This window comes from Streptomyces sp. NPDC091280 (assembly GCF_044768565.1).
In the GTDB taxonomy this organism is placed as follows: Bacteria; Actinomycetota; Actinomycetes; order Streptomycetales; family Streptomycetaceae; genus Streptomyces.
This window is the reverse complement of record NZ_JBIVUZ010000005.1, coordinates 511,259-596,937: the sequence shown is the minus strand read 5'-3', so window position 1 is coordinate 596,937 and position 85,679 is coordinate 511,259. Positions and strand designations below refer to the sequence as shown.

At 70.8% G+C, this 85,679-nt stretch carries 64 protein-coding genes and 1 other RNA gene (1 of these 65 cut by a window edge); 36 read left to right on the top strand and 29 right to left on the bottom strand.

The features are described from left to right. Positions 1–166: 166 nt before the first annotated feature. Genes ACIQPR_RS18795 through ACIQPR_RS18775 form a run of 5 tightly spaced genes read right to left on the bottom strand, consistent with a single transcriptional unit; the run spans position 167 to position 5,792 of the window. Positions 167–1,477 (bottom strand): DUF58 domain-containing protein, encoded by a 1,311-nt coding sequence (locus ACIQPR_RS18795; RefSeq protein ID WP_403649298.1) that lies wholly within the window; start codon positions 1,475–1,477, stop codon positions 167–169. Next, positions 1,477–2,469 carry an AAA family ATPase gene (locus tag ACIQPR_RS18790; RefSeq protein WP_403649295.1) on the bottom strand — a complete coding sequence of 331 codons (993 nt, stop codon included), beginning with the start codon at positions 2,467–2,469 and terminating at the stop codon, positions 1,477–1,479. The genes ACIQPR_RS18795 and ACIQPR_RS18790 overlap by 1 nt, the downstream gene beginning before the upstream one ends. After that, entirely contained in the window at positions 2,466–3,659 is a 1,194-nt protein-coding gene (locus tag ACIQPR_RS18785) for a DUF4350 domain-containing protein (RefSeq protein WP_403649292.1), read from the bottom strand. Before ACIQPR_RS18785 ends, ACIQPR_RS18790 begins: the two co-directional genes overlap by 4 nt. Further along, positions 3,656–4,441, bottom strand: coding sequence for a DUF4129 domain-containing protein (locus ACIQPR_RS18780; RefSeq protein WP_403649289.1), 786 nt, complete (start codon positions 4,439–4,441; stop codon positions 3,656–3,658). Before ACIQPR_RS18780 ends, ACIQPR_RS18785 begins: the two co-directional genes overlap by 4 nt. A gap of 4 nt (positions 4,442–4,445) precedes the next feature. Beyond that, complete coding sequence (locus ACIQPR_RS18775) at positions 4,446–5,792, bottom strand: hypothetical protein (protein ID WP_403649287.1); 1,347 nt, start codon at positions 5,790–5,792, stop codon at positions 4,446–4,448. 140 nt (positions 5,793–5,932) lie between these two features. On the opposite strand from ACIQPR_RS18775, the gene mtnA reads away from it, so the two are divergent. The 7 genes from mtnA (at position 5,933) to ACIQPR_RS18740 (ending at position 14,975) form a co-directional block, all read left to right on the top strand. Then, entirely contained in the window at positions 5,933–7,072 is a 1,140-nt protein-coding gene (mtnA, locus tag ACIQPR_RS18770; RefSeq protein ID WP_403649284.1) for an S-methyl-5-thioribose-1-phosphate isomerase, read from the top strand. An 8-nt stretch (positions 7,073–7,080) separates the two neighbouring features. Beyond that, complete coding sequence (gene mtrA / locus ACIQPR_RS18765) at positions 7,081–7,770, top strand: two-component system response regulator MtrA (protein WP_187284748.1); 690 nt, start codon at positions 7,081–7,083, stop codon at positions 7,768–7,770. Position 7,771: 1 nt separating this feature from the next. Further along, positions 7,772–9,859 (top strand): MtrAB system histidine kinase MtrB, encoded by a 2,088-nt coding sequence (gene mtrB, locus ACIQPR_RS18760; protein ID WP_403649281.1) that lies wholly within the window; start codon positions 7,772–7,774, stop codon positions 9,857–9,859. Beyond that, a complete protein-coding gene (locus tag ACIQPR_RS18755) occupies positions 9,849–11,687 on the top strand; it encodes an LpqB family beta-propeller domain-containing protein (RefSeq protein ID WP_403649278.1) in 1,839 nt (612 codons plus the stop codon). The genes mtrB and ACIQPR_RS18755 overlap by 11 nt, the downstream gene beginning before the upstream one ends. 242 nt (positions 11,688–11,929) lie before the next feature. Beyond that, positions 11,930–13,021 (top strand): ComF family protein, encoded by a 1,092-nt coding sequence (locus tag ACIQPR_RS18750; RefSeq protein WP_403649275.1) that lies wholly within the window; start codon positions 11,930–11,932, stop codon positions 13,019–13,021. A gap of 312 nt (positions 13,022–13,333) precedes the next feature. Then, on the top strand, positions 13,334–14,026 hold the full coding sequence (gene hpf, locus ACIQPR_RS18745) for a ribosome hibernation-promoting factor, HPF/YfiA family (protein WP_019066020.1): 693 nt from the start codon (positions 13,334–13,336) through the stop codon (positions 14,024–14,026). Between the two features lie 205 nt (positions 14,027–14,231). After that, entirely contained in the window at positions 14,232–14,975 is a 744-nt protein-coding gene (locus tag ACIQPR_RS18740) for a response regulator transcription factor (protein WP_026178126.1), read from the top strand. A 12-nt stretch (positions 14,976–14,987) separates the two neighbouring features. On the opposite strand, the gene ACIQPR_RS18735 is transcribed toward ACIQPR_RS18740, so the two are convergent. Next, positions 14,988–16,175, bottom strand: a complete 1,188-nt coding sequence (locus ACIQPR_RS18735; protein WP_403649272.1) for a winged helix-turn-helix domain-containing protein — start codon at positions 16,173–16,175, stop codon at positions 14,988–14,990. Between the two features lie 58 nt (positions 16,176–16,233). Next, on the bottom strand, positions 16,234–16,803 hold the full coding sequence (locus tag ACIQPR_RS18730; protein WP_403649269.1) for a GNAT family N-acetyltransferase: 570 nt from the start codon (positions 16,801–16,803) through the stop codon (positions 16,234–16,236). A 268-nt stretch (positions 16,804–17,071) separates the two neighbouring features. On the opposite strand from ACIQPR_RS18730, the gene secA reads away from it, so the two are divergent. Beyond that, the gene (secA, locus tag ACIQPR_RS18725) at positions 17,072–19,888 is read left to right on the top strand and encodes a preprotein translocase subunit SecA (RefSeq protein ID WP_403649266.1); all 2,817 of its coding nucleotides are present in this window, start codon (positions 17,072–17,074) and stop codon (positions 19,886–19,888) included. A gap of 163 nt (positions 19,889–20,051) precedes the next feature. Here the strand turns inward: secA and ACIQPR_RS18720 are convergent, their stop codons facing one another. Next, on the bottom strand, positions 20,052–20,435 hold the full coding sequence (locus tag ACIQPR_RS18720) for an Rv3235 family protein (protein WP_403649264.1): 384 nt from the start codon (positions 20,433–20,435) through the stop codon (positions 20,052–20,054). A gap of 764 nt (positions 20,436–21,199) precedes the next feature. Here ACIQPR_RS18720 and ACIQPR_RS18715 point away from each other — a divergent pair. Together ACIQPR_RS18715 and ACIQPR_RS18710 are read left to right on the top strand one after the other, a co-directional pair. Continuing rightward, positions 21,200–21,715 (top strand): DUF6912 family protein, encoded by a 516-nt coding sequence (locus ACIQPR_RS18715; protein WP_403649261.1) that lies wholly within the window; start codon positions 21,200–21,202, stop codon positions 21,713–21,715. Positions 21,716–21,801: 86 nt separating this feature from the next. Beyond that, the gene (locus ACIQPR_RS18710; RefSeq protein ID WP_403649258.1) at positions 21,802–22,467 is read left to right on the top strand and encodes an HAD family hydrolase; all 666 of its coding nucleotides are present in this window, start codon (positions 21,802–21,804) and stop codon (positions 22,465–22,467) included. Positions 22,468–22,582: 115 nt separating this feature from the next. Here the strand turns inward: ACIQPR_RS18710 and ACIQPR_RS18705 are convergent, their stop codons facing one another. Continuing rightward, positions 22,583–23,149, bottom strand: a complete 567-nt coding sequence (locus tag ACIQPR_RS18705; RefSeq protein ID WP_403649255.1) for a DJ-1/PfpI family protein — start codon at positions 23,147–23,149, stop codon at positions 22,583–22,585. 601 nt (positions 23,150–23,750) lie between these two features. On the opposite strand from ACIQPR_RS18705, the gene ACIQPR_RS18700 reads away from it, so the two are divergent. Both ACIQPR_RS18700 and ACIQPR_RS18695 read left to right on the top strand, forming a co-directional pair. Beyond that, on the top strand, positions 23,751–28,682 hold the full coding sequence (locus ACIQPR_RS18700) for an NAD-glutamate dehydrogenase (protein WP_403649252.1): 4,932 nt from the start codon (positions 23,751–23,753) through the stop codon (positions 28,680–28,682). Between the two features lie 135 nt (positions 28,683–28,817). Then, entirely contained in the window at positions 28,818–29,294 is a 477-nt protein-coding gene (locus ACIQPR_RS18695) for a GtrA family protein (RefSeq protein WP_403649249.1), read from the top strand. A 6-nt stretch (positions 29,295–29,300) separates the two neighbouring features. Here the strand turns inward: ACIQPR_RS18695 and ACIQPR_RS18690 are convergent, their stop codons facing one another. Together ACIQPR_RS18690 and ACIQPR_RS18685 are read right to left on the bottom strand one after the other, a co-directional pair. Next, positions 29,301–30,149, bottom strand: a complete 849-nt coding sequence (locus ACIQPR_RS18690) for an ABC transporter ATP-binding protein (protein WP_403649247.1) — start codon at positions 30,147–30,149, stop codon at positions 29,301–29,303. Further along, positions 30,142–31,059, bottom strand: a complete 918-nt coding sequence (locus tag ACIQPR_RS18685; RefSeq protein ID WP_403649244.1) for an ABC transporter permease — start codon at positions 31,057–31,059, stop codon at positions 30,142–30,144. The genes ACIQPR_RS18690 and ACIQPR_RS18685 overlap by 8 nt, the downstream gene beginning before the upstream one ends. Before the next feature lie 323 nt (positions 31,060–31,382). On the opposite strand from ACIQPR_RS18685, the gene ACIQPR_RS18680 reads away from it, so the two are divergent. Continuing rightward, positions 31,383–32,009 carry a TetR/AcrR family transcriptional regulator gene (locus ACIQPR_RS18680; RefSeq protein ID WP_403649241.1) on the top strand — a complete coding sequence of 209 codons (627 nt, stop codon included), beginning with the start codon at positions 31,383–31,385 and terminating at the stop codon, positions 32,007–32,009. 59 nt (positions 32,010–32,068) lie between these two features. On the opposite strand, the gene ACIQPR_RS18675 is transcribed toward ACIQPR_RS18680, so the two are convergent. The 3 genes from ACIQPR_RS18675 to ACIQPR_RS18665 all read right to left on the bottom strand — a co-directional run bounded on the left by ACIQPR_RS18675 (position 32,069) and on the right by ACIQPR_RS18665 (position 35,336). Next, positions 32,069–33,016: an ADP-ribosylglycohydrolase family protein gene (locus tag ACIQPR_RS18675; protein WP_403649367.1), complete on the bottom strand. Its 948-nt coding sequence runs from the start codon at positions 33,014–33,016 to the stop codon at positions 32,069–32,071. Beyond that, positions 33,016–33,996 (bottom strand): UDP-glucose 4-epimerase GalE, encoded by a 981-nt coding sequence (gene galE / locus ACIQPR_RS18670; protein ID WP_403649238.1) that lies wholly within the window; start codon positions 33,994–33,996, stop codon positions 33,016–33,018. The genes ACIQPR_RS18675 and galE overlap by 1 nt, the downstream gene beginning before the upstream one ends. A gap of 68 nt (positions 33,997–34,064) precedes the next feature. Beyond that, complete coding sequence (locus ACIQPR_RS18665) at positions 34,065–35,336, bottom strand: glycosyltransferase 87 family protein (protein ID WP_403649235.1); 1,272 nt, start codon at positions 35,334–35,336, stop codon at positions 34,065–34,067. A gap of 92 nt (positions 35,337–35,428) precedes the next feature. On the opposite strand from ACIQPR_RS18665, the gene ACIQPR_RS18660 reads away from it, so the two are divergent. Then, complete coding sequence (locus ACIQPR_RS18660; RefSeq protein WP_403649232.1) at positions 35,429–37,423, top strand: hypothetical protein; 1,995 nt, start codon at positions 35,429–35,431, stop codon at positions 37,421–37,423. Here the strand turns inward: ACIQPR_RS18660 and ACIQPR_RS18655 are convergent. Then, positions 37,383–37,856, bottom strand: coding sequence for a MarR family winged helix-turn-helix transcriptional regulator (locus tag ACIQPR_RS18655; protein ID WP_403649229.1), 474 nt, complete (start codon positions 37,854–37,856; stop codon positions 37,383–37,385). The two genes, ACIQPR_RS18660 and ACIQPR_RS18655, sit on opposite strands and share 41 nt — an antisense overlap. Positions 37,857–37,986: 130 nt before the next feature. Between ACIQPR_RS18655 and ACIQPR_RS18650 the strand changes: the two genes are divergently transcribed. Next, the gene (locus tag ACIQPR_RS18650) at positions 37,987–38,400 is read left to right on the top strand and encodes an organic hydroperoxide resistance protein (protein ID WP_019056748.1); all 414 of its coding nucleotides are present in this window, start codon (positions 37,987–37,989) and stop codon (positions 38,398–38,400) included. Positions 38,401–38,470: 70 nt separating this feature from the next. On the opposite strand, the gene ACIQPR_RS18645 is transcribed toward ACIQPR_RS18650, so the two are convergent. The 8 genes from ACIQPR_RS18645 to ACIQPR_RS18610 form a co-directional block, all read right to left on the bottom strand. Further along, positions 38,471–39,748: a hypothetical protein gene (locus ACIQPR_RS18645; RefSeq protein ID WP_403649226.1), complete on the bottom strand. Its 1,278-nt coding sequence runs from the start codon at positions 39,746–39,748 to the stop codon at positions 38,471–38,473. After that, a complete protein-coding gene (locus tag ACIQPR_RS18640; protein ID WP_403649223.1) occupies positions 39,745–41,967 on the bottom strand; it encodes a CDP-glycerol glycerophosphotransferase family protein in 2,223 nt (740 codons plus the stop codon). The genes ACIQPR_RS18645 and ACIQPR_RS18640 overlap by 4 nt, the downstream gene beginning before the upstream one ends. Before the next feature lie 7 nt (positions 41,968–41,974). Continuing rightward, positions 41,975–44,161: a CDP-glycerol glycerophosphotransferase family protein gene (locus ACIQPR_RS18635; protein ID WP_403649220.1), complete on the bottom strand. Its 2,187-nt coding sequence runs from the start codon at positions 44,159–44,161 to the stop codon at positions 41,975–41,977. 151 nt (positions 44,162–44,312) lie between these two features. Next, positions 44,313–46,574: a CDP-glycerol glycerophosphotransferase family protein gene (locus tag ACIQPR_RS18630; RefSeq protein ID WP_403649217.1), complete on the bottom strand. Its 2,262-nt coding sequence runs from the start codon at positions 46,572–46,574 to the stop codon at positions 44,313–44,315. A 154-nt stretch (positions 46,575–46,728) separates the two neighbouring features. Next, positions 46,729–47,637, bottom strand: a complete 909-nt coding sequence (locus tag ACIQPR_RS18625) for a carbohydrate ABC transporter permease (RefSeq protein ID WP_403649214.1) — start codon at positions 47,635–47,637, stop codon at positions 46,729–46,731. Continuing rightward, entirely contained in the window at positions 47,634–48,974 is a 1,341-nt protein-coding gene (locus ACIQPR_RS18620) for a carbohydrate ABC transporter permease (RefSeq protein WP_403649211.1), read from the bottom strand. The genes ACIQPR_RS18625 and ACIQPR_RS18620 overlap by 4 nt, the downstream gene beginning before the upstream one ends. A gap of 7 nt (positions 48,975–48,981) precedes the next feature. Then, positions 48,982–50,367, bottom strand: a complete 1,386-nt coding sequence (locus ACIQPR_RS18615; protein WP_403649208.1) for an ABC transporter substrate-binding protein — start codon at positions 50,365–50,367, stop codon at positions 48,982–48,984. Between the two features lie 155 nt (positions 50,368–50,522). Then, on the bottom strand, positions 50,523–54,050 hold the full coding sequence (locus ACIQPR_RS18610) for an FHA domain-containing protein (protein ID WP_403649205.1): 3,528 nt from the start codon (positions 54,048–54,050) through the stop codon (positions 50,523–50,525). A 346-nt stretch (positions 54,051–54,396) separates the two neighbouring features. Here ACIQPR_RS18610 and ACIQPR_RS18605 point away from each other — a divergent pair, with 346 nt between their 5' ends. From ACIQPR_RS18605 to ACIQPR_RS18590, 4 genes are all read left to right on the top strand, one after another. Next, positions 54,397–56,094, top strand: coding sequence for a serine/threonine-protein kinase (locus ACIQPR_RS18605; RefSeq protein WP_403649202.1), 1,698 nt, complete (start codon positions 54,397–54,399; stop codon positions 56,092–56,094). Positions 56,095–56,227: 133 nt separating this feature from the next. After that, on the top strand, positions 56,228–57,472 hold the full coding sequence (locus ACIQPR_RS18600) for a serine/threonine-protein kinase (RefSeq protein WP_403649199.1): 1,245 nt from the start codon (positions 56,228–56,230) through the stop codon (positions 57,470–57,472). A gap of 55 nt (positions 57,473–57,527) precedes the next feature. Continuing rightward, positions 57,528–58,634: a peptide chain release factor 2 gene (gene prfB / locus ACIQPR_RS18595; protein WP_403649196.1), complete on the top strand. Its 1,107-nt coding sequence runs from the start codon at positions 57,528–57,530 to the stop codon at positions 58,632–58,634. 315 nt (positions 58,635–58,949) lie between these two features. Beyond that, on the top strand, positions 58,950–59,552 hold the full coding sequence (locus tag ACIQPR_RS18590; RefSeq protein ID WP_403649193.1) for a hypothetical protein: 603 nt from the start codon (positions 58,950–58,952) through the stop codon (positions 59,550–59,552). A gap of 96 nt (positions 59,553–59,648) precedes the next feature. Here ACIQPR_RS18590 and ACIQPR_RS18585 read toward each other — a convergent pair whose 3' ends face one another. Next, entirely contained in the window at positions 59,649–59,840 is a 192-nt protein-coding gene (locus ACIQPR_RS18585; protein ID WP_403649190.1) for a hypothetical protein, read from the bottom strand. Between the two features lie 260 nt (positions 59,841–60,100). Here ACIQPR_RS18585 and ftsE point away from each other — a divergent pair, with 260 nt between their 5' ends. The 5 genes from ftsE (at position 60,101) to ssrA (ending at position 64,116) form a co-directional block, all read left to right on the top strand. Further along, a complete protein-coding gene (ftsE, locus tag ACIQPR_RS18580) occupies positions 60,101–60,790 on the top strand; it encodes a cell division ATP-binding protein FtsE (protein ID WP_019065989.1) in 690 nt (229 codons plus the stop codon). A 55-nt stretch (positions 60,791–60,845) separates the two neighbouring features. Beyond that, positions 60,846–61,763, top strand: a complete 918-nt coding sequence (gene ftsX / locus ACIQPR_RS18575; RefSeq protein WP_019065988.1) for a permease-like cell division protein FtsX — start codon at positions 60,846–60,848, stop codon at positions 61,761–61,763. A gap of 67 nt (positions 61,764–61,830) precedes the next feature. Then, the gene (locus tag ACIQPR_RS18570; RefSeq protein WP_403649185.1) at positions 61,831–63,015 is read left to right on the top strand and encodes a S41 family peptidase; all 1,185 of its coding nucleotides are present in this window, start codon (positions 61,831–61,833) and stop codon (positions 63,013–63,015) included. A 58-nt stretch (positions 63,016–63,073) separates the two neighbouring features. Then, complete coding sequence (smpB, locus tag ACIQPR_RS18565; RefSeq protein ID WP_033286711.1) at positions 63,074–63,622, top strand: SsrA-binding protein SmpB; 549 nt, start codon at positions 63,074–63,076, stop codon at positions 63,620–63,622. 106 nt (positions 63,623–63,728) lie between these two features. After that, positions 63,729–64,116: a transfer-messenger RNA gene (gene ssrA / locus ACIQPR_RS18560) on the top strand. A gap of 52 nt (positions 64,117–64,168) precedes the next feature. Here the strand turns inward: ssrA and ACIQPR_RS18555 are convergent. Genes ACIQPR_RS18555 through ACIQPR_RS18535 form a run of 5 tightly spaced genes read right to left on the bottom strand, consistent with a single transcriptional unit; the run spans position 64,169 to position 70,504 of the window. Continuing rightward, positions 64,169–65,179, bottom strand: a complete 1,011-nt coding sequence (locus ACIQPR_RS18555) for a LacI family DNA-binding transcriptional regulator (protein ID WP_403649182.1) — start codon at positions 65,177–65,179, stop codon at positions 64,169–64,171. Next, positions 65,173–67,419 (bottom strand): alpha-xylosidase, encoded by a 2,247-nt coding sequence (yicI, locus tag ACIQPR_RS18550; protein WP_403649179.1) that lies wholly within the window; start codon positions 67,417–67,419, stop codon positions 65,173–65,175. The genes ACIQPR_RS18555 and yicI overlap by 7 nt, the downstream gene beginning before the upstream one ends. Before the next feature lie 15 nt (positions 67,420–67,434). Further along, the gene (locus ACIQPR_RS18545; protein ID WP_403649176.1) at positions 67,435–68,259 is read right to left on the bottom strand and encodes a carbohydrate ABC transporter permease; all 825 of its coding nucleotides are present in this window, start codon (positions 68,257–68,259) and stop codon (positions 67,435–67,437) included. Beyond that, positions 68,256–69,215 (bottom strand): carbohydrate ABC transporter permease, encoded by a 960-nt coding sequence (locus ACIQPR_RS18540; protein ID WP_403649173.1) that lies wholly within the window; start codon positions 69,213–69,215, stop codon positions 68,256–68,258. The genes ACIQPR_RS18545 and ACIQPR_RS18540 overlap by 4 nt, the downstream gene beginning before the upstream one ends. Next, on the bottom strand, positions 69,212–70,504 hold the full coding sequence (locus ACIQPR_RS18535; protein WP_403649170.1) for an extracellular solute-binding protein: 1,293 nt from the start codon (positions 70,502–70,504) through the stop codon (positions 69,212–69,214). The genes ACIQPR_RS18540 and ACIQPR_RS18535 overlap by 4 nt, the downstream gene beginning before the upstream one ends. A gap of 940 nt (positions 70,505–71,444) precedes the next feature. Here ACIQPR_RS18535 and ACIQPR_RS18530 point away from each other — a divergent pair. From ACIQPR_RS18530 to ACIQPR_RS18475, 12 genes are all read left to right on the top strand, one after another. Then, positions 71,445–72,296, top strand: a complete 852-nt coding sequence (locus ACIQPR_RS18530; protein ID WP_403649167.1) for a hypothetical protein — start codon at positions 71,445–71,447, stop codon at positions 72,294–72,296. Continuing rightward, the gene (locus ACIQPR_RS18525; RefSeq protein WP_403649164.1) at positions 72,296–72,511 is read left to right on the top strand and encodes a hypothetical protein; all 216 of its coding nucleotides are present in this window, start codon (positions 72,296–72,298) and stop codon (positions 72,509–72,511) included. The genes ACIQPR_RS18530 and ACIQPR_RS18525 overlap by 1 nt, the downstream gene beginning before the upstream one ends. A gap of 104 nt (positions 72,512–72,615) precedes the next feature. Next, a complete protein-coding gene (locus ACIQPR_RS18520) occupies positions 72,616–74,745 on the top strand; it encodes a bifunctional polysaccharide deacetylase/glycosyltransferase family 2 protein (protein ID WP_403649162.1) in 2,130 nt (709 codons plus the stop codon). Continuing rightward, positions 74,742–76,022: an acyltransferase gene (locus tag ACIQPR_RS18515; RefSeq protein ID WP_403649159.1), complete on the top strand. Its 1,281-nt coding sequence runs from the start codon at positions 74,742–74,744 to the stop codon at positions 76,020–76,022. Before ACIQPR_RS18520 ends, ACIQPR_RS18515 begins: the two co-directional genes overlap by 4 nt. 187 nt (positions 76,023–76,209) lie before the next feature. Beyond that, a complete protein-coding gene (locus ACIQPR_RS18510; protein ID WP_403649156.1) occupies positions 76,210–76,860 on the top strand; it encodes an acetate uptake transporter in 651 nt (216 codons plus the stop codon). Beyond that, positions 76,857–78,845: an acetate--CoA ligase gene (acs, locus tag ACIQPR_RS18505; protein WP_403649153.1), complete on the top strand. Its 1,989-nt coding sequence runs from the start codon at positions 76,857–76,859 to the stop codon at positions 78,843–78,845. The genes ACIQPR_RS18510 and acs overlap by 4 nt, the downstream gene beginning before the upstream one ends. 214 nt (positions 78,846–79,059) lie before the next feature. Further along, positions 79,060–80,415 (top strand): nitrate/nitrite transporter, encoded by a 1,356-nt coding sequence (locus ACIQPR_RS18500; protein ID WP_403649150.1) that lies wholly within the window; start codon positions 79,060–79,062, stop codon positions 80,413–80,415. Between the two features lie 115 nt (positions 80,416–80,530). Next, positions 80,531–81,691, top strand: a complete 1,161-nt coding sequence (locus ACIQPR_RS18495; protein WP_403649147.1) for a uroporphyrinogen-III synthase — start codon at positions 80,531–80,533, stop codon at positions 81,689–81,691. Positions 81,692–81,855: 164 nt separating this feature from the next. Beyond that, positions 81,856–82,449: a CGNR zinc finger domain-containing protein gene (locus ACIQPR_RS18490; RefSeq protein WP_403649144.1), complete on the top strand. Its 594-nt coding sequence runs from the start codon at positions 81,856–81,858 to the stop codon at positions 82,447–82,449. A 329-nt stretch (positions 82,450–82,778) separates the two neighbouring features. Beyond that, a complete protein-coding gene (locus ACIQPR_RS18485) occupies positions 82,779–83,300 on the top strand; it encodes a sigma-70 family RNA polymerase sigma factor (RefSeq protein WP_019056398.1) in 522 nt (173 codons plus the stop codon). Between the two features lie 38 nt (positions 83,301–83,338). Continuing rightward, positions 83,339–84,100, top strand: coding sequence for an anti-sigma factor family protein (locus tag ACIQPR_RS18480; RefSeq protein WP_403649141.1), 762 nt, complete (start codon positions 83,339–83,341; stop codon positions 84,098–84,100). A gap of 152 nt (positions 84,101–84,252) precedes the next feature. Then, a protein-coding gene (locus ACIQPR_RS18475) for a HelD family protein (protein ID WP_403649138.1) crosses the window boundary here: on the top strand, positions 84,253–85,679 show its 5' portion. 886 nt of this gene lie beyond the right edge of the window; 1,427 of the gene's 2,313 nt are visible here — the first part of the coding sequence; its start codon is at positions 84,253–84,255; the stop codon falls past the right edge of the window.

Genomic DNA, 85,679 nt, shown 5'->3' with positions numbered 1-85,679 from the left:
TTACAGCGCCGATGGTACTGCAGGGGGGACCCTGTGGGAGAGTAGGACGCCGCCGAACAAATATTGCGAAAGCCCCTGTACCGTTTATTCGGTACAGGGGCTTTTCTGCGTTTAAGCGGTCTTGAGGGGTCTTGAACGGGGGTCTGCCTATCAAGCAGCCCCCGTATTACAGACGGCCAGCGGCCTTGAGAGCCAGATACGCGTCCGCCAGCGCAGGTGCGAGATCGTCCGGTGTCGCGTCGACGACGGTGACTCCCTTCCGGCGGAGCTTCTCCGCGGTGCGGTCACGTTCTGTCTGGGCACGCGCCGCGGCTGCCGCCTCGTAGACCGCTTCTGTGTTTCCACGGCCTGTAGCCATGCTTGCGATGTGCGGATCTGCCACGGATGCCACCAGAACCGTATGGCGCTGGGTGAGTTGGGAGAGCACGGGGAGCAGGCCCTCTTCGACCGGGGCCGTGTCGAGGCTGGTGAGCAGGACGATCAGGGAGCGGCGCGGTGCCGTGCGGATTGCCGTGGCGGCGAGGGTGCGGGCGTCTGTTTCGACGAGTTCCGGTTCGAGGGTCGCCATCGCGTTGACCAGTGAGGGGAGCACGTCGCGTGCCGTGCGGCCCTGGACGAGGGCGCGGACCCGGCGGTCGTAGGCCAGGAGGTCCACGCGGTCGCCGGCGCGGGAGGCCAGGGCTGCCAGGAGCAGGGCGGCGTCCATGGAGGCGTCGAGGCGTGGGGCGTCGCCGACGCGGCCGGCCGAGGTGCGGCCGGTGTCGAGGACCAGGAGGATGTGGCGGTCGCGTTCCGGGCGCCAGGTGCGTACCGCGACCGTCGTCTGGCGTGCGGTGGCGCGCCAGTCGATGGAGCGGGTGTCGTCGCCGGGGACGTATTCGCGCAAGCTGTCGAACTCCGTTCCCTCGCCGCGGGTCAGCACGCTGGTGCGGCCGTCGAGTTCGCGGAGCCGGGCGAGTTTGGACGGGAGGTGCTTGCGGCTGGTGAACGGGGGCAGCACGCGTACGGCCCAGGGGACGGTGTGGGTGCCCTGGCGGGTGAGGAGTCCGAGGGGGCCGTAGGAGCGGATGGTCACCCGGTCTGCCTGGCGGTCGCCTCGGCGGGTGGGGCGTAGGCGGGTCGTGAGGCGGCGGCGTTCGTCGGGCGGGACTGCCAGGCGGTGGCGGGACGCGGCGAATTCTGTGCCGGGGAGCCAGCTGCTGGGCGGCCAGGCGTCGCGGATGCGGGCGCGGAGCAGGCGGCGGGAGGGGTTGGTGACGGTCAACGTGACGTCGGCTGATTCGCCCAGGCGTACGGAGGTGTCGCCCGAGCGGATCAGGCTCAGGCGGCGGACGGGGGCGGCCAGGGCGAAGTCGCAGACGCAGGCCGCGGCCAGGGGGACGTTGACAGCCAGGATGCCTGTCCAGCTGGGTTCCCAGATGCCTACGGGGAGGGAGCCCAGGGCTGCGAGGAGGGCGGCGCGGCCGGTGAGGGCCATCAGCGGGGGACCGGGACGTGGGCGAGGATCGCGTTGATGACGGAGTCCGCTGTCACGCCCTCCATCTCGGCCTCGGGGCGCAGCTGTACGCGGTGGCGGAGGGTCGGGAGCGCCAGGGCCTTCACGTCGTCGGGGATGACGTAGTCGCGGCCTGTGAGCCAGGCCCACGCGCGCGAGGTGGCGAGGAGGGCGGTGGCGCCTCGCGGGGACACGCCGAGGGTGAGGGACGGTGATTCGCGGGTGGCGCGGCAGATGTCGACTACGTAGGCGGTGATTTCGGGGGAGATCGTTGTCTTGGCGACCGCCGCGCGGGCTGCTTCGAGGTCGGCCGCGTTCGCTACGGGGCGTAGGCCGGCAGCGTGCAGGTCGCGTGGGTTGAAACCTTCGGAGTGGCGGGTGAGGACGTCGATCTCGTCCTGGCGGGAGGGGAGAGGGATCGTCAGTTTGAGGAGGAAGCGGTCGAGCTGGGCCTCGGGGAGGGGGTACGTGCCCTCGTACTCGACGGGGTTCTGCGTCGCGGCGACCAGGAAGGGGTCGGGGAGTGGGCGCGGGGTGCCGTCGACCGTGACCTGGCGTTCCTCCATCGCTTCGAGGAGGGACGACTGGGTCTTCGGCGGGGTGCGGTTGATCTCGTCCGCGAGGAGGAGGTTGGTGAAGACCGGGCCCGGCTGGAAGCGGAACTCGGCGGAGCGGGTGTCGTAGACCAGGGAGCCGGTGACGTCGCTGGGCATCAGGTCCGGGGTGAACTGGATGCGCTTGGTGTCGAGTTCGAGTGCGGATGCGAGGGCTCGGACGAGCAACGTTTTGGCGACTCCGGGGACTCCTTCTAGTAGAACGTGTCCGCGGCAGAGGAGTGCGACGACGAGGCCGGTCACGGCGGGGTCCTGGCCGACCACGGCTTTGGCGATCTCGGCGCGCAGGGATTCGAGGGAGGCTCGGGCGGCGCCCGGATTCCCCGTGTGCCCGGCGTTGTCAGTGGTCGGGTCCATCATGGACGGCGTACCTCTCTTTCGAGGGCGTCGAGTTGGTCGGCGAGTGCGATGAGGGCCGTGTCGTCACTGGGCGGCGGGCCGAAGAGGAGGGAGTGCAGGGTCTGTCCGTCGCCGTGGAGGTGGGCGGAGAGCGCGGGGAGCAGGGACTCGGGCGCGTGCGACTGGGAGACGGGGACGCCTACGAGGGGGGCGAGGCGAGTGCGGGTGGTGGAGCGCAGAGCGGTGGCCGCGCGGTCGCGGGCGTTGGCTTTGCGGTAGAGGCGGGCACGGCCTTCGACGGTTTCGGAGGCGCGGATCGCCACGGGGAGTTTTTCTGGCACCAGGGGGCCCAGTCGGCGTGCCCGCCAGAGGGCGGCCAGGCCTGCGGCGATGAACAGTTGCAGGGTGCCCCAGAGCCAGCCCGAGGGAAGCAGGTCGAGGAAGCTCTGGCTGCCGGAGTCGGTGGCCGCGGTGTCGGACAGCGAGGGGAGGTACCAGACCAGATGGGGGCGCGAGCCGAGGAGTTGGAGGGCGAGCGAGGCGTTGCCCTGCTTGTCGAGACGCTTGTTGAGAAGGATGTCGGGCGAGCCGATGACGACGGTGTCGCCGCCCCCGGACGCGTCCGGGAGCCGGAGCAGGGTCGGTCGGCCGTCGCTCGGGTAGCACTCGTCGGCGTCGGCGGCTGTGGTCCGGTACCTGTAGTCGCCGGTTTCCGCGTCGCCCGCGCGCCGGGCGGCGGGCATCGAGCAGTCGGGGGAGAGCGGCGACTCGAAGCTGGGCCCGGAGTCCACGGTGACCTCGGGGGCGAGCCGGTCCAGGGACGGGCCGCTGGGCGCGACCAGGATCGTACGGCCGCCGGAGTTCGCGAACGCCGTGTACAGGCCGGACTGCTGGTGCTTGGTCAGCAGGTCCGGGGTGGCGACCAGGAGGGTGGTGTCCGGGCCGGCCGCGGCGCGGGCCTGGGCCAAGGTCGAGACCACGCGCGTGGACACGCCCCGGTCGCCGAGGAGTTCGGCGACGGCGCGGCTGCCGTAGGGGTCGGCGGAGCGCGGGTCGAGGGCGCCGTGCCGGGCGTCGGAGCGGATCGCTGCGATCGCCACAGCGGCTGCCAGGAGGACCACGAGTGCGAGGACGATGCCACGCGCGCGGGTCCACACCTGGCGGACGGTGGGCGAGGTCGAGGTGGTGGGAAGCGTCGCCTCCGTGGTCATTCGGCGGCCCCCTGGCTGGTGTGGTGGGCCGTGCTGTGGGCGGTGCTGGTCAGGACGGGCCTGGTCCGCTCCAGGTCGTGGTCGAGTTCGGCGATGCGGCGGTACGACTGCTCGCTCGCGCCGCGCCCGCCGTACGTCACGTCGTCGAAGTGTCCGGCGGCGGCACGCAGTTCGTCCGTGTGCGACGGGAGTGCGCGGCCGGCTTCCGCGACCGATTCGTCGGCGGTGCGGCCAGGGCGGACGTCGAGCAGGGCGCGTTCCTCAAGGGAGCGGACGATGGCGCGCATGCGCTCCTGCACGGCCGGATTCCAGTGTCCCTGGGCGGCGTGTGCCTCGGCGGCCGAGCGGTGTTCGGCGGCGCTGCGGGGGCGGTCGTCGAACAGGGCGGCGGTGGAGGCCGGCTCGCGTCGAGGGGTGCCGAGGCGCCACCACAGGGCGGCCAGGACTGCGAGGACGACCAGGATGACGACGATCAGGCCGAGCGTTCCGCCGGGTGTCGCCTCCGATGCCTTGCTGAAGAGTTCGTCGACCCAGCGTGAGACGGCGTCCAGGGCTCGTTGCACCAGGCTGGGGTCGTTCTCGTGGTACATCTGCTTGGACAGTTCACGCCGGGCCGCCTCCCGCGCGGGGTCGCGCGGAATCGTCACCGGCGGTTCGTCTCCCGAGAGGGCCGACGACCGTACGACGGTGCCGTGGGCGCGCAGCAGCGTCCTCGTGGTCGATTCGACGGCGTGCGGCAGCGCCGCGGGCACCGCTGTGAGCACTCCCCCCGCCAGGCTCACCGCATCAGCTCCCCGGAGTGGGGCCGGGAGCGGCGGTGCCGTAGTCCTGGACGCCGGCGGCACGGGCCAGGTCGAGGTCGAGGGCCTCGCGGCGGATGCGCTGGTCGATGTACAGGAGCACGGTGACGCCCGCGGTGATCGGGAACGAGATCATGCGGCCGATCACCGCGCCGAGGCCGCTGATGACGAGGAACGTCCAGCCGACGTCGCCGGTGCCGTTGACGAGGCCGCTGAGGCCGTCGCCGCTCAGCACTCCGGCGATGAGGGCGAACGGGATCACGAGGATGGACGACAGGATGCTCGCGATGATCTGCGCGAGCAGCTGGATGCCGAAGATCCGCCACCAGGAGCCGCGCACCAGCTTCGCGGAGCGGCTCATCGACTTCACGATGCCCTGCTTCTCCAGCATCAGTGCGGGCGAGGCGAGGGAGAAGCGGATCGCCAGCCAGAGGGTCAGGACGGAGCCGACGAGGCCGCCGAGGACGGCGAGCGCGATGCCCCCGCCCTGGGATCCCGTGGTGGCCACGATGATGCCCGGCACGGTGAGGACGCCGATCAGGGCGACGGCCATGAGGAGCAGCAGGAAGATCAGGCCGAACAGCTTGAGCACCTGGGGACGGGCGTCACGCCAGGCCTCTGCGGCGGTGACCGGCTTGCCGAGGACGGCGCGGCTGGTGACGGTCGTGAGCAGCGCGGTGGCGACTACGGTGCCGATGAGGGCGACCAGGTAGACGACGCCCGTGCTGACGAAGGCCTCGCTCATCGCGCGGGTCACTTCGGAGGTGCTGGCGTTGGGGTCGTCGAGGGCGTTGGTGCTGGTGAAGTCGTTGAAGGCGAAGCCCTGGACCAGGACGACGATGGTCTGCATGACGACCGCGACGCTGAGCGAGATACCCAGGACCGTGCGCCAGTAGGTGCGCATGGTCGAGACGGCGCCGTCGAGGATCTCGCCGACGCCGAGCGGGCGGAGCGGGATCACACCGGGCTTGGCCGCGGGCGGGGGACCGCCCCAGCCGGCTCCCCAGCCGGGAGCGCCGTAGCCGCCGGGCCCGCCGTAGCCCCCAGGGCCTCCGGGACCTGCCGGGCCGCCGGGGTGGCCTCCGCCCCAGCCCGGGCCGGGCGGTGGGGGCGGCGGTGCCTGGCCCGGGCCCGGGGCGCCGGTGGGCGCGGACCACTGGGCGGGTGGCGGCTGCTCCTTGGACCACTGCGGGCCGGTGCTCGACGGATCGGTGCCCGGCTGGTCCGCGGGCTGCGCGGGGTCGGTCCCGGGTTCGGCCAGACCGGATCCGCCGGGCTCGGGCCCGTCGGGCGGGGCGGATCCGGGCGAGGCCCAGCCCGGAGTGTCGTTCATCGTCGCTCCTTCACGGTGCCCGTCCGCGGGCGCGGCGGCAGGTTGGCAGCCATCGTGCCATGGGGTGGTCGAGCGGTGACCGGCCGCGGTATGGGCTGCACACCTTCAATTGTCCGTTGGATCCGGGGCAGACTGACCGCATGGCTGATCAGTACGCGCAATCCGGCGAGGACGGCCGGCCGACCGAGATACCCGCGATCCGCTGGGACGAGCCCCCCGAGGGTCCTGTACTGGTGCTCCTCGACCAGACGAGACTGCCGGCCGAAGAGGTCGAGCTGGTGTGCACGGACGCTTCCGCGCTGGTGGAGGCGATCCGTTCGCTGGCGGTGCGCGGGGCGCCGCTGCTCGGTATCGCGGGGGCGTACGGCGTCGCGCTCGCCGCCGCGCGGGGCTTCGACGTGGACGAGGCCGCGAACGCGCTGGCGGGTGCCCGGCCGACTGCCGTGAATCTCTCCGTCGGGGTGCGCAGGGCCCAGGCGGCGCACCGGGACGCGGTGGCGAAGGGGGGCGAGCCCGCTCAGGCGGCCGGGGCCGCGCTGGCGGCGGCGCGGCGGCTGCACCGGGAGGATGCCGAGGCCAGCGCGCGGATGGCCGCACACGGGCTCGCCCTGCTGGACGAGCTGCTGCCCGGTGGCGGGCACCGGATTCTGACGCACTGCAACACCGGAGCGCTGGTGTCGGGAGGTGAGGGCACGGCCTTCGCGGTGGCGCTCGCGGCGCACCGGGACGGGCGGCTGCGGAGGCTGTGGGTGGACGAAACGCGTCCATTGCTGCAAGGTGCTCGCCTGACGGCTTATGAGGCGGCGCGCAACGGTATGGCGTACACCTTGCTCACGGACAACGCGGCGGGCTCCTTGTTCGCGGCCGGGGAGGTGGATGCGGTGCTGATCGGGGCTGACCGGATCGCCGCCGACGGTTCGGTGGCGAACAAGGTGGGGAGCTATCCGCTCGCCGTGCTCGCCCGGTACCACCATGTGCCGTTCATCGTGGTGGCGCCCGTGACGACGGTGGATCCGGACACGCCGGACGGGGCGTCCATCGAGGTGGAACAGCGCCCGGGTTTTGAGGTGACCGAGGTCACAGCACCCCAGGTGCCGGTGACGGGAGCGGGAGGCGGGATTCCGGTGGCCCCCTTGGGGACGCAGGCCTACAACCCGGCGTTCGACGTGACGCCTCCCGAGCTGGTGACGGCGATCGTCACCGAAGAAGGCGCTGTTTCGCCTGTGACGGCGGAGGCGCTGGCAGAGCTGTGTGACAGGTCACGACAGGTAACGATTTAGTTAATGGGATGATGTCGTTTATGAAGGGACGAGTCCTTGTCGTCGATGACGACACCGCACTGGCCGAGATGCTCGGCATCGTGTTGCGTGGTGAAGGTTTTGAGCCGTCTTTCGTAGCCGACGGCGACAAGGCGCTGGCCGCTTTCCGTGAGAGCAAGCCCGACCTGGTGCTCCTGGACCTGATGCTGCCCGGACGGGACGGTATCGAGGTGTGCCGCCTGATCAGGGCGGAGTCCGGGGTGCCGATCGTGATGCTCACGGCGAAGAGCGACACCGTCGATGTCGTGGTGGGCCTGGAGTCCGGCGCCGACGACTACATCGTGAAGCCGTTCAAGCCGAAGGAACTGGTCGCCCGGATCCGGGCGCGGCTGCGGAGGTCCGAGGAGCCGGCGCCCGAACAGCTCGCCATAGGCGATCTGGTCATCGATGTGGCCGGTCACTCCGTGAAGCGGGACGGGCAGTCGATCGCGCTGACGCCGCTGGAGTTCGACCTGCTGGTCGCGCTGGCCCGTAAGCCGTGGCAGGTGTTCACGCGTGAGGTGCTCCTGGAGCAGGTCTGGGGCTACCGGCACGCCGCGGACACCCGTCTGGTCAACGTGCATGTCCAGCGGCTGCGTTCCAAGGTCGAGAAGGACCCGGAGCGGCCGGAGATCGTGGTGACCGTCCGTGGCGTCGGTTACAAGGCGGGACCGAGCTGACATGTCCAGGGACAGTGCCGCTTCGGCACCCGGGGGGACCGGGGCCCGCGCGGGGCGGCCTGTCGGCCGGACGGCGGCGGGCTCCCGCTGGGCACGCCTCTTGGAGGGCGGGCTGCTCCAGGGCGGAGTCCAGGGCAGCCCGGTCCTCCGCCTGTTCATGCGCTGGGTGCGCCGGCCGCTGCTGCCGGTCATGCGGCTGTGGCGGCGCAACATCCAGCTCAAGGTCGTCGTCACGACCCTGCTGATGTCGCTGGGCGTCGTCCTGCTGCTCGGCTTCGTCGTCATCGGCCAGGTGCGCAACGGCCTGCTGGACGCCAAGGTGAAGGCCTCGCAGAGCCAGGCCACGGGTGGATTCGCCGTGGCCAAGCAGCGGGCCGACGAGGCCGCCAGCGGGACCGCCGACGACGGCTCCGCGACCGACGGCAACTCCTCGCAGAACGTCATCTCCTGGATGAGTGACCTGGTGTCGTCGCTGTCCAGCGGCGGTCAGGGCGCCTTCGACGTGGTGACGCTGCCGGCGGGCGCGGACAGCGGTGGCGGACGCAGTCCGCGCGGCTCCGGCTACGTCGATCCGTCCGCGAGCGTGCCCGAGGACCTGCGCGCGCGGATCAACGGCAGTACGGGGGCGGCCCAGAGCTACACCCGGATCATCTACAGCAACGGCAAGGAGTCCCAGCCGGCGCTGGTCGTCGGCAAGCAGGTCAACGACCCGAACAACAACCCGTACCAGCTGTACTACCTCTTCCCGCTCACCCAGGAGGAGAAGTCGCTCAGCCTGGTCAAGGGGACGCTGGCTACGGCCGGGCTCTTCGTCGTCGTACTCCTCGGGGCCATCGCCTGGCTCGTGGTGCGGCAGGTCGTCACGCCGGTGCGGATGGCCGCCGGGATCGCCGAGCGGCTGTCCGCCGGGCGCCTCCAGGAGCGGATGAAGGTCACCGGTGAGGACGACATCGCGCGCCTCGGCGAGGCCTTCAACAAGATGGCGCAGAACCTCCAGCTGAAGATCCAGCAGTTGGAGGACCTGTCGCGGATGCAGCGGCGGTTCGTGTCCGACGTGTCGCACGAACTGCGGACGCCGCTGACGACCGTACGCATGGCGGCCGATGTCATCCACGACGCGCGCGTGGACTTCGATCCGATGACCGCGCGGTCGGCCGAACTTCTGGCCGACCAGCTGGACCGGTTCGAGACGCTGCTCGCCGACCTGCTGGAGATCAGCCGCTTCGACGCGGGAGCGGCGGCCCTGGAGGCCGAGCCGATAGACCTCAGGGAGGTCGTACGGCGGGTCATCAGCGGGGCCGAGCCGCTCGCCGAGCGAAAGGGCACGCAGATACGCGTCGTCGGCGACCAGCAGCCCGTGGTCGCCGAGGCCGATGCCCGGCGGGTGGAGCGGGTGCTGCGCAATCTCGTCGTCAACGCCGTGGAGCACGGCGACGGCAAGGACGTCATAGTCAAGCTCGCCACCGCGGGCGGGGCGGTCGCCATCGCGGTGCGCGACTACGGGGTGGGGCTCAAGCCCGGCGAGGCGACCCGGGTGTTCAGCCGCTTCTGGCGGGCGGACCCGGCACGCGCGCGTACCACCGGTGGTACGGGTCTGGGGCTGTCCATCGCCCTGGAGGACGCGCGGTTGCACGGCGGCTGGTTGCAGGCGTGGGGTGAACCGGGTGGCGGTTCGCAGTTCCGGCTGACGTTGCCGAGGACCGCGGACGAACCGCTGCGGGGCTCGCCGATACCCCTGGAGCCCAAGGACTCGCGCCGTAATCGGGGACTTAATGACGCCGGTCTGCCGAGCGGCGGCGGGGACAAGCGCGCTACGGTCCCGGTGCAGCCGATGGGTGACCCGGGTGCGCCGATACCCGCGCGGACCCCGATCGCCCCGAGGCTGACCGCCACCACCGCGACGGCGGACCCGACGGCGCTGCCCGGCAACGGCGCGCGCGTGGTGCCCCGGCCGACCGGCGGCACACGGCGCCAGGAGGACCTGTCGACCGCGGACGCGCCTCGCGGTGACACCGCGCGCGGCACGGAGGACCCGGCCGTCGTGCCGGAGGAATCGAACAAGCAGGGGGAGGCATCTCGTGGGCGCTGACCGCGAGGAGGGCGCCTGGCGGAGGCCGGCACGCGCGGCGGCGTACATCGCGTGTGGCGTCGTAGTGCTGGCGGGATGTGCCTCGATGCCGGACAGCGGGGACCTCCGGGGTGTCGAGTCGACACCGCGACAGGACACCCAGGTGCGGGTTTTCGCGGTGCCTCCCCGGGAGGACGCGACGCAGGGGGAGATCGTCCAGGGCTTCCTGGAGGCGTTGACCAGCGACGATCCGGACTACAAGACGGCACGCCTGTATCTGACCGCCAAGGCGGCACGGGACTGGCAGCCGGAGGCGTCCACCACGGTGCTCGCCGACGGGCCGAGCACGGAGGTCGTGCATCCCCCTGGCGGCCGGGAGGACAGTGACGTCTTCACGTACTCACTGACCGGTGACCGGGTCGCGACGGTGGACTCGCAGCAGGCGTACTCGCCCGCGGACGGGCAGTACAGCCAGCGGGTGCAACTGGAGAAGGACGGCAAGAGCGGGCAGTGGCGCATCGACGCGCTGCCGCAGGGCGTCGTCATGGGCAGCTCGGACTTCCAGCGCAACTACATGTCCGTCAACAAGTACTACTTCGCGTCGAACACGACGGCAGGGACGACCTCGCAGCCGATCGCGGTGGCGGACCCCGTGTTCGTACGGCGGCGGGTGGACCCCATGACGCAGATGGTGCGTTCGCTGCTCAGCGGGCCCACCAGCTGGCTCGGGCCCGTGGTCAGGTCGAGCTTCCCCACGGGGACCGCGCTGCGCAAGGGGGTCACCTCTTTGACCCCGGACGACCAGAACAAGCTGACGGTCCCGTTGAACCAGAAGGCCTCGCGGGTGGGGCTTGCCCGGTGCAACGAGATGGCGACCCAGATCCTCTACACGCTCCAGACCATGACGCCCACGGTGGACGAGGTCGAGCTCCAGGCCGCCAACGGCGCACAGCTGTGCGTGTACTCCGAGAACAACGCGGAGTCCCTGGTGACCCGTGGCCCCGTGAATCACCCCGTGTACCTGTACTTCCTCGACGACAAGCACCGCGTGGTGCGGATACCCGGCGGCAGCCGAGGCACGCACACCGAGGCCGTCCCGGGTGCGCTGGGCGAGGGCACCAAGCCACTGGAGTCGGTCGCGGTGGCACGCGACGAGGAGAGCGCGGCCGGCGTCAGCCTCGACGGGAAGTCGCTCTACGTCGGGTCGATGGTGTCGGGCGCGACGCTCGGGGACCCCGTGCTGACCAGCCAGGGCAAGACGGCGGACGACCGGCTGACGGCCCCCAGCTGGGACGTGCAGGGTGACCTCTGGGTGGCCGACCGGGACCCGAAGAACCCCCGGCTGCTCCTGTTGCAGAAGGGCGCGGGGCAGCCGATAGCGGTCGACACGCTCGGGCTGGACGGCCGGATCGAGTCGGTCCGGGTGGCGGCCGACGGGGTGCGGATCGCACTCGTCGTGGAGAAGGACGGCAAGCGGTCCTTGCAGATCGGGCGGATCCAGCGGAGCGGGGCGGCCGGGGAGCAGCCGGTGATCTCGGTCCTCGAACTGCGTTCCGCGACTCCGGACCTGGAGGAGGTCACGGCCATGGCGTGGGCCGGGGACAGCCGGCTCGTGGTGGTCGGACGCGCGCAGGGCGGTGTGCAGCAGATGCGGTACGTCCAGGTCGACGGCTCCACCCCCGAGGGCCCGGCGCCCACGGCCCTGACCGGTGTGAAGGAGATCGCCGCGTCCGAGGACGACAAGCTGCCGCTGGTGGCCTACTCGGAGGACGGGATCGTACGGCTGCCGACAGGGGCGCAGTGGCAGAAGGTGGTCAAGACGGGGTCCGCGCCGGTGTACCCGGGGTGAGGCGGTCGTCAGACCAACTGGGTTGACTTGATTGCCGGTTGACTCGGTGTGAGGCAGTGCGGAGTGGCCGTCTTCGGTCGGGCTGAGGCCCGGCGGGAGACGGCCCTTCGTGTGTTCCGGGGTGGGTCCGCACTCGTGTGGGTGACGGCTGTCGGCGGTTGCGCGGAGTTGTCCACAGGGGGGCGTCCGTCGGTTGTCCACAGGGCTGGCGGGGCGGTGCGGGCGTTGGCACAGTGGTGGCCATGCGGGGCTGGTGGCGGGACCTCACGGATCTGGTGCTGCCGGCCGAGTGCGGAGGCTGTGGGCTGCCTCGCACGGTGCTCTGCCCGGAGTGCCGTGCCGCCCTGAGCGGGGCCGTACCGGGCCGGGTGCGACCGGTGCCCGAGCCGTCCGGGCTGCCGGCGACGTACGCGGCGGCTCCTTACGCGGACGAGGTGCGCGCGATGCTCCTCGCCCACAAGGAGCGAGGCTCACTGGCCCTCGCGGGGCCGCTGGGCGCGGCTCTCGCGGGCGCTGTGCGGACGGGGCTCCGGGAGTGCCGGGGGCGGGGTCATGGGGCTGTGACGGGGCCGCGTGAGGCTTCGGTGGGGCGCGTTGGAGGTCGGACGGGGTGGGACGGAGAACGGGTGGTCGGACCCGGTGAGCTGGGGGAGGGCGGTGACACGTGCGGTGAGGGAGAGCGGGGCGACTGGGCCGAGGGGGCGGTAGCGGGGGTGCGGCGGGCGAACCCGGGGCGGCACGGGCCGGTGGTGGCCGAGGCGCGGTGCCGCAGCGGTGTCGAGGCGCCCGTGTTGCTTGTTCCGGTGCCCTCCGCGCGTGGCGTGGTGCGGGCCCGTGGGCATGATCCGGCGCGGCGGATCGCCCTCGCGGCGGCGGGGGAGCTGCGCCGGAGCGGGACGTCGGCCCGGGTGGTCGCCGTGCTGCGGCAGCGGAGGTGGGTGGCCGACCAGTCGGGGCTCGACTCCCGGCAGCGGCTGGACAATCTCGCCGGTGCTCTCGAAGTGGTCGCGGGTGGCGCGCGGTTGCTGGCCGGCGGTCGGGTTGTGCTCGTCGACGACCTGATGACGACGGGGGCGTCGCTGCGGGAGGCGGCGCGCGCCGTACGGGAGGCGATCACCCGCGATGGGCCGGGCGGAGCAGTTGGAGCGACCGCGGTTGTGTACTCGGGTGTGTCCCGGGAAGGCAGAGGGGAACAGATGCAGGCAGCAAAGCAGAAGGGGAGTCACATGGCACTCAGTGCACCGGGAATCGTGGGTGTGAACGGCCCTGGTGACCTGATCTGTGCGGCCGTGATCGCGGCGTCGTCTGATTCCTTCGAAATAAACCGGAACTGACTGCAAACTTGCGTCGTTGCAGGTTATGAGAGGGCCAATTCACCTGAACGGAGGTACGCGGCAGTAGAGGGTGACGACATCCGTCCGGGCGAGATATGTTCGGTTGTGAGAGAAAGGCGCAGGCCGCACCTCTCCTATCCGAATGCCGTGCCGTGGGTTTTCTGCAATCACCGCGGCCATGGGGTGGAGATCTTGCCCATGGGGGAGGAGGAGGTGGAAGTCACCGAGTCCGAGGTTCCGGGGTGACCGGAGCCTGGTGCAAAAGGGAGACGCTCCGCAGCGAAGCGGAGCGATCCGGGAACGGAGTTCTGCGTGGACATCGTCGTCAAGGGCCGCAAGACCGAGGTGCCCGAGCGGTTCCGCAAGCACGTGGCCGAGAAGCTGAAGCTGGAGAAGATCCAGAAGCTCGACGGCAAGGTGATCAGCCTCGACGTCGAGGTGTCCAAGGAGCCCAACCCCCGACAGGCCGACCGTTGCGACCGGGTGGAGATCACGCTCCGCTCCCGCGGTCCGGTGATCCGGGCGGAGGCATCGGCCAACGATCCGTACGCGGCGCTCGACCTCGCGGCGGAGAAGCTGGATGCCCGGCTGCGCAAGCAGCACGACAAGCGTCACACGCGCCGCGGTGCCCGTCGGCTCACGGCCGCCGAGGTCCCCGACCACGTCCCGGGCGCGGCGACGCTCAACGGCAACGGCCACGCCGCCCCCGACGAGCAGTCGGACGGCGTGCCCACCAAGAAGATCGGCTCGCTGGAAGTGAAGGGCGAAGGCCCCCTCATCGTCCGCGAGAAGACCCACGTCGCCTCTCCGATGTCCCTCGACCAGGCCCTCTACGAGATGGAACTGGTCGGACACGACTTCTACCTGTTCGTCGACTCCGAGACCAAGGAGCCGAGTGTCGTCTACCGGCGGCACGCCTACGACTACGGCGTCATCCACCTCAGCACGGACCCGATGGTCACCCAGGCGCAACCGCCCGCGGCGGGCGGCACGTTGGGCGGCTGACCCACCCGGCGACAGCTGAGCCGGTGCCCCTGGAGCGCCTGTGCGCCCCCAGGGGCACCGGTGTGCGACCACTTCGCGCCCCGCTCCGTGACCGCACTGTCGTCCAGGCATGGAATCATGGCCGCACAGGGCCCAACCGGTGGGCCGCTGCCTTGGGTTGGCGATGGCGCAGGACCACAGGCCACAGCCTTCAGGGGGAGGAACGATGGCGGACAGCTTCGGACCGATGCATGTCGAGGATGCCGATGGCGTCGTCGCCATGGGCCCGGAAGCGGGCTCGACACGCAAGGAGCCCATCAGAGTCCTTGTCGTGGACGACCACGCCCTCTTCCGCCGCGGCCTGGAGATCGTGCTGGCGGCCGAGGAGGACATCCAGGTCGTCGGCGAGGCGGGCGACGGCGCCGAAGCCGTCGACAAGGCCGCGGACCTGCTGCCGGACATCGTCCTGATGGACGTGCGCATGCCGAAGCGGGGTGGCATCGAGGCGTGCACCTCCATCAAGGAGGTGGCACCCAGCGCAAAGATCATCATGCTCACGATCAGCGACGAAGAGGCCGACCTCTACGACGCGATCAAGGCCGGCGCCACGGGATATCTCCTCAAGGAGATCTCGACCGACGAGGTGGCCACCGCCATTCGCGCCGTGGCCGACGGACAGTCGCAGATCAGCCCCTCCATGGCGTCGAAACTGCTCACCGAGTTCAAGTCGATGATCCAGCGCACCGACGAGCGCCGGCTGGTGCCCGCGCCGCGGCTCACCGACCGTGAGCTGGAGGTTCTCAAACTCGTCGCCACCGGCATGAACAACCGCGACATCGCCAAGCAGTTGTTCATCTCCGAGAACACCGTGAAGAACCATGTGCGCAACATCCTGGAGAAGCTCCAGCTGCACTCCAGGATGGAAGCCGTCGTCTACGCGATGCGGGAGAAGATCCTCGAAATCCGCTGACCGCGACTACGGTCAGCGCAGCGCGGCGATCAACGCGCGGGTCACTTCCTTCGCCAGCGGCTGGTGCAGTTCCGGGGCGTCCACGCGCTCCAGCCGCACACTCATGCAGCCCACCCAACTCGCCGCCTCGACCAGGGCTTCGGCGACCGCCGGCACCGCCTTCGCACTGTCCAGAGTGACCTGCTTGGCCACCAGGGTCTCGCCTTCGCGGGCGGGGTCCACGCGGCCCACGAGCTGGCCACCCGCCAGGACCGGCATCGCGAAGTAGCCGTGGATCCGCTTCGGCTTGGGGACGTAGGCCTCCAGGCGGTGGGTGAACCCGAAGATCCGCTCCGTGCGCGCCCGGTCCCAGATCAAGGAGTCGAACGGCGACAGGAGCGTGGTGCGATGACGGCCGCGCGGAGCGTTCTCCAGGGCCGCCGGATCGGCCCAGGCCGGCTTTCCCCATCCCTCCACCGTCACCGGGACCAGACCCGAGTCGGCGATCACCGCGTCGACCTGCTCGCCCTTGAGACGGTGGTAGTCGGCGATGTCCGCGCGCGTGCCGACGCCCAGCGACCGGCCCGCGAGGCCGACCAGTCGGCGAAGGCACTCGGTGTCATCCAGCTCGTCGTGCAGCAGCGCCTCCGGGATCGCGCGCTCGGCGAGGTCGTACACCCGCTTCCAGCCGCGCCGCTCCACGCACACCACCTCGCCGTACATCAGCGCGCGCTCCACGGCGACCTTCGCGCCGGACCAGTCCCACCACTCGCTGGTGCGCTTGGCGCCGCCCAACTCCGTGGAGGTGAGCGGGCCTTCCACGCGGAGCTGCTTGATGACCTGGTCGTAGGTGCCGTCCGGGAGGTCGTGGTTCCAGTGCGGCCGGTCGCGGTAGGCGCGGCGGCGGAAGGCGAAGTGCGGCCACTCCTCGACGGGGAGGATGCAGGCCGCGTGGGACCAGTACTCGAAGGCGTGCGTCTGGGTCCAGTACGCGTCCTCGACCGTCTTGCGGGGGACGGCGCCGAGGCGGGCGTAAGGGATGAGTTCGTGGGAGCGGGCGAGGACCGAGATGGTGTCGAGCTGGACCGCGCCGAGGTGGCGGAGCACTCCGCGCACGCCCGCGCGGCGGTCGGGGGCGCCGAGGAAACCCTGTGCGCGCAGGGCGATGCGGCGGGCGTCGGCTGCCGACAGGTCGGTCGTGGGGCGCGGGGCACTCGTCATGTCTCCGCACGATAGAGGGTGCCACTGACAACGCGCGCTGACCTGTGGATTCGCCGGGCTACGGCCGGGCGGGCAGGTACGGCGCGGTCGAGGGCAGGCCCAGGTCGGAGGGGAGCAGGGAGGCGACCCAGCAGTCCCGTCGTACGCCCTTGTTGTTGATCGCGGAACGGAGGGTGCCCTCGACGATGAAGCCGGCGTTCTCGGCGACCGCGCGGGAGCCCTTGTTGCCGACCTCCGCTCGCCACTCCACGCGGTCGATCGACAGCCGGGTGAAGGCCCAGTGGGAGACGGCGACGGTGGCCTCCGTGATGTAGCCGTTGCCGCGGTACTGCTTGGTGGCCCAGAAGCCGACCTCGCCGACGCCCAGGGAGCGCATCGTGATGGCGAGCATGCCCGCCAGCTCCCCTTCGGGGAGAAAGACGCCGAAGGTGAACATCGAGCAGTTCGCCCAGCCTTCCGGGACCAGCTGCTCGGTGAAACTGCGCGCGTGCTCCGGGAGGTAGGGAGAGGGGATCGTCGTCCAGCGCTGGATCTCGGGGTCCTGGGCCGCGGAATACACGACATCGGTGTCCTGCGGGCCGACGCTGCGCAGGAGGAGACGGTCGGTCGTGAGCGTGACGGGTTCCATCGGCCGATTCTGCTCGGGGGCGCACAAGGACGCCATGCTTTTGCGCTGCGTGAGCGGGTGATCACATTTCGCGCAATTCCTCGGAACGACGCGGCACCATCGGTGACTCCCGGCCGTTGTCCCCTTTGAAGCGTTTTTGAAGTAGTGGACGGTCGGCGTCCCCAGCAGGCTCCCGGCGTGGCGGGGTCCTCGCATACGATGGCCGTTGCTCAGCCATGTCATTGGAAACCGACCGTCCCAGGCCCGACCGGCAAGGAGACCAACCCCCGTGTCCGTCCTCTCGAAGATCATGCGTGCAGGCGAAGGCAAGATCCTGCGCAAGCTGCACCGCATCGCGGACCAGGTCAACTCCATCGAAGAGGACTTCGTCGACCTCTCCGACGCCGAGCTGAAGGCCCTCACCGAGGAGTACAAGCAGCGCTACGCCGATGGTGAGACCCTGGACGACCTGCTGCCCGAGGCGTTCGCCACCGTGCGCGAGGCCGCCAAGCGCGTCCTCGGCCAGCGTCACTACGACGTGCAGATGATGGGCGGCGCCGCGCTGCACCTCGGCTACGTCGCCGAGATGAAGACCGGCGAGGGCAAGACCCTGGTCGGCACCCTGCCCGCGTATCTGAACGCCCTCTCCGGGGACGGCGTCCACCTCATCACGGTCAACGACTACCTGGCCGAGCGCGACTCCGAGATGATGGGGCGCGTCCACAAGTTCCTGGGCCTTGAGGTCGGCTGCATCCTCGCCAACATGACCCCGGCCCAGCGCCGCGAGCAGTACGCCTGCGACATCACCTACGGCACGAACAACGAGTTCGGCTTCGACTACCTGCGCGACAACATGGCGTGGTCGAAGGACGAACTGGTGCAGCGCGGCCACAACTTCGCGATCGTCGACGAGGTCGACTCGATCCTCATCGACGAGGCCCGTACGCCGCTGATCATCTCCGGCCCGGCCGACCAGGCCACCAAGTGGTACGGCGACTTCGCCAAGCTGGTCACCCGCCTGAAGAAGGGCGAGGCCGGCAACCCGCTCAAGGGCATCGAGGAGACCGGCGACTACGACGTCGACGAGAAGAAGCGCACGGTCGCCATCCACGAGGGCGGCGTCTCCAAGGTCGAGGACTGGCTGGGCATCGACAACCTCTACGAGTCGGTGAACACCCCGCTGGTGGGCTACCTGAACAACGCCATCAAGGCCAAGGAGCTCTTCAAGAAGGACAAGGACTACGTCGTCATCGACGGCGAGGTCATGATCGTCGACGAGCACACCGGCCGTATCCTCGCCGGCCGCCGCTACAACGAGGGCATGCACCAGGCGATCGAGGCGAAGGAAGGGGTGGACATCAAGGACGAGAACCAGACGCTCGCCACGATCACCCTCCAGAACTTCTTCCGCCTCTACAACAAGCTCTCCGGCATGACCGGTACGGCGATGACCGAGGCCGCCGAGTTCCACCAGATCTACAAGCTCGGCGTCGTCCCGATCCCGACCAACCGGCCGATGGTCCGCAAGGACCAGTCCGACCTGATCTACCGCACCGAGGTCGCGAAGTTCGAGGCGGTCGTCGACGACATCGCCGAGAAGCACGAGAAGGGCCAGCCGATCCTCGTCGGTACGACGTCGGTCGAGAAGTCCGAGTACCTCTCGCAGCAGCTCGCCAAGCGCGGTATCCAGCACGAGGTGCTGAACGCCAAGCAGCACGACCGTGAGGCGCCGATCATCGCCCAGGCCGGCCGCAAGGGCGCCGTGACCGTCGCCACCAACATGGCCGGCCGCGGTACGGACATCAAGCTCGGTGGCAACCCCGACGACCTCGCCGAGGCGGAGCTGCGGCAGCGCGGCCTCGACCCCGAGGAGCACATCGAGGAGTGGGCCCAGGCCCTGCCCGCCGCCCTGGAGAACGCCGAGCAGGCGGTCAAGGACGAGTTCGAGGAGGTCAAGGACCTCGGCGGCCTCTACGTCCTCGGTACCGAGCGGCACGAGTCGCGTCGTATCGACAACCAGCTGCGCGGTCGTTCCGGCCGTCAGGGCGACCCGGGCGAGTCCCGCTTCTACCTCTCTCTCGGCGACGACCTGATGCGCCTGTTCAAGGCCCAGATGGTCGAGCGCGTGATGTCCATGGCGAACGTCCCGGACGACGTGCCGATCGAGAACAAGATGGTCACCCGCGCCATCGCGTCCGCCCAGTCGCAGGTCGAGCAGCAGAACTTCGAGACCCGCAAGAACGTCCTCAAGTACGACGAGGTCCTCAACCGCCAGCGCGAGGTCATCTACGGCGAGCGCCGCCGCGTCCTGGAGGGCGAGGACCTTCAGGACCAGGTCGTGCACTTCATGGACGACACGATCGACGCGTACATCACCGCGGAGACCACCGAGGGCTTCCCGGAGGACTGGGACCTCGACCGCCTGTGGGGCGCGTTCAAGCAGCTCTACCCGGTGAAGGTCACCGTGGAGGAGCTGGAGGAGGCGGCCGGGGACCGGGCCGGTCTGACCGCCGAGTTCATCTCCGAGTCCATCAAGGACGACATCCACGAGCAGTACACGGGCCGCGAGGAGCAGCTCGGCTCCGAGATCATGCGTGAGCTGGAGCGCCGCGTCGTGCTGTCGGTCCTGGACCGCAAGTGGCGCGAGCACCTCTACGAGATGGACTACCTCCAGGAGGGCATCGGCCTGCGTGCGATGGCCCAGAAGGACCCCCTGGTCGAGTACCAGCGCGAGGGCTTCGACATGTTCACCGCCATGATGGACGGCATCAAGGAGGAGTCCGTCGGCTACCTGTTCAACCTGGAGGTCCAGGTCGAGCAGCAGGTCGAGGAGGTCCCCGTCGAGGACGCGCAGCCGACGTCCCTCGACAAGGAGGACACGGTGCCCGCGCAGGCGACCGCCCGTCCCGAGATCCGCGCCAAGGGGCTCGACGCTCCCCAGCGGCCGGACCGGCTGCACTTCTCCGCGCCCAGCGTGGACGGCGAGGGCGGCATCGTGGAGGGCGACTTCACCAGCGACGACGAGCCGGTGCGCTCCGAGGCGGACGGCCTCACGCGCGCGGAGCGCCGCAAGCAGGGGCGCCGTGGCAGCCGTCGTAAGAAGTGACGGTCGCTTCGCGGAAGTGACAGTCGTTCCGCGCGACGGGCGGTGAGGTGTGACAGGCGCCCCTGGGTGAGGGGTTGAGCCTGTTGGGCCGCTCCGCGCGGAGGGTTCTCGAAGGGCCGGGCATCGTGAAGGTGCCCGGCCCTTCGGCGTGTCCGTGCCGTCCTCAGTCGTCGTCCGGAGTGTGCGGGGCGCGTGGACCGCCAAGCTCCACCGCCGTGCAGCGCCAGCGGAGGTCGGTGCCCCGCTCCAGCCGGAAGGCCATGGCCCGCAGCTGGTCACCGGCACTGATTCGGGCGAAGGCCTCCACGGCGCCGGGGCCGGCGACGTAGTAGCCGATGTCGCGGACCACCGGGCGGGTGCCCCGGGTGGCACGCAGGGGGCCGTGCTCGGCGAGCCGGATCAGTTCGTCGTAGGCGCGGCCGGCGGTGTGCCGCAGCATCCAGTGGACGGGCCGCTGACCGCTCAGCACGGCGAGGAGCCGGTCCGCGAAGACATCGGTGGGGCGCGGCTGCGGAACACGTCCGGGGACGGCCTGGGCGGGCACCACGCGGGGTTCGGCGCGGTCGGTGACTCGGCCTGCCGGCGCGGTCGACGACGTAGGGGCAGTCCCGCGCCCCGGCGTCGGCGCGAGAGCCGTGGGCGCCGCGCTCCGGCCCGTAGCCCTCGTAGCCGATGTGCGGGCACCTTGACCCGCAGCGGTCGACGTACGGGCGCCTTGGCCCGGAGCGGCCGGCGTGCGGACGTCTCGACCCGGAGCCGCCGGTGGGCGGCCGTCTCCCGTGGCCTTGCGAACCGTGCCTCCGACGCCGTCCGACGGTCCGGGCAGGGGCAGGGGCTCGTCGCCGGTCGTCGTCGTACGGGACGGGGCTCCGGCCTGTCCGCGCGGTGATGCCGTTCCCGGGCGGCGTGGGTCGCGGCGGGTCGGGGGGCGGGTCGGGGTGTGCTGGGCGGTCCTGGTCATGACCTTGTGCATGGGGGTCCCCGTGTGGTCGGCCCGGGATGTACCGGGAAGTAACTTGCTGGTTGGGGATCTTGTACGGGGCCGGGGGTGAGGACGGCAAGCACGTGGTGGGGCGGGTCGGAGGGCTCGGACTGTTCACTTATCCGAGTGATCGCGAGGCCTCGAAGCCCATCGGTACAGGGGTGCCCAGGGTGAATTTCCGGCGTGGGGTGGACGCTTCCAGGGGTGCGGGTGGGGACTCGATGGGGGACACGCGCACGTATCCTGGAGGCCCTTCCGGAGGCATCGCACCGCCTTCCCCGTCGCACCGCCTTCCGCGAAGCACTCTCCGACTACGAAAGCGGCCAGCCATGCGCGTCTACGTCCCTCTGACCCTCCCCGGTCTCGCCGAGGCGTACAAGACGGGTGAGCTGGGGACGGGACCCTTCGTCGCGTACGCCGTCACGCCCGCGCTGCGCGAGTGGTATCTCTCCGACGACATCGAGGAGTTGGAGTACGCGGCGCTGAACCGGGCCGCGCTGGCCTCGCTGCGGCTGCTGGCGGCCGACGCCGACGCGCCGCGACGGCGGGTCGTGGTCGCCGTCGACGTGCCCGACGGCGCGGCGCACGCCGACCCCGACCGCGGCCTCGACCCGGCGGCGCTCGGCGAGGTGCGGGTCACCGGAACCGTGGCGCTGGCCAAGGCGGCGGCCGTGCACGTGGATCTGGGCGACGCGGAGAACGACGTGAGTGCCGCCGCCGACGCGCTCGCGGCGGCGGATCGCGGGGACGACGACGCGCAGTTCACCGTGGACGGGGCCGAGGACCACGAACTGCTCTGGTACGCGACGCAGGAGATCCCGAACCTCGTCGGGCTGGCCGACTGAGCCCGTCCGGCGCTGCCCATCCGGTCGGAAATGGCCGCTGACCTGCGATTCTCTTGATTGTCAGTGGCGGCGGGTACGTTTTTGGCATGGGGATGCAAGGAAGCGCGCACATCGTCTGGGACTGGAACGGCACGCTGTTCCACGACAACGACGCGGTCGTCGGAGCGACGAACGCGGCCTTCGCCGAGCTGGGGCTCAAGGCGATCACGGTGGAGGAGTACCGGACGCTGTACTGCGTGCCGGTGCCGAAGTTCTACGAGCGGCTGCTGGGGCGGCTGCCCACCGACGCCGAGTGGGAGGTCATGGACGACGTCTTCCACCGGTACTACGCCGAGCACCGGGTCACCTGCGGGCTGACCGAGGGCGCGGCGGAGCTGCTCGCGGGGTGGCGGACGGCCGGGCGCAGTCAGTCGATCCTGAGCATGTACGGCCATGACGAACTCGTCCCGCTGGTGCGGGAGTTCGGGATAGAACCGCACTTCATACGGGTCGACGGGCGTACGGGGCCCTCCGGCGGCAGCAAGGTCGAGCACATGGTGCGTCACCTCGGGGCGCTGGCCGGCGTGGACCCCGCGCGCACCGTGGTGATCGGCGACGCGACCGACGACGCCGTGGCCGCTCTGCACGTGGGCGCGCGGGCCGTGCTGTACACCGGCGGTTCGCACAGCCGGGCCAGCCTCGAAGTCGTCGGCGTGCCCGTGGTGGACTCGCTGGCCGAGGCCGTCGCGGAGGCGGAGCGGCTGGCGGCGTAAGGCAAGGCGTCCGGAGCCTGGCTGCACATCGCCCAGTCCTGTCCCGCCTCACCCCGCGTCCCACATCGTCCCGTCCCGCCTCGCCCGGCCCCGACGTCAGGTCACGTCATTCACCTCACGTCACCGGTGCCTTAGCCCGCAGCACCGTGAGGAACTCCCGCATCCAGCCGGGGTGATCCGGCCACGCGCGGGCGGAGACCAGGGTGCCGTCGACGACCGCCTCGGCGTCCTGGAAGGTCGCCCCGGCGGACTGCATGTCGAGTTCGAGGGCGGGATAGGCGGTGACGCGCCGGCCGCGCAGGCCGTCGACCGCGGCGGTGAGCAGGGGGCCGTGGCAGATCTGGGCCACGGGCTTGTCCGTGTCGAAGAAGGACTTGAGGATCTTGCGGAGTTCGGGATCGTTGCGGAGGTACTCGGGGGCCCGGCCGCCGGGGATGACCAGGGCCGCGTACTGGCCGGGATCGACCTCGGAGAAGGCGAGATCGGCGGGCCAGGTGTAGCCGGGCTTCTCGGTGTAGGTGTCGAAGCCGGGTTCGAAGTCGTGGACGACGAACCGCAGCTGCTTGCGCTCGGGGGCCGCGATGTGGACCTCGTAGCCCTCCTCGCGCAGGCGCTGGTAGGGGTAGAGGACTTCCAGCGACTCCGCTGCGTCGCCGGTGACGATGAGGATCTTCGCTGTCATGTCGGTGCGCTCCTCTGTGGCCGTTGCGGGCATCCGCGTCGGACGTCGGGGGCAACGTCCCGCGCGCCGGAGTACTTGCCAAGGGCCCTCGCCGCGCGGACATCCGTCACCGTCCCGACTGCCCTTGAATACGACGATTTCACTCTCTACGCCCCTGTGCATAACGTCAAAGTTCCACCCTCTGTTTTGTACACAACCGGCTCATGACGAGCCCCCGGTGAGGAGCGATAGCCTTGTGGCGTGATCAGCGCGATATTTCGCGGGGGCATCGGCGCCCCTGCTCCGCGCCCGGCGACCACGGACGACATCCGTGACCGGGCGGCGGTCGCTGGTCCCAGGGCCTGTCCCACAGGTCCGCGCGGGCGGGACGGAGCTCACAGGGCTCCCAGGACGCCGTGCACGCCCCGGGTACCGACGCGGCAGAGAGCAGCGTCACACCCTTCGGGCGTGTCGAGAATGGCTGATAACCCACCGCTCATCTCACCTTGCGGCATAGCGTCTGAGCAGACCGGACACCCCGGGCCGTGGCGTCGAGCCGCAGGGGAAGAGACCGAACTTCCTTCTACGTCACGCAACGGCGCGCGACAGGAGCCAGAGGACAATGCAGACCAAGCTGGACGAAGCCAAGGCCGAGCTGCTCGAAAGGGCCGCCCGGGTAGCTGAGAACAGCCCGGTCGGGGGGCACCTACCGACCGGGAAGACGGACGAGAGCACCCCGGACCGGGACACCGTGCTCGCGTTCCTCCAGCGCTACTACCTGCACACCGCACCGGAGGACCTCGCCGACCGCGACCCGGTCGACGTCTTCGGCGCCGCCTACTCCCACTACCGGCTGGCCGAGACCCGACCCCAGGGCACGGCCAACGTACGGGTCCACACCCCGACGGTCGAGGAGAACGGCTGGACGTGCAGCCACACCGTCGTCGAGGTCGTCACCGACGACATGCCCTTCCTCGTCGACTCGGTGACCAACGAACTGACCCGCCAGGGCCGCGGCATCCACGTCGTGATCCACCCGCAGGTCGTCGTCCGCCGCGACCTCACCGGCAAGCTCATCGAGGTGCTCACCGCCCCGCCCGCCGGCGAGCTGCCGCACGACGCGCACACCGAGTCCTGGATCCACGTCCAGATCGACCGGGAGACCGACCGCGCCGACCTCAAGCAGATCACCGCCGACCTGCTGCGCGTCCTGTCCGACGTCCGCGAGGCCGTCGAGGACTGGGAGAAGATGCGCGACCTGGCGCTGCGGATGGCCGACGAGCTGCCCGCCGAGCCGACCGCCTCCGACCTGCCCACCAACGAGGTCGGCGAGGCCCGCGAGCTGCTGCGCTGGCTGGCCGCCGACCACTTCACCTTCCTCGGCTACCGCGAGTATCAGCTCCGTGAGGACGACTCGCTGGCCGCGGTCCCCGGCACCGGCCTCGGCATCCTGCGCTCCGACCCGCAGCACGCCGGCGAGGACCACCACCCGGTGAGCCCGTCCTTCGAGCGGCTCCCGGCCGACGCCCGCGCCAAGGCCCGCGAGCACAAGCTCCTCGTCCTCACGAAGGCCAACAGCCGCTCCACGGTGCACCGGCCGTCGTACCTGGACTACGTGGGCGTGAAGAAGTTCGACGAGAACGGCGAGGTCGTCGGCGAGCGCCGCTTCCTGGGCCTGTTCTCCTCCGCCGCCTACACCGAGTCCGTCCGCCGGGTCCCCGTGATCAGGCGCACGGTCGACGAGGTCCTGGAGGGCGCCGGCTTCTCGCCCAACAGCCACGACGGACGCGACCTGCTCCAGATCCTGGAGACGTACCCGCGCGACGAGCTGTTCCAGACCCCGGTCGACGAACTCCGCTCGATCGTCACCTCGGTGCTCTACCTCCAGGAACGCCGCCGGCTGCGCCTGTACCTGCGCCAGGACGAGTACGGCCGCTACTACTCGGCCCTCGTCTACCTCCCGCGCGACCGCTACACCACCGGCGTACGCCTCCGGATCATCGACATCCTCAAAGAGGAACTCGACGGCACCAGCGTCGACTTCACCGCCTGGAACACCGAGTCGATCCTCTCCCGGCTGCACTTCGTGGTCCGCGTCCCGCAGGGCACCGAACTGCCCGAGCTGTCCGACGCCGACAAGGACCGCATCGAGGCCCGTCTCGTGGAGGCCGCCCGCTCCTGGGCCGACGGCTTCGGCGAGGCGCTGAACGCCGAGTGCGGCGAGGAGCGCGCGGCCGAACTCCTGCGCAGCTACGGCAACGCCTTCCCCGAGGGCTACAAGGCCGACCACACCCCGCGCGCCGCCGTCGCCGACCTGGTCCACCTCGAACAGCTCACCGAGGAGCAGGCCTTCGCCCTGAGCCTCTACGAGCCGGTGGGCGCCGCCCCCGACGAGCGCCGCTTCAAGATCTACCGCAAGGGCGCCTCGGTCTCCCTCTCGGCCGTGCTGCCGGTCCTCAGCCGCCTGGGCGTCGAGGTCGTCGACGAGCGGCCGTACGAACTGCGCTGCTCGGACCGTACGTCGGCGTGGATCTACGACTTCGGGCTGCGGATGCCCAAGTCGCAGAACGGCAACGGGGACTACCTGGGCGACGACGGCCGCGAGCGGTTCCAGGAGGCGTTCGCCGCGACCTGGACCGGACAGGCCGAGAACGACGGCTTCAACGCCCTCGTGCTGAGCGCCGGCATCGACTGGCGGCAGGCGATGGTCCTGCGCGCGTACGCCAAGTACCTGCGGCAGGCCGGTTCGACCTTCAGCCAGGACTACATGGAGGACACCCTCCGCAACAACGTCCACACCACCCGGCTGCTCGTCTCCCTGTTCGAGGCGCGCATGTCGCCGGACCGGCAGCGCGCCGGGCGCGAGATCGTCGACGCCCTCCTCGAAGAGGTCGACGCGGCGCTCGACCAGGTGGCCAGCCTCGACGAGGACCGCATCCTGCGCTCCTTCCTGACCGTCATCAAGGCGACCCTGCGCACCAACTTCTTCCAGCAGGCACGCGACGGGCACGCGCACGCGTACGTCTCGATGAAGTTCGACCCGCAGGTCATCCCGGACCTGCCCGCGCCGCGCCCGGCGTACGAGATCTGGGTGTACTCGCCGCGCGTCGAGGGCGTGCACCTGCGCTTCGGCAAGGTCGCGCGCGGCGGGCTGCGCTGGTCGGACCGGCGCGAGGACTTCCGCACCGAGATCCTCGGCCTGGTCAAGGCGCAGATGGTGAAGAACACCGTCATCGTGCCGGTCGGCGCCAAGGGCGGGTTCGTCGCCAAGCAGCTGCCCGACCCGGGCGTGGACCGGGACGCGTGGCTGGCCGAGGGCATCGCCAGCTACAAGATGTTCATCTCGGCCCTCCTCGACATCACCGACAACCTGGTGGCCGGCGAGGTCGTCCCCCCGGCGGACGTCGTCCGGCACGACGAGGACGACACCTACCTGGTCGTCGCCGCCGACAAGGGCACCGCGACCTTCTCCGACATCGCCAACGGAGTCGCCGAGAGCTACGACTTCTGGCTCGGCGACGCCTTCGCCTCCGGCGGCAGCGCGGGCTACGACCACAAGAAGATGGGCATCACCGCGCGCGGGGCCTGGGAGTCCGTCAAGCGGCACTTCCGGGAGCTGGGCGTCGACACCCAGACCGAGGACTTCACGGTCGTCGGCGTCGGCGACATGTCCGGTGACGTGTTCGGCAACGGCATGCTGCTCAGCGAGCACATCCGTCTGGTCGCCGCCTTCGACCACCGGCACATCTTCCTCGACCCGACCCCGGACGCGGCCGTCTCCTACGCCGAGCGGCGCCGCATGTTCGAGCTGCCGCGCTCCAGTTGGGCCGACTACAACACCGACCTCCTGTCGGCCGGCGGCGGCGTCTTCCCCCGTACGGCCAAGGCGATCCCCGTCAACGCGCACGTCCGCGAGGCCCTGGGCATCGAGGACAAGGTCGCCAAGATGACCCCGGCCGACCTGATGCGGGCCATCCTCAAGTCGCAGGTCGACCTGCTGTGGAACGGCGGCATCGGGACGTACGTCAAGGCGAGCACCGAGTCCCACGCGGACGTCGGCGACAAGGCCAACGACGCGATCCGCGTGGACGGCGCCGACCTGCGGGTCAAGGTCGTGGGCGAGGGCGGCAACCTGGGGCTGACCCAGCTCGGCCGGATCGAGTTCGCCCAGCAGGGCGGCAAGATCAACACGGACGCGATCGACAACAGCGCGGGCGTGGACACCTCCGACCACGAGGTGAACATCAAGATCCTGCTCAACGGCCTTGTCACCGAAGGTGACATGACGGTCAAGCAGCGCAACAAGATCCTCGCCGAGATGACCGACGAGGTCGGCGCGCTCGTCCTGCGCAACAACTACGCGCAGAACACCGCGATCGCCAACGCGCTCGCGCAGTCCAAGGACATGCTCCACGCCCAGCAGCGCTTCATGCGCACCCTGGTCCGCGAGGGCCACCTCGACCGGGCCCTGGAGTTCCTGCCCACCGACCGCCAGATCCGCGAACGCCTCGCCCAGGGACAGGGGTTGACCGGTCCCGAGACGGCCGTCCTGCTGGCGTACACGAAGATCACGGTCTCGGACGAGCTGCTGCACACCACGCTCCCCGACGACCCCTACCTGCGCAGCCTGCTGCACGCCTACTTCCCGACGGCGCTGCGCGAGAAGTTCGCCGAGCAGATCGACACCCACGCGCTGCACCGCGAGATCGTCACCACGGTCCTGGTCAACGACACGGTCAACACCGGCGGTACGAGCTTCCTGCACCGCCTCCGCGAGGAGACCGGGGCGTCCCTGGAGGAGATCGTCCGGGCGCAGACCGCGGCCCGCGCGATCTTCCACGCGGCCGAGGTGTGGGACGGCGTCGAGGCCCTCGACAACACCGTCGAGGCCCCCGTCCAGACCCGCATCCGGCTGCACTCGCGCCGTCTGTGCGAGCGCGGCACCCGCTGGCTGCTCAACAACCGGCCGCAGCCGCTCCAGCTCGCCGAGACCGTCGAGTTCTTCGGCGAGCGCGTCGAGCAGGTCTGGTCCCAGCTGCCCAAGCTGCTGCGCGGCGCGGACCTGGAGTGGTACCAGCAGATCTACGACGAGCTGACCGGCGCCGGCGTCCCCGCCGAACTCGCCACCCGCGTGGCCGGCTTCTCCTCCGCCTTCCCGGCGCTCGACATCGTCTCGGTGGCCGACCGCACGGGCAAGGACCCGATGGACGTCGCCGAGGTCTACTACGACCTCGCCGACCGCCTGCACATCACCCAGCTCATGGACCGCATCATCGAGCTGCCCCGCGCGGACCGCTGGCAGTCCATGGCCCGCGCCTCCATCCGCGAGGACCTGTACGCGGCGCACGCGGCCCTGACCGCCGACATCCTCTCGGCGGGCAACGGCACCTCGACCCCCGAGCAGCGCTTCAAGGCCTGGGAGGCGAAGAACACCGCCCTCCTCGGCCGCGCCCGCACCACCCTGGACGAGATCCAGGGCTCCGAGATGTTCGACCTCGCCAACCTGTCCGTGGCGATGCGCACCATGCGCACCCTCCTGCGGACACACTCGTAGTCCCTACGACAGTCCGTTCGTAGTCCCTACGACGGCACAGGCGCCCCGGGCCGCAGTGGCTCGGGGCGCCTTTTCATGGGGTGCCTTAGGGGTAATCAGGAGATCCGCTTACCCGGCCCCGCTAAGCATGATGAGGTGACTCCGAACCTCACCGAGGAGCGCGTGACCGCGCCCGTCCGGCCGGTGCCCAAGGTCGTCCTGGAAGTCGTGAAATTCGGGATCGTCGGCGGCAGCGGCGTCTTCGTCAACTTCGCGGTCTTCAACGCCCTGCTGCACGGCCTGCGCTGGCCCGCCATGCTCGCGACGGTCCTGGCCAGCTGCGTCGCGATGGGCGCCAACTACCTCGGCTTCCGCTACTACACCTACCGCGACCGCGACGCCCCCGACGCCCGCCGCATCGCCCTGTTCTTCGTCTTCAGCGGCATCGGCGTCCTCATGGAGAGCGGCCTCTTCTACGTCGGCTACCACGGACTGGGCCTCCACGGTCCGCTGGAGGCGAATCTCGTGAAGGCCCTGTCGATCGTGCTCGCGTCGGCGTTCCGCTTCCTGGTCTACCGCACCTGGGTGTTCCAGGACGACGACCTTCAGATGGACGCTCGGAAGTACTCCTAGACGCTCCTAGGCGGCCGGCTCCTTGGGCTTGTCGGCGCCGCCCGTGAAGTTCTCGTAGGCCTCCAGGACGTGCTCCGTCGGCCCGTCCATCCGCAGCTCGCCGCGCTCCAGCCACAGCACGCGGTCGCAGGTGTCGCGGATCGACTTGTTGTTGTGGCTGACCAGGAACACCGTGCCCGCGTGCTGCCGCAGCTCGCGGATCCGCTCCTCGGAGCGCCGCTGGAACGACCGGTCGCCCGTCGCCAGCGCCTCGTCGATCAGCAGGACGTCGTGGTCCTTGGCGGCGGCGATGGAGAACCGCAGCCGGGCGCCCATGCCGGAGGAGTACGTCCGCATGGGGAGCGTGATGAAGTCGCCCTTCTCGTTGATCCCGGAGAAGTCGACGATGCCCTGGTAGCGCTCCTTGACCTGCTCGCGGGACATGCCCATGGCCAGGCCGCCGAGGTAGACGTTGCGCTCGCCGGTCAGGTCGCCCATCAGCGCCGCGTTGACGCCCAGGAGGGAGGGCTGGCCGTGGGTGTAGATACGGCCGTTCTCGACCGGGAGCAGGCCCGCGACCGCCTTGAGCAGCGTGGACTTGCCGGAGCCGTTGGTGCCGATGAGCCCGATCGCCTCGCCCTTGTAGGCGACGAAGGACACCTTCTTGACCGCGTGCACCGTGCGCACGCCCGCCGCCTTCTCGGCCTTCTCGCGGCGCAGCATGCGGTTGAGGGCGGCGGTCGCGGAGCCGCGTCCGGCGCCGGTCCCGTTGACCCGGTAGATGATGTCGACGCCGTCGCAGACGACGGTCGGGATCGTGCTGTCGGCGGCCACGCGGGTCCGCTCGGTGGTGTACTCGATGGTCTGCTCAGCCACGGCCGTACGTCTCCTCAGCCTTCCAGAAGTAGATGAAGCCGCCGACGCCGGCGATCAGCGCCCAGCCCGTCGCCGCCGCCCACACGTGCGGGGGGAGCTGGCTGGAGTGGAAGCTGTCGATCAGCGCGTAGCGCATGAGGTCGATGTAGACGGCCGCCGGGTTGGTCTCCAGGGCGACCACCACCAGGTGCGGCAGGTCGTCGGCCTTGGTCAGCTTGTCGATGCTCCACATGACACCGGACAGGTACATCCAGGTGCGCAGGATGAACGGCATCAGCTGGGCGATGTCCGGAGTCTTCGCGCCCATCCGCGCCATGACCATCGAGACGCCCGCGTTGAACGTGAACTGGAGGAACAGCGCGGGGACCACGAGCAGCCAGGAGACGCTGATCGGCACGCCGAAGCAGATCAGGATGACGATGAGGGCCGCCATCGAGAACAGCAGCTGCTGGAGCTGCTGCAACGCGAACGAGATCGGCAGCGCGGCCCGCGGGAAGTGCAGCGCCCGGACCAGGCCGAGGTTGCCGGAGATCGCCCGGGTGCCCGCCATGATCGAGCTCTGCGTGAACGTCCAGATGAACACGCCCGTCACCAGGAACGGGATGTAGTCCGGCACGTGCTTCTTGGTGCCCAGCAGCACACCGAAGATGAAGTAGTACACCGCCGCGTTCAACAGCGGCGTCATCACCTGCCAGACCTGGCCCAGCTTCGCCTGGCTGTACTGCGCGGTCAGCTTGGCGGTGGCGAACGCGGTGATGAAGTGGCGCCGCTCCCACAACTGCCGGACGTATTCGGGCAGGGAGGGGCGGGCGCCGCTGACCGTGAGGCCGTGGCGGGCGGCGAGTGCCGCGAGGTCGTCTTCGTCGGCCGGGGCCGGCGAATGGGGCGGTGTGTGGAGGACCTGGCTCACATCCGCTGCTTTCGCTCGGGGGGAGGGGGTGCGTGCGTCCGGCTGCCGTGTTCCGTTGCCCGGCGTTTCCTTACGCTTCTCTTTACATTCTCTTACGTCGGGACGGGACCGTATCGTCGCAACGTGAGCGTAGGCCGATTTGGCGTCGGAACGCAACCGTTTCGTCGTGACGGATGTGATCGGGCCGTTAGCGTCGCCGGGTTTGCGTCGGGACGGGTCCGGTGCGTCGGTACGTGCCGGACCGGACGGGTCCGTTTCGTCGCGACGCGCCCCACCCGCGTCGGAACGCAACCGTTTCGTCGCAACGCCCCTATGCTTGAGCTATGACGACGAACGCCGACGAGCCCCAGACACGTCAGCGCCGCCGCACCCCCGCCGGTGCGGCCGTACTCCGCGAGGATGTGACCGAAGCCATCCGGGCGGCGGTCTTCGAGGAGCTGGCGGCGGTCGGGTATGCCCGGATGTCGATCGAGGGGATCGCGCGCCGCGCGGGGGTGGGCAAGACGGCGGTGTACCGCCGCTGGCGTTCCAAGCTGCACCTGGTGCTCGACGTCGTGTCGGCGATCGCGGTGATGGGGCTGCCAACGCCGGACACCGGTTCCCTGGAGGGCGACCTCCGGATGCTGTACGAGGTCACGTCACGCGCTCTCCGGCACCCCGTCGCCTCGCAGATCATCCCGGACCTCCAGGCCGAGGCGGCCCGGAACCCGGAGATCGCCGACGCGATGCAGAAGGCGCTGCGCGAGGGCCAGGAGGGCGTGGCCAGCAAGATCCTCGCGGCGGCGGAACACCGTGGGGAGATCCGCCCCGGCATGGACGAGGACCTGGCGCTGGACCTCATCTCCGGCCCCCTGTACTGGCGTGCCGTGGTGATCCGCAGCCCGAAGCTCCCGAAGGGCTACCTGGGGGCGCTGGCCCGCGCCACCACGGAGGGGCTGAAGGCGCTGTAGGGCGCGACCGGCCCGGCGGGCCCGAGGCGGTGCGGGCCCGCCGCGACCGGTCCGGCGGATCACTCGCCCTCTCGGTCCAACCGTCTTGCCAGATGGCTCAGTTCGGGCGCTCGCAGCACCCGCCCGCCGAACCCCGGCAGGGGTACGTGCAGGACCTCGCTCCAACGCTCGGGGATCGCCCCGCTCCCGTACACCGCCCCGGCGAGTCCGCCCGTGACGGCGGCGACGGTGTCCGTGTCGCCACCGAGGTCGATCGCGGCGCGCACGGCGTCCTCATAAGAGGAGGTCGCCCGCAGGGCCCAGACGGCGGAGCCCAGGCAGGGCCAGACGGCGCCGTTGAACTCCGTCGCCAGGTCGGGATGCCAGCCGGGGGAGAGGACGGTCGCGTACCGCTCGCGGTGGCCGGGGTGGACGTACCCGAGGGTCTCCTCGACGGCGTCGAGCGGATCGTGGCCCTCCAGGGCTACGCGCACCAACTCGTGGAGGACGGCGGTGCCTTCCCAGGCCGCGCGGTCCCCGTGGGTGAGGGCGGAGATGTGGCGGGCCGCGTCCATCGTGGCGTCCCGTCCCGCGCGCGAGAAGTACACGGCGGACGGCGCGGCGCGCATCAACGCACCGTTCCCGGCGCCCCGTTGACTGGTCTGGAAGTGCAGGGCGGCGGCCAGGTCCCAGGGGTCGCCGCCGCTCAGCACGGCCTCGGTCTGGAGGCCGATGTCCTTCGGGTCGGCGGTCGCCCAGCGCCGGAACCGCCCGAACATGTCCGGGAGTCGGAGTCCGCCGCACTCCAGCAGCGACTCCGCGACGAGTACGGCCATCTGCGTGTCGTCGGTGGCCTCGCCCGGGTCCCAGCCTCCGCCCCCGCACATCTCGCCGCCGTCGCCGGGCGCCGGGAACCGGGTCGAGAAGGCTCCTTCGGGGCCGAACTCGAAGGGGGCGCCCAGCGCGTCGCCCACGGCGGAGCCGAGGACCGTGCCCACGGCGCGTTCCGTCCTGGAGCGGGTGTGCATCAGGACCGCGCGGCCCCCGGGTGCAGCCGCAGCCACCCCTCCCAGGCCGACGCGATCATGTCCTGGACGTCGTGCTTGGCCTTCCAGCCCAGTTCGGTGGTGATGCGGTCGGCGGAGGCGACGACGCGGGCCGGGTCGCCGGGGCGGCGGGGATGGACGGTCGGGGGACGGTCGTAGCCGGTGATCGCGTTGATGCGGTCGATCATCTCGCGGACCGAAACGCCTTCCCCGCTGCCGATGTTGAGGGTCAGGGCGCGGCCGGGGGAGGCCTGGAGGGCGCGGGCCGCGGCGACGTGGGCCTCGGCCAGGTCGACGACGTGGATGTAGTCGCGGACGCAGGTGCCGTCCGGGGTGGCGTAGTCGTCGCCGAAGATGCGCGGGGGCGCGTTCTCGGTCAGCCGCTCGAAGACCATGGGGACGAGGTTGAAGACGCCGATGTCGGCGAGTTCGGGGGCGGCGGCCCCGGCCACGTTGAAGTAGCGCAGGGACGCCGTGGAGAGCCCGGTTGCGCGGCCCGTGGCGCGGACCAGCCACTCACCCGCGAGCTTCGTCTCGCCGTACGGCGACATCGGCACGCACGGCGTCTCCTCGGTGACGAGTTCCACGTCCGGCATGCCGTAGACGGCCGCCGAGGACGAGAACACGAAGGAGGGGACGCCGGCCGTGGTCACCGCCTCCAGGAGGACGCGCAGGCCCTCGACGTTCTCCCGGTAGTAGTGCAGTGGCCGGTCGACCGACTCGCCGATCTGCTTCTTCGCCGCCAGGTGGACGACTCCGGTGACGTCCTGGTCGGCGAGGGTGCGGGCCACGAGCTCCGCGTCCAGGGTCGAGCCCCGCACCAGGGGGACGTCGTCGGGCACACGGGCGGGGACGCCGGTGGACAGGTCGTCGTAGACGACCACCTGTTCGCCCGCCTCGGTCATCGCCCTCACGACGTGTGCCCCGATGTAGCCCGCTCCGCCGGTGATCAGCCAGGTCATGTGCCGCCGTCCCCTCCGTCACTCGATCCGTGGAGGCGCGTCCCTCACGCTCCCCGGGCCTCAGTCAATCAGGCGCCGGAGTGTGCCGCGGTCAACCGCTGGGACTCCTCGTGCGGGCCGGCGGGCCGCACGCGCGCGTGCGGGGTCGCCGGGACCTGCCTCGACGACCGCCACAGACGGACGAAGGAGAGGACGGCCGCGGCGGCCAGCAGACCGTTGCGCGCGACCATCAGGGCGCAGCCCGTCCACGTGCTGTGGATGACATCGCCGTACAGGGCGGGGAACTCGACGGAGCTGATCGCGGTCGCCGCCACGATCAGCGCGGCCACCGGGCGCTGCACGGTGCGCCGGGAGGTCAGACAGACGGCGGCGAGGCCGAGCAGCCAGATCATGTACTGGGGGCTGATCACCCGGCTGGTCACGGTGAACAGCAGGACGGCGCTCAGCGCGGCGTCGTAGGGCGTCGCCTCGGTCCAGCGGCGGGCCCGGACCCGCCACAGCAGCAGGATGCCGAAGGCGACCGCCGTGAGCGCGAGGGAGGCGTCGGCGACGGCGGTGACGTGCGGTCCCGTGAACTCCATCGCGCCGTACTGGTAGCGCGCCCGGCCCGGCCAGCCGACGTGGGTCGCCAGACCGAGGAGCGTGCCGCCCAGTGACTCGATCTGTACGCCCCTGCCGCCCTGTTGGCGCAAGAAGGCGAAAGGATTGTTGAACAAGGCCACGAGCATCATGAGCGACAAGACCCCGGTCCCCACCGCCCACGACCACACCGACCGCGTCGCCCGCCCCCGCGGCACCCCCAGCAGCACCAGCGCCGGCCACACCTTCACCAGCGCGCCCAGCGCCGCGAACGCCCCGCACGCGCGCGGGGAGCGCGACAACGTCAACAGGGAGATGACGGCGAACGCCGTGACCTGCACGTCGTAGCGGACCAGCGGCATGTGCAGGAGGAGGGGGAGGCAGGTGATCCAGTAGGCGGCGCCGCGCAGGCTGTGGCCGGGGCGGGTGCCCGCGCGGGCCAGGACCGCGGTGATCAGCGCGTCGGTGGCGACGGTGAAGGCGACGAACGCCTGGAAGTACGTCAGGCCCGGCAGCAGCGCCGGCGCCAGCAGGACCGGTCCCGCCCCCGGCGGGTACTGCCACAGGTGGTCGTGGGCCGGGAACGCGCCCTGCGACAGGACCCCGTACCAGTGGTAGTAGAGGCGCCACACCTCCCGGGCGACCGCGCCCCGGCCGAGCAGGGGCAGGCCGTTGTACGCGAGGAGCAGCAGCATCCCGGCGCGGGTGGCGAGCCAGGCGAGCGTGAGGACGAGGAGGCGGTGTCTGCGGGCGGCGTTCATCAAGGCGGATCGTAAGCCGGGTGAATGCCGCATGAATGCTAATACACCGTCAATCGTTGGTAAGAGCCCGCTTACAGTACAAAATCGGCCACGTGGAGAGCCAAGGTGAGGGCGAGTACGGGCACGGGCGACGGACGCGTACGGAGGCCGTGGCCGTCGTCGTGCCGGTGGGCGTCATGCTCGCGATGGGGCTGTGGGGGCTCGACCGCGGCGGGATGTGGGGCGACGAGAGCGTCACGTTCCTCGTGGGCCGGCGCACGGTGCCGCAGATCTGGCGGCTGCTGCACGGCGTGGACGCGGTGCACGGCCTGTACTACCTCCTCATGCACGCCGTCCTCGCCGTCCACCCCGGCGAGGTGGTCCTCCGCCTGCCGTCGGTGTGCGGCGCGGCGGCGACGGCCGGCCTGGTCGCGGCCCTCGGGGTCCGACTGGCCCGTCCCCGGGTCGGCCTCTGGGCCGGTCTGCTCTACGCGATCACCCCGCTGACCGGCCACTACGCCCAGGAGGGCCGGTCCTACGCCCTCGTCGCGGCCGGAGTCGCCGGGGCGACGCTGCTCCTCCTGCGGGCGCTGGAAGGGCGGTCCTGGTGGCCGTACGGCGCCGTCCTCGCCGTGACCTTTCTGCTGCACGAGTTCTCCGTACTGGTCCTCTGCGCGCACGCGCTGACCCTGGCGGCGGCGCGGGTGCCCAGGGCGGTGTGGGCCGGCTGGGCGCGTGCGGCGGGCGTGGCGGGGGCGGTCCTGCTGCCGTTGGCGTGGGTGTCCCAGCGGCAGTCGGGGCAGGTGGCGTGGCTGCGGGTGCCGGACCGGGACACCACCGAGCGGCTGGCCCGCGGTTTCCTCTCCGTCACCCCGACCGGGGCCGTCTTCTGGACCTCGGTCCTGCTGATCCTGCTGGGCCTCGGCGCGGGACGGCTCGCGTCGGTCGCGCTGCCGCTGCTGGTGGTGCCGCCGGTGATCCTGCTGACGGTCTCGCAGTTCCGGCCGCTGTTCCACGAGCGGTATGTGCTGTACGCGCTGGCGGGGGCGCCGCTGCTGGTGGCGGCGGGGGCGAACTGGCTGGTGGGGATGGTGGGACGGCTGTGGCGGGCGAGTCTCCCGCGTCCGGAGCCCGCGCACGGGGCGGACCGAGCGGCGGTGATCGAACGCCGTCCCCAACTGGTCGGCGCCGCTGCCGCGAGCGGCCACCACTCCGGAACCGCGACTCGCCCACCGCTGCCTGGATTCGACCACGCGCCGGGAGCCGAGGCCCGTCCCCCGATGACCGGAACTGATCGCGCGCCCGGAACCGCCCCTTACCGACCGCTGACCGGAATCGACCGCACGCCCGAAACGGCGGCCCGTCCCCCGATGACCGGAACTGATCGCGCGCCCGGAACCACCTCTTACCGACCGCTGACCGGATTCGACCGCACGCCGGAAGCCGCAGGCCTCTCACCGAACCCCCTCCCAAGCCGCCTTCCGACCCCCCACCCCCCGAAACCTCCCGCCCGCACCCCCCACCCCCCGAAACCCCTCGCCCGCACCCCCCACCTCGTCACCCTCGCCGGCGTCCTCGCCCTGGCCGTCCCCTTCCTCCACGGTCTTCCCGCCTACCGTGGCGACCGTCTGGCGGCTCACCGTCCCGAGAATCTCGCCGAGGTCTCCGCGCTGGCCGGTCGTGAGCTGCGGCCCGGGGATCCCGTGCTCTTCCTGCCGTCGTTCTGGCGGGTGACGGAGTTGGCGTATCCGGGGCCGTTCGCCGGGGCGCGGGACCTGGCGCTGGCGGAGTCGGGGGCGCGGTCCGGGACGCTGAGCGGGCGCGAGGTGGCGCCGGCGGAGCTGGCGGCGAGGCTCGCCGGGGTGGACCGGGTGTGGATCGTCGCGCAGTCGAATCTGCTGCCGTCCCGCTGGGTGCCCGGGGACCCGGTCGACCGGGTCAAACTCACCGTCGTGGACGGGGAGTTCGCGCGTCGGCGGCAGTACGTCAGCGGGCGCGTGAAGCTCGCCCTCTACATCCGCCGCATGCCTCCGCAGGACATGGCCGCGGCTGTCCCGGGGCGCGGGGTCACGCCTCTTCCAGCGCCGCCGAGTCCAGCGCCCCGGTGAGTTCGTCGAGCTGTGACCGCAGCGCGCGGATCTCGTCGACGCCGAAGCCGGTCGCGCCGAGGATGCGGCGCGGTACGTCGAGGGCGCGCTCGCGCAGGGCGAGGCCCTCGTCCGTGAGCCGTACCTCCACCGAGCGCTCGTCGCGGGCGCTGCGCTCACGCCGTACCAGACCGGCCGTCTCCAGGCGCTTGAGCAGCGGGGACAGGGTGCCGGAGTCGAGCCGCAGGTGTTCGCCGAGCTTCTTGACGGGCAGTTCGCCGTGCTCCCACAGCACCAGCATCACCAGGTACTGCGGGTAGGTGAGCCCGAGATCCTTGAGGAGCACGCGGTAGACCCCGCCGAAGGCGCGGGACGCGGCGTTCAGGGAGAAGCAGATCTGCTGGTCGAGGCGGAGCCAGTCGGTGGTGGGGGAGCCGGCGGGAGTGGTGGTCATGCTCCCAGGATAGCGCGAGCGGGCCATTTAGTTGTGCACAATTGAATTGTGTGCTCTAATTATCGCCGTGAGGCGGTCCGGACACCCGGGCCGGTCACCCCCGCACAGACTTCCGAGAGGGATGGTTTCCATGGACGCGATCTACACCGCCGTAGCCACCGCCACCCACGGCCGTGACGGCCGCGCGGTCAGCAACGACGGCAAGATCGACCTTCAGCTCGGCATTCCGGTCGAGATGGGCGGCAACGGCCAGGGCACCAACCCTGAGCAGCTGTTCGCCGCCGGTTACGCCGCCTGTTTCGGCAGCGCCCTCGGTCTCGTCGGCCGGCAGGCGAAGGTCGACGTCACCGACGCGGCCGTGACCGCCGAGGTCGGCATCGGCAAGCAGGGCGAGGGCTTCGGCCTCAAGGTCACCCTGCGCGTCGAGCTCCCCGACACCGTGGACGAGGCGACCGGCCGCAAGCTGGTCGAGACCGCCCACCAGGTCTGCCCCTACTCGAACGCGACCCGCGGCAACATCGAGGTCGACCTCGTCATCGAGTAGTCGTTACGGTACGAAGCTTCCGCGACCCCGGCGACGAGCCCTGATCACCTCGTCGCCGGGGTCGACCGCGTCAGCGCACCGGCTGGGCCCGTTCCCCGAGCCCCTGGCCGGGCAGCGGCACCGGGGCGGCGACCGCCTTCCCCCGCACCACGCTCTCCAGCAGCAACGGCACCCCCACCACCGGGAGCAGCCACACCAGCACGACCAACCGCCCGCCCCACACACTGATGTCGGGATGCGCGGCCTGGGTGAGGACCCCGGTGAACGCGGCCCCGATGGCGAACGCCCCGAACACCGGCCGCCGCAGCGCACCCCACAGACCGGCGCCGAGCGCCGCCGCGAGCACCGGCTGCCACAGCTGCTGCCGGGTCCACTCCAGCCAGAAGTTCGCCTCCAGATGCAGGAATTCGGGCCACAGCCGGGCGCGGTCGGGGCGCGCGTAGTGATCGGTCAACAGGTCCTGGAGGCTGTCGGTCTGCGACGGGTAGTGCAGAACTCCCGCCACCAGCAGGGTTCCTACGGCCGCCGCCGCGCCGAGCCCCGAGACCACCGCCCACTCCCGCCGCCGCTCCCGCCGCCGTACGGCGACCAGCGCGCCCGCACCGGCCAGGCACAGCCCGAGGAACAGGGCCTGCGAGTGCTTGACCGTGAAGAGCAGCAGCAACGAGCCGCCGACCAGGGTGAGTCCGGCACGTGTACGGCGTTCCGTCGACACCAGCGCGCAGCCCCACAGGGCGGCCAGTGTCAGCGCCATCATCAGGCCCTCGGTCATCGGGCGCATCGCGGTCGTCCCGCACGGCAGGACGTAGTAGAGGGCCTGTCCGGTCAGCGCGATCGGCACCGACACGGACAGCGTGCGCAGGATCAGGAACACGAGGATCCCGCCCGCCACGGTCAGGACGACACTCGACGTCCACAGCCCCCACACCGGCCCGAGCAGCGTGACGAACGGCACCAGGAACACCGGGTAGCCGGGCCGCACTTCGAAGATGCTCATGAACCGCTCGGGCATGAACGGCGTGATGAACCCACCGCTGTTCCCGGCCCGCAGCTGCGCGTCCACCACCCGCCACTGGTCGGCCCGGCACTTCTTCGCGACCCGCGCGGCCGGGTCCTTGCCGTGGAAGGCCAGCACGTCGACGCTCTGGTCGCGCCGCGCCGTCTCGCCCCTGCTCGCGCAGTAGTAGTCGATGGTGACGGTCGCCGCCTCGTGCTTGCTCGCCCCGCTCAGACTCAGCGCGTACGAAAGGTAGTTCTTGGTGTCGGGGGTGTCCCGGCCGGTGACGTTGGCGAGTTGGAGCACCGCGAACACGGCGGCCAGCAGCAGCACCCACGTGCGGGGCCTCATGAGGACGCCAACTGGTCGTGAACGGCGGCGGGGGCGGGCACGCGCGGCGCGGATCCGTCCGCCGGCCGCCAGTCGTCCTCGCCCAGCAGCAGGGTCCGTACGACCCGCTCGGCGGCCCTCCCGTCGTCGAACTCGCAGTAGCGCGACCGGAATTCGCCCCGCAGCCGGGCCGAGTCCTCGTCCCGCCAGGCGCCCGACGCGAACAGCCACGCCAACTCCCGGTAGGAACCGGACACATGGCCCGGTGGCGCGGCGGTGACGTCGAAGTAGGTGCCCCGGCTCGCCGCGTACGCCTCCCGGTCGTCGGTGTGCAGGACGATCGGCCGGTCGAGGTTGGCGTAGTCGAACATCAGGGCCGAGTAGTCGGTGACCAGCGCGTCGGAGGCCAGCATGACGTCCTCCACGGACGGTTCGTCGGTCGCGTCGACCAGGACACCCCGCCGGTGCAGATCCGCGAGCCCCATGCCCCGCGCGGGCCCGGTCGACAGCGACGGATGCAGCCGTACGACGAGGGTGTGCGCCGGGCCGAGATCCTCCGCGAAGCGGGCCAGGTCGACGCGGTCGACGTGGCCGCTGCGCACGTACTCGCGGCGGGTCGGCGCGTACAGCACGACGGTGTGGTCGGCGGGGATGCCGAGCCGCTCCCGAACGGCCTTCTGTCCTTGGGCAGTTGCTCCGACGAGGACGTCGTTGCGCGGGCTGCCCGTCCGCGCCGAGGCGAAGTGGCACGGATACGCCCGCTCCCACACCAGCTCCGAATGCCGGTTGGCGACCAGGCTGTGGTCCCAGCGGTCGGCGCGGCGCAGCATCTGCGGCACGTCGACGCCGTAGCGGGCACCGGGCTTGTCCAGCAGGTCGGCCGCCATGTGCTTGAGCGGGGTGCCCTGGTGGGTGTGGATGTGGACGCTGCCGGGGCGTTTGGTCAGGGTGCCGGGCCAGTTGACGTTGTTCACGAAGTACTGGGCCCGCGCGGTGACTTGGTGATAGCGCGGGGTGTTGAGGAGCACGTGCTCGACGTCCGGCGGCAGCAGCGCGGCCTGTTCGGCGTCCTGGACGACCCACACGCCCCGCAGGTGCGGGGCGATCTCCCGCGCCTTGAAGTACACGGCCGCCGGGTCGCCGAGGACCCCGCGGTGCGAGAACGCCGAGTACACGACGAGGCCGGGGTCGAGCGGCCTGCGGGCGTGCAGCGCGCCCCAGCCGCCCTTGACCCGCCCGGCCGCCGCCCGGCGCGCCTGCGACGCCCGCCGTCCGAGCAGCCGGCCGGCGCCCGCCGCCTGCCGCCGGACCAGGTACCGGGCGTAACTCCCTTCCAGGACCCGGACTTCGGGGTCCACCGGCCCGCCCGCCGGCTTGTGCTTGGCGAACAGTTCGGCCGTGCGGCGGAAGAACTCCGCCTTGTCGGACGGGGGCAGCCGGTCCGGTTTGCCGAGGATGTCGAGACAGTGCTCGCCCATCTTGCGGTGCAGATAGGGGCGCCAACTCGCCAGCTCCGGGCGGGAGTCGACGAACGCGAAGACCCGCTCGTACTGGTCGTGGACGTCGAAGTGCTTGCGGCTGGTGGTGGACAGGATGTTGCCCTGCCGCCGCTGCCGGTAGTTGAGGCAGATCCGGTCGAGGGTGGCGATCCGCTCGGCGCTGAGCAGCACCGGGAACGTCCAGGGCGTGTCCTCGTAGTAGCCCGGCGGGAACTCGAAGGCGTGCTTGTGCACGAACTCCCGCCGGTACACCTTGTTCCACACGACCATCAACAGGTCGAGGATCTCCGGGTGTTCGGCGACCGTGAAGGTGTCGTCGACCTCGGTCAGGACGTGCGCGAGGACGTTGCGGCGGGTGCCGCCCCACCAGTAGGCGCGGGCGTAGTCGAAGACCAGGACGTCCGGGTCGCCGCTCGCGTCGAGCCGGTCGGCCATCGCGCGCAGGGCGCCCGGGGTGAGGGTGTCGTCGCTGTCGAGGAAGAACAGGAAGTCGCCGGTGGCCAGGGGCATTCCGGCGTTGCGGGCACGGCCGAGGCCGACGTTCTCCGGTAGGTGCAGCACCTGTACGCGCGGGTCGCGGGCCGCGTACTCGTCGAGGATCGCGCCGCAGCCGTCCGGCGAGCGGTCGTCCACGGCGATCACCTCGATGTCCCGGTAGGACTGCTCCAGGACCGAGTCGAGGCACTCGCGCAGAAAGCCCTGCACCTTGAAGACGGGGACGATGACGCTGAAGCGGGGCACTTCGGGTTCAGCTCCTTACGAGGGTGGCGGCGGGGGCCGGGACGCGCTCCGTGAGCGGGACCACGGGCGGGAGGGCCTCCGGCGGCTCACCGAGGAACACCCGCCGTACGACCCGCTCGGCGGCCAGCCCGTCGTCGAACTCGCAGAACCGGGACCGGAATTCGGCCCGCAGGGCACGGGACCGGGCCCCCGCGTACGAGCCGTCGCGGAACACCTGGGCCAGCTCCTCGGGCGTGCGGGTCACCGGGCCCGGCGGGGTGGCCATGAGGTCGAAGTAGACGCCCCGGGTCTCGCGGTAGACGTCCCAGTCGTCGGCGTACACGACGATCGGCCGGTCGAGGTTGGCGTAGTCGAACATGATCGACGAGTAGTCGGTGACCAGCGCGTCGGCGGCCAGGCACACGTCCTCGGAGGAGCGGTGCCCGGTCACGTCGATGATCCGGCCGGAGCTTCCCGCCCGGCCCTGGTCGTAGAAGTAGTGGGCGCGCAGCAGCACGACCACGTCCTCGCCGGCCGCCGCGCAGAAGGCCTCCAGGTCGAGCCCGGTGTCGAAACCTGTCCGGTAGTCGCGGTGGGTGGGCGCGTACAGGACGGCCGTCTTTCCCTCCGGGACCCCCAACTCCCGGCGCACGCGCGCCACTTCGTCGGCGGTCGCCGTGCAGTACACGTCGTTGCGCGGATAGCCGTACTCCAGCGCCTCGTAGGAGCCCGGGAAGGCGCGCTCCCACATCTGGGTGGAGTGCCGGTTGGAGGAGAGGTTGTAGTCCCAACGGTCCACCCGGCCAAGGAGCTTGGCGAAGCTGCCGGTCGCGGCGGCCACCACCGGGTACGTCGACTGGTCGACGCCCATCTTCTTCAGCGGGGTCCCGTGCTGGGTCTGGACGTGCACGCTGCCGGGCCGCTTGACGACGCCCTCCGCGAAGTTGGCGTTGTTCACCAGATACGTGGCCCGTGCCAGCACCTGCCAGTACTTCCGGCTGCCGATGACGGCGTGCTCGACACCCTTCGGCAGGGCGTCCACCGCGTCCGGCTCCACCAGGAACACCGAGCGGATGTGCGGGGCGAGTTCGGCGGCCTTGGCGTGGATCGCGGCCGGGCTGCACGCGTAGCCACGGCCCCAATAGGCGCAGTAGACCGCCAGGTCGGGGTCGAGGGGGCGGCGCAGGTCGCGGGCGTAGCGCAGCCGGGTACGGAGCATCCGGGGGCGCGGAATCCGTTCGGCGGTCCCGGAGGCCGAGCGGTTGGCGCCGCGCAGCGCCCGGAACGCCGAGTACGCGCCCGACGCCAGCAGCCGGTGCTGCACGCCCACACTCCCGCCCGGGGCGCGGAAACCGGCGGGCCGGTGCGCGCGGTACAGCCGCCCGGCCCGCCGGAAGAAGGCGCGGCGCCCGGCGGGAAGGCGTTCGGGGCGGGAGGCCGTCTTCAGCACCACCGCGAAGAGCTGCTCGAACAGGGCCTCGGACAAAGGGCTGTCGGCGGCCCGGGCCAGCACCATGTCGACCTGGTCGAGGAGTTGGTGGTGGTGCGCGCCCGGCAGGTTGAGCCGGCTGCCCTGTCTGCGCAGCAGATGCCGTACGACGACGGAGCGCAGGACCGCGACCCGCTCGGCGGCGACGGTGACCAGGCCGCCCCAGCCGAGGTCGGTGAACGGGCCCTCGGGGAAGGCGAGTCGGTGCTCGCCGAGGAACGCGCGGCGGTAGGCGGCGCTCCACGCCGGGAGCTGGACGCCCGTCAACCGCGGTGCCTGGGACGGGGAGAAGACACCGGGCGGGCTCTGCGCGAGCAGCGGCGCCGCCGGGTTGGTGGCCTCGCCCTCCCACCACGGGGTGCGCTCGTGCTCGAAGTACAGGACGTCGACGTCACCGGTGCTGGTGAGGCGGGCGTCCAGCGCGGCCAGCGCGCCCGGGGCCAGGGTGTCGTCGCCGTCCAGGAACAGGACGTAGGCGCCGGTCGCCGTCCGCAGGCCGGTGTTGCGTGCCCCGCTCAGGCCCGCCGAGGGTGGTGAGTGGACCGGGGCCACCCGGGAGTCCCGTCCGGCGTGGGCGTCGGCGACGTCCGCTGCCGGGGAGTCGGGGGCGTCGCAGACCGGGATCAGCTCGAAGTCGCCGTAGGACTGCGCGAGGACCGAGTCCAGGGCCTGGGAGAGCCGGCCGGCGACCCCGTGGGACGGGACGATGATGCTGAAGCGGGGCATTCTGTTCTTTCTCCAGTGGTCCGGAGGGGAGCTGTCCGGGTCAGTGCGCGCGGCGGCCGGGGCGCCCGGTGGGACGCCAGGTGGACGGCCTGGTCGGGGTGGGCCGCGAGGGGCTTGAGGGCATGTGAACTCCCCTGTGTGGGAACGGCGTTCAGAGGCGGTCGGTGACGGGTCGGGACGCGGTGGGCTGCGGCACGGTGGCGAGCGGGGGGCGCGTGAGGCTCGCGGCGGCCGACGGCACCGGGTGGCGCTCGGCGAGCGGGACGACCGGCGGCAGCTCCCGCTCGCCCAACACGATGTGGCGTACGACCCGTTCGGCGGCGCGGCCGTCGTCGTAGGGGCAGAAGCGCTCGCGGAACGCGGCGCGCAGCTGGGCCGAGCGGGAGCCGCGCCAGTGGTCGGTCGCGAAGATGTCGATCAGTTCGTCCTCGCTGCGCGCGACCGCGCCCGGCGGGAAGGCCCGCAGGTCGAAGTAGGTGCCGCGGGCCGCCTCGTAGGCCTCCCAGTCGTCGGCGTGGATGACGATCGGGCGGTCGAGGTTGGCGTAGTCGAACATCAGGGACGAGTAGTCGGTGACCAGCGCGTCCGAGGCCAGGCAGAGCGATTCGACGCTGGGGTGGTCGGTGACGTCGATGATCCGGCCGGACGCGGAGGCGGCGAGCGGGCCCTCGTGCCAGTAGTGGGCGCGGGCCAGCACGACGAAGCGCGGGCCGAGGCGGCGCAGGACCCGGTCGAGGTCGAGGTGGGCGCGCTGGACGCGGCGGTAGTCGCGGTGGGTCGGCGCGTAGAGCAGCGCGACGGCGTCCCGGGGGATGCCGAGGGACTCGCGCAGCCGGTCCACGTCGGCCGAAGTCGCCTGCTGGAACACGTCGTTGCGGGGATAGCCGTAGGCGAGCGTGGTGTAGCTGCCGGGGTAGACCCGCTCCCAGGTCAGGGTGGTGTGGCGGTTGGGGGACAGGACGTGGTCCCACTTGTCGACGCCCTTGAGGAGTTCGCCGAAGTCCATGTCCCGTGCCGCGGCCGGGCGTTCCTGGAGGTCGAGGCCCATGTGCTTGAGGGGGGTGCCGTGTTGGGTCTGGATGAGTACCTGGCCGGGGCGCTTGACCAGCCGGCGGTCGAAGTTGACGTTGTTCACCAGGTACTTGGAGCGGGCCAGCGCCGTCCAGTAGGCGACCGTGTTCGGGCGCAGTCTGCGGGTGGCCGCCGGGATCGTGTGGTGGTGCTCGGGGCGGGCGATCCACGCGGTGCGGATGTGCGGGGCGTGGGTGCGGAACGCGGTCTCCAGCGCGCCCGGGTTGCAGCTGTGGCCGCGCCCCCAGTAGGCGGCGAACACCGCGCGATCCCTCAGCGGGAGCCGGAGTTGGACGCGGTAGTGGAGCTGGAGGACGGCCGCTCTGAGGTTGCGCAGCAGCTTGGCGGTCAGCTTGACCGCCCGGCGCCGCCAACTCATCGCCCGCTGCACGGCCCGGAACGTGCGGTGCACGCCGAAGTGCACGAAGGTGTGCCGCATCCGGGTGCGCAGCGGGACCGGGGTGCCCGGGATGCGGTAACGGCGGTAGTGGGCACGGGCCTTGCGCAGGAACTCGGCGCGGGTGCCGCGCGGGAGGCGGTCCGGCTTGGTGAACACCGTCGCGAGGTGGTCGACCATGCGGCGGAACAACACCGGCCGCCACTGCGCGAGTTCGGGGCGCGCGTCGACGAACGCGAAGACCCGGTCGTACTGGTCGAAGACGTCGAAGTGCTTACGGCTGGTGGTGCCGAGGATGTTGCCCTGGCGGCGCTGGCGGTAGTGGACGCAGACCCGGTCCAGGGTCGCGATCGTCTCCGCCGCCATCAGCACCGGGTAGGTCCACGGGGTGTCCTCGTAGTAGCCGGGCGGGAAGGCGAAGCCCTCGCGCTCGACGAACTCCCGGCGGTAGGCCTTGTTCCAGGCGACCATGATGACCCGCAGCAGCCCCGGGCGGTCCTCCAGGCGGAAGGGGGCCGGGCCCTGTTCGGTCAACTGGGCGGCGACCTTGTTGCGTTGGGCCTCCCCGGACCAGTAGGTGCGGGCGTAGTCGAAGACGAGCACGTCCGGCTCGCCGGTCTCCTTGAGCCGGTCGGCGATCGAGCGCAGCGCGTCGGGCGTGAGGGTGTCGTCGCTGTCGAGGAAGACCAGGTAGTCGCCGGTGGCCTGCTCCAGACCGGCGTTGCGGGCGCGGCCCAGGCCCTGGTTCTCGGGGAGGTGCACGGCGCGTACCCGGGCGTCGCGGGCCGCGAACTCGTCGATGATCGCGCCGCAGGCGTCCGGCGAGCAGTCGTCGACCGCGATCAGCTCCAGATCGGGACACGACTGGGAGAGCACCGATTCCAGGCATTCGTGCAGGTACGCCTGGACCTTGTACGCGGGGACAATGACACTGAACCTGGGCAAGGGACATCCATGGGTCGGTCGGCGCGGGCGTTCTGCCCGGGAACGGCCGATGGAGTGACTTGGTTACGCCCCGTACGGCATACGGGGGACGCGCGGTGAACGCGAAGGGGCGGCCCGGTGACGGACCGCCCCTTGAACTATGTGTGTTTTATGGCTATTTGACCGCGCCCGCCATGACACCGGACACGAACTGCCGCTGGAACGCGAAGAACACGGCCAGCGGGATCACCATGGAGATGAACGCGCCGGGTGCCAGCACGTCGATGTTGTTGCCGAACTGGCGTACCTGCGTCTGGAGTGCGACCGTGATCGGCTGCGTGCTGGACTTGGTGAACACCAGCGCGACCAGCATGTCGTTCCACACCCACAGGAACTGGAAGATGCCCAGGCTCGCGATGGCCGGACCGCCGAGCGGCATGACCACGCGGGCGAACAGGCGCAGTTCACCCGCGCCGTCCAGCCGGGCCGCCTCCAGCAACTCGCGCGGGATCTCCGCGAAGAAGTTCCGCAGCAGGAACACCGCGAACGGCAGCCCGTACCCCACATGGAACAGGATCACCCCGAAGATGGTCCCGAACAGGCCGATCCTGCCGAAGAGTTCGGCGATCGGGATCAGCGCCACCTGCACCGGCACCACCAGCAGGCTGACCACCCCGAGGAACCACCAGTCGCGGCCCGGGAACTCCATCCACGCGAACGCGTAGCCCGCGAGCGCGCCGATCACCACGACGAGGACGGTCGCCGGGACGGTGATCAGCACGGTGTTCCACAGCGAGCTGGTGATGTCGCTGTTCTCCAGCAGCGTCCGGTAGCTGTGGAAGGTGAGTTGGGAGGGCTGGCTGAAGACCTTCCACCAGCCGCTCGCGTTCATGTCCTCCGGGCTGCGCAGCGAGGACAGCAGCAGCCCGATCGTCGGCACCAGCCAGAACAGGCCGACGACGATCAGGAACACCCGGACCAGCCCGCCGCTCGCCGCCGCCGCGAGCCGCCCGCCGAGCGACTCCCGCGCCTTCACGGCCCCAACAGGGCCTGTCCCACGCAGAGTTCCGGCATCCGTGGTCATCGCCGTACCTCCCGCCTGAGCCGGCGCACATTGAAGAGCATCACCGGGATGACCAGCAGGAGCAGGAACACCGAGATGGCGCTGGCGATCCCGGGCTGGCCCTCCGAGAAGCCCTTGCGGTACAGCTCGAGGGCGAGCACGTTGGCGTCGTCCTGCGAGGAGCCGGGGGCGATGATGAACACCAGGTCGAAGATCTTCAGCACATTGATCATCAGCGTGACGGCGACGACCGCGAGCACCGGCGCCAGCAGCGGCACCGTGACCCGCCGGAACACCTGCCACTCGTTGGCGCCGTCGACGCGCGCCGCCTCCAGCAACTCCCGCGGCACACCCGCGAGTCCGGCCGCGATCAGCACCATCGCGAACCCGGCCCACATCCACACGTACGACCCGATGATGGCCGGTGTCACCAGCGACGGGCCCAGCCACTCCACACCGTTGTACGGCTGCTTGAAGTTGCCTGCCGGGAGCAGGAGCCGGGCCCCGTCGGCGCTCGCGGGCAGCGTGAAGGTGCCGTCGCCCGCCGCCTTGGTCGAGGCGACCACCTTGCCGTCCTTGACGGCCTCGATCCGCATCCCGCCGTAGCCGAACTCGGACGGGTCGACCGCGCCCAGCCTGCCGACGCCCTTGCCGCGGGTGAAGTCCTGCCAGGTCGTGCCGGTGATCTTCCCCGGCTCGGGCTTCGCGGCCACCGCCTTCTTCGCGCTGTCGGGCAGCTGGTCGGGGGCGACGCCGACCAGCGGGAGCGTGACGCTCTGGCCGGTGCGGACCGTCGCCGCGGTGATGAAGCCGCCCTTGTCCGCCTTGAGCGGGGACTGCCGGCCGGGGTGGGCGTTGGGGAACGCCGACGAGGAGACGAACGTGTCGTGGACGCCGACCCACACCGCGTTGGCGACGCCCTTGTGCGGGTCCTGGTCGTAGACGAGACGGAAGATGATGCCGGCGGCGAGCATCGAGATCGCCATCGGCATGAAGACGACCAGCTTGAACGCCGTTCCCCAGCGCACCCGTTCGGTCAGCACCGCGAAGATCAGGCCGAGGGCGGTGGCGACCGTGGGCGCGAAGATCACCCAGATGATGTTGTTCTTCAGGGCGGTGCGGATGCCGTCGTCGGTGAACAGGGCCTTGTAGTTGTCGAATCCGGCGAAACCGTCACCGGCCTGGTTGCCGAAGCTGCGGACCAGCGAGTACCCGATCGGGTAGACCACGAGCGCGCCCAGCAGCACCAGGGCGGGCAGCAGGAACAGCACCGCCACCGTCCTGCGGGTGCCGGTCACGCTCTTGCGACCGCGGGGAGGGACGGAGGCCCCGGGGGCCTCCGCCGCTGCCGATGCCATCGCCGGATCAGCTCCCGCTCGCGTACGCCGCCGCCGCGTCCTTCTCCAACTGCGCCTGCGTGCCCGCGATGTCCGTCGGGTTCTTCAGGAAGTCCTGGAGGTCCTTCCACTCGCCCTTGCCCGGGGTGCCGCCGAAGGACTGCGGGGCCTGGTCGGACATGTCGAAGCGGAAGTCGTCACCGGCCGCGATCAGCGACTTGGCGATCGTCCGCTGCACCTCGTTCGGGTACGCCGAGTCCGGCACGTTCTTGTTGGGGGACAGATAACCGCCCAGCTTCGCCTGGATCGTCGCCGCGTCCGGCGAGGCCAGGAACGTGGCCAGCGCCTGCGCCGCCTTGGAGTCCTTCAGGATCACCGCCGCGTCGCCGCCGGAGACCACGGGCGCCGTCGAGCCCACCGACGGGAACGGGAACACCTTGGCGTCCGTGCCCACCTTCGCCTTGGTCTCACCGATGTTGACCTGCACGAAGTCGCCCTCGTACACCATCGCGGACTTCGGCTGGTCGCCGCCGGTGAAGGTCTGCGTCACCGACGCGGGGAACTCCGTCTGGAGCGCGCCGTCCTGACCGCCCGCGATGTACGCCTTCTTGCCCCAGATCTGCGCCAGCGTGGTCAGCGCCTCCTTCACGGAGGGGTCCGTCCACTTGATCTTGTGCTGGGCGAGCGCGTCGTACTTCTCCGGACCCGCCTGCGACAGATACACGTTCTCGAACCAGTCGGTGAGCGGCCAGCCGTCCGCGCCCGCGATCGAGAAGGGGGTGACCCCGGAGTCGTAGACCGTCTGCGCGGTCTTCAGCAGCTCCTGCCAGGTCTTGGGCTCCGTGGCGCCCGCGTTCTCGAAGACCTTGGCGTTGTACCAGATCAGCGACTTGTTGGCGGCCTTGTAGTACACGCCGTACTGCTTGCCGCCGACCTTGCCGATGTCCTGCCAGCCCTGCGAGTAGTTCTTCTGCAACTCCGCCAGCGCCTCGGCGCCGAGCGGCTTGGCCCACTTCTTGTCGACGGCCTGTTTGATGGCGCCGGGCTGCGGGAGCATCGCGACGTCCGGCGGCTGGCCGCCCGCGATCTTCGAGCCGAGGAAGTTGATGATCGGGTCCTGCGCGGGCACGAAGGTGACCTTGGCACCCGTGCGCTTCTCGAACTCCGCGAGGACCGTCTTGAAGTTCTTCTGCTCGGCGCCGGTCCACACGGCGGCCACTTCGAGGCTCTGGCCGTCCAGCTTGGGGAGGGTCACCGTGCCGGCGCTCTGTGCGGGGGTGCTCGACGTGCCGCTGTCCTTCTTGCCGCCGCTGCCTCCACAGGCGGTGAGCGAGAGCGCCAGTGCCCCCGCGGCGACAACTGCCGCTGTGCGTACGGTGGTACGTGTCCGGATGGTGCTGCTCGTGCTGCGCATCACTGCCCCGTTCTTCGTTCCTCGTCGAACGCTCGAACGCTTCCGTGCGCACTGGTCTACGCCCGGTACTTGAACGCGGCAAGATGGCGTCCGCTGTCAAGACCGCGATCGTGATTGGGTCGTGACGTGGGGTTGTGTGGGCGAGCTGTGAACGATCAGAGGAGGGAGGGGACCTCCGCCGCCGACACCGAACGCGTCGCCCGCTCCAGCGCGCTGGCCAGGAGCGCCAAGTCCGTGGGCCCGTTGCCCAGTTCGCGCACCGGGCGGCGGGCCGGGGGGTCGCCCATGCGCTGCCACTCCAGCGGCACCACCGTGGGCCGGAGCGTCGCCGTGCGCGGGATACGGCCCGTCACCCGACCGCCCTGGAACGGAGTGCTCCGGCCGTCCGGGAGCGTCAACCGGCCCCGGCCGGGCGCCGGTTCGTCCGGGCCCTGAGCCGTCGGGTCGAGGGCGACGCGGAGCGTGGCGTGCCGCGCGGGCTCCGTCTCGGCCGTCCGGGCGTCCGACGCGGCGGCGGCCACCAGGTGCACACCGAGCCGCTCGCCCTCGCGGGCCACCGCCTCCAGCGCGCGTATGACCGAACCGGCGGCAGGGCGCCCCGGGGACCCCAACGGCGGCTTCACCAGGGCGTCCAGGTCGTCCACGACCACCACCAGCCGGGGCAGCGGCGGTGCCGCCTCGGTCTGCTGCCGGGCCGCCGCCGGGCGCAGCCGGATCGTCGAACTCGTCGGACTCTCCAGATCCCCGGCACCGGACGTGCCCCGCTGGGCGACGATCCGGCCCGACACCTCGTGCCGGGAGTGCCACTCCGCGAACCCGACCCGGCCCAGCAACTCGGCCCGCCGCTTCAGCTCCGCGCTCAGCGACTGCGCGAACTCCCGCATCCGCACAGGGTCGTTGGCCGTGAGATGCGTGGTCACATGCGGTACGTCCGTGCAGACCCGCAGGCCCTCGCCGTGACCGCCCGCCCCGGAGCCGACACTGTCCCGGCCGTCGATCAGCACGATGCCCAGCCGGTCGGGCCGCTCGGCCGCCGCCAGCGAGGCGACGACCGCCCGCAACGACTCCGTACGGCCGCTGCCCGGCGGGCCCTCGATCAGCAGATGCGGTCCCTCGGCGGCGAGGTCCGCGCTGACCGGCCCGCGCGGTCCGGCCCCGAGCACCGCCCAGGCCCGGCCGCCGAGCGCGTCCTTGTCGTCCCCCGCGTCCGCCCAACGCGCCAGCAGGGACGCCGGGGTGGCCCGGGCCAGCCCCAACTCGTCCAGCAGCCGCGCCGATTGGGGCAACGGCGCCGACACGCGCGCGTGCCGCTCACCCGACGCGCCGTCCGCCCTGAGCGGCGCCAGCGCCCGCGCGAACCGCTCGGCCCACGCGAGCGAGACCGCGTCCACGGCGGCCACGGTGCCCTCGCCCACGGGACCCGCGGGAGCGGAGTCCGCCGCGCCGGGCCGCTGCGCCCCGTCGTGCGCGACCCGCAGCAGCCGCAGCGCCGTCGCGACATCGCCGCTGAGCAGCGCGACCGCGCCGCACTCGCGGAACGTCGGCGCCGCCGCGCAGGCCGCCTCGTAGGTCCGGGTCACCGGCGACGTCGGCGAGGCCGCCTCCGTCTCGGCGAGGCACAGGACGTGGATACCGGCCCGGGGCCCGTCGTGCGCCAGCCGCGCCACCGCCTCGCGCACATCGGCCCCACCGGGATCCCCGTCCACCACCAGCACGGTGTACGGCCCCACGAAGCCGCCCGCCGGGTCGTCGCCGTCGTCGGCGCGGGCCCACGAGGGCCGGTGCGCGGCACCGCGCGCGGAGTCGGCCGGGTCGGACGAACGGGGCCGCGTGGCACCGGAGTCCGGGTCGTCCAGGGCGTGCGGCGCGGGCGTCCCGGAGGAGGCGCCGGGCGCGCCGGAACGGTCGTGGTGGGCCTCGTCGGTGATCGGGTACGCGGAGGCGGCACCCGACCGCCCCTCCGTCGAACCGCGCTGCGCGCCGATGCCCGCGGTGCGCCGGCCGGCGTTCAGGGAGCCCCCGGAGCCGCCGTAGGTGGCCTTCGGCGCGCCCCCGCCGTGCGTGTCCGCGGTGTGGTCCTCCAGGCGCCGCAGGAGTTCGTCGGTGCGGGCCGTGGCCTGTTCGCGGTCGTAGGCCAGCAGCAGACGGCAGTCCTGGCCGTGCCCGGGGCGCAGATGCGGCAGCCAGCCGAGCCAGGACCACTCGGCGGTGCGCTCGGCCACCGGACGCGCCCGGTCCGTGCTGATCAGCACGATCTCCAGGGTGTCGGGCGAGTGCAGCGCGGCGAGTTGGGCCACCACCGCGCGGGCGAGTCCGGCCAGCCGGGTGCGCGGACCGGCCAGGCCCAGCGCGCCGACCTCGCGGAGCCCGGAGGTCACCGGCACTGCGGGCAACAGCGCCGAGCCGTCCGGTGTCGTCCGGTCGGCGGTGCCCAGCCGCACGGTGAGCGCCTCGGGGTGACCCGGGGCACGCTCCCACAGGCGGGGTCCCGGGCCGAGGGCGGTGAGCAGCAGGGCGGCCGGATCGGGCCAGGTGTCCGACCGCTGGGCGACGGGAGCGGCCGAGGAGCCCTCCCCGTCGTGCGAGCCGCGGGTGCCGTGGGAGTCGGGCGGGCCGCCGTACGGGGAGTCGTAGGAGTCGTCGTACGACCCGTCGGAGTCCTCGGCCGCCGACTCGCCGCGCCCGCCGGTCAGGCGGCGGGCCCACTTGCCGATGCCGCCGCGCCTGCGCACGCCCTGCGGCACCTCGGTGCCCCGCAGGGGAGTGCCCTTGCGTCCGTCCTCGTCGCTGTCCTCCTCGCGCGCCGGGACGCGCGAGGTCGTCGTCCGCGCGGAGGGCGATTCCTCGTCGCCCGCGTCCCCGAGGGCCTCGCCGAACGCCCCGAAGCGGCCCGCGTGGGTGTCCCCGGAGTCGTGCGCCGCGCGGTGCTCGATGCTCGGGGCGGCGCCCTGGCCGGGCACCACGGGCGGCTGCGCGCGCGGGCCCGCCGGGGTGCCGGGGGACACGCGCACGTGCCCCTCGCCGTCCGGGGTCGTCCCGGCGCGCGCTCCCGGGCCGCCGGACGGGGTCAGCCGCAGGGCCGACTCGCCGATCCGCAGCAGCGCGCCCGGGGCGAAGCGCACCGGGCGGGTGCCCACGCGGGCGCCCGCCAGGGTGGTGCCGTTCGTCGAGCCCAGGTCGGCGACCGAGACCCGGCCGCCGGGGTCGACCGTCACCGCGCAGTGCAGCCGGGAGACGTCCGGGTCGTCGAGCGGGACGTCGGCGTCGGCGGAGCGGCCGATGTGGATCTGGCCGCCGTGCAGCAGATGCACCCCGCCCGCGTCCGGGCCCGCGACGACATGGAGCTGGGTCGGCGCGTCGTCCAGCTCGGGATGCGCCTCGGGCTCGGCGGGGGCGCCCAGGGACAGCACCGCGCCGTCCGTCAGCGGGGGCTCGCCGAGCGTGCAGCGCTGGGTGTCCAGCCGCTCCACGCCCGCGTAGAGCACGATCGGGGCGCCGGACTCACGGCTCCGCTCGGGCGCGGACGCGGCCGGGTCGGCGGAGACCGCCGCGGCCAGCGCCGACGCCACCGCGGCCAGCGCGGTACCCGCCGGCGCGGTGACCAGCACATCGCAGCTCGCGGCGCGGCCCCGCGACTGCGCGGGCGGCCCCAGCGGGTCTACGACGGTCAGCCGGATCTGCATCGCCGTCAGCGGTCCCTTCTGCCCGGGCGCGGATTTCCCCCCACCCCAACACGAGCACATCGGCCAGTTCTTCAGGCATCCTCGCACCTGCCACTGACAACTCGCCCGGGGCCCGGCAGCAAGTGATCTTGATTGGTCAGCTCTGTCCCCAAAAGTGCCTGACCAGTGCCGCACCGGTGATCGAGTGAGACCGGTCATGTCCGGCTTCGGCAACCACAAGACCGGGGTAAGCGTCTTTCCTTCGAACATGTACGTCGAACATGTACGGCGACGCTTACGTAGGTAGCCCCAAGAGGGGCGGCACTACAGTGGACCGGAACACAGGCAAGCAGCAGGGAGCGCAGACGTGCGGCCGGTAGGCAGCAAGTACCTCCTGGAGGAGCCGCTCGGACGCGGCGCCACGGGCACCGTCTGGCGGGCCCGCCAGCGCGAGACCGCGGGCGCCGAGGCGGCCGTCCAGGGTCAGCCCGGAGAGACCGTCGCGATCAAGGTGCTCAAGGAAGAACTCGCGAGCGATCCCGACATCGTGATGCGGTTCCTGCGCGAGCGGTCGGTGCTGCTGCGCCTGACCCACCCGAACATCGTCCGGGTCCGCGACCTGGTCGTCGAGGGTGACCTCCTGGCGCTCGTCATGGACATCGTCGAGGGCCCCGACCTGCACCGCTATCTGCGCGAGAACGGCCCCTTCAGCCCCGTCGGCGCCGCGCTGCTCACCGCGCAGATCGCCGACGCGCTCGCCGCCAGCCACGCCGACGGCGTCGTCCACCGCGACCTGAAACCGGCGAACGTGCTGCTCAAGCAGGGCGGCGGCCAGATGCACCCGATGCTCACCGACTTCGGCATCGCCCGCCTCGCCGACTCCCCGGGCCTGACCCGCACCCACGAGTTCGTCGGCACGCCCGCGTACATCGCGCCGGAGTCCGCCGAGGGCCGCCCGCAGACCTCCGCCGTGGACATCTACGGCGCCGGCATCCTGATGTACGAGCTGGTCACCGGCCAGCCGCCGTTCTCCGGCGGCTCCGCCCTGGAAGTCCTGCACCAGCACCTGAGCGCCGAACCGCGCCGCCCCTCGACCGTCCCCGACCCGCTGTGGACGGTCATCGAGCGCTGCCTGCGCAAGAACCCGGACGAACGGCCCAGCGCCGAGAACCTCGCCCGCGGCCTGCGCGTCGTCGCCGAGGGCATCGGCGTGCACGCGAACTCCGCGCAGATCGCCGCCGCCGAGAACGTCGCGATGCTGCTCGCCCCCGACCCCGCGCCCGCCGCCGTACCGGGCGTACCCGGCGCCGCGGACCCGACGCAGGTCCTGTCGCACGGAGCGGGCGGCTTCGACCCGAACGCGGCCACCAGCGTCCTCCCGCACACCGGCGGCCCACTGGGCGCCGCCGACCCCACCACCGTGCTGCCGAGCCGGGGCGCCGCCGACCCGACCACGGTCATGCCGCAGAACCCGTACGGCCGGCCGGGACAGCAGGGCGGGCCGCACCAGCCCGGCGGCCCCGACCCGGAGCAGCCGCACCCCTGGCAGAACCAGCTGCGCGCCGCCCGCGACCGCAACGAACAGACGCAGTACCAGCCCTACCTCGACCCGGGCGAGGACCCGCTGCGCCGCCGCCCCCAGCGCCAGGTCGCCCGCCCCCAGCAGCAGCCGCAGCAGCCCCGCCAGGCCGCCCAGCAGCGCCCGCAGCAGCGGCCCTCGCAACGCCGGCAGCCGCAGCCCCAGCAGGGCTACGGCTATCCGCAGCAGCAGCCGCAGCAGTACGCCCCGCCGAGGCAGCCGCAGCAGCGGCCCCAGGAACCGGAACGCGAGCCGCGCCAGTCCCGGCAGCGCGGCGCCAACCCGATGAAGATCCCCGGTCTCGGCTGCCTCAAGGGCTGTCTGTTCACGATCGTCCTGCTGATCGTCGCGGGCTGGCTCGTCTGGGAACTGACCCCGCTTCAGGACTGGATCGGCACCGGCAAGAGCTACTGGCAGGAGATCAGCCACGTCGTCGGTCAGGTGAGCGGCTGGGTCAAGGATCTGGGTTCGGCCACGGGCAACTGACGGTCGAAAAGCCCAAGTCGGACGTTGGGTTGGTGATTTGTCGACACCCAGTGGGTGATTTCCGCCCTGGCGGTGAAGGTTGGCTCATCCGACGCGTAGTTTTAACGACAACACGCGTCTGGATGGAGCAGTCTTGGCACGGAAGATCGGCAGCCGGTACACCGCCAACCAGATCCTGGGGCGGGGCAGCGCCGGCACGGTGTGGCTGGGCGAGGGTCCCGAGGGTCCCGTCGCCGTCAAGCTGCTGCGTGAGGACCTCGCGTCCGACCAGGAGCTCGTCGGCCGCTTCGTGCAGGAGCGCACCGCCCTGCTCGGCCTGGAGCACCCGAACATCGTGTCCGTACGGGACCTGGTCGTCGACGGCAACGACCTCGCCCTCGTCATGGACCTGGTCCGCGGCACCGACCTGCGCACCCGCCTCGACCGGGAACGCCGGCTCGCCCCCGAGGCGGCGGTCGCGATCGTCGCCGACATCGCGGACGGGCTCGCGGCGGCCCACGCGGCGGGCGTCGTGCACCGGGACGTCAAGCCGGAGAACGTGCTCCTCGACATGCAGGGCCCGCTCGGCCCCGGCGGCGCGCACCCCGCGCTGCTGACCGACTTCGGGGTCGCCAAACTCATCGACTCCCCGCGCCGGACCCGGGCCACGAAGATCATCGGCACGCCCGACTACCTCGCCCCCGAGATCGTCGAGGGACTGCCCCCGCGCGCGGCCGTCGACATCTACGCGCTGGCGACCGTCCTGTACGAACTCCTCGCCGGATTCACGCCGTTCGGCGGCGGCCACCCCGGCGCGGTGCTACGACGGCACGTCACCGAGACCGTCGTACCGCTGCCCGGGATCCCCGAGGAGCTGTGGGCGCTGCTCGTGCAGTGCCTCGCGAAGGCCCCGGCGTCGCGGCTGCGCGCGTCCGAACTCGCGGCCCGGCTGCGCGAACAGCTGCCGCTGCTCGCCGGGATGCCCCCGCTGGACGTGGACGAGCCGGACACCGAGCAGGCGGACGCGGAGCCCGAGGAGGCGCCGGTCGCCGCGCCCGCGGGCGGCGAGCGGGTGCGGCGGGGTGCCGTACCGCTGGTGCCGGGCGCCAAGCCCGCCGACTCCAACCGTGACACGCACACCTCCATGCGGGTGCCGGCCCCGGACGAGCTCGCGGGCGGACCGCGCGGCACCGCCCGGGCACCCCGCCCGGCGGGCGCCCCGCGTCCCGGCTCGGCGCGGCACCGGGCGGCCACCCGGCGCCGGCGGCTGACGCTCGGGGCGGCTGCGGTGGTGCTGGTCGCGGCGGTGGGGGTCGGCACCTGGGCGGCGACGTCCGGGGACGACTCCGGCGGCTCGAACACCCCGGACACGAAGAACTCGGCACCGGCCTCGCCCTGACCTCGCCGTACAACCGCGCGCACACCCCGCTTGGCGGAGCCGTTACGCTGGGGGCGTGGCAGTCGTCGATGTTTCCGAAGAGCTGAAGTCCCTCTCCTCGACCATGGAGTCGATCGAGGCCGTCCTGGACCTGGACAAGCTGAGGGCAGATGTCGTCGTCCTTGAGGAGCAGGCGGCAGCGCCCTCCCTGTGGGACGACCCGGAGGCGGCGCAGAAGGTCACCAGCAAGCTGAGTCACCTCCAGGCCGAGATCCGCAAGACCGAGGCCCTCCGCGGCCGGATCGACGACCTCTCGGTCCTCTTCGAGATGGCCGAGGAGGAGGACGACCCGGACACCCTCGCCGAGGCGGAGAACGAGCTGGCGGCCGTCAGGAAGGCGCTGGACGAGATGGAGGTCCGCACCCTCCTGTCCGGCGAGTACGACGCCCGTGAGGCCGTCGTCACCATCCGCGCGGAGGCCGGCGGCGTCGACGCCTCCGACTTCGCCGAGAAGCTCCAGCGCATGTACCTGCGCTGGGCCGAGCGCCACGGCTACAAGACGGAGCTCTACGAGACGTCGTACGCCGAAGAGGCCGGCATCAAGTCGACCACCTTCGCCGTGCACGTCCCGTACGCCTACGGCACGCTCTCCGTCGAGCAGGGCACCCACCGGCTCGTCCGGATCTCGCCCTTCGACAACCAGGGGCGCCGTCAGACCTCCTTCGCGGGTGTCGAGATCCTCCCGGTCGTCGAGCAGACCGACCACATCGAGATCGACGAGTCCGAGCTGCGGGTCGACGTGTACCGGTCCTCGGGCCCCGGCGGCCAGGGCGTCAACACCACCGACTCGGCGGTCCGCCTGACCCACCTGCCCACCGGCATCGTCGTCTCCTGCCAGAACGAGCGCTCGCAGATCCAGAACAAGGCCAGCGCGATGAACGTGCTCCAGGCCAAGCTGCTGGAGCGCCGCCGCCAGGAGGAGCAGGCCCGGATGGACGCCCTCAAGGGCGACGGCGGCAACTCCTGGGGCAACCAGATGCGTTCGTACGTCCTGCACCCGTACCAGATGGTCAAGGACCTGCGCACGGAGTTCGAAGTGGGCAACCCCGAGGCCGTGTTCAACGGTGAGATCGACGGCTTCCTCGAGGCCGGAATTCGCTGGCGCAAGCAGCAGGAGAAATAACTCCGCACATACCTTTGTCGACAAGGCAACTGCCGTCCATCGGGCGGCAGTTGCCTTTCGTGTATCCCGGGTGTCTGGGTTTTACATCACACTCACAGGTTCCATCCCCCAGTAAAGAACGCGTAATTGGACATTGCGCTCGCAACGGCCTTGACGTTGCTGTGAAAAATGGGAAGGGTGAAGCGTGGCATGCGTGTCTCTCCGGGGCGCATGTGAACCGGGGGAGTCCAGCTTTCGCCAGCCGTTGCCCCTGTCGATCACGGCCCCGGACACCGACGCACCACCGATGACGAGCTACATGGGGGTAGCAACCTGATGACCAAGAAGACGCGGGTCCGTGTCGCGCGCATAGCGGCGGGCGCGATCATCGCCGCCGGCGCCTCGCTGACCGCCGCGGGCGCCGCATCGGCGCTCGACCTGGGCGTGACGCTGAGCGCGACCACGGACGACGACCCGGCGCCCGGCGACGGGACCCCGAGCGAGACCGGTCTCCCGACCGCTCCGAACAGCCCGACCAGCGAGCCGCCGACCTCGGAGCCGCCCACCTCGCAGCCCCCGACCTCGGAGCCGCCGACCTCGTCCGCTCCGACCGACGAGCCGACCGAGCCCACCGACAACCCGACCGAGCCCACCGACAGCCCGTCGGACGGCAGCACCAGCGGCTCGGGCTCCGGATCCGGCTCCACCGGCGGCAACAACACCGACCCCGACGGCGGCTCCTCCGCCCAGGAAGCCGGTACCTCCGCGCTCACCGACACCGGTTCCGACACCTCGGCCCAGGGCAGCGGTGACGAGCTGGCCGAGACCGGTGCAGGCCAGACCACGTTCCTGCTGATCGGTGCCGCCACGATGATCGCCGGCGGTATCGCCTTCCGCGTCCTGCCGCGCCTCGCGAACGGCCGCAACACGGTCGCCTGACGGTAACCGTCCCCGTACGGACCGTACGCACGTCGTACGACGAAGGGCCCGGAGCAGGTCGCTCCGGGCCCTTCCGTACGTCCTCGTCCAAGCCGCCTAAGCGGTCTGGTGCGCCACCAGCGCCAGTGCCGCGATCAGCACCGCGAGCAGGGCGATCAACGCCATGGGGTTGAGACCGCCCCACGGGTTCTCCTGCTGGAGCCGCTCGCGGTTCGCGCGGCAGACGGGACAGCGGCCCTCGTTCACGGGCGCCGCGCAGTTCGCGCACACCAACCGGTCGTACGTCATGCGCTCGCCCTCCTTGCACCGGCTATCACAGACACAACGCCGCGGGACACGAGAACGTTCCCGAACGTTCCCCTCCACTGTGCCAGGTTCCGCGGGATTCGGCGCGGCTCGCCTTATCCTGCCCCGACCTTGCGCGTTCCAGCCCTTCAAATCAGCGACAAAACGTGCAAGCCTCGCACAACCCTGGAGGGCGACTGCGCGGGCACACCCAGGTCGCGTATGGTCACGCTCACCTACCCCCGGCTACCCGTGGTGCTCCCGTGATCCGATTCGACAGTGTCTCCAAGGTCTACCCCAAGCAGACCCGCCCCGCTCTCAGGGACGTCTCCCTGGAAGTGGAGAAGGGCGAGTTCGTGTTCCTCGTGGGGTCCTCCGGCTCCGGAAAGTCCACCTTCCTGAGGCTGGTCCTCCGCGAGGAGCGGTGCAGCCAGGGCCAGGTGCACGTGCTGGGCAAGGACCTCGCCCGCATCTCCAACTGGAAGGTGCCCCAGATGCGCCGCCAGCTGGGGACCGTCTTCCAGGACTTTCGCCTGCTGCCCAACAAGACGGTCGCCGAGAACGTGGCCTTCGCCCAGGAGGTCATCGGCAAGTCCAAGGGCGAGATCCGCAAGTCCGTGCCCCAGGTGCTCGACCTCGTCGGCCTCGGCGGCAAGGAGGACCGGCGGCCCGGCGAGCTCTCCGGTGGTGAGCAGCAGCGCGTGGCCATCGCGAGAGCCTTCGTGAACCGGCCCAAGCTCCTCATCGCGGACGAGCCCACCGGCAACCTCGACCCGCAGACCTCCGTCGGCATCATGAAGCTGCTCGACCGGATCAACCGGACGGGCACCACCGTGGTGATGGCGACGCACGACCAGAACATCGTGGACCAGATGCGCAAGCGCGTCATCGAGCTGGAGGGCGGCCGTCTCGTCCGTGACCAGGCGCGTGGCGTCTACGGCTACCAGCACTGACCGCCGTTCGACCGCCGTCTGATGTCCGTCCACGGAAAGGCCTGAAGAAGCCGCCATGCGCGCCCAGTTCGTACTGTCCGAGATCGGTGTCGGTCTCCGCCGCAACCTGACGATGACCTTCGCGGTCGTCGTCTCCGTAGCCCTGTCCCTGGCCCTCTTCGGCGGCTCGCTGCTGATGAGCGACCAGGTCACCACCATGAAGGGCTACTGGTACGACAAGGTCAACGTCTCGATCTTCCTCTGCAACAAGAGCGACGCCGAGTCCGACCCCAACTGCGCCAAGGGCGCGGTGACCGACGACCAGAAGGCGCAGATCAAGTCCGACCTCGACAAGATGTCGGTCGTCCAGAAGGTCACGTACGAGTCGCAGGACGAGGCCTACAAGCACTACAAGCAGCAGTTCGGCGACTCCCCGCTGGCCAGTTCGCTGACGCCGGACCAGATGCAGGAGTCGTACCGCATCAAGCTCAAGGACCCGCAGAAGTACCAGGTCATCGCGACCGCCTTCGACGGCCGGGACGGCGTCCAGTCGGTGCAGGACCAGAAGGGCATCCTGGACAACCTCTTCGGGCTGCTGAACGGCATGAACTGGGCCGCCCGCGCGGTCATGGCGCTGATGCTCGTCGTCGCCCTGATGCTGATCGTCAACACCGTGCGCGTCTCGGCGTTCAGCCGTCGCCGTGAGACCGGCATCATGCGGCTGGTCGGCGCGTCCGGCTTCTACATCCAGGCCCCGTTCATCATGGAGGCCGCCGTCGCCGGTCTGATCGGCGGCACGGTCGCCTGCGGATTCCTGGTGATCGGCCGGTACTTCATCATCGACCACGGCCTGGACCTGTCCCACAAGCTCAATCTGATCAACTTCATCGGCTGGGACGCCGTCCTCACCAAGCTCCCGCTCATCCTCGCGACGAGCCTCCTGATGCCCGCGCTGGCAGCGTTCTTCGCGCTGCGCAAGTACCTCAAGGTGTGACGCATGCCAAGAGGGCCGTACGGGCAACCGCCCGTGCGGCCCTTCCCGTTGTCCTAGACTCACCGCCATGTCAGGCCGCGACCTGTTCTGCCAGCCCCGCCGCATCCGCCGCGGGGCCGCCCTGACATTGGTGTTCGCGAGCGTCCTCGTCGCCGGTGCGGCGACCGGGTCGTTCGACGAGACCGACCGCCCCGACCGGAAATCGGCCTCCGGTACGGCCCGTTCGGCGCCCGTCGCGAGCCACGAGGACGTCGCGAAGGCCGCCGCCGAGGCGAAGGCCGACGGCAAGTCGCCCATGGAGGCCGCCGAACGGGCCGTCAGCCGCAGCGGGGACCGCTGGGGCGCCGTGTACTCCCAGGGGGAGTACGAGGAGTTCGAGGAGGCCCTCGACGGCCAGTACACCGGCGTCGGGCTCTGGGCCCGCCGGGAGCGCGACGGCCGGATCGAGGTGACCCGGGTGCAGTCCGGGTCGCCCGCCGCCGGCGCGGGCGTCCGCAAGGGCGACCGGCTGCGCACCGTGGACGGCGAGAACGTCGACGGACAGCCCGTCACCGAGGTCGTGTCCTTACTGCGGGGCGACGCCCAGGACGCCGCCGCCGGCACCACCGTCACCCTCGGCCTGGAACGCGGCACGCGCGCGTGGAGCGAGACCGTACGGCGCGCCCGCCTCTCCACCGACTCCGTGACCGTCACCAGGCCGGCCGACGAGGTCACCGTCATCCGGATCTCCGCGTTCACCAAGGGCGTCGGCGACATCGTCCGCACCGCCGTACGCCAGGCCCCCGCCGACTCCGGGTTCATCCTCGACCTGCGCGGCAACTCCGGCGGCCTGGTCGCCGAGGCCGTCACCACCGCCTCCGCCTTCCTCGACGGCGGCCTCGTCGCCACGTACGACGTCGACGGCCGCCAGCAGGCCCTGCACGCGGCGGCCGGCGGCGACACCACCAGACCCCTGGTCGCGCTCGTCGACGGCGGCACGATGAGCGCGGCCGAGATGCTGACCGGGGCCCTCCAGGACCGCGGTCGCGCGGTCGTCGTGGGCTCCAGGACCTTCGGCAAGGGCTCGGTCCAGATGCCGAGCAGACTGCCCGGCGGCGTGGTCGCCGAACTCACCGTCGGCCACTACCGCACCCCCTCGGGCCATACCGTGGACGGCCGGGGCATCACCCCCGACCTCGATGTCACCGCCCAGGGGCAGGCCGCAGTGGAACGCGCGGAGACCGTGCTGAGCGGTCTCGGGGACGCTTCGTAATCGCCTTTCCCTCACACCCCCTCGTAGTGCGAAAATGGGCAGCACTATGAGCAAGGGAATGTACGTACCCAAGGAGTCCCAGCCCAAGCAGGGCGGCGGGGCCGCCGGCGGCAAGGCCAGGGACGGCGAGAAGGGCGGCAAGCGCAAGATCGTCGCCCAGAACAAGAAGGCCCGGCACGACTACGCGATCATCGACACCTACGAGGCCGGGCTCGTCCTCTCCGGCACCGAGGTCAAGTCGCTGCGTGAGGGCCGGACCTCGCTGACCGACGGCTTCGTCCAGATCGACGGGGGCGAGGCGTGGCTGCACAACGCCCACATCCCCGAGTACCACCAGGGCACCTGGACCAACCACTCCGTGCGCCGCAAGCGCAAGCTGCTGCTGCACCGCGAGGAGATCGACAAGCTGGAGGCCAAGACCCAGGAGACGGGTCACACGATCGTGCCCCTCGCCCTGTACTTCAGCAACGGCCGGGCGAAGGCCGAGATCGCGCTCGCGCGAGGCAAGAAGGAGTACGACAAGCGGCAGACCCTGCGCGAGAAGCAGGACCGCCGGGAGTCGGACCGCGCCATCGCGGCGGCGAAGCGGAAGCAGCGGGGCGAGTAGCCGCGGGGAATACGGTGGCATCGGTGCGCGTTGGTCGCGTACGATGGCATCAGCACCGGCCAGCCGGTGTGCTCGTTGAAAAGTTTTCAACTGAATACAGAGACATGGGGATGATCGGTTTCGACAGCGGCTGTCGAAGCAGGTGAAGCGTGTCGAGGAAGCGGCAATGATCTCGTTAACCATATGTCGCAACCAATAATCGCCAATTCCAAGAGCGATTCCCAGTCCTTCGCCCTCGCTGCCTAATAACAGCGACTGAAGGACCCTAAAAGGGTGTCAGACCGGGGATGTTCCCGACCCGGACCCTGGCATAATCTAGGGAACTAAACCATCCGGCCCGGTCACGGGGTCGGATGGGAAATCAAACAGTGGCTGGGCCCGTCGGCGACTTGTTCGCGTGATCGCCGGGGCCGAGAAAATCACAGCGAACTGCACACGGAGAAGCCCTGATTCTGCACCGGTGGACGCGGGTTCGATTCCCGCCATCTCCACTCATCCCATGTGGACAGAGCCCCTCACCGCTTCGGCGGCGAGGGGCTTTTTCTTTTACGGCGCCCGGCGCGCTGCCGTGCTCGCCCGCTCGGTCAGCCGGGGGGCGAGCAGCGTCGCGTCGGGCACGGTCTTGCCGTCCAGCTTCCGCATCAGCAACTCGACCGCGCGGGAGCCGAGTTCGGCGGCGGGCAGCGCGACCGAGGTGATCGGGACCCGTACGGACGAGGCGAGTTCGTCCGGGCAGATCGCGGTGACCGACAGATCGCCGGGGACGCGCAGTCCGAGCCGCTCGAAGGCGTCGACGAGAGGTTCCAGGAGCGGTTCGTTGTGCACGACGACTCCGGTCAACGCGGGCTGCTCGCGCAGCAGTTGCTCCGCCACGGCGGCTGCCGCCCCGGGCTCCGGCTCGCAGGGGCGGACGCGCGAGGTGAGGCCGTTGCGGTGCGCGGCGGCCGTGAAGCCCTCGACGACCCGCTGGGCGAAGGCGGTACGGCGGACGTACACCTCGGGCGGTGATCCGACGAGCGCGACGACCCGGTGCCCGAGCCCCGCGAGCCGTTCCACGCACAGCTCGCCGGCCGCCCTGAAGTCGAGGTCGACACAGGTCAGCCCGTCCGCCTCGGCCGGGAAGCCGAGCAGCACGGACGGCCGGTCCAGGGCGCGGAGCAACGGCAGCCGGGGGTCGTCGAGCTGGACGTCCATCACGATCATCGCGTCGACGAGTGCCGTGTCCGCGACCCGCCGCAACCCCTCCTCGCCCTCCTCCTGGGTGAGCAGCAGCACGTCGTGGTCGTGGCGCCGGGCCGCGGTCACCACCGACATCGCGAACCGCATGACCACCGGGACGTGGATGCCGGTGCGTAAGGGGATGACGAGGGCCAGCACGTTCGACCGGCTGCTGGCCAGGGCGCGGGCACCGGCGTGCGGCCGGTAGCCCAGCTCCCGGATGGACTCCTCGACGCGCTGCCGGGTCTCCTCGGAGATCGGCCGCTTGCCGCTCAGCGCGTACGACACGGTGCTGGGGGAGACCCCGGCGTGCCGGGCCACATCGGTGATCTTCACCATCGGCCCAGCTCCAGGGTCAGGAACCCGCTGCCCGACTTCGACCGCTCCCCGGCGGCCAGCGCCCAGGCCAGGTCGGGATCACTGCACGAGGCCCGCAGCGTGTCCCCCTCCCGTACGACGGTGAAGGTCACGTCGCCGACCGCCACCGTCACCTGCGCGCCCCGCTCCAGGCCGTACGCGCGCAGGGTGACCCCGTCGGCGAAGTCGTAGTCGGGCCGGTCGGCCACCGCGCCGACCGGGATCACCGCGCCGGGCCGCACCAGCAGCGGCACGCTGTCGAAGCCGTGCCGCTCGCGCACCCAGCGCGGACCGGTGACCGTACGGCCGGTGAGGTACTGGGTCCAGGTGCCCTCGGGGACGTAGTACGAGACGTCCCCGTCGTCGCTGAACACGGGCGCGACCAGCAGATCGCCGCCGAGCATGTACTGCCGTTCCAGATGCGCGCATCCCGGGTCGTCCGGGAACTCCAGGACCATCGCCCGCATCATCGGCACGCCCTCGGCGGAGGCGGTGCGCGCGGTCTCGTAGAGGTAGGGCATCAGGCTCAGCTTGAGGCGGGTGAACTGCCGTAGTACGTCGACGGATTCCTCGTCGAAGAGCCACGGGACGCGGTAGGAGGAGCTGCCGTGCAGGCGGCTGTGGGAGGACAACAGGCCGAAGGCCAGCCAGCGTTTGAAGAGGGCGGGGGTCGGGGTGCCCTCGAAGCCGCCGATGTCGTGGCTCCAGTAGCCGAAGCCGGACAGCCCGAGCGAGAGCCCGCCGCGCAGCGACTCGGCCATCGACTCGTAGGTCGCCTCGCAGTCGCCGCCCCAGTGAACGGGGTACTTCTGGCTGCCCGTTGTGGCCGAGCGGGCGAAGACGACCGCCTCGCCCTCGCCCCGGTGCTTGCGCAGCACGTCGAAGACCGTGCGGTTGTAGAGGTACGTGTAGTAGTTGTGCATCCGCTCGGGGTCCGCGCCGTCCGCGTAGGCCACGTCGACGGGGACCCGCTCGCCGAAGTCGGTCTTGAAGCAGTCGACGCCCTGCGCGAGCAGCGCCTCCAGTTTGCCCGCGTACCAGTCGCGGGCCGCCGGGCTGGTGAAGTCGACCAGGGCCATGCCCGGTTGCCACAGGTCCCACTGCCAGACGCTGCCGTCCGGCCGGCGCAGCAGATGCCCGAGCGCCTTGCCCTCGGCGAAGAGCGGCGAGCGCTGCGCGATGTACGGGTTGATCCACACGCAGATGTGCAGCCCCCGGTCCTTCAGCCGGGCGAGCATGCCCTCCGGGTCGGGGAAGACCCGCGGATCCCACCGGAAGTCGCACCAGTTGAACTCGCGCATCCAGAAGCAGTCGAAGTGGAAGACGGACAGCGGGAGTTCACGCTCCCGCATGCCCTCGATGAACGAGGTCACCGTCTCCTCGTCGTAGGAGGTGGTGAACGACGTCGACAGCCACAGGCCGAACGACCAGGCGGGCGGCAGGGCCGGGCGGCCGGTGAGGGCGGAGTACTTGCGGATGATGTCCTTGGGGGTCGGGCCGTAGATGACGTAGTACGTCAACTGCTGGCTCTCCACGCTGAACTGGACCCGGGACACCGCCTCCGAGCCGACCTCGAAGGAGACCCGGCCGGGGTGGTCGACGAAGACGCCGTAGCCCGCGTCGGTCAGATAGAACGGGACGTTCTTGTAGGCCTGTTCGGTGGCGGTGCCGCCGTCCGCGTTCCACATGTCGACGACCTGGCCGTTCTTGACCAGCGGGCCGAAGCGTTCGCCGAGTCCGTAGACGGATGTGCCGACCTGGAGCCCGAGTTGCTCGCGCAGGTAGTGGGCGCCGGTCGCGTCCCGCATGATGCCCATGCCCTTGGGGCCGCTGCCGGTCAGCACCCGGCCGTGCGCGAGGAAGTCGACGTGCCAGGGGCCGGTGCGGGCGACCTGGACCGACAGGGCGCCGGAGGTGAGGGTGGCGTGCTCGTCGTCGTAGGACGTGTGCGCGCCGAACTCGTCCTTCCTGAGCTCGAACTGGGGGCCGCGCGGCTGTTCGCCCTCGAAGTGGGTGAAGGTGACGCCGATGACGTCGGGCATGGGGGCGTGGGCGCTGATCGTCACGACCGGTCCCTTCAGCAGGTCGCCGCGGTGGCGGATGGGGACGGTCGGCGCGTGGATCTCCAACGCGCCGTCCGCCGCGGTGACATCGAGGACTTCGACCGGGTGGGCGGCGGTGACGCCCTCGCGCAGCAGCCAGTAGCCGTCGGTGAACTTCACGTGGGGGTCCCCTTACTACTTGACGGCACCCACGGCGATACCGCGCGTGAGGGTCCGCTGGAAGACGAGGAAGAAGACGATGGCGGGCAACACGCCCAGCAGGGCAGCCGCGTTGGTCATCGTGGCGTCCATCAGTCGCTGGCCCTGGAGGACGCCGAGGGCCACCGACACGGTCTGGTTGTCGTTCGAGATCAGCATGACCAGCGGGAGCAGGAACTCGTTCCAGGTCCAGATGAAGAAGAAGACCAGCAGCACGCCGATCGTGGGGCGGCTGACCGGGACCACGATCCGCCACAGGACCTGCCACTTGTTCGCGCCGTCGATCCGCGCCGCCTCGATGATCTCGCGGGGGAACTGGCCCAGCACGGACGAGAGGAGATACGTGCCGAACGCCGCCTGGATCACGGTGAACACGATGACGACGCTGAGCCGGGTGTCGTAGAGACCGGCCTGCTTGCTGAGGTAGTAGAGCGGGTAGACCAGCGCCTCCTGCGGCAGCATGTTGGCGAGGACGAAGAAGGCCAGGACCCAAGTGCGGCCCCGGATACGGCCGATGCCGATCGCGTACGCGTTGAGAACCGAGAGCACGGCGGCGAGAACGGCCACCGAGCCGCTGATCAGCACCGAGTTGAAGAGTTTCCGGCCGTAGTCGACGCGTTCCCAGAAGTCCTTGAGGCCGTCGAGGTACAGGCCCCGGGGGAGGCTGAGGGGGCCGTGTGCGGAGTACTCGGCCGGGGACTTCACGGCGTTGATCAGGACGATCAGGAACGGGACGACCATGAAGAGGGCGGCGATGCACAGGGCGATGAGCACCGGGTAGCGGCGCAGGGCGGTCGTCATGCGCGGTCACCTTCCTCCGCGCGGGTCTGGAGTCCCAGGAGGACGACCGACAGCGCCAGGATGATCACGGTCAGCACCGTGGAGATCGCGGCGCCGTAGCCGACCTGGGTCTTCTCGAAGAACGTGGTGAAGGAGAAGTAGGAGGGGACGTCGGTCGCGCCGCCCGGACCGCCCTTCGTCAGCACGTACACCGCGCCGAACACCTTGAGCGCGGCGATCGTGCACCAGGTGAGGACGACGTAGATCTCGGGGCGGATCTGCGGCAGCGTGATGTGCCAGAAGCGGCGCCACCAGCCCGCGCCGTCCAGCTCGGCCGCCTCGTACAGCTGGGGGTCGACGCGTTGCAGTCCGGCCATGAACACCACGAGCGGGAAGCCGAGTTGGACCCAAACCATGACACCCATGACGCTGTAGAGCGCGAGGTCCGGATCGCCCAGCCAGTCCTGCTGCCAGGAGCCCAACCCCACCGCTTTCAGCAGGGTGTTGAGGGAGCCGTTGTCGGGGGCGAGGATCCAGCTCCAGACGATGCCGGCGACCGCGATCGGGAGCACCTGCGGGAGATAGAAGCAGGCGCGCAGGAGCGCGGCGACACGGCTGCCGAAGTGCTTGCCGACGTAGTCGAACAGGGCGGCGGCCAGGACGAGTCCGACGACCGTCGGTACGGCGGCCATCGCCACGACCATGAACAGGCTGTGCCGGAAGGACGCCCAGAACTCGGAATCGTCCAGCAGATCACGGTAGTTGGTGAGTCCGGTCCACTTCGGGTCGCCGACACCCTGCCAGTTCGTGAAGCTCACGGCCGTGTTCATCAGGAAGGGGACGACGATCACGGCGAGCGCGGCGAGGGCGCCGGGGAGGAGGAACAGGGCGTACGAGGTGCCGGGGCGTGGGCGGCGCGGGCCGGCGGAGTGGTGCCCGGTGCCGGCCCGCGCGCCCTTCTCGACGGTGACCGTCATGTCGAGGGGACGCCCTTGTCGTACGCCTTCTGGAGGTTGCCGAGATAGGCGTCCGGTTTCTCGCTGCCGGTGATCAGCTTCTGGGTCTCGGAGACGAGGACGTCGTAGAAGCCGGGGACCGGCCAGTCCGGGTAGAAGGCGAGGCCGTCGCGGGCGGTGAGGGTGTTGAAGTTGGCGATGAGTTCCTTGGACTTGGGGTCGGTGATCGCGGAGGTGTCGGCCGCGACCGGGATGCCGCCCTTGTTGCCCATCAGGTTCTGGATCTTCTTCGACAGGGTGATGTCGATGAAGTCGTAGGCGAGTTGCTTGTTCTTGGCGCCCTTGGGGACGACCCAGATGTTGCCGCCGGAGCCGAGGGTGAGGTCCGAGCCGGGCCAAAGGGCCGTGTCCCAGTCGAACTTGGCCTCCGTCTGGAAGCGGCCGTACCACCAGCTGCCGGAGAACAGGATCGGTGTCCTGCCCTGGATCCAGGAGACACCGGCGTCCTCGGCCTTGGTGGAACTGGAGGTCTTGGCGATGTAGCCCTTCTTCACCCAGTCGGCGAAGGTGGTCGCCGCGTAGGTCCACGCCGGGTCGTGGAAGTCCGTCTTCCCCTTGTACAGCTCGTACTTGTCGACCCAGGCGCGGTCGGCCCTCGACAGCGCGAGCTGGTAGAGGTACTGCTGGGCCGGGTACTCGGCGCCCGCGTTGGCGAGCGGGGTGACGCCCTTCGCCACGAACTGGGCCATGGCGGCGGTGAGTTCGTCGAACGTCTTCGGTACGGCGATCTTGTACTTCTCGAAGAGGTCCTTGTTGTAGTAGACCATCGTGTACTCGCCGTAGTCGGTGACGCCGTACCACTTGCCGGAGCCCATCACCCCGTTGGCGTTGTAGACGTCGGTCGTGCCCACGCTCGACGGGATCTTCTTGTCCCAGCCGCGCTTCGTCGCCTCGGCGGTGAGGTCGGTGAGCAGGCCCTGCTTGGACAGCAGGCCGGCGGTCGCGTTGCCCTTGTTGTACTCCATGACGTCCGGCGCGTCGGAGGAGTTGAGGACCATCGGGGCCGTCTTCTGGATCTGCTCGAACCCCTTCTCCTCGAACTTCACCTTCACGCCCGGGTGTTGGGCCTCGAACTCCTTGATGGCCGCGTTCCAGGCCACGCCCATCGCGCTGTCGGGGCCCTCGTAGTGCCAGAGCTTCAGGGTCCTGCCGTCCGAGGTACCGCTGTCCGAGTTGCCGCAGGACGTGAGGAGCAGGGCTCCTGCCACGAGCACGGCGGCCGTCGTCGTTCGCCTTCGGGTCGTCAACATCCAGGGCCTCCGGGGGAGTCGGATGGGTGTCGAAGCGCTTCGATGGAGGAACGTATGTAGCCGGTGCTGGTGCGTCAATGGGTTAGGCGGAGATTGCCGCAAGCGGTTCGACGGGCGGGCGCGCGCCGTGGGTGGGCGTGGTCGGCGGTTCCGGTCCCTCGTCGGATGCGGGCGGGGTGTGGCGGCGGGTCGTGGCATTCGCACTGACGGGCGACCGGGAAGGGGTGATTCGAACGGGTGATTGGGCAGGTGGCGGGCCTGGTTCGCGCTGTGGTGGACTTTCCGGCCACGCCCCGTACGGCGTTGCTGAGGCCCCCGGTGAAGCCGGTGCCCCTGTCTCCCGTGTCGCTCGTGTGGCGAAAGGGGCTGGTGCGCACCGGATTCGACGCGCTTCGACGTGTAGCGGCGGAGATCGACGGTGCGGAGGGGGCGGCCGTGCCGACCCGCTGAGGGGTGGATTCCAGCCATCGACGTGGACATGCTAAAAACGTAGAAATTACGCATCACGGCACATGCGAAGTCCCCTTGCGCTACCTTCGGGGGCCTGAGCACGGTGTGGTAAGGGGGGCGCGTGGACCGGGTGGGGGCCCGGTTCGACGGCGTGTGCTCAGGGTCGTCCGCGCGTCCCGAACAGTTCCGTGGGGGGATGTGCGTGCGCGTGGAAAAGTGGCGAGAAGACGCCCAACCGGAATGGCCCCAGGCCGCATCCGCGACCAAAGACGTACCGGTCGTAGGCGGAGAGGCCCAGGCGTTCCCGGAGACCGGAGCGGTCGGAGCGGTCGGAGGACCGGAGATCCTTGAGGGCGGCCGACACGGTCGGCACGGTGCCCGGGCCGGCCGGGTCGCCGGCCGTACACCGACCGGACCGTCCGGGCCGTCGGGCTCGGTGGGATCGGTCGGGTCGGTCGGGTCGGTGGGGTCAGTGGGGTCAGTGGGGTCAGTGGGGTCGTCCTGGCCCGTCGTGCCCCGGTCGGTCCGCAGAGGACCGGCCGGGCCGCTCAGCGCTCCGTCCGGTGCGCTGGCCGATCCCTGGGGCGGGCCGGAGGCGCACGACCCCGACGAGGTGACCGTCCAACTGGACGGCCCCGCCGAGGAGTTGGGGGCGGCCCCGGGGGAGAAGGGCGCCGGTCACGAGGGCTCGGACGGACCCGTCTTCGTCGACGAGTCCGGGCGCCGCAGCCGTAGGTACCGCCGGATCGGTATGGCCGTGGGCATCGCCTGCGCGGTGTACGCCGTCGTCATCGTCGTCACCCTGCTGTCCGGGAGCTCCGACGCGCCCTGGCTCCCGGTACCGGGGCAGAAGGACGACCCGCCCGCGGGCAAGGTCGACACCTCGCCGCTGCCCGCCGTGTCGGGCCGGCCGTCCGGCGGCAGTGGCAGCGGCAGCGTGGCGCCCGGCAACATCCCGACGGCGAGCGACGGTTCGACACCGTCGCCGGGCGCCGGCGCGAGCGCGAGCGGCGCGTCCAAGGCACCCGGAGCGAAGGCGTCCGCGTCCGCGTCGCCCAAGCCGTCCGCGAGCGGGAGCGCGTCGGCACCGGCCGGCGGGACCGTGACCCATCCGGTCGTGCAGCCCTCGCATTCGCAGGTCACCCCGTCGTCCGGCCCGAGCACACCGGCGGGCGGCACCAGCGCCCCGGCCGAGCCCACGCCGACCCCGACCCCGACCGCGGGCACCGGCACGGTCGCCGACGCGCCGAGTACCCCGTCGCCGGTGGCGCAGGGGCCGGCCGCGCCCGCTGAGACGGGGTCCGCGCCCGTACCGTCCAAGACTCCGGAGCATGTCGTCTGATGGCATCGCACAACCGTCGCGCCGAGGCTGTGAACACGGCCTGGGGCGAGCCCACGCCGAACCTGACCCTGGTCCCGACCCTGACCCCGACCGCGGGTACCGGCACGGTCGCCGATGCGCCGAGTACTCCGTCGCCGGTGGCGCAGGGGCCGGCCGTACCCGCCGGGACGGGGTCCGCGCCCGTACCGTCCAAGACTCCGGAGCATGTCGTCTGATGGCATCGCACAACCGTCGCGCCCGGGCTGTGAACACGGCCTCGGGCGGCCGTCACGGAGGTATATCCAAAGCGGCCCGCGGTGCCCGGCGGCGCCGTCTTCCCATGCGGTTCCTGCTGCCGATGCTGCTGCTCGTCGCGATGGTGGCGATGCTGATGCTGCGCGGCTATGTGCACAGCGAGATCCTCGCCGACCACCGCATCCGCCCCGAGGCCGCGACCAACAAGGTGCCGGACAAGATCCTCGACGGCGGCCCGGTCATCGACACCCGCAGCGGCCGTACGACGAGTCTGGACGTGCCGGACCACGACATCGTCCTCACCTTCGACGACGGCCCCGACCCGACCTGGACCCCCAAGGTCCTGGACGTGCTCAAGAAGCACCACGCGCACGGCGTCTTCTTCGTCACCGGCACCATGACCTCGCGCTACCCCGACCTGGTCAAACGCATCGTGGACGAGGGCAACGAGGTCGGTGTGCACACCTTCAGCCACCCCGACCTCTCCTTCCAGTCCAAGCGGCGCATCGACTGGGAGCTGTCCCAGACGCAGCTCGCGATCACCGGCGCGGCCGGTATCCGGACCTCGCTGTTCCGGCCGCCGTACTCGTCCTCCGCCGACGCGATGGACAACCTGTCCTGGCCGGTGACCGAGTACATCGGCACCCGCGGCTACATCACCGTCGTCAACAACACGGACAGCGAGGACTGGCAGAAGCCCGGCGTCGCGAAGATCATCAGCAACGCCACCCCGCGCGCTGGCAAGGGCGCGATCGTCCTCATGCACGACTCCGGCGGCGACCGCCACCAGACCGTGCAGGCGCTCGACAAGTTCCTGCCGGAGATGCAGGCCAAGGGCTACAAGTTCGACAACCTCACCCAGGCGCTCGGTGCTCGCAGCGCGCTCACCCCGGTGACCGGCGTGGACCTGTGGAAGGGCAAGGCGTGGATCTTCCTGGTCCAGGCCTCGGACAACATCACCGACGTCCTGGTGGTCGGGCTGGCGATCACCGGGTCCCTGGTCATCGCCCGCTTCGTGCTGATGCTCCTGCTCTCCGTGCTCCACGCCCGCCGGGTGCGTCGCAAGGACTTCGCCTGGGGCCCACCGGTCACCGAACCGGTCACGGTCCTCGTACCGGCGTACAACGAGGCCAAGTGCATTGAGAACACGGTCCGTTCACTGATGGCGAGCGAGCATCCGGTCGAGGTGATCGTGGTCGACGACGGCTCGGCGGACGGCACGGCGAGAATCGTGGAAGCGATGTCGCTGCCGAACGTCCGCGTCGTACGCCAGGTCAACGCGGGCAAGCCCGCCGCCCTCAACCGCGGTCTGGCGAACGCCAGTCACGACCTCATCGTCATGATGGACGGCGACACGGTCTTCGAACCGGCCACCGTACGGGAGCTGGTCCAGCCCTTCGGCGACCCGCGCGTCGGCGCCGTCGCGGGCAACGCCAAGGTGGGCAACCGGGATTCACTGATCGGAGCGTGGCAGCACATCGAGTACGTGATGGGCTTCAACCTCGACCGCCGGATGTACGACGTCCTGCGCTGCATGCCGACGATCCCGGGCGCCGTGGGGGCCTTCAGGAGAAGCGCGCTGGAGCGGGTCGGCGGCATGAGCGACGACACGCTCGCCGAGGACACCGACATCACGATGGCGATGCACCGGGACGGCTGGCGCGTCGTCTACGCCGAGAAGGCCCGCGCGTGGACGGAAGCCCCGGAGACGGTCCAGCAGTTGTGGTCCCAGCGCTACCGCTGGTCCTACGGCACGATGCAGGCGATCTGGAAGCACCGGGGCGCGCTGCTCGACCGCGGCCCGTCCGGCCGCTTCGGCCGGGTCGGCCTCCCGCTGGTGGCCCTGTTCATGGTGATCGCCCCCATCCTGGCCCCGCTGATCGACGTGTTCCTGCTCTACGGCCTGGTGTTCGGCCCGACCGAGAAGACGTTCCTGGCCTGGCTCGGTGTCCTCGCCATCCAGGCGTTCTGCGCGGCCTACGCCTTCCGCCTGGACCGCGAACGCATGACGCATCTCGTCTCGCTGCCGCTCCAGCAGATCCTCTACCGCCAACTCATGTACGTCGTCCTGCTCCAGTCCTGGATCACCGCGCTCACCGGAGGCCGGCTGCGCTGGCAGAAGCTGCGGCGCACCGGAGTCGTCGAGGCACCCGGCGGTCCGGTGCCGACCCAGCGCAGCCGCAGTGGCAGTGACGATCGGAGGCCGGTGGCATGACCCACGGATACACGACGGGAACGGGCACGAACCCGGAGTCGGAGCCGGAGTCGGATCCCGAGTCGACGCCGGTCTTCGGGATTCCCCAGCAGCGCCAAGTGCCCCCTGCGGAAGCACCCGTTGAGACCGGGAAGAGCGGCGGCCGGGACCGCTACCTGGACCTCCTCCGCTCGATCGCGCTGGTCCGGGTGGTCGTGTACCACCTCTTCGGCTGGGCGTGGCTGTCGGTCCTCTTCCCGTCCATGGGTGTGATGTTCGCGCTGGCGGGCTCCCTGATGGCCCGTTCACTGAACCGCCCGGCACTGGGCGTGATCAAGGGCCGGCTGCGCCGACTGCTGCCGCCGCTCTGGGCGTTCAGCGCGGTGGTGCTGGTGATGATGTTCGCGAGCGGCTGGAATCCGCTCAAGGACCCGGACATGGGCGGCACTTGGTGGGGTGCGGCGAAGGTCTTCGACTACCTCGTGCCGGTCGGGGCACCGCCGTACCCCGAGCATCTCGGTTCGGAATCGGGCCTGTTGGAGAGCACGTGGGCGGACCAGGCGGCGGGCCCGCTCTGGTATCTGCGGGCGTATCTGTGGTTCGTGATCGCGTCCCCGCTGCTGCTGTGGGCGTTCCGCAGGGTGCCGTGGGCGACGCTGCTGGCCCCTCTGCTGCTGACGGCGGTGGTGGGCACGGGCGTGGTGACGATCCCGGGCGAGACGGGCAACGCGGTCTCCGACTTCGCGGTGTACGGCGGCTGTTGGGTCCTGGGCTTCGCGCACCACGAGGGGAAGCTGAAGGAGATCCCGCGCTATCTGGCGGTGTCGGGCGCGACCGTGATCATGGGCTTCGGCCTGTGGTGGGCGTCGGGTCATCTGGGGCCGGACGGCTGGGACTTGAACGACATCCCGCTGGCGCAGGCGCTGTGGTCCTTCGGTGTCGTGGTGATCCTGCTCCAATACGCGCCGTCCTGGCAGGAGTTGCCGGGCAGGCTGGCGCGCTGGGACAAGCTGGTGACCCTCTCCAACAACCGTGCCGTCACGATCTACCTGTGGCACAACCTCCTCATCATGGCCACGGTCCCGATGATCGACCAGCTGTACAACCTCCCCTTCATGGGAAGCGACGCGGCGACGTCCTTCCTCGACAAGGCGGACACATTCCTGATGTTCGTGCTCATCTGGCCGCTCATCGCGGTGGCGATCCTCGCGTTCGGCTGGATCGAGGACATCGCGGCGAAGCGGCGGCCGAGGCTGTGGCCGAACGGGGCGAAGCGGGGCCGGCGCGGGCTGGCCTGAGGCTCCGCGCAAGGGCCGAGGGCCCTGCGGAAGGGCTGATTCCGGCCGCTCGGCGACGCCGGGCGGCCGTTCGTCGCGCGGTCGGGACCGTTCGTCGACGCCCGCCACCCGCCCGGCATCGAAGGGTGTAGGTGGTGCCTACAATGGATTTGCATCCGTGTGATCCACATCACAGGAGGAGGCGCAGATGAGCACTCCCACCACCACCCCCGACACCATCGCGGACCCCGGCCCGCTCGGCCTCGCCGCCTTCGCCGCGACGACCTTCGTCCTCAGCACCTTCAACGCGGACATCATCACCGACAAGACCCTGGTCGCCGTGGTCCTCCCGCTCGCCCTCTTCTACGGCGGGCTCGCCCAACTCCTGGCAGGCATGTGGGAGTTCCGCAAGGGCAACACCTTCGGCGCCACCGCGTTCGTCTCCTACGGCGCCTTCTGGCTGTCGTACGCCGCGTACGCGAAGTTCGTCGCGGGCGGCCTGCCCGCGTCCACCGCGCACCAGGCCACCGGACTGTTCCTGCTGGTCTGGGCGGTCTTCACGATCTACATGACGGTCGCCGCGACCCGCACCACCGGGGCGATCCTCGCCGTGTTCGTCACCCTGTCGGCGACCTTCGTCGTGCTGTGCGTCGGCGAGTTCGCGCAGTCCCCGGACACCACCAAGGTCGGCGGCTGGATCGGCCTGGTCACCGCCCTGTGCGCCTGGTACGCCTCGTTCGCCGGCGTCACCAACTCCACCTACCACCGAGCCGTCGTCCCCGTCTTCCCGAACGTCGGCGAACACCTCCGGCCGCACCGTGCCCACGGCGGCGGCCCGGTCGCCGGGGCCCACGCATGACCGACGCCGGAGGCGGGACACTCTCCAACCTGCTGCGGGAGGAGCGGCGGTTCCCGCCGCCCCCCGAGCTGGCCGCCACGGCGAACGCCACCGCGGCGGACTACGAACGGGCCGACACCGACCGCCTCGCCTTCTGGGCCGAGGCGGCCGGCCGGCTGGACTGGGCACAGCCCTGGGACGAGACGCTGGACTGGAGCCGCGCCCCGTTCGCCCGCTGGTACACGGGAGGCCGCCTCAACGCGGCGTACAACTGTCTGGACCGGCATGTGGCCGCCGGTCACGGTGACCGGGTCGCCTTCCACTGGGAGGGCGAGCCCGGCGACACCCGCACGATCACCTACGCCGAGCTGACGGCCGAGGTCTGCCGGGCGGCCAACGCCCTGCTCTCGCTCGGCGTCCGGGCCGGCGACCGGGTGGCGATCTACATGCCGATGATCCCGGAGACCGTGGTGGCGATGCTGGCCTGCGCCCGTATCGGCGCCCCGCACACCGTGGTCTTCGGCGGCTTCTCCGCCGAGGCGCTGCGCGGCCGGATCCTCGACTGCGACGCGCATGTGGTGATCACCGCGGACGGCGGCTACCGCAAGGGCGCCGCCGCCGCGCTGAAGCCCGCCGTGGACGAGGCGGTACGCGCGTGCCCCGACGTCCGCACCGTGCTCGTGGTCCGCCGCACCGGCCAGGACGTCGATTGGACCGACGGCCGGGACATCTGGTGGCACGACCTGGTCGACGACCAGCCGGCCGAGCACGAACCGGAGGCCTTCGACAGCGAGCACCCGCTCTACATCATGTACACCTCCGGCACCACGGCCCGCCCCAAGGGCATCCTCCACACCACGGGCGGCTACCTCACCCAGGTGTCCTGGACCCACTGGGCGGTCTTCGACGTCAAACCGGAGACCGACGTCTACTGGACGGCCGCCGACATCGGCTGGGTCACCGGCCACTCGTACATCGTCTACGGCCCCCTCGCCAACGGCGTCACCTCCGTGCTGTACGAGGGGACACCGGACACCCCGCACCAGGGCCGCTGGTGGGAGATCGTCGAGAAGTACCGGGTGACGATCCTCTACTGCGCCCCGACCGCGATCCGCACCTTCATGAAGTGGGGCGGCGAGATCCCGGCCGGCTTCGACCTCTCCTCGCTCCGACTGCTCGGCTCGGTCGGCGAACCGATCAACCCCGAGGCGTGGATCTGGTACCGCAAGCACATCGGCGGCGACCACTGTCCCGTCGTAGACACGTGGTGGCAGACGGAGACCGGTGCTCAACTCATCAGCCCGCTGCCGGGCGTGAGCACCTGCAAGCCCGGTTCGGCGCTGCGTCCGCTGCCCGGCATCGCGGCGGACGTCGTGGACGACACGGGCAAGCCGGTGCCCAACGGCTCCGGGGGCTACCTCGTGCTCACCGAGCCGTGGCCGTCGATGCTGCGCACCATCTGGGGAGACGAGCAGCGGTACGTCGACACGTACTGGTCCCGGTTCCCCGGGGTGTACTTCGCCGGGGACGGCGCGAAGAAGGACGAGGACGGCGACATCTGGCTGCTCGGCCGGGTCGACGACGTCATGAACGTCTCCGGCCACCGCATCTCCACCACCGAGGTCGAGTCGGCCCTCGTCTCCCACCCGCTGGTCGCGGAGGCCGCCGTGGTCGGCGCCACCGACGCGACGACCGGCCAGGGCGTGGTCGCCTTCGTCATCCTGCGCGGTGACGCGGGGGAGCCCGAACCGGACTCCATAGCAGGGGAGTTGCGCGCCCACGTCAGCAAGGAGATCGGCCCGATCGCCCGCCCCCGGCAGATCATGGTCGTCGCCGAACTCCCCAAGACCCGCTCCGGCAAGATCATGCGCCGGCTGCTGCGGGACGTCGCCGAACACCGCACCCTCGGTGACGTGACGACCCTGACCGACTCGACGGTCATGGACGCGATCAGGGAACGGCTGCCGTCGGCGGGTTCGGCAGGTTCGGCGGGGGAGGAGGAGTAGCGACCCGTAAGTACCCGTACCCGTACCCGTAGTCCCGCGGCCCCCGCCGAAGCTCCCTCCGGCGGGGGCCGCGCCGGTTCCTCACCGCCGCCCCGCCCCGTTCGTGAGAGCAACGTTCCCTTCCGGTCACGCACAGCCACAGCGCGGAAACCCGCCCTCCCTACCTTCGGGATGCATCACCGCTCGTTACCCCGTAGTGGACCGTGGAGGCGTCATGACAGCCACTGGCAAGTGGATCGAGCACTGGGATCCGGAGGACGAGACCTTCTGGCGGGAGACCGGGGAGAAGGTCGCCCGGCGGAATCTCGTGTTCTCCGTGCTCTCGGAGCACATCGGGTTCTCGATCTGGACGCTGTGGTCCGTGCTGGTGCTCTTCATGGGCCCGGAGTACGGGCTGACGCCGGCCGACAAGTTCCTGCTGACCTCGATGGTCACGCTCGTCGGCGCGGCCGTCCGGGTGCCGTACACCTTCGCCGTCGCCGTCTTCGGCGGGCGGAACTGGACGATCGTCTCCGCGAGTCTGCTGCTCGTGCCCACCATCGCCGCGTTCGTGGTGATGAAGCCGGGGACCTCCTTCGACACCTTCCTCTGGATCGGCCTGCTGGCCGGTATCGGCGGCGGCAACTTCGCCTCCTCCATGACCAACATCAACGCCTTCTTCCCGCTGCGGAAGAAGGGCTGGGCACTCGGGCTGAACGCCGGTGGCGGCAACATCGGCGTCCCGGTCATCCAGCTGATCGCCCTCGCGATCATCGGGGCGAGCGGCGGACCGCGTGTGCTGCTCGGGATCTACATCCCGCTCATCCTGCTCGCCGCCGTCCTCGCCGCGCTCTTCATGGACAACCTCACCTCCGTGAAGAACGACACCGGCGCCGCCAAGGACGCCGCGCGGGACCGGCACACCTGGATCATGGCGTTCCTGTACATCGGCACGTTCGGGTCGTTCATCGGGTACGCGTTCGCGTTCGGGCAGGTGCTCCAGGTCCAGTTCGGGCGTACGCCGCTCCAGGCCGCGTACCTCACCTTCATCGGTCCGCTGCTCGGCTCGCTGATCCGGCCGGTGGGCGGGTGGCTCGCCGACCGTTACGGCGGCGCGAAGATCACCCTGTGGAACTTCGTCGCCATGGCCGCCGCCACCGCCGTGCTCGTGTTCGCCAGCATGCAGAAGTCGCTGCCCCTGTTCGTGACCGTCTTCGTGGTGCTGTTCGTGCTCAGCGGGCTCGGCAACGGGTCGACGTACAAGATGATCCCCGGCATCTTCCAGACCAAGGCCCTCGCGAAGGGGCTGGCGGGGGAGGAGGCGGCTGCCTACGGCCGTCGGCTCTCCGGGGCCTCCATGGGGCTCATCGGGGCGGTCGGCGCGCTCGGCGGAGTCGGCATCAACCTCGCCTTCCGCCAGTCCTTCCTCTCCTACGGCTCCGGCACCGGCGCGTTCGTCGCCTTCCTCGCCTTCTACGGCCTGTGCTTCGCCGTCACCTGGGCCGTATACCTTCGCCGCCCGACCGCCCAGGCTCAGGCCAAAGCTTCCGCATCGGAGGCGAAGCCGCAGCTCAGCTATGCCGAGGTGTGACGTAACACCGTCGACATGAAGTCGAACCGAGCCTGTCACGCAGCGTTGACAGGCTCGTTCGGCATGTAGGCACCGCCGCACCGGCGCGGGTACGACTACGTTCGGGACGAGAGCCATGTACGAACCACCGCAGCGACCGGAGAGCGCGCCCCACGGGCCCCTCTCTGGGTTCACCGTGGGCGTCACCGCCGCCCGCCGCGCCGACGAGTTGGGAGCCCTGCTCCAGCGGCGCGGCGCGGTGGTCCTGCACGCGCCCGCGCTGCGCATCGTGCCCCTCGCCGACGACAGCGAACTGCTCGCCGCCACCAAGCAGTTGATCGACCAGGCGCCCGACGTCGTGGTGGCCACCACCGCGATCGGCTTCCGCGGGTGGGTGGAGGCCGCCGACGGCTGGGGCCTCGGTGAACCCCTCCTGGACCGGCTGCGCGGGGTGGAACTGCTCGCCCGCGGGCCCAAGGTCAAAGGGGCGGTACGGGCCGCCGGGCTCACCGAGGAGTGGTCGCCCTCGTCCGAGTCCATGGCCGAGGTGCTCGACCGGCTCCTGGAGGAGGGGGTCGACGGCCGCCGGGTCGCCGTCCAACTGCACGGTGAACCGCTGCCGGGGTTCGTGGAGTCGCTGCGGGCCGGGGGAGCGGAGGTCGTGGTGGTGCCCGTGTACCGGTGGATGCCGCCCGAGGACATCGGCCCGGTGGACCGGCTGCTGGACGCCACGGTCTCGCGCGGCCTGGACGCGCTGACCTTCACCAGCGCACCGGCCGCCGCGTCGCTCCTCTCCCGCGCCGAGACCCGCGGGCTGCTGCCCGAACTCCTCGCCGCCCTGCACCACGACGTCCTCCCGGCCTGTGTCGGCCCGGTCACCGCGCTGCCGCTCCAGAACCACGGCATCACCACGGTCCAGCCCGAGCGCTTCCGCCTCGGCCCGCTCGTCCAGCTCCTCTGCCAGGAACTCCCCGCCCGCGCCCGCACCCTGCCCGTCGCGGGCCACCGGGTCGAGATCCGCGGCCACGCGGTCCTGGTCGACGGCACGCTACGGCCGGTGCCGCCGGCCGGCATGTCCCTGCTCCGCGCGCTGTCCCGCCGCCCCGGCTGGGTCGTCGCCCGCGCGGAACTCCTCCGCGCCCTCCCCGGCGCCGGCCGCGACGAACACGCCGTGGAAACGGCGATGGCCCGCCTGCGCACAGCACTAGGCACCCCGAAACTGATCCAGACGGTGGTGAAACGCGGATACCGGCTGGCCCTGGATCCGGCGGCCGACGCGAAGTACTCCGTGGGGTGACCGGGTGACCGGGTGACCGTGCGGGGCCGGACGGGCTGGTTGTCGCCGGCCCGGGTCGAGAAGCGGCCCGCGCTCGGTACGAGGGGTTCCGGCCGCGCGGGTGGGCGGGCACTGTAGAGGCAACGGTTTCCCGACCGGGGTAATCCCTAGGCGGTGACAGGCACATGGCACTGGGTACCACCATGGCCCCGTACGAGCTGCGCTTCGACGCCGGGCGGATCTGTCTGGATCTGCTCGCGACCACGCATCCCGAGGAACGGCTCGACGCACCGGAGCAGTTGCGTGCGTGGATCGTCCGGTCCGGGCTCGTCCCGGCGGCCACCGAACTCACGCAGGTCGACTCGGCCTGGCTCGTCGGCTTCCGCGAACTGCGGCGCTGGATCGGACAGTTGGTGCGCAGCAGACCGCCCGCGGAGGGCGGCTCCCACGACCTCGCGCTCGCCCACCTCAACGACCGCGCCCGCGCCGCGACCCCGGCACCCCGGGCCGTACGGGCCGAAGACGGGGCGCTGGTGCGGGAGTTGGCCGGTCCGCCGGGGTGTGCCGCGCTGCTCGCGGTGATCGCCCGGGACGCCGTGGAACTGCTCACCGACCCGGTCGCGCGGGCCTCGCTGCGGGAGTGCGAAGGCGACAACTGCCCCATCGTGTACCTGGACACCTCGCGGGGACGCAGGAGGCGCTGGTGTTCCAGCGAGGTCTGCGGGAACCGGGAGCGAGTGGCCCGGCACCGTCGGCGCGCGGCGCTCGCCCGCGCCTGAGAATCCCATATGCGGCTTCTGTGAGGTGACGTACCGTCAATTGACGAAGTGATTTTGACAACAGTGCGTTTCACTCGGTCATGGCTCGGGCAGCCCGCGTGATCTTGCTGGTGTGGTGGAAATGTAAAGATCGCGCGGTGGGAATGTGCACTCATGTCCCGCTCGTCACGTCACTTCCGAGAAAACTGTCGCCCCACGTTGAACACCCGCCCACCCTCCCGCGTACTCCTCACCGAGCGACCGACCGGGGCAACCCCCGGACACCGGAGGTGGGCGTGCGCAAGGATTCCGTCGTGGCCAATGAACAAGCGCCGAGGGCCCGACATCGCATGTCCCAGTCCTCGGAACCTGATGAGGAGCTGATGCGTGCCCTGTACCGAGAGCACGCCGGACCCTTGCTCGCCTATGTGCTGCGGCTCGTCGCCGGCGACCGGCAACGTGCCGAGGACGTGGTGCAGGAGACGCTCATCCGGGCCTGGAAGAACGCCGGCCAGCTCAACCGGGCGACCGGATCGGTACGACCCTGGCTGGTGACGGTCGCACGGCGCATCGTCATCGACGGTCACCGCAGCCGGCAGGCCCGGCCGCAGGAGGTGGACCCGTCGCCGCTGGAGGTCATCCCCGCGGAGGACGAGATCGACAAGGCGTTGTGGCTGATGACACTGTCGGACGCGTTGGACGACCTGACCCCGGCCCACCGGGAGGTGCTCGTCGAGACGTACTTCAAGGGGCGTACCGTCAATGAGGCGGCCGAGACGCTTGGCATCCCCAGTGGCACGGTGCGCTCAAGGGTGTTCTACGCCCTTCGATCGATGAAGCTTGCTCTGGAGGAGCGGGGGGTGACGGCATGAGCATTTACGGGGGATACGGAACGGGTAGTCCTGGTTCCATGCAGGGATCTCAGGGCTCGAACGAACATGAGACCGTCGGCGCCTACGCCCTCGGGATTCTCGACGACGCCGAAGCAACCGCTTTCGAGGCCCACCTCGCCACCTGCGAGTGGTGCGCCCAGCAGCTCGACGAGCTGGCCGGGATGGAACCGATGCTCGCGGCACTCGCGGACCTGCCGGGCTCCGGCACCCCCGCGATCGGCGAGTCCCTGTCCGCCAAGCCGAGCCCGCGGCTGGTGGAGCGGCTGGTCGACGACGTCGGTGAACGCCGGGCGATGAAGCGCCGGCGCAGCTTCTACATGATCGCTGCCGCCGCCGCCCTGATCATCGCCGGACCGCTGGCCGTCATCGCGGCCAACGGCGGCAACGACTCCGGTCAGAAGGGCACCGTGGCCGCGGCGACCGCCAAGGACACCTTCGACACTCTGTCCGACAAGGTCTCCGCCACGGACAAGACCACCAAGGTCTCCGCGACCGTGGCGATGACCAAGAAGGACTGGGGCACCCTCGGGGTCGTCGAGCTCAGCAACGTCAAGGGCCCGCTGAAGTGCTCCCTGATCGCGGTCGGCAAGAACGGCGAACGCGAGACGATGAGCTCCTGGTCGGTCCCGGCCTGGGGCTACGGCATCGCGAACGCCACGAAGGCCGAGGCCAAGGCCCCGCTCTACGCCCAGGGCGGCGCGGCGCTCAAGCCCAACGAGATCGACCACTTCGAGGTCATGACCTTCGAGGGCAAGAAGCTCGTGGAAGTGGACGCGTAGCAGCTGCTCCACCGTGCTCGACGGGGTCCGGGACGCGCCAGGCGCGCACCGGACCCCGCGTCTTTGTCAGGATCCGCCGGGCGGGCCCCTCGCCTCGGCGGCCTCCCTTCGCGTACGGTTGACGGCTGCCCAGCACGTCAGAAGGGGGCCCGGTGGCCGCACAGGCTCAACAGGAGACCGCGCTCGATGCGGTGTCCGACACATCCGCCCAGGATTCGCTACGGGACCGGGAGATCAGCGGCGAACAGGCGCACCTGGACCGGGTGTACCGGCGCCTTGAGGAGAAGATCCGCGAGGCCGAGTTCCTGATGAACGACGCCGCCAAGCGCGGCCAGGTCGGCACCCCCGGCGCGCTCGCCGAACGCGACGCGCAGGTGTTCCGCGCCGGCATCCACCTCAACCGGCTCAACAACGAGTTCGAGGACTTCCTCTTCGGCCGGATCGATCTGCTGCTCGGCAAGGACGGCCAGAAGGGGCCCGACGGCGCCTACACCGCCGTCGAACCCGCCGACGGTTCCGTCCGCGACGACAACACCGCCGACATCGCCGAGACCCTGCACATCGGCCGCATCGGCGTCCTCGACACCGAGTACGCGCCCCTGGTCATCGACTGGCGGGCGCCCGCCGCCGCCCCGTTCTACCGCTCGACCCCGGTCGAACCCGGCCGGGTCGTCCGCCGTCGCGTCATCCGCTCCAAGGGCCGCCGGGTCCTCGGCGTCGAGGACGACCTGATGCGCCCCGAGCTGACCGCCTTCCTCGACGGCGACAAGCTCGCCGTCATCGGTGACGGCGCCCTGATGGCCGCGCTCGGCCAGGCCCGCAGCCACACCATGCGCGACATCGTGGCCTCCATCCAGGCCGAACAGGACCTGGTGATCCGCGCCCCCGCCGCCTCCGTGACCTACGTCGAGGGCGGCCCGGGCACCGGCAAGACCGCCGTCGCCCTGCACCGCGCCGCCTACCTCCTCTACCAGGACCGGCGCCGCTACGCGGGCGGCATCCTCATCGTCTCGCCCACCCCGCTGCTGGTCGCCTACACCGAGGGCGTCCTGCCCTCCCTCGGCGAGGAGGGCCAGGTCGCCATCCGGGCCATCGGCTCCCTCGTCGACGGCGCCGAGGCCACCCTCTACGACTCCCCGGCCGTGGCCCGCACCAAGGGCTCGTACCGCATGCTCCGCGTGCTGCGGAAGGCCGCGCGTGGCGCCCTGGAGTCGAGCGAGGCGCCGGACCGGCTGCGGGTCGTCGCCTTCGGGCGGCGGCTCGAACTGGAGGCCGCCGACCTGGAGCGCGTGCGGCAGAACGCCCTCAGCGGCACGGCCCCCGTCAACATGCTGCGCCCGCGCGCCCGCAAGCTCCTCCTGGACGCCCTGTGGGAGCGCTCCGGCGCGGCCGGCCGGCACACCGACCCCGAACTCGCCGCCGAACTGCGCTCCTCCTTCGACGAGGACGTCGCGAGCGAGGACGAGTTCATCGTGTTCCTCGACGCCTGGTGGCCCGAACTCACCCCGCGCGCCGTCCTGGAGTCCATGTCCGACGAGCGCAGGCTCGGCCGCTGGGCCCGCCGCATCCTCAACCCCGG

Bases quoted from the DNA above. Each gene is read 5' to 3' on its own strand.
- ACIQPR_RS18570 (WP_403649185.1), top strand. From the start codon at position 61,831: ATGTCAGGCCGCGACCTGTTCTGCCAGCCCCGCCGCATCCGCCGCGGG.
- ACIQPR_RS18655 (WP_403649229.1), bottom strand. From the start codon at position 37,856: ATGACCACCACTCCCGCCGGCTCCCCCACCACCGACTGGCTCCGCCTC.
- mtrA (WP_187284748.1), top strand. From the start codon at position 7,081: ATGATGTCGTTTATGAAGGGACGAGTCCTTGTCGTCGATGACGACACC.
- mtnA (WP_403649284.1), top strand. From the start codon at position 5,933: ATGGCTGATCAGTACGCGCAATCCGGCGAGGACGGCCGGCCGACCGAG.
- ACIQPR_RS18540 (WP_403649173.1), bottom strand. From the start codon at position 69,215: ATGACGGTCACCGTCGAGAAGGGCGCGCGGGCCGGCACCGGGCACCAC.
- ACIQPR_RS18635 (WP_403649220.1), bottom strand. From the start codon at position 44,161: ATGCCCCGCTTCAGCATCATCGTCCCGTCCCACGGGGTCGCCGGCCGG.
- ACIQPR_RS18495 (WP_403649147.1), top strand. From the start codon at position 80,531: ATGTACGAACCACCGCAGCGACCGGAGAGCGCGCCCCACGGGCCCCTC.
- ACIQPR_RS18490 (WP_403649144.1), top strand. From the start codon at position 81,856: ATGGCACTGGGTACCACCATGGCCCCGTACGAGCTGCGCTTCGACGCC.
- smpB (WP_033286711.1), top strand. From the start codon at position 63,074: ATGTACGTACCCAAGGAGTCCCAGCCCAAGCAGGGCGGCGGGGCCGCC.
- ACIQPR_RS18740 (WP_026178126.1), top strand. From the start codon at position 14,232: ATGGCGGACAGCTTCGGACCGATGCATGTCGAGGATGCCGATGGCGTC.
- ACIQPR_RS18715 (WP_403649261.1), top strand. From the start codon at position 21,200: ATGCGCGTCTACGTCCCTCTGACCCTCCCCGGTCTCGCCGAGGCGTAC.
- ACIQPR_RS18730 (WP_403649269.1), bottom strand. From the start codon at position 16,803: ATGGAACCCGTCACGCTCACGACCGACCGTCTCCTCCTGCGCAGCGTC.
- ACIQPR_RS18510 (WP_403649156.1), top strand. From the start codon at position 76,210: ATGAGCACTCCCACCACCACCCCCGACACCATCGCGGACCCCGGCCCG.
- ACIQPR_RS18500 (WP_403649150.1), top strand. From the start codon at position 79,060: ATGACAGCCACTGGCAAGTGGATCGAGCACTGGGATCCGGAGGACGAG.
- ACIQPR_RS18665 (WP_403649235.1), bottom strand. From the start codon at position 35,336: ATGAACGCCGCCCGCAGACACCGCCTCCTCGTCCTCACGCTCGCCTGG.
- ACIQPR_RS18485 (WP_019056398.1), top strand. From the start codon at position 82,779: ATGTCCCAGTCCTCGGAACCTGATGAGGAGCTGATGCGTGCCCTGTAC.
- ACIQPR_RS18480 (WP_403649141.1), top strand. From the start codon at position 83,339: ATGCAGGGATCTCAGGGCTCGAACGAACATGAGACCGTCGGCGCCTAC.
- galE (WP_403649238.1), bottom strand. From the start codon at position 33,996: ATGACCTGGCTGATCACCGGCGGAGCGGGCTACATCGGGGCACACGTC.
- ACIQPR_RS18680 (WP_403649241.1), top strand. From the start codon at position 31,383: ATGACGACGAACGCCGACGAGCCCCAGACACGTCAGCGCCGCCGCACC.
- ACIQPR_RS18795 (WP_403649298.1), bottom strand. From the start codon at position 1,477: ATGGCCCTCACCGGCCGCGCCGCCCTCCTCGCAGCCCTGGGCTCCCTC.
- ACIQPR_RS18585 (WP_403649190.1), bottom strand. From the start codon at position 59,840: ATGACGTACGACCGGTTGGTGTGCGCGAACTGCGCGGCGCCCGTGAAC.
- ACIQPR_RS18790 (WP_403649295.1), bottom strand. From the start codon at position 2,469: ATGATGGACCCGACCACTGACAACGCCGGGCACACGGGGAATCCGGGC.
- ACIQPR_RS18590 (WP_403649193.1), top strand. From the start codon at position 58,950: ATGACCAAGAAGACGCGGGTCCGTGTCGCGCGCATAGCGGCGGGCGCG.
- ACIQPR_RS18675 (WP_403649367.1), bottom strand. From the start codon at position 33,016: ATGCACACCCGCTCCAGGACGGAACGCGCCGTGGGCACGGTCCTCGGC.
- mtrB (WP_403649281.1), top strand. From the start codon at position 7,772: ATGTCCAGGGACAGTGCCGCTTCGGCACCCGGGGGGACCGGGGCCCGC.
- ACIQPR_RS18515 (WP_403649159.1), top strand. From the start codon at position 74,742: ATGACCCACGGATACACGACGGGAACGGGCACGAACCCGGAGTCGGAG.
- ACIQPR_RS18615 (WP_403649208.1), bottom strand. From the start codon at position 50,367: ATGCGCAGCACGAGCAGCACCATCCGGACACGTACCACCGTACGCACA.
- ACIQPR_RS18710 (WP_403649258.1), top strand. From the start codon at position 21,802: ATGGGGATGCAAGGAAGCGCGCACATCGTCTGGGACTGGAACGGCACG.
- ACIQPR_RS18525 (WP_403649164.1), top strand. From the start codon at position 72,296: ATGGCATCGCACAACCGTCGCGCCGAGGCTGTGAACACGGCCTGGGGC.
- ACIQPR_RS18520 (WP_403649162.1), top strand. From the start codon at position 72,616: ATGCGGTTCCTGCTGCCGATGCTGCTGCTCGTCGCGATGGTGGCGATG.
- ACIQPR_RS18735 (WP_403649272.1), bottom strand. From the start codon at position 16,175: ATGACGAGTGCCCCGCGCCCCACGACCGACCTGTCGGCAGCCGACGCC.
- acs (WP_403649153.1), top strand. From the start codon at position 76,857: ATGACCGACGCCGGAGGCGGGACACTCTCCAACCTGCTGCGGGAGGAG.
- ACIQPR_RS18700 (WP_403649252.1), top strand. From the start codon at position 23,751: ATGCAGACCAAGCTGGACGAAGCCAAGGCCGAGCTGCTCGAAAGGGCC.
- ACIQPR_RS18610 (WP_403649205.1), bottom strand. From the start codon at position 54,050: ATGCAGATCCGGCTGACCGTCGTAGACCCGCTGGGGCCGCCCGCGCAG.
- ACIQPR_RS18705 (WP_403649255.1), bottom strand. From the start codon at position 23,149: ATGACAGCGAAGATCCTCATCGTCACCGGCGACGCAGCGGAGTCGCTG.
- ACIQPR_RS18645 (WP_403649226.1), bottom strand. From the start codon at position 39,748: ATGAGGCCCCGCACGTGGGTGCTGCTGCTGGCCGCCGTGTTCGCGGTG.
- ACIQPR_RS18775 (WP_403649287.1), bottom strand. From the start codon at position 5,792: ATGAACGACACTCCGGGCTGGGCCTCGCCCGGATCCGCCCCGCCCGAC.
- ACIQPR_RS18785 (WP_403649292.1), bottom strand. From the start codon at position 3,659: ATGACCACGGAGGCGACGCTTCCCACCACCTCGACCTCGCCCACCGTC.
- ACIQPR_RS18750 (WP_403649275.1), top strand. From the start codon at position 11,930: ATGCGGGGCTGGTGGCGGGACCTCACGGATCTGGTGCTGCCGGCCGAG.
- ACIQPR_RS18625 (WP_403649214.1), bottom strand. From the start codon at position 47,637: ATGACCACGGATGCCGGAACTCTGCGTGGGACAGGCCCTGTTGGGGCC.
- ftsX (WP_019065988.1), top strand. From the start codon at position 60,846: ATGCGCGCCCAGTTCGTACTGTCCGAGATCGGTGTCGGTCTCCGCCGC.
- ACIQPR_RS18545 (WP_403649176.1), bottom strand. From the start codon at position 68,259: ATGACGACCGCCCTGCGCCGCTACCCGGTGCTCATCGCCCTGTGCATC.
- ACIQPR_RS18650 (WP_019056748.1), top strand. From the start codon at position 37,987: ATGGACGCGATCTACACCGCCGTAGCCACCGCCACCCACGGCCGTGAC.
- ACIQPR_RS18535 (WP_403649170.1), bottom strand. From the start codon at position 70,504: ATGTTGACGACCCGAAGGCGAACGACGACGGCCGCCGTGCTCGTGGCA.
- ACIQPR_RS18555 (WP_403649182.1), bottom strand. From the start codon at position 65,179: ATGGTGAAGATCACCGATGTGGCCCGGCACGCCGGGGTCTCCCCCAGC.
- ACIQPR_RS18620 (WP_403649211.1), bottom strand. From the start codon at position 48,974: ATGGCATCGGCAGCGGCGGAGGCCCCCGGGGCCTCCGTCCCTCCCCGC.